The organism is Pseudobacteriovorax antillogorgiicola (assembly GCF_900177345.1).
Lineage (GTDB): Bacteria > Bdellovibrionota_B > Oligoflexia > Oligoflexales > Oligoflexaceae > Pseudobacteriovorax > Pseudobacteriovorax antillogorgiicola.
In genome coordinates this window covers 1-106794 of the sequence record NZ_FWZT01000026.1, presented here as the reverse complement: position 1 = coordinate 106794, position 106794 = coordinate 1, and the positions used below count along the sequence as shown (strand labels likewise).

Genomic DNA, 106794 nt, shown 5'->3' with positions numbered 1-106794 from the left:
GGTTATCACAAGTCTTCCGATTTCTTGATTGCACAAGCTTTTAATAAGTTTCTTAAGACCTTTTTTGTTGTAGTTCATCCCTGAACCTAGGTCTTCGATAACCTCAAAATTCCAACCTTGAGATGAACAATAGAGCTGAAGGCATTCAACTTGCCGTTTAAGATCATCTTTTTGGTCATGAGAACTGACTCTAGCATAAGCTACAGTTGGTTTATCCTGGACGAGGATCCGATTGGTGGGCGACTTAATCGCTTGGGCGATCTCGTTCAGATCAAAGAGTCTTTGCCCACCTGGTGTTGTGCCAGCAACCTTAATCTTATCAGCGTTTGCCCATCTTCTAAGAGTATCAGGATGAACTCCGAGTTGTTTTGCTGCTTGTGTCAGTCGTACTTTCATATCGAAAAATATATGCAATTAGCATAGTCATGTCAAGAATAATCTAGAATATTTCTATCTGCTTCTAGCCCCAAACAATGGTTAGCAACTATTTTAGGAGAATAAACTCTTATGCCGCAAGCGCTATCTTTGATAGCTCCTGCGACAACTCTAGTGGCTTATGGAGTTAGGGTGAAGAAGCTTCGATTCAACTCCCAGTCGACTAGTGAAATCGATTGAACCTCAATCCCAGCGGAACATGGCAAGTTGCCAGAAAAGGACGCAACAATATCTTCCTCAGTGACTACCAATGTCGGTTTGGTAAAGCTTGTTTGGAAATTAGATTGATAATTTTGACCATTGCTCTGCCCAAGACATTCAAACCTTGCTTTAATACCTACATTGAAGAACTCAAAGGGAACTTTTCGTCTAATTAACAATTGCTGAAATTGCCCACTTTTGTCTGTTTGAAATTGGTGCTGCACGATTCCTTTAGGATTGTCGCCGTAAATATGGACTTCTCTTGTGAAGCTGGAAGGTTGGTCTACGAACCTGTAAGTCGAAAGATCAAAATTCCTGCCCTTGAAACTTAGAAACATATTCTTATCCAAATATTTTTCAGGTAGCCACGATCCAGAGAGATAGACGTTTTTTCGATCATCTGCAAAGCGGTTGATGAATGTTTCGTATGGAGAGCAATAAATATCTGGTCCATCTCGCGACTCTCGAAGGCATGCCGTCCAGTTCGTCAAGCTTTTCGGAATATCAACTACCTCCAAGAACCTTAACTGATAGTTTAACCCCAAATGGAAGTAGGTTTCGGTGGCAAATGATGCATAGTCAGTCAAGTTTTTGAAAAATTGATGATCTATATTGTCATTGTCTGCTTCAATCCTGCTAATCAAGTAGCTATTGGCATCAAATTTCGGAGCAGCTGATAAGTAGAGTGCCTTTGAGTAGCTTGCGATCCCTTCGTCTTTTGCAATCAAAGTTAAATCAATCCTGGACACATTTTGAAGGATTTCGTGGTCAAGCGATACCGTCCGAGGAAGGTAATTTATACTATTGAATTCGCGGTTAAGGATTTGATCGGAAACGCCAAAGTAGGTAATAGCAAGGAAGTAACGATTTGATTGGAAATCTTGGCTAGCTTTAAAATCGAGATGCATACTACATCTGCTATACTCGGAAAAATTGTACGCGCCACTAAATTCTACCATTTCGTCAGGTTCGCCAAGGCATCGCGTGCTATAGCGAAATGAATCGTCTGATAGTTCCTGTCGAGGAAAGACCCTGAACTCTTCTTGAAGTTCTGTGAAGATATCGAAGCCCTCATGTTTTTCAAAGAATTGCCCTTGTGTGATGAGCAGAGATTTAGCTTCCAATTGATCCCATATATACATGTCGTTTTCGAAAATCTGATTCCAATATTCGAAATCAAGCTTGATCAGATCTTCCGAGGAAAAGCCTTTGCCTTCAAGTTCAGAAATGTCTCTAATGCTCTTAGGGACTGTGACATCACCTAGATAGGTCACCTGACAGTTATTCAGGTTCTTAATATCATCGAGTGACCTCCGGGTGTTACCATGAGAAATTTCTAGGTGCTCTGGGTCGAAGTCTTCCCGGTTTATCGAGAAGGCAAATGACTTCTCGTGGAAGTTGGGTTCGAACTCAATACCTTGATAGGATATCGACAGGTTTATGTAGGTGTCTTTCTGACATAAAACATCAAAGGTCGCTCGCTGCTCAGCAAAGTGCGAAATGAAACTTTTCATTCCAGAAGTGGTATCATAATTGTCTTCCACCTCCGGTAGGCTCCATGGGCGCTGATCACAATTGATTTCGTAAGAGCCAGTGTCTAGCAACTTGGCAGAGCAATCTCGTGTGCTCTTAAAAACACTTATTTTATCCCCAATCGGTGGAGTTGGTGTTAATCCTAACTCAATTAGGGAAAATTCAGTTTGTGGCTTCTCCCCATTTTGGGGTGACTTGTTTTTTCCTTTGGAGCAGGCTGCAATGGCTACAATCGCTAGAATCGAGCCAATGGCTTTGAGTTGGGGGCTAATTCTCATGGTCGTCCTCGCTTGAGAGAGTCATCATCTACTGGGTAGCATTGATGGGATCTTAACGAGGGTTTGAGAGGAACTCCACTTAAAAGCTTCGGCTATCTTGCGCTTGAGTCCTCGTTTTGTGAACAGATTCCACGGTGAGCTTTAGAAAAGTCTTGAAACTTTGATTGTTAGGAGTTCTATGGCTAAAGCTCTGTTAAAACAGATCGCTCTCGCCAGATTTCGCCACGGATGGTTTCAACGATGAGATCTTCGCCATCTTCCTTGAGCATGTAGTTGTGCTGGATGGGAATTTTGCCACTTGGGGTATCCAAAGCATACGTGGGTATTCCAAATCCGGTAATATTGCCTCGCAGTGACTTCATGATTTTCATGCCCCTTCGTAGATCGACCCTCAGGTGTTCGGTGCCTTCGACAGCATGGGGGTGGAACACGTAATAGGGTCGAACTCGCGATTTAAGAAGCTGGCGACACAAGGTCAGCATGCGGTCCTCGGAATCGTTGACACCACGCAATAGGACAGCTTGGTTACCAACGGGGACTCCGGCGTCTACCAAATTACGAATGGCTTGCTGAGCCTCGGGAGTTAACTCTTCTGGGCAGTTGAAGTGGGTGTTCAGCCAAACAGGATGGTATTTGGCTAAAATCTTGCCAAGCTTTGCAGTAACTCGATATGGAAGAGTTACCGGGGTGCGAGTTCCAAATCGGATGATGTCTACATGAGGAATGGCTCGGATGCGGCTCAGAAGATTATCTAGAGCGGCATCGGAGGCAATAAATGGATCACCACCTGTGATCAAAACGTCGCGAATCGCTGGATTGCTCGCGATATAATCAATACCTCGGTCGACGATTTGGCGATTGAAGTGGAGGCCGACCTCGTCATCACGACGCTTGCGAAAGCAGTAGCGGCAGTAGACGGGGCATAGCTGTGCCACGCAAAAGGCAACCCGATCGGGGTAAACGTGGACTACTTCTTTCACTGGTGAGTGGGGCACTTCGTCCAATGGATCTGCTACGCCGACAGAATCGAAGCGCTCCTCAGTTCGCGGCATCGCTTGCAATCGCACCGGGCAGTCTTCTGCCTTTTCTAGTCGAGGCGCCATGAGTCCGGCGTAGTAGGGAGTAATACCGGTTACGAATAGATCTTTAAGCTGCTCGAAGCCCAAGTCCTCCTGGTCCTTTAAGTCCAAGACATCATGAAGTTGCTGCTTTTCTGCAATCTGATGTTTCATCTGCCAACGCCAGTTGATAAAAGTTTCCACCGAGACTCCAAACCTTTCAGCGCTTCGCGCAGTGAGGCTCTGAGGATCCTGGCCAATCGCAAGAAATTCTTCAGGAATAAAGGGGCTATCTAATTCGCGTGACATGTGATGAACCTTATCCGTTGACGAAAGCATGGGCGCTAGCTGGCACACAAGAGGCGTCTCAGTTTGAGCTTGAAGATGACAGAGTCTATGCTGCGGGTAGTCAGCATGCTAGCGGATGTCGCATACTAATGGAGCCAAATATGAATATCAATGAATTGATTCTAGGATCTACGTCAAAATATAGAGCAATGGTCCTTGGACAGGCAGGAATCCGGCACTTTAGACAGCTTGGCTCGGCCGCTGATGAAGAAGCGATCGTCCATAGCCAGCCGCTCGCTATGGCGCAGTTGAGGGCCGAAGCAAAAGGAAATGGAGTCGAGGCCCCACCGAAAAGTATTGTAATAGCTGGTGATCAGGTGCTGGAGTTCGAAGGGAAGCCTTATGGGAAAGTGGCAACTGCTGATGAAGCCAAGGCCCGCTTGCGGTTGTTTTCGGGAAAAACTCACTATTTGCATTCAGCCTACGCCCTTGTTTTAGTTGGTTCTAAAGGCCAAAAATCCATGCAGAGTCGTGTGGTTTCTGTTCCGATGACGATGAGAGCCCTGAGCGAGGCAGAGGTAGATGCTTATGTAGCTACTGATGAGTGGCAAGGCTGTGCTGGCTGTTATCAGTACGAAAACAGGGGAGTCCACCTGTTTGAAAAAGTTCTTGGTGACAGCACTGCGATTATCGGGCTACCGATGCCACAAATTCTATGTGATCTTAGGGATATGGGAGTCAATCTACTGATTGACCCCGAAGGGCCGTGGTAGGTCCGTAGTCAGCCAGGCTAGTTGAGCAAGTCTTGTAAAGCTGGAGGAGCTAAGTGAAAGCCGAGCAAAATCGAGCCATCGTAGTGTGGCTGGTCGATGCCCAAGTGATCTAGCCTATGGTTGGATCTTCGGATTTCTGTCCGTAGGCTAATGGTAAAGCTTCTATAGAAGTTACCCATCAGTGTACTCGCTAGGTACACTCCTAGTCCATCGCCAGAATCGTCCTCATGAAATGATTTTTCACTGAGGCTGACAGCTATCTCACTCCATGTTAACCCAGCCGATAGTAGCAAGCGAAGTTGAACATCTTCGTAAAGCTGTTTCAAAAGACCACTATACAGACCACGTTCCTGGTAACTTGCACTGGCCGGGGTGGTTGACTTGCTGTGGTAGACTTCATTTGTCACGCGCTGGCTCTGCTTGCTCAGCTTGCAGCCTAGTTCAAAGCCAAAGCTATCAGGCCTGATATAATCGATTCCCCAGCCTAGCAGAGGCATTTCATCGGGTACTTTCAGTCTGTCGAACTCTTCAGCAGAATAGTTATTTTTATATCCAAAGAATTAAACGGACCGCAGTAATGGGGGCCTTGGAGCCAGGTTGGAACTGCCTATATGTGAAAGTACTAGTAAACCATACCAACAGCAGAAAAATAGTTTTCATCGACTCCGTGAGAATAGCTTGCATCGATGTCGCTAGAGGCTAAAGATGTTGCTGAAAGTATCGTAAGAACAATTGTTTTCTGGATTATTGGCAATCTAGGATTTTTTTGAGAACGATGAGTCCTGTGAATCGCTTGATAAAGAGCAAGGGCCATTGCGATGGAAACCATATCGTGACATCAAATACCCCTAGAGAGGGAAGCACGGCCTGGGAAAACTCAAAGCCAAAGCTTGCGATGCCAGCCAAGATCAAGACCTCACGATTCGATGAGCATATGCCATGCAGAAGAAAGGCAGCAGCCAAAGTATGAATAAATGTTGGCATCGATGCGGTGACGAAATGAGGAAGTTCAAAAAAGGACTCCCACACAAGTTTGCTAGCAATGACACGCAGCCGTCAAAAGTATTGCGCTAAAAGTGACCTGCTCAGGAAGAGTAGATGGAGCAGACTGAGTCTCGATCAGGGCCTTCAAGTCAGCCACCTCTAGAAATAGAAAGTTTTGAGATTTCAGCCTCTTGTAGCACAGAGGCAGGGCAAGCTATCGGGCTTCCCCTTCCATTGCAGAAAATTTGCCAGTGTTAGCCGGCAATGACCTTTTGTTGATACTGTGGGGAGCTCAGCCCTAGACGGGATAGGATGGGCAAATATCAGTGAGTTGGCAGGCGTCACAGTTGGGTTTGATAGCCTTGCAGGTATAGCGCCCAAGCAAGATAAACCAGTGGTGAGCTGCGGGAAGGTACTTCGGGTTAACAACTTTCAAAAGTTGCTCCTCACACTTATCAGCGTTGGCTTCCACATGGAGACCAAGGCGCATCGTCACTCGATAAACGTGGGTATCAACGGCCAGAGTCGGGTGTTTAAACAGCTCGCCGAGGATCACGTTGGCAGTTTTGCGGCCAACCCCAGGCAAGGCTTCAAGCTCTTCCTTAGTTTTTGGGACCCGGCTTTTGTGCTGATCGATCAAGATTTGGCTCAGACGAAACACGTTCTTGGCCTTAGTTGGGGCTAAGCCAATGGTACGGATTTTCTCAAGCAAGGCCTCCTGGCCCCAAGAAACCACTGTCTCAGGTGTGAAGCCTTCCCGATAGATGGGCTCCATCACGCGATTCACCATCTTGTCCGTAGTTTGAGCTGATAAAACCACGGAAACCAGAAGTTGGAACTGAGTTTTGTAGAAAAGCTCGCACTTTGGGTTTGGATCAAGGTCGCGGAGCCTAAGAATGGTTTTCTCAGCAATTTCACGGCGTTTGGCTTGAGAAAAGGGACGACCCTTCGGTCGGAAATCCCTTTTAACTGCTTTTTTGCGGGGGCGACTATTCGGAGACTTCAAGGACGACATCACCATGTACCTTACACTGACAAGCGAGACGTTCGTCTTCTTCTGCGGCCATTGTTTCTAGGAAATCCTTCTCGTCATCCTGCATTTTGCTAAGGTTTTCTGCACCCTTAACAACTTTGACCATACAGGCGCCACAGGCTCCGTCACGACAGCCGAAAAGAATCGATGTATCATGGTCTTCGCACATGTCGATAAGGGCGTAACCGTCGTTTACATCAAGCGTTAAATTATCAGTCGTAATCTCTACTTTTGGCATTATCATACTCCTCGGGATAGATTGCTCCCATGTCTTTTTTTCGGACTTTTGGTCGCGGACTATAACTATATCTATTTAAGTTAAAATTTCCAGTCCTTATATGAGGCTGGAAATCCCTATCAACACTTCAGTTGGGCCTTCAGAACACTTATAATGACAATGGCCGTTCCTGCAAATCACAAGTTCTCGAAAATGGACTTCAATCTCGTTGATTTGGCAGCTAGAGACCAACAGACTCCCTAAACAAGACATCAGTGTGGCTTTCCGGCCATCAAGCGCGGATCATAACCCACGCCAACTTTAATTGCTTGCTCAATCTATCGTTTTTTAGGAAATTCGTGGTCTTGTCTTTCAATTTCGACTGGTCTAGTCTCCAGGATCGCGAAAGACGAGAGTCTTGAGTATGTGCAATATGACAGGTGAACGGAGAGAAGATGGCCAAGTCGACCAGTAAAACCAGTACGAGATCGAAAAAAACAAAGCAGGCTCTTATGGGTTGGAAGCTCAAGAGCTTCTTAAAAGATAGCGCTGCCACGGCCAAATTGAAAAAGTTCGATGGTACGGTTTACTACCTCGGCGATGCCGATGCTTTTAAGGCTATAAGTGAAGATATTAAAGATGAAGTGGGCCCGTTCCAAGCTAAAACACTTAGCTCCAAAAAAACGGTGCAAAAACTAGTGACAGATGATGGGATCATATGGGTTGTAATTCCTCAAGTTGGTGACCAGGGTATCAACTCTAGAAACAGAGGCCGTCTTGCACCAAGCCCCTATAGCCGAGCCAGAGAGCTGATGGGCTCCGTCTTAGGTGATATTGAATCAAGCGCTGTGAAACAAGTTAAGATTGTGGGTGAGCATTGTAGTGATGACGAAAAGCGCGGCCTCTTGGTGGGCGCTGAGCTTGCGGCCTACACCTTCCGTAAGGCTTTGGGTAATCAAAGCTCTGATTTGAAGATATACTGGGATGGTTTTAGCAAAGCGCTAGTTGATGAGGCGGCGAATCTGGGAGTAGGCACAAACCTCGCCCGACACTTGGTTAACGTTCCTCCAAACGAACTCTATCCGGAGTCATATAGCCAGACAGTAAAAGATCTCTTTGATGGGCTTGCAGGGGTCAAAGTCACTGTATGGGATGAAAATAAGCTGGCTCGGGAAAATATGGGCCTCATCCAGGCGGTTGGCAACGCTGCTCAGCATAAACCACGCTTGGTTCACATCCGCTACCGGCCTCGGGGAGCGTCCAAGCAAAAGCCGTTAGTGTTCGTGGGGAAAGGTATCACTTTCGATTCCGGTGGTTTGGATATCAAACCAGCCATGGGGATGCGCTATATGAAGAAGGATATGGGCGGCTCGGCGGCACTTGTGGGGATGTTCTATGGCCTCGTTCATAACAATCTCAAGAAGGCGATCGATATCTACCTGCCGATGGCTGAAAATGCCATTGCTGGAAATGCCTTTAGGCCAGGAGATATCTACACGGCGCGCAGTGGCAAGACGGTCGAAATTCATAACACAGATGCTGAAGGTCGTTTGATTCTTGCTGATGCTTTGAGTCTTGCGGCAGAGCAGTCTGGAGATCATAAGGCGCAGTCTATCATCAACGTGGCTACCTTGACTGGTGCTGTTAAAGTGGGGCTTGGCGTTGGTATGGGAGGCTTTTTCAGCAACGATGACGCCTTGGTTGAGAAAATCGAAGAATCGTCCCAAGGCTCAGGGGATCTAATGTGGGAGATGCCGCTTTTTGACGACTATAAGTCGCAATTGAAAAGCTCCGTTGCCGACATCAATCATTGCTCGACCTCTGGCTTTGGTGGTGCAGTGACCGCAGCACTATTCCTGCACGCCTTTGTCGAAGAAGCGTCATTTGCTCACTTTGATATTTACTCGTGGATGGACCGGCCCAAGGGTGCATTGCGCGAAAGTGGTGGTAGTGGACAAGGGGTTCAGTGTTTGTATCAATTGGTTCAAAGTTATTAATTCGCCTAATCAGGGAGTGTAGGCCCAAATGAAAGTAGCAGAAATTAGACGCAAGTATTTAAACTTTTTTGCGAGCCACGACCATGTAGTGGTTGAAAGCTCGCCGCTCATACCTCAGAACGATCCCAGCTTGCTTTTTGCCAATGCGGGTATGAATCAATTTAAAGATACCTTCTTAGGGAATGAAGCGAGGGCCTACACCCGTGCAACAAGTTGTCAGAAATGTGTTCGGGCGGGTGGCAAGCATAATGACTTGGAAAACGTCGGTTTCACGGCGCGGCACCACACCTTCTTTGAAATGCTGGGTAACTTTTCATTCGGCGACTACTTCAAGGAAGATGCGATTTCCATGGCTTGGGAGTTTGTGACTAAGCATCTTAACCTGCCCATCGATAAGATTTACGTTACGGTTTTTGAAACCGACGACGAAGCAGCAGATATCTGGATCAATAAAGTGGGCTTTCCTAAAGAGCGAATTTATCGCTTTGGTGAGAAGGATAACTTCTGGTCCATGGGTGACGTTGGGCCTTGTGGTCCGTGCAGCGAGATGTTTATCGATCGCGGTGAGCAGTATGCTTGCGGTGAGGAGTGTGGACTCGGCGTTTGTGAGTGCGATCGATATATGGAGTTCTGGAACCTAGTCTTTATGCAATACAACCGCGATAAGGACGGTAACTTAACCCCTTTACCCAAGCCTTCAGTCGATACTGGTATGGGCTTAGAGCGGATTGCTAGCATCATTCAGAAAACCGATACGAACTACGAAATTGACGCCTTCATTGATATTTTGAATCGTACTGCGAAGATGGCTGGTCAGTCCTATGATCCTAAGGCCAAGGATGCGTTCAACTATCGGGTTGTTGGAGACCATGGGCGAGCTACCACATTCCTGATCGCTGATGGAGTGATGCCATCCAATGAAGGCCGTGGCTATGTCTTGCGCCGAATCATCAGACGTGCGGTTCGCTACGGTAAAAATATTGGTTTCCAAGAGCCATTCCTACATAAGATCTGTGAGTTTGTGATTGAGCAGATGAAAGATGCTTATCCAGACTTAACCGACAAGAAATCGTTCATTATGAAGGCGGTTCAAGCTGAAGAAGAGCAGTTTTTTAAGACTCTAGAACGGGGCTTAAACCTACTCGATGAAGAGATCGGTAGTCTCAAAGGCAAAACTCTCTCAGGGGAGGTCGCATTTAAGCTCTATGACACGTTTGGCTTCCCGGTTGACCTTACGCGAATCATCTGCCAGGAGCGCGGCTTAGGTGTGGATGAGACTGGTTTTGAGCAGGCTATGGCGAAGCAGAAAGAGCAGTCTCGGCAGAACTGGAAAGGTGCCGGTGGAGCTGCTGTCGATGGGATTTATCACGAGTTGGCTGAAGTGCTTCGTGGTAAGAACCAAGCCCCTGTGTTTCAGGGCTACGATCAACTTTCAGCAGATGGAACCTGTGTTGCACTTCTTAAAGCCGATGGTGATAGCAAGGCCAGCGTTGATTTCTTTTCTCAGGCAGGAGAGCTTATCGAAGCCGTATTCGACAAAACACCATTTTACGCTGAGGGCGGTGGCCAGGTTGGTGATCGTGGCGTTGTGAAAGGTGATGGCTTTGAGGCCGATGTTGTCGACGTGAGAAAGCCTGTTGATGGCTTGATTGTTGCCCAATTGAAGGTGACAGACGGCTCTATCAAAGTAGGAGGTAAGTACCATCAGCAAACTGATGAGGAAACTCGTCGGCTGACCGAACGTAACCATACGGCCACTCACATGCTTCATTGGGCCCTTCGGGATACCTTGGGCGATCATGTGAAGCAGGCAGGTTCGTTGGTTAATGATGAGCTGCTGAGATTCGACTTCTCGCACTTTCAGTCGCTTACTAACGAAGAAATCAAAACCATTGAAGATAAGATCAATCAAAGAATCTGGAGCAATAGTCCGGTGATTCATCAAGAGATGGGCAGGGATGAAGCCGTTGAGGCTGGTGCCATCGCCTTCTTTGGTGAAAAGTACGGAGATGTTGTAAGAGTTGTGCGAGTTGGAGATTTTTCTACGGAACTATGCGGTGGCTGTCATGTTCGTAGCACTTCTGAAATCAACATCTTTAAGATTGTGGCAGAATCTAGTATTGCTGCTGGAGTTCGACGTATTGTGGCATACACTTCAAAGCAGGCATTCAACTATCTATCTGCGCAAGATCATGATGCGCGTCTTGTGAAGGATCGCTTCAAAGTAAGTAGTGCTGAGGAAGTTCTGGGGCGGGTTGAGAAGCTTGTGCTGGCAGAGAAAGATCTAAGACGTCAACTTGATGAACTAAAATCTCAGTCTATCGCCAATGAGCTAGATGCTTTGGTGGGTCAGGCCGAATCTGTCGGTGATTGTAAGGTACTAACTTATCTTGTTCCAGAGGATGATCAGGGGGTTAAGACCCTGAGAGATGTATCAGATAGAGTTCGACAAAAAGACGACTCTCTAATTGTTGTCTTAGGGATGAAGCAGGCAAGTACCGGGAAGGCTCTCCTTCTCGCCGCTAAAGGCAAGGCGGTCGCCAAAGGCTTCAAGTCTGGTGACTTGATCAAGGTCTTGGCTCCCCATATCGATGGACGGGGTGGTGGCAAGCCAGATATGGCACAAGCTGGAGGCACCAAACTTGAAGGTATTGACAAGGCTTTGCAAGAAGCTAGTTCTGAAATCAAAAAACTGTTGAGTTAGAACATGACAAAAACTCTTATTTCATGGAACGTGAACGGTATCAGAGCTGTTCTTGGTAAGAACTTCTGGGAGTTCTTTGAGGAGTATCAGCCTGATATCCTTTGCCTTCAGGAGACAAAGGCTCAGCAAGATCAGGTGGACATTGAAATCGATGGCTATTATCAATACTGGAATAGTGCTGAAAAGAAGGGCTATTCTGGGACCGCGATTTTCACAAGTGTGAAGCCAAAGGATGTTCGCTACGGGCTAGGGGTTGAAGAACATGATAATGAAGGTCGAGTCTTAACTCTAGAGTTTGATAAGTTCTTCCTTGTTACGGTCTATACGCCGAATTCTCAGACGGGTCTCAAACGTTTGGATTATCGAACAAAGGAGTGGGATAAAGCCTTCCTGAGCTATGTGAAGAAGCTTGATAAATCAAAGCCAGTGGTGTTCTGTGGTGATCTGAATGTGGCTCACAAAGAAATTGATATTGCGAACCCAGCAGCAAATGTTAAGAATGCGGGATTCACACCTCAAGAACGAGCAAACTTTACCAAGATTGTTCAGTCAGGTTTCGTGGATACCTTTCGCATCTTCAATCAAGATCCCCAAAACTACACTTGGTGGAGTTATCGAACTCGCGCGAGGGAACGAAATGTGGGTTGGCGGATCGATTACTTTTGTGTTTCAGAAAGAATCCAAGATCGTGTCGCCGATGCCCGCATTCTAAGCGACGTCATGGGTTCCGATCACTGCCCGGTTGCTATAGATCTTGAAAAACTATGGTAAATTGTTCGCCCTTCTCCGAAAGGTTAAGGGCGATTGCCAAGCCTCGCCAAACAGATCACGCCTCATCTAAAAAATAGATTTTACAGATAGATCTAGAAAGTCTTATAATAGTTGTAAGAAGTTCCCATAAAAAAGTTGTCTGAATCACGCTGCTTCCATGCTGCTAGTGATCTGCCGGATTGAGTTCTCAATTTGGTAGACGAGGCTAGAACAACGAACGCCCATTCTTACTTACAAGCTTGATTGATCTCAGCTCGTTTCGAGCTGTTGGTGTTTTATTGTTTATTGTTACCCCAATCATGAGGTCAGTGTATGAGATACCTTTTTGTGCTTGCGTGGGGAGTTCTTGGTCTGTGTCTTTCGGCCCAAGGACAAACGCAGAAATCCTATAACCTTGATCACCAGCATGTTCCTGGTCAGCTACTGGTAAAGTTTAAGTCTGGAGTTCCAGATGAGCTAAAAGACAAAATTTTAAAAACATTGCCGAAGCCATCAGGTTTACGGACTCTGTCTCAAGAGACGACTGCGGTACTCGATTTCTCTGTAGTTCGTAGTGTAGCCGGGCTCAAGGAAATTGCGAAGGCATTGGATGCCATGCCTGAAGTGGAAATTGTTGAAGCCAACGTTGTTTATCAGCTCTACGAAACTCTGCCGAACGATCCAGAATTCGCTAAACTATACGGACTTCGCAATTTAGGTGAAGATGGTCAGAAGACTAGCAAAGATATTGGTGCGTCTCTAGCATGGGACAGCAACACAGGATCTAAAGATGTTTTGGTTGGGATCATTGATACTGGAATCGACTACAATCATCCAGATCTTAAAGATAACATTTGGACTAACCCAGGTGAGACAGGGTTGGATGAAGAAGGTAATGATAAGAGTAGCAATGGGCTTGATGACGACGGCAATGGTTTTGTTGATGATTGGCGAGGCTGGGACTTCTATAATAATGACAACGATCCGTTGGATGGCAACTCCCATGGGACTCACTGTGCTGGTACCATAGGAGCTAAAGGAAACAACGATATCGGGGTAGTTGGTGTCAACTGGGATGTCTCCCTAGTGGGCCTCAAAGTTTTTTCAGACTCTGGCTCTACCACTACGGATGCATTGGCAGCAGCGATTAGCTACGCAACCAGCTTGGGAGTTGATCTCACCAGCAATAGCTGGGGAGGGGGTGCTGCTTCTGACATCATTCGTGAAGCCATTGAAGGAGCAAACGAAGCAGGTATTCTATTTGTGGCGGCAGCTGGCAATAGCTCATCAGACAACGACGCACGGCCTCACTTCCCGTCCTCATACGAAATTGACAATATCATTGCTGTGGCTTCCACCGATAGTGATGATCAGCTTTCCTCGTTTTCGAGTTATGGAGCTACTAGTGTAGATGTAGCAGCGCCGGGAACAGATATATATTCCACTGTGCCAGGTGGAAATTATGGCTACAAAAGTGGGACATCCATGGCTACGCCTCATGTTGCCGGCTTAGCAGCACTTGTCAAAGCTCAGTTTCCAGACTTAAGCCATTCCCAAATCAGAGATCGAATCCTTGCCACTGCCACAGTGCTACCTAGCCTTTCTGGGCGAGTAAAGTTTGGGCGAATCAATGCATTGTCAGCTTTAGAGTTAGATGAGATTGACCCTTCGATTCCCGATTCGTTGGCACTTGCGAATGCAGGCCTTAAATCTATCGATGTCACTTGGCAAGCCTCAGGCGATGATGGTCTAGAAGGAGAAGCTAGCCGGTATGAAGTAAGAATCTCGGATCAAATGATCGACGAAGAAAATTGGAGTTCTGCCACTAAGTTTGAGTTTTCTGATATTCAGTCGATGGATGGCATGGTTTCTGGCACTATCAGCAAATTAGATTTCAATCAAAAGGGCTTTCTAGCTCTTAGGGCTTTCGACAATGTTGGCAATGCTTCCGGTGTTTCCGAAAGCTTAGCCTTCTCTGTTCGCGAAGCCGATATCATTATTAACAACGAAGGAAGCCTAGATCTCTTTGCAAATATCGACGCGCCATGGGGAGTGGCATTAGAGAATGAAAATTCCTATATTACAGATAGTCCTGAAGGAGGTTATAGCAATAGTATTGATATTTCATTGGTATCATCTTCAGTGACTGTAACAAGCCAAGACATGCTTCTTGCGTTTGATACTAAGTATGATTTAGAAACCCGTTACGACTATGGTTATCTAGAGATCAAAGTCGACGACGGTGAGTGGACTGAACTAAAGTCCTACAACGGTAATTCAGAATGGTCGACAGAGTATTTCGAGCTTCGAAGTCTATTGGACAACGCCCAGTCCTTTGCATTCAGATTTCGCTTGAAGACTGATGGCTCCGTCACCAGAGATGGCTGGTCCATCGATAACATCAAAATTATGGTGCCAATGACCATGTAAGTGCCTGGGCTGTTCTTCGGAGCAGCCCCTACAATTTGTTAGGGTATAGGAGGGGATATGAAATACCTTAAAGTAGGAGTCTTGAGCCTTTTCGGGCTCGGGTTGGGGACCTATTCCTCGGCCCAAGAGTGGAAGGAACCCTTGCCAAGTTTTACGCCCAATACTTGGCAGTGGATCGAAGTTCCTGAAAGTTCCTGTCGTGATGGCTCGAACGCTGGTTTTTTTGTTAACTATAGTAACGAATCTGATAATGTGATGATCTTCTTGGAAGGCGGCGGAGCATGCTTCAATAGCCAAACCTGTAGCCTATCCCCAAGCCGAGTATCACGCACACCACCAGGCGCGCAAGGCGTGTTTGACCGGAGCGATAGCAGCAATCCTGTTGCAAACTGGAATATAGTCTTCGTTCCCTACTGTACTGGTGATGTCTATGCTGGGTCGAATGATAACGGTTACGTCTCTAGCAGGATTCAAAACCAGAAGTTTGTTGGTTTTCGCAATATGACTCGCTTTCTAGAAAGGATTGCACCTACCTTTAGCAAGGCTGATCAAGTTCTGCTAACTGGAGAGAGTGCTGGTGGCTTTGGAGCTGTTTGGAACTATGACCAAACTCAAGAAATCTTTGGTGATGTGCCAGTCCATATGATTGACGATTCGGGAATCGTTTTCTCAGATGATTATCTAGCACCATGTCTACAGAATCGCTGGCGCCAGCTGTGGGGACTTAATGATACGCTACCCAAAGATTGCAGTGATTGCCAAAGTTCGAACGGAGGAGGCCTCGCACAGCTACCAGTGTTTCTTGAGGATAAGTATCCAGATCGAGACTTTGGCTATGTTTCAAGTCTTTCCGATTCTGTCATACGTCTCTTTTTTGGCTACGGAAGAAACAATTGCCGGGTGATATTTCCCTCGACGCCAGCATCGACCTTTCGAGCAGGTATGTTCGAGATGCGAGATGATATACTAAGCAATCAATCGGTGTTCTATCTCACAGAGGGTACCGATCATACGAGTTTATCGGGTGGCAGCTTTTATAGTAAGCGGGCAGGCGGTCAGAGCCTCAATCACTGGGTTGCTGACTTTTTGAATCGAGACGCGGTTTCTAAAGGCCCTTAAAAAAGGCCCTAAATCCTCCATAGGCCCCAGACTTGTGTAACAAGGCTGGGGCCTTTATGGGGCAGCTTCTAGCTGATCAAAACGGAAATCTAACCCTCGCTCGCTTGAGCGATATCGTCCTTACTTTGGGCAATGGCAGCCACCTGCTCATCATCCCATTCCAGCTCGGCCTTGTTGCGTAACATTGTAGGATACCAGCGATTGACAAATCTTAGGGCGAAGGAGCGCCTGCTTGGGTCGCGCTCCCCATCCTCTACAGCTGCTTTGGAAAGGGCTACAATTGCTTTCATTTCACAGATGCGCGAGGCATTCAGCAAGGCAGGAGAGATGTTGTCAAAGGTAACTAACGTTTCTCGAAGTTTTTTCAAGAGGCCGATGATGTCAGACGATTTGTTCTCGTTGAAGGTGCCTTTTACATTTTGCTTCATCAGTTTCATGACCAAGGTGACAATACTGTTTAGGTAAGTCAACTTGATTCTGTAATAGCGTTTTTTGATGGCATCCGTTTCTGCAAGTGCCTTCATCCTTGCTGCCACCAAGCTTTCCGCAAATCGTCTTGGGTTGCGAATGATGTCCTTGATGGTATCTTTTATACACATGAGAGCTTGAATTTCAGAGGTGCCTTCATAGATACTGATGATAAGGCTCTCACGCACCCACCATTCAGGCTGGTACTCTTTGGTGAAACCGTAGCCACCATGGATTTGCAGGCAGGTTCTAGCGATCACAAAGGAACGCTCACCAGACCACCATTTAAGTAGAGGTGTCCACTCTCTGAGTTTTCTCTGGTAATTCTTGATCTCTTTCTCAAGCTCTTTCGTTCGCTCGTCGCCGAGAGCCTTGTCTTCGATTCGTCGCTCCATGAAGTGGACGATGGATGCATAGTATGAGCCGCGGTAGAGTAGGCTTCGGAAGGTTTTGATCTCGGCTTCCATGTCGAGTAGCTTCTCACAGATCATCTCGTGCTGCGAAATCGGTTTGCTCCATGCGACCCGTTGATCCGCGTAGTCCTTTGCGAGCCGATAGCAGGCTTCCATCAGACCTAAGCCTTGAAAGCCAACTGCGAGGCGGGCCTCGTTCATGAGAAGGGACATATACTTGAACCCAAGGCCGTTCTTGCCAACTAGCCAACCTTTTGAGCCATCAAACTGTAAAGCACATGTGGCTGAGCCGTGAAGACCTGGCTTTTCTTCGATTTTGCTAACAATATAGTTTGCCTTGCCGTCCAGCTCTTGGGGGACAACGAATAGAGACAGGCTCTTAAGTCCTTTGGCACCTTTTTTATTTTGGGCTAGGACGAGGCTCAAACCTCCAGAGCCGTTGCTGATGAACTGTTTGGAACCATAGATCTTCCAAGTTCCATCCTCTTGCTCTTCGCCATAGGACCTCATGCTAGCCAAGTCGGAGCCGACATCGGGTTCCGTGAGCGACATGGACCCTGATACTTCGCCGGTAATCATGTCGGGAAGAAACATCGATTGTATCTCTTCGTTACCAAACAGGGCGATGATGTTAGCAATCGAGCTGTACCAGCCAACATTAAGTAGTGTCGATGGGCAGGCCCGTGCGATCATCTCGCTTCCCGCCAGCTCCATTAGAATGGGGGCATCCATTCCGCCATGCTTAATGGGAACTGATAGAGCGTGTGCCCCAAGCTCTACAAACGTTTTGACATTGCTTTGCATGGTAGGAGGAACTTCCACCTTACCGTCTTTTAGAACGAGGTCTTCTTTTTCTACTTGAGCAGCATTGTCGCGTAGCTGTGTGCCTGCAAACTCGCCCACAGACTCGATCATCTCCAGCCATAAAGACTGAAACTCTTCAGTTGTGCTGACCCCCAAAGCCTCTTTTTCATCACTGGAAAACAGCTTGTATAGCTCATGCAGCTTGTCTTCTTGGAGAATTTGATAGCGCATATCGTCGTTATCGAGAAAAAAGTTACCTTTAGCTTTCATCGTTTGCCTCCCAATTGCCCTGTACAGTTTGTCTGCTAGGGTCCGTATCTTGAGTCTTTCCTGGGAGTGATATTAAGATAATCAGTAGAAAAATTCATGTTGATTATCGGGGCAAGCGAATGACTCTATGGCGACTCAGCCTATGGCTGGTATTGAGTAGTTTCCTAAGTGGAAATGAGTATGAACAAAATATCAGGGAAAACTGTCGATCCGAAGTGGCCGGCGCTCTGATCAACGGCAAGAATCGCATCGATATGCTTGAGCAAAATTTGGGGCTTTGGCGGCAGAAAATTGGTCAGTTGGAAAAGGAGCAGGCAGATCTTAAGAGGAAGCTAGAGCCTCTGGTGGAAAAGGCTAGGATGGATGAATTCAACGCGATACTTGAAGAAAAGATCAATGGTGTCCGCCACCGTTTGCAGGCTGTTGAGGGCCAAATGAAGCTCGGACAGCAACAAATCACGCAAAACAGCCCGGAGGTAAAAGAAGCTAAAAAATGGCTGGCAGCCTATAAGAAAGTCATTGCTCCCGTATTTAAAATCAGCAAAGTTACGACGACCCATGCAGGGGCCTACAATTTCTCGGTGGTCTATCATCATGACTGCGGAAAATTTCAGTACATTTGCCCACTGCCAAAAGGGCATCGAGAGGCCTTAGTGAGGATCGCTAAAGAACTTTCGCAGCCGCAACATTGTGTCCGGTATTCTCAGGTCATCCCCCCCTTGCCTTGAGCGCTAGAGGGCTTATACTAGGGATTCAGCCTCGCCATGTGCTTGGCAGGCTCAAAAACTCAAACTTGATGCGGCAAAAGGAAAGCTATATGGAAGAGTGGAAACCAGATCAGTTAAAGCAAAGTCTTGATAATGGTGACAAGGTGTTCTTAAAGCTTTGGAAACGAGGCTGTGGAATCTGCAAGCTTTCTAACTCAGCGACAGATCGTATGGAAAAAAACAATACCCATGGACTCACATTTGCCAAGATCAATGTCGACGATCATCCGGAAATGCTTGATCTCGCTGGAACCGGAAGCCTTCCTTTGTTTTTTGTTTTCGCAGATAAAGAAAAGAAGGGGATGTACACTGGCTTCAAAGGCTTGGAAAAGCTTCAAGAGTTTGTTGACGAATCCTTGTCTTGATGGCAAATGGCCTTGGCTTTTACTGCCTGGGCCACAAAACCAATATAGATGAGTGCAAGAAAGCCAAAAACCAATCCTACCATGAGGTCAACCTTTGACCGTGAAATGTAGATTTCAAACCATCGTTCCAGAATAAAGTGAATATAACTGGGGGGCAAATTTGTGTCACCTGACTCCCTTAAAATCTGCCAGTGAATATCCGTGAGAAAGCAATAACCAAGTCCGTAGTAAATTCCAAAGCCTAACCATGAAATAATAGTGAGGGAAAAGCTGGCTAGAAATAGCTTTCTCGGCCAACCTTTGAAAGCCCAGAATAGGCAGTTGGTGAGAATTACTGCAATGTGGGTTGTATGCATGAGTATGTTCAGGGTTTGGTATTCCATTGAAGACTCCCGGAAAGCAATATCATCTGTCAATTCATTACCAATGAGTACAAATCGAACTATCAAGCTTGCTGTGTTTTATTCATAACTCTGAAAGAGCGGGGTGTCGCCAGGAAAACGTATAGAAATCTTTCACTAAGAAAGTTTTACAAAAAGCTAAGAGTGATTTGGCTTGGCAGCTCCGATGAGAGTTTTGGAAGGAGGTGTTCTATGAGACAAAATCGACCCCGAGCTTTACTAGCTCTTTCACTGTCAGGAAACGAAGACCATGTGATTCGCTATGCAATCAGTTTATGCGAACGTTCTGATATGGATTTAGAGCTTTGCCATATCTTGCCTAACACCACACCCTATGTTTATGAAAGTGCATATTTCCCTGAGTCTCTTTATCCGGTCAAGGACCCTATGATAAGGCAGGCTCGTGCTGAAGACAAGATGAATGAAATCATGGCCCGGTTTAATAGTGATTGTATCGTTGCAAGGACGATCCGGCGAGGCTGGTTTGAGGATGAATTGGTGGATCTGGTGGATCATCACCAGGCAAGCCTGATAATCGTTGGCCGTGAAAATGACTATAGAAGCATCGTAAAGCGCATGACATCAGGGCTAGTGAGTCTAGTGAAGACTGCACATGTTCCGGTGCTGATGGTGCCCAGAGGTTTGCGACAGGCCCTTTCTGTCGAATCCAAGATCATTGTTGCTGATTCCCTGACTCCGATGACGAGCTACTCAATGTCGGCAGCTTTCAATTTTGTTAATCATATCCCGGATTCGACCGTCTATCATGTCCACGTTTGTGACGAGTTAGGGAACGATCTTGAACTGATCCCCCCAAAGCAGTTCGAAATGGTTTTTGCCGCTCTTTCGGAAGGTCGTGACCAAGAAGACTTGCATGGCATGATTCACCACTATGTGAGGATGAAAATGTCTGAGCGATGCCCTGCGAGAGATCAGTACGGGAATTTGGGGATTCATTACGAACCAGTGATTTTATTTGGTCGAACGGCGGAAGAGATTCCTAAATTTGAAGCCAAAGTTGATGCTGACCTACTTGTGGTGGGTTACCATCAGAAGTCTTTCTTATCGGGGCTCCTTCGTGGACGCCAGCTGCCATTCCAGGATCAGATGAAGTTCCCGGTTCCGGTATTGGTAATGCCGCGCTTGAGTGAGCAAGACGCATCTCAGTTCTCGCTAGCAGCTTAGTAAGAATTCACGACTTCAGTTTCTTCGATCGATCTATCGCTTCCTGAACCTCTTTCACAATGAGGTTCAGGTCTGGCGGTTTTTGATGGAATGTATCAAAAGCGGTTTTGCGCTTGCTGGAATTGGATTCATTTTCAGGAGCACCGCTAATCCCGATAACAGTACAGGAATCAGGCTTGATTTTTTCAGCCAGCTCGATACCAGTCATACGTGGCATCTTTACATCAGTAATTACACACTGGGGCTTATTCTTCTGATAAAGTTCCAGAGCCTGGCCACCTTCATTGGCACGAATGGACTTGATTCCATACGACTCGATGAAATCGGCGATTAAGTTCATGACTTCAGGATCATCATCCACCACTAATACAGAATCAACAAGGTCATCTTGAAATGTCTCGGGTTTGGTGGAAGCCTTTCTTGGAATATAGATCGTAAAGAATGGTGATTCTTGATTAAGGTCTTTTACCAGAAATCCACCACCAAGTGATTCTGCTATATTCACAACAAAACGAAATTCAGAGTAGTCAAACTGCTTGAATCGATTATGAGCCTTATCGAGTTTATCGATATCTTGTGTAAAACCTCTGATGTCGATATTTGTAAACCTGTCTTGACCGCGAATCGTATTATAGACATGAAGGCTAAAATCCAGTTTCTGGTATTGATCGCGATTTACGATGTCTAGGATGGCCTGAGATAAAAGAGTGGGGTTGGTTTGCATGATAGCGATAGAGTCGGGGCTGTGAAAGAATAGCTGTCGCGATCCCGTGGGGTTTCGAAATGAATTTGCTACAGCATCGTTGAGCTGTTGAATGGTGGTATCTGACTTTTTAAGCTGAACACCTTCAACAATTTGCTGCAGTGTTACATATCTGTCTACTGCGCGAAGCATATTGAGTGAAGCATCTCTAATACCCTGGCAATAGGGAGTGGGGTCTCCTTGCGGGTCGTCGACGATCATATCCGTTTGCAAGATAATGTTATTGATTCCTTCCCGCGCCTCGAAGGAAAGTTGACGAAGCACTTCGATCATTTGCTGGTGGAATGCGATGGATGCAACCCTTTCCTTGGTTGTTGTTTCGATATGTATGAGGTGTCCTCGGTAATAGAGGGCTAAGCAAGCCGCAGACATGGCAAGGTTGAAGTAGAGCATGTCTCCTGGTTCGACGAGAGTGTGTACCGAAAGCGCTGAAAGTGGAACCGATAGATAGAAAAACTCGTGATCAGCAAAGCTTTTTTGTCGAATGGATCGATAAGCAAAAAGGATCTGAGCGGCTCCCAGAGCAACGACAGAGAATATCAGAAGTCCTTGCAACATTTCAATTGAGACTCGTTCGTTGTCTATGGCTAATGTGAGGGTCGTCTGGCTGAAAAGGGCTAGTCCGGAAATTCCTAGAAATCCGATAGTATGATAGAGGGGCTTTAAGAACAGAGAGGACATGAAGCACGAGCTAAGCACCAGACTGAGGCTAGTCAATGTAAGGCATATGTGTCCAATTTCAGCGAGCAGTGAGTCCTTGACTAGAAAGTAGAGCCCTACGGAGATTAGTAGCAGGCAAGTGCATGCCCCAAGAGCTTTTTGAACTGGACCTCGTGCATCATTTTTATGGTGTATCAGGCTTGTGAAGGTGAAAGCCGTGCATGCTCCGAGAAAGACGAGGCTTTCCTGGAAGAAGCGATCGCTGCCATAGAGACCCACAAATATAGCAGCGAGAAAGCAAGCGAGCACGAAAGCACTTTCTTTCAGAACAGGCAGATTCTTTGACGGTAAGGTCGGTTTCAAGGTAGTCCTCTAAAATTGATCGCTTGTTCCGCTATCGGGAAAAATCCTAGAAAGTTCAACCAAGTAATCTTTCAGTTTCGTAAACTTTGTGATTTGATAATTGAAATTGAAGGTAAATTTGAGAGTGGCCCCACAGGATCGGGGGCTTTCGGCTATGATACGCAGCGTAAATGTCTATTTTTTCTTCTCATAATTCGATATAGCTCCGTGTCACCAAACTCGCCCTTCATCAATGATGCGAGGTAATGAGTATTAAACCAGTGGCCGCGTCCCGCCCTCTGAAAAATTTTACCTTCGTAGGGTACATCCGGGTGTAAGACCCCCAGTTGAGCGACAAGGTCCTGCGAGTTTGCGTAATGCTCTGCAAATGCAACTTGGGGGATGGATTTGCTGGGGCTAGCGAACGTAAAAATATGAATCCGATCAAGTTGGTCAGGGCGCTCTTGAGCTATGTGGTGTAGGCATTTACCGAGTATGATACAGCCTTGAGAATGAGCAACAATGTTGAGCCTAGCATCGGGGTATTGGTCGAGGAGGTTTTCCAGCCTGGTCTTCATCCAACGAACGGGAAGAGCATCAATTCCCACGTTTCTACCTAAAAATGATTCGAATAGGTCGAGAAACAAGCCGTCAGTTGGGTTGTGAAGAAGTAGAAACTCTTTACCTAGTAGCTTGGAGAGCCAGCGACCCTGGATAGCTAACATATTAATGTCAACCATGACGCCATTGATGTAGACCCACATCTCATCATCGCGGCTAAAGTCAACAGGCTTCTTGACCTTTAAGATGCGATCACCATCAGCGAATAGAGCTTGGCGAGGAATAATAGAATCGACCAAAGGAACGTCAACTCCTGCATACTTCCGGACTGAGTTCATCATCCTTAAGGGGGGTAAACGAAGCACTTCACTGAACTCATCAAGCTCGCCTACCACTTGGGACATCACATCCGAGTAGCTATCTTTCATGAGACTTTTGAAAAACGCTAAATCTTCCTTAATGTATTTCATTACCTACCTCCGTTTCGTGAGGCTATCGGTGAATCGATATTGAGATTAAGAGGAAGTGAAGAAAAATTCGAAAGTCTGGTTATTCTTGTTTGTTGAGGGCTAAATTAGCCTGCTCGATTAGGGCTATTTCTGTGTTGCGAGAGTAAATAAGGAATCCCACCAGAGGTATTAAAGGAAGCAAAACCTATGATAGGTTTTGCTTCCTTTAGTGATAGGGCTACCTAATGGCTAGCCTTACACTGAGGCAGAATTAAAGAACGCCTCGACGCTTCTGATCCCGCTCGATGGCACGGAAAAGAGCGCCAAAGTTGCCCTCACCAAAACCGTAGTGGTTGTTGCGTTGAATGAACTCGAAGAAGATCGGGCCAATCACATTCTCAGTAAAGATTTGGATGAGGTAGCCTTCCTTGTCACCATCGACGAGAAGGTTGTAGTCTCGAATCTTCTTATGATCTTCCTTCACATTGGGAAGTCGCTGGAAAACTTCGTCATAGTACTCAGCATCAATATCCAGAGTTTTTAGCTCACCTGGCTTGATTGAGTCCATAGCTTTAAGGATATTGGGTGTTAGTAATGCAATATGCTGGATGCCCTGACCCTTGTATTCTCTCAGATACTCGTTAATCTGAGATTTCTCCTCTTTGCCTTCGTTGATGGGAATGCAGAAGCTTCCACATGGAGAACGAAGTGCGTAGGATAGCAGCCCAGTCTCTTCACCTTCGATATCGAAGTAGCGAACTTCTTCGAAGCCAAATACGTCTTTATAGAAGTTAGCAAGTGGAACTAGCTCTCCTTCAAAAACGTTATTGGTGAGATGGTCTATCAAGTGGAAGCCTTTTGACTCAACCATGTCTGGCTGATCAAGATCTTCGAAGCCCATTTTTCCTAGGACGTCGTCATTGCAAGGAGTTTCCACAAAGTAGATCAAACTCTCGCCAACACCATAAATTGCTGGGATGGGCTTACCATCTAGTTCGAGATCAACTTTTTCTGCCGCTTTCGCGCCACGTTCCACAGCTACTTTAAGAGCCTTCTCAGCATTCTCAACTCGCCAGCCAGTTGAGCAGGCGCAAGGGCCATGATTACCAGTGAACGTTACAGCAAACGAATCGGGCTCGGTGTTAAGGAAGAAGTGAATATCGTTTTGTCGATAGTAATCAATCTTCTTTTCTTTGTGGCGCTTGGTGCGTGAGAAGCCCAAGATCTGGAAGAGCTGATGCATTTTCTCAGGCTCGGGAGTACTAAACTCGATAAAGTCGAAGCCTTTAATTCCTACAGGATTCTCTGCCATAATCAATCCTCCTTGTGTGCCCAAGTTGGGTCAATGTGCTTGAAACGCCTGAATTACAGATTCAGGCAGTCGAATGGGTTTATGCTTTGCATTAAGAGTGACTAAGGTTATCTGCCCCTCGACGACCGTCTGTTCCTGCTTTCCTGTATTCACATAGGCTATCTGCTGGCAATAGAGTGCCGGTGACTGACTATATGATACTTGGGTGCGGACGATGATTTCATCACCGTGCTTGGCAGGAAAACGATACTTGAGCTGACATTCTGAAACGACGAAGTGAACACCTTGGTCCCATAAAGACTTTAGAAAAGATATGCCTATAATCTGCTCGCGGGCTCGTTCGAAGTACTTCAGATAGTTGGCGTGGTACACGAACCCCGAAAGGTCCGTGTCTTCATAATAGACGGGGAATCGGGATTCCCCCACCAGCTCTCCTATAGGCCTAGCCAAGATATTTACCATAAAGCAAGGCAAGCTCTTCGCGGCGCTGTGCTGGAATAGCATCTGGCGATGTGATGATTGCAAACTTGGCTGCTTCCAAGTTCGGTGAGCTAGACACTTCCGGAAGCTTGCTAATAAGCTGCCTTACAATGGCTTTAGCATTTTCACTGTTGGCTTTAAGGATTGCTAGAATAGCTTCCACAGAAACATCATCAGCACCTTCTTTCCAGCAGTCATAGTCCGTGGCCAAGGCGAGCATACCGTAACACATCTCGGCTTCTCGTACGAGCTTAGCCTCAGGCAGACCTGTCATGCCAATCACCGAAGGCTTTAAGGTTTCGCGATAGTGTCGCGACTCAGCTCGTGTTGAAAACTGAGGGCCTTCGATGCAGACATAAGCACCACCGGTGTGAACTTTATCGCCCATTTTCGCTTTCGCCGCCTGAGCAACCAAAGAAAGCATCTCCTGGTCGAAGGGGTCGGCGAACTCTATGTGACCGACCACACCGTTACCGAAGAAGCTGGCTTCCCGTTGACCCTTCGTTCGGTCGAACATCTGATCAGGTACAACCATGTCTCCGGGATGGATATCCTCTTGCATGATACCAACTGCACTGACAGCTAACACGTGAGTGACACCAAGAGATTTTAAAGCATAGACATTGGCACGATAGTTCACTTCGCTTGGGGTCAAGCGATGGCCCTTGCCGTGCCTCGGTAAGAAGTAAGCTGTTTTGCCTTCGAGACGAACTTCCATGATTTTATCGGATGGCTTGCCAAATGGAGTCTCGAGGTCGTGTTGTTTGACCAACTCGACCCCTTCCATCTCATAAACTCCGGAGCCGCCGATTACGCCTAGTTTTACAGGGTATTCAGCCATGCTACTTCCTTTGGTTGAACTTAGCCATCAAGTCTTCCATCGTGTACTCACGCTGCGGTTCAGAGCGGCGGTTGCTTTTGCCTTTTTGATTACGACCCGTGCCTTGGCGAGGACGAATAGGTCCGCGCTTGGATGGTGTCGAGAGTTTACCCCGAGGCTCAGAACTCTGCTGTTTGTTGCCGCCTTGGAGCTTGCGACTCAATCCAATACGGCGCCGTGCTGTGTCCACATCGATCACGCGAACCTCAACTACGTCGCCGACGCTAACAACCTTAGATGGATCATCAACGAACTTGTCAGACAGCTCACTGATATGCACAAGACCATCTTGGTGAACTCCAATGTCAACGAAGGCTCCAAAATTGGTAACATTCGTGACAGTTCCCGGCAGAATCATGCCTTCGGTAAGATCTTCGATCTCTGTTACATCATCGGAGTACATCAAGCGTGCGCCATCTTCCCGAGGGTCACGGCCCGGCTTAATCAATTCCGCGGTAATGTCTTGAAGAGTCGGCATCCCGACTGTGGCAGTTACGTATTTCTCTAAAGGAATTGCTTCAACGAGGGCGCGATTGCCGATAATTTCTTTTAGATCTTTTTTCTGGTCGTTGACGATCTGCTCTACGATTTCATAGCTCTCTGGGTGTACTGATGAGTTGTCCAGAGGGCTAGTGGATTCAGGAACGCGCAAGAAACCAGCAGCTTGTTGGAAGGCCTTCGGGCCAAAGCCAGTGATGTCATTCAAGATATGTCGGGATGAAAACTTACCTTGCTTATCACGAGTGGTCACGATGTTCTTGGCAAGGCTTGGGCCAATACCCGAAACGTAGCTTAATAGTTTATAACTGGCTGTGTTGACGTTAACACCAACCCGGTTCACACAACTTTCGACAACTTCTTCGAGGCTCGACTTCAGTTTGGTGACGTTGACATCGTGCTGGTATTGACCAACTCCGATAGAGCGTGGATCAATTTTTACAAGTTCTGCTAGAGGGTCTTGTAAACGACGTGCGATGCTGATGGCGCTACGAATCGTTGGGTCAAGGTCAGGGAATTCTTCCCGAGCGATATCCATTGTCGAGTAGACGCTGGCACCGGCTTCGTTCACAACAAGGCGTTTAACATCTTTTAGCTCGTTGTCTTTAATAACACTAGTGATAACGCGATTGATTTCACGGCTTCCCGTACCGTTACCAATAGCAACACAGCCGACGTTATTGTCTTTAATAAGCCGAAGAATTTCAGCTTTTGATCGCTGTGTCTTAGCGCCTTCTTTATCACCAAGCTCGAAGTGCAAGGTCGCAGAGTCCAGTAACTTACCGGTATCGTCCACTACAGCAAACTTTGATCCAGTTCGAAGGCCGGGGTCCACACCTAATACAGTTTTATTGGGGATGGGGGGCAGTAAGAGCAGGTTCTCTAAGTTTTCTGAGAACACGCGAATTGCCTCAGCTTCGGCACTTTGCTTCAGCTGTAGGCGGAGTTCCGCTTCGATAGAAGGGCTCAAAAGGCGCTTGTGAGAATCTTCAATCACGCTTTCAAACCAATGACGGACAACGTCTGTGGTTTGAGGGTTGGTGATCACGGTTTCTTTTAGGCTTTCCAAGATCCGATCGGTATCGACTGTAATATTGACCTTTAAGAATTTTTCGGCTTCACCACGACGAACAGCCATAACTCTATGGCTAGCGGCGGTGTTAATCGATTCGCTATAATCGAAGTAGTTTTCGTACTTCGAAGCGTCGGATTTCTTGCCCTTCTTTTCGACTTTTTCAGCACCTTCTATTTTTTTAGAAACCAGAGTTCCAGATTCCTGGCTGATATTTCGAACCATAGCTCTGATCTCAGCGGTTTCAGAAATCCGCTCCGCGTAGATATCAGCGGCACCGGTGAGTGCTTCCTTCTCACTTGCAACCTTAAGGGTTGGCTCGATATTGGCATCAGCAGGGGTGACAAAGTCTTTGGCAACCTCGTTAAGGTCTGAGATCTGAGTGCAGGCCTCCAAGATTTTTTCGAGAAGGGGCTCAAGGCCTTTTTCCTTCGCAACCATGGCTCGCGTGCGACGCTTGGGCTTGAATGGAAGATAAAGATCCTCCAGCTCTTGCTTTGTGGTGCATGCTTCAAACTTTGCTTTCAGAGCAGGAAACTGAGCCTTTAACTCAGGTTTCTTCTGGCAATGCTCCTCAACAACCTTGAGATACTTTTGTTTGTTGGACTCAAGCTCCTGTAGGTAAGTGTAGCGATCGCGGATATCCCGAAGCTGCACTTCGTCGAGGGTGCCTGTCATTTCCTTTCGATAGCGGGCCACGAAAGGAATGGTACACTCTTCTTCAAAAAGCAATTTGATGGAGTTGTTGACCTGGAATTCTTTGAGCTCCAGCTCAGATGCTATCTTCGTAACGAGGTTGATCATCAGACTTTGTCCCTAGCGATTAGTAAATCTCAGATTCGGCGAAAAAGAAGGCCACTTCTTCTTTTGCTGTTTCAAGTGCGTCAGAGCCATGAACAGTGTTTTCGCCAATAGATTTCGCGAAAAGCTTGCGGATGGTGCCGTCAGCTGCTTCTTCAGGATTGGTTGCGCCCATGATTTCACGGTTTTTAGCAACAGCACCTTCGCCTTTAAGGCACATAACAACCACAGGGCTACGTGTCATAAAGTCCACAAGCTCGCCGAAGAAAGGGCGCTCTTTGTGAACAGCATAGAAGGCTTCAGCTTGGTGCTTGGAAAGGCGAACTTTCTTCATAGCAGCGATGTTCAAGCCATTTTCTTCAAATTTAGAAACGATTTGGCCAATGAGGTTTCGTTCAACGCCGTCAGGCTTGATAATAGAAAGTGTGCGTTCCAAAATGTCACTCCTTGTTATACTGGAAATATACTTGAACCAGTTCTAGTTAAATGCTGGTTGATGATACTCGAATGTTCAGAATAGGCAAGAATTGTAAACCTGTGGCAGCCATTTTTCATGGCCAGATAGGCTAAAATGATTGGTTTGAGGGATATTTTGAATGGGACAAATCGAGGCGACGAAAAAAATCTGCGACTCCTAAAGCAGAGCCTGTAGATAATGACATATTCTCCCGTCAGTAGCAGCGAAGTTTTCCTTCAATCTTGACGATTCTTGATCCGCCAGTTTTGTAGCACTTCAGCAAGGCTCTTTTGTATGCTTTGTCTTCTTTGGGATTGATAGGCTGGGATGACTCCCCGCCACTATGAATGCTGGAGTTGCTTCGACCCGAGCTGCCGCCCGCCCCTCCACCGCCGCTCTGGCATGAAGTGCATAGTATCCCTAGGCATAAGCCTAGCAGCTTTGCTTTGTTCATTACTCACCTCGTCTCGTATTCACACTCTCTTAGTATACAAGTTTGAATTAAGGAGGATGGGGCAGAAACTGCCCACCACAAATCATGGTTTTAGGGGTATATTTTTTTGCAGGAGGGCCGTTCTACACCACAGCTTAATTTGGGGTATTTAGAATTTGCTTTCTGACACAGCTTTGATTCCTTCGCCAGCATTCTTCTGCGTGCAGCCTGCAGGTTCGCTCCCTGAGCTTGTAGTAGCTTTTCTCTAACGAGCTTGCCTTCTGAGTCCCTAAGCGCGATTTTACAAGATACAACTGTCTTGTTGTCGGTTTCATCGCAGCGTTTCCAAAGTAGGCCATAGGTTTGTGCCGTATCGCCATCTATGGAATCGATTGTCATAAAGCCTTCTGCATCTTCGTTTGCATTGATTTGGATTCCGGCTCGCATTCTCAATTTGACCTTTCTTTGTTTGCAGCCAAACCATTTAAAGTTAGTCAGAGGAATTTGAACGGATCGTTCATAGTTCTCTTCGTAGAGTCCATCTAGCCTCATTGCTCCCAAGCGACCAGTTCTATTTCCATCAAAGACGAACGCGGCATCTTGAACTCCCTGAACTCTTTCTTCCAGAAAAGCGTAGCCTCGAAACTGAATACCATAAACAGCGAAAGCCCAATTTCTAGGTATATTCATGTTGAAGTTGACATCGCATATCTTTCTGCGTTCAGAAGGATCATCCGTGCTCGCAATAAATTCAGAGAAGGTTAGGGTAAAGGCTTCTCTATCATCAGAGAGATTCAGTCCTACTGTCCCGAGTGGACAGCCAGTGCCACCATAGTTCAAATCATCGATTGTGATATTGCTCTGACCTTGGACTGAGGTGGCTACGATCAAATACGTTCCTAAAGCTAGTCTTTTCATTTTGGCACCCTTTCTTGGTTGGTTATGTTAGTCACAGCAAGAAATTTGCCAAAAAACCATGGAAATTTTTGTTAGTAACCAAATGAATGGGCATCTGATTCTAGTTGCTTAGCTGCCCAGAATACTGTGCTGGGCATTTGATGCTAAGCCTTCTCGCTAAGATATTCTAAGATTGAGAGCTGCTTTTACAAAAAGTTTCCGTTTCTGCGACTCAGGACTGAGTCTGTGTCAATTTCAACAGTTCTAATATCCACTTTGGGAACAGATGGAAAATATATTTAGAAACATTGATTGACTAATAACTCTTATATCCTCGCCTTTGTACTCCTGAGTAGAACACTAATTAGTGAGTCAGCGAAAAATACACAAGCCGAGTGCGGAAACATGAGCTACATAGAAGGTAAGATTTCGCAACTAATAAAATGCAGTCATTAACTAGCAAGGATATGAAAAACTAGCCGCTGTTAATGCCGTTTTATAAAATCCAAAATCATTGCTTACTTGTTTTTAAGTTCGCTATAGAAAGTAGAAACAGAAAAGCTGAAGAGCGTACTTAACATTCAAGCAGAAGAATAATCCAAACTTCGATGCAATATTGAACGGTGGGGAAGGTCATCTTAAGAACGCATCGTGTTTAGGAGAAGATGGATAGTTGGGTTTAAGAAGACTGTAAGTCTACATGATTCTCAATGTGCGTAAACTGCCAAATGATTTTGGACGGTCTTAAAGAAGTGCGAACTAGGCGAACTGATTAAAGAACACTTTATTGTTTCTCAGAACGATGCTCGTGGATTCATCTTGAAAGGATATAGACTCTACCTTATCAAATGGAAAAGCAATCAATCAGATGGATTGTGAATGCATTGATAGGAACTCTTTAGAGATAAGTATTTCCTGTTTAACTGAAGATGGGTGTTTGATGACTTCAGTAAGCTGCCAACTAATTTCTAGTCTATACAAAACTCGGTACAAGAGCCTTATTCACTATGCGCAAAGTCTTGGAGTGTCTTCGGTAGACGCTTCAGATATGGTGCAAGAAACATTTCGTATAGCGTGGGAAAAGCGTCACCAGCTTAAATCTAATCACGCTCTTTTCCCTTGGATAAAAACAATTTTGCGAAATCTTTGCTATAAGAATGGAACTATTGATAGCCAACTTTGTTTCTTGGGAGATGGTTTGCTTGATCAGCAATCTTGTGATGGTAAACAAATCTATCAAAGAGTATTCTTACAACAAATATCCGATGATATTAAGGCTGGTATGAATCAAAAAGCTGGTCAGGTTGCAACTCTTTTCTATTTTCATGAATACTCAATTAAGGAAATCTCGTGTGAGACTAAGATATGCTCAAATACGGTTTCATCCTATCTTTTTCGAACACGTGCGTTTGTTAAAGATCACTACGAAAATTGTGCTGAAGCACTAAGCTGCTCATAAAGGAGGTTGTCTTATGAAAAAATATATCTACTTATTTATACCTGCTGGTATAGTGTGCTGCGGGTTGATTGCCTACTCTCTAAATCCCAGAGCGGAGTCTCAGACACCACCAAGAGAGACTAACGAAGTGCACATTCAAGTAGAGAAAAGCTTAGCTGACGATTCTTCTAGAACAGTCAAAAAGGGGAACTTCAAGCGGAATGAAGCCTCTGTTCAGGTGGAATCCACCGAAGACCAGTTGGCACAAAGCAGCCTCAGCTCAAGGAACTTTCGTGATAAAAATGATCTTTCAGGAGCGCTTACTGGTGTATTAAAGCAGTTCCCTTACTTAGGCGAAAACTATCGCTTTTCTAGCAAGGCTTTGCTTACTTCCTCTGATAAGAAACGATGGCATGAGATTCTTAAAGATAAAGATCTTATCGATCAAACATTTTCTCATTTGCTGTATATGGATGGTAAAGATTCAAATGATACCATGGGTGATATTGAGCGTATCAACTTCATCCATAATGCTTTGTCTCTAGCGAATAATCCTCAGGAAGCTCATCTGATTGATTCAATTGTAAAGGGGATTACCACTCTCCCTGATGGTTACTTATCCTACAGCGATTCGCAGAAAAAGACTCTCATTGGAAATAAAATTGAATTGATCTATCTGCTCAAAGCTTATCATCCAGATGAGTTTAAACATTATATTCTAGGGAAGTCGGATGATCCGAAGGTGGAAAAGCTTGTCAAGTATGCGTTGGCGAATGAGTCGTTTATCAATCGAATCTTCCTCTAAGAGGCATAAATTATGAAAAACTTACTAACACTGATAGTGTCGGCAGTGCTTTTTTCATGTGGCTTAGAGTCTACCAGCCAAATTCAGGTTGTAAATCCTGAACTAGGCGAGAAGCTACCCGAGCAACTTTCCAAGGCAACAGTTGCTATTTATAGAGGTGAACGATTCGTATGCACAGGGGTTTTGGTAGAGAAGGCGCGCGTCCTAACAGCAGCCCATTGTTTTATCAGTCATAGAGTCCCAAGCGATTTTACAGTTCGCCATAGCGATTTTGAGCAGCCGAAGTCTATAGCCAGTATACGCACCCTGGCTGATACCAGTGATGGTAGGGTGGAAGAGTCTTTCTTCCCCAATTATGATGTTGCGATTGTTGATATGGTAACTTCAATTGACAATATTGAGCCGGTTAAAGTTTTCAGAGGACCCTTGGTTTCAACTGTAGATGAGACTGTTATTGTAGCGGGTTATGGCAGAACTCGGTTTGATCAAGCTGATGCGGGCGTATTAAGGCACGGCACTGCTCGGGTTAAGCGAGCTTACGATAAGGGAATGTTTCAGGGCGTGGTCGTTATTGATAACAATTTTCAATCAGCGCCTTGCAGCGGTGATTCAGGTGGGCCATTATTTATTCTTCAAGACGATCAGTGGCGGATTCTTGGGCTTACCCATGGAGTCCATTGGTATAGCAACTTTGATTATCTTGGATTTGAATTTTGTACCCATAAGGAGTCGACTTATGTCAATCCAGGGGCTCATACCTTTGCTGATTTTAGCTTAAAACCTAAAGTAGAAAAGAACTATAATTCCTTTACTGAATACTGCGAAAATGGCGATTTGACCAGGGAAGAACTCAGCTTCTACCTAGGGTTGGCTTTAGAATCTCGAAAGGATATTTGTGCCGAGTTCGAAGACTTTCTGGCTCAAGGTAGGCTCAATCTTGAGGGGAGCCCAATTTATTCGCTAGAGCCTTTAAGGCACTGGAATGGGCTATTGAGTCGCTTAGACCTTGAAACAGAACCCGAAACTGATTTGAGCGCACTTGGAGAATCCACTGTTGAACATCTAAAACTAAGGATTCACACTCAAGCGCAGGTGGACCAGATACTTGAAACTAAGGGATTGAAACAGCTTGTGATACGATCGGCGAACACTGGTTTCGATTGGCGAAAACTTGAAGACCATCGTAATTTATTAAACTTGGATTTACAGGACCTAGGCATTGAGGGCTTACCAAACATTTGTCAAAATAGAGATCTGCGGCGGGTAAACCTAACCTTGAACAGCCTGAACTCAATTGCCTTTCTCGATGGGTGTCAGAATTTGGAAGAAGTATTTTTGAGTTCAAATCAGATCCAAAATCTTTCTGGTCTATCTTCGCCCGAGACATTGAGGGTGATTATTGCGAGTAATAACAGGATTAGAGCTATCGACGAACTCCAAGGTCATCGAGGTTTAGAGTTCGCTGCTTTTTCCAATAATCTATTAACTACGGATCAGCAGGTGTGTCCCGTTGAGGAGGAGTTAGAAGGTGATATTTGTTCATTCTAGAATGACTCGGCTACTTGTGCTTTTGGGGAGTATTGTCCTCATTTGCCAATCCCTTTGGGCACGAGAATTAGCGGTAGCACGAAGTCAGCTTGTGGAGTTGGGTTCTGGATTTCTGGCCGACGAAATCCGCTTCAATAGTGACTGCGTAAGAGGTGAAATCGAAAGTAGACGGGAGTTTTTGACAACATTCTATTTCGATAAGCCGGTTCTGGACTCCGAGGTATTATACCCAGATGGAACTCATAACATAAAGAACATCAATAATGGCTCAGACTACCGATCCTATGCGAAACAACCCTATCTTCAAAGTAGTCGGAGCCTCAACTATTTCGTTCGGGTAGAAGGAGGGTCCCAGCAATATTCAGGTGATCCTGAGTTTCAGACAGACGGCAAGAGCTGTGGTGAAGCCTATGTAAAGAAAGTTGTTTGGGGAGGGACACTCCGAATCTGGGTGGACTTTACGTTTGAAACTCGTGAGGACGCTCGATATGTTGAGCGATTCAGCCTGCTCAAAGATGTCGGCTTGCGGTCTTTGAAAGGATATCTTAAGGATTTGCAAACTAACTATAACGACGGGATACAGGTTTCCATCGGTGCTCGGCAGGTAGGTGGCAATTCAAGAAATTTACTAGAGATCTTTGGCAACCAAGATCAAGCAGTGAATTGCATCTATCCGAACATCGAGCCTTGCTTCCAACTGGTTCAGGATCTTGTGGACTACGCTGTTCAGCCGAACCAATTTGCTCAGCAATTTTTTAATCCAAACTTTAATCGCGCTGACCCAGAGGGAGCAACGGTTTTAAGTTATGAGTTAGAAAAGTACCCAAGTGCAATCGATCTTAACTCATTGGTTCAACACATTGCTCGTCGTGAGAGAGCTGCTCAGCAATGGCTTCGCTATGATACCTTGGCTCCAATCATAGAAGAAAGAATTGATCTAAGTCAAAGTGAGAAGGAGCGAGGCCTGCTACAAGGACACCTTCGCCGCATCAACGCAGACCAAGCAAGCCTAGGAAGCCAAATTGAGAACTGCAACTTAGCGGGCGAGTGTAAGATCGATCTAGATAGTTTTATAGATCTTAACCCAGAAGATGTAAGTTTAACCGAAGGTTTTCTAGAATTTTGTAAAGCTCGCTACCGACGGTCAGAGATCCACAACTTTTTTGACGTTGTGGATCGGATCTATCCAGCCGCAAATTGTCTAGATCAGAAAAGGCTTTTAGAGTCTCAGCTAGACCTTAACCTATCAGGCGAAGGCATCTCAAATGTCGAGCCTCTGGCGGGTTTGCAACAAGTCATTACCCTCGATCTTAGTCGTAATGAAATTAATGACTTAACGCCACTCTCTTCAATGGGGGAGCTACGTCAGCTCACAATAAACGAAAACAAATTAAGCTCTTTGTCTGGCCTTCGTCGTTCACCCCAACTACGCTTGATCCAAGCAGACGACAACCCTCTTGTAGCCATTGAAAGGGAGGACTTGCCGGCCTCATTGGTAGGAATACGTGCCATTGGTAATCAGATCGCAAATATTGAAAATGCGCGAGACAATTTGGAGCCTCAGGTCAAGTCTTGGTTAATTCCTGATGATATCTGTACCTTTTATCGGCAAAAAGTATTAGATATGGGATTGATAGATAGAGCCTCATTTGAGCTGTATAGCAGCATCGAATGGGCGCCTGTCTTCCGGGATGAACGGGAAATCAAAGTCGATGCATGGGTTGCCTGCGTCGCCGCCTATCGAGACTTTGTAATTGAATTTCCTGGTTTGTAGTGCTTTGTCAATTTGAGAAAGGAAGTCTCATATCATGCGTATTCGCAATCTTATGTTTATTCTAGGAGTGTATTCTCTGGCTGCTTGTCAGGCATCAGATGGTACCAATGAAAATAATAATGTCACTAGCGATGATAGCACCAAGGAAAATCCGGATAAGCCGAATCAAAAGCAAGTAGGAACCGTACAGGGCCTGGTGTCCACCGTTTTAACAAAGAATGGAAGAAATCAGAAATGCTATGGATTTTTCCTTGATACCGAGACGTTCCTAACATCAAGAACTTGCTTGGAGTCCTTGTCTAACAATGACTGTAGCTCTGAAGATCAGTTGGCTGGTTTGAACATTTTAGCGGGTGCTGATGACGTCTACCCGGTGTTAGATATAAAGAGTACTGAAACCTTCGGTATAAAAAATAATCTGGTGGAAAAAGGCTTCGACTTAGCCCTTCTTAAAACGTCAAAGGAGTTCACTGGCGATACTATTGCACTACCTGATATCAATACCAATCAGGAGGCTTTTGAAGACCTGTTTACGAGTGTACCACCTCAAGTAATTCTAGATCCGGAACTATCGATCTACATGCTCAGTTTTGCTGCTGATGGAGTAACACAAGGTGATAGTCTTTACTTAAACCTCAGGCTGTACCATGGCAGAGACAGCGAAGAGTTTACAGCGGGGAGTGTCAAATATGATTTTTGCGCCGACTATGAAGGTCGTCCGATCTTTATGGACCGTGATGGGCAGAAGGTTCTTATCGGGTTGGGATCACGAGTTATGACACCAGACTTTGTTCAGTGTAGCGATAATAACGGAATAATTTTCACAAGTATGCTTCATCAGGGTGTTCAAGATTGGATTAAGGGAGAACAGTCATGATTAAGTCTTTCCTAAAAGCAAGTTTTGTTTTGTTTGCGATTCAGCCCTTGTCTTCTTGCAGCAACGAAAACTCCAAGGCCACAAGCAAAATCGATATTTTTAAGGGCGAGGATGTAAATCCTGAAGACTATAGCCCTGTGGCGCGTTTGGATCGTTCGCTCTGTTCGGCAGTTGCGATTGCGGATGATCTTTTTCTGACGGCAGCGCACTGTGTTAGTACCTGTGTAGGCCTTACCATTGGTCAGCAGATCAATAGTGACATCCAATGCGAACTACAAGCGGATCTTTCAGAAATGACCGTAAGCGGTGCCGGTGGGACTTATCAGGTGGTAAATGTCCAGTTTCCTGAACGGGTGAAAATGAGGAACAACATCACTCTAGCGGGATTCGATCTAGCATTGATTCAAGTGGACCGTACCTATGAAGGCGGTTTCTGGGCATACGCGAAGAAAGGTGACTCCACGATAGATACCTTGCTGAAAGCGAATCAAGGACGTTTCCGATCTCAGTTAGGAAGTCTTGAAGCTTTAGGCTACGGGTCAAATGGGAGGCAAGGTAGCATTGGCCAACTACGCCGCGGGATGATGTCTTTTCGTGGATTTTATAGCTTCAATGACGAAGAAATACACATAGGTGCGTTGCAAGCTCACCATGCATGCGCTGGTGATAGCGGTGGCCCAGCCATTGTCCAAACTGAAGATGGGCCTGTTGTCGTGGGTATTTCATCGCGACTTTTCAATCTAGACTACCCAAGCATCTGCGCTGTTACAGATGGAAGCCTGTATACTAATCTAATGAGTCCAATTGTTAGTGATTGGTTAGAGCAAGCAATTTCCAAGATTTAAGATTAAAAAGTGGCTCATACCTTAAGTGAGCCACCTCTTTCGTTCATACCCTAAAAAAATCTTCCATTCTCAAATTTTTTTGCAAGAAAACATCCTCCGCCAGACTCTTTTATATAGAAACATATGATGGAGGATTTTTTCCAATGACAAGCGAACGAAAATTCAAAGCAGGCGTGGTTCTATTAGCGAGTGCAATCTCAGGAATGGGTTTTGCGGGGCAAAAGAAGCCTCTCCTAGGCGGCTCTACAGGTGCCATCGTAGAAGCTAGATGTCCCGGGAACGAAGCTGGCGAAGAGAGAGAGAAGGATTGGCTAAATTTTGATCAAGCTCAAAAGCGTGTTGAATGGGCATTGAATTGCGGGCACATTGAGAAAAGTGCCAACCGACTCTTCACCCATTACTTGGACGAAGATACTTGGGCATGGGTACCATTTCCTAACGGTAAGATGGCTTATCCGACTTTTGGTGAAAACAAGCCAAATGACGGCTTTCCAGTTTGGATTCCCAACTTGAGCAGCTGTAACAAGCCTGAAAACGTATTCTGGCTAGCGATCTGCCGAACGGGTTGCTACACCAAAAATCAAGTGGTCCTTTTCCAAGACGGATATTCAAACATCGAAGATGCAATCGCTGGTGACTATAGCTCTGTAATCACCCTAACTCCTGACGCTACCTTTGAGTCTTTGGAGTATGAAAACCGAAATATTTCATACTTCACGAAGGATCGCTACGATGCAGAGCACCCCGTGATTCACTTTGAAACAGAAAGTGGCAATGACATTACGGTGACCACAGAGCATCCACTGGTTGACGAGAAGGGCTTTATTAAGTTCGCATTCGAACTTAAGGAAGGTGACTATCTCGTACGTGATACTGGCGAAAAAGATAAGATCGTCTCAGTTGAAAACAAATCTTACTTTGGAAGAGTCTATAATGTAGCTCCCAAAGGTCACGCAGCAGAATCTAATGTGGTTGTTGCTCAAGGGTTCCTTAACGGATCTGCTCGCTATCAAGATGGCACGATTCGCGACTACAATCGTACTTTAGGACGAAGTATTATTGAGCCGAATCTACTTGATTAAGTCGAGTATTTTTTTAGAGGAGGGTTGCCTCCTCTTTCAAGGGGGAAAACATGATACAGCGTTCCATTCAGGGTCTATGTCTCGGTGCGTTTCTAGCGATGATTGGTGGATGTGGTCAATCCACTCCAAAGTCTGATCTTGGCATCTTCGGAGGTCAGGTCGGTCAAAGCGGAACGAATCGCTTTAGTGCTACGGTTCGGATCTACTTTCAAAACTACCTGACGTGTACAGGTGTTTTAGTCGAGAAAAATGTAGTTCTTACAGCAGCCCATTGTGTTGCTAGTTGCGGCAAATATGAAAATGCTCCCAAGCGTTGCCAATGGACAGGTTCAAAAGACGATTACCTCGTTCAAGATAGGTATGGGCAAAACTATCAGATAGATGGCTATTCGCTTCCATACGAGTTTTCCTATAACTATCGAAGCGGCGCAAGTGGCTACGATCTGGCATTGATTCGTCTAGATCGGGATATGAATAGTAATCCAGTAAAAATTGCAGATCCCAGTGATGCAGACGCAAAGCGCGCTACTCTAAATTCTAGGGATTTGGAAATCTTGGGTTATGGAGATTCCACTAACTATGCACCTACAGATCCACAACGTGGCCAGCTCCAGTTTGTAGGTGTTGATCTTCGTTCCAATAGCCTCAATGATCGTGAGTTGCATGTTGGTTCATACGATTCCCATGCTTGCTCAGGGGACAGCGGTGGGCCTCTTTTTGTCAGGTTCGATAATAAAGTACGCATTGCTGGGATCGCGTCTCGCAAGTACAGCGAAGATTCATTTTACTGTAGCGATACAGATGGTTCACTTTACGTCAATCTATTTCGTCCGGACGCATCAGCATGGCTCATGACTGAGCTAGCTAAAGTTAAGGATGGTTCAGAGGATCCAGATATAGGCGGAGGTGACGATGGCGATCCAGATGATGGCAACTCTGGTGGAGATCCAGATCCGGAGCCCGATCCAGATACATGGACTGAGCGAGGGATTGCGTTTTCGACTAAGATCGTCAAAAAGGATGAGCCCTATACGCTCCCATTTTACATCGATCGGAATCCTAGTGAGATTCAAATGAGCCTCAAAGTGGATGACCCAGTATCCATTCGGATCTTCGACAACGACGGCAATGAAGTTTTCTACAAGGAGTACGAAAAGGGCGATTTTGATTGGGAGGATATCAGTGGAAACTTCTACAAGGGAAATTGGAGTGCTCAAATTTCCTATCGTTGTTTCTGGGATTGTCTCTTGGATAAAGATCGGGAAGTAAAGAAGTTCAAATTGCGATATAGATAACACCAATTATGAGGTTCATAATGAATACGATGGCAAAGAAGTTAGGGCTACTCGCCAGTGTGCCGCTTCTCTCAACAGCGGTTTCCTGCGGTAAAATGAATGAATCATCTCAGACAAAGGCGATTGTATCGCCAGGGGTAGGAGTTGCCCTTCTTGGTCAGGGTTACGACTCCCATCGAGAGCAGTTCAATGCAGAATGTGTGACATCTGGTAATCCACAGAACCCAGTTGTTTACTCAGGGGAGCAGCGGTCTGAGGTTCGGTTCCAAAGGTCGTTGTCCTACGAGGAAATGAAGGATCTTCTTGAGGTTCAAGTTGCTGGAAAGTTTAGCTATGGTGCATTTAACGCCAGCGGGGCAGCTAAATTTGCGACTGAAGCTGCTTCAAGTGACTTAAGCCAGTCCCTTATCTTTGCGAGTATGGCCAGAGGAAAGACTGCTCTGATGGTAAACCCTCAGCTTACCGATAGAGCTATTGATGCAGCAAATACCCTCGATCAAGAGATCATTCGAGCAACGTGTGGAGATGATTTCGTCTATGGTGTTGATCTTGGAAGTCAGCTGCTTATCAATGTTAAGTTTGAGTTCTCATCGGTTGAGGCTAAGTCGGCCTTCGAAGCATCGATTAAACTCAGCTATTTGAGCTTATTCGAAGTCGAAGGTGCTGCTCAAGTAGCGTCTGATTACTTCAAAAATAACGTTTCCATTACCATCACAGCCTTGCAGATTGGTGGTCGTGTACAAGATCTTCCGGAAGCGTTTAGGAACCCCCAGACCGGCGAAGCATCTATTATTGATTGCGATCTAGAGAACCCGACAGCTTGTAAGCAGACTCTCAAGGACTTGATTGACTATGCAACGGACACTTATCCGAAACAAATCGACGATTTGAGCTATGAGCCGAATTCACCGAATGGCGCTGCTTTCCTTGGATATCGAACTAAAAGTTACTACAATGGTGGGCTACGCCAGCTCTACCCGAATCCAGGTCCAGTGATTCAGGCGGAGATTGTCGAGGCTCGCGATCGTCTAGCGCAACGTTACCAGACCATGAGCAATCATCGTCGTCGCGCAACTAAGCTTCTAGCAATGCGTTTGCTTGATGATGAGCGGCAAGCAATTGTTGCTACAGACGATATCTTGCGACGAAACATCGCAAAGATGATCCGCGTGGCAGAAACCTGCTACGATACCCCGCTCCTCTGTGTTGCCGCTGAAGAAGCGTTGACTTTAGAAGCGTATGACCCCAACACGCTTGATAAGACGCTGGTCTTCTTTGACTATTGCCAGATCAAGGACCTTAGCGCACGGACTTCAAAAACGGTGGATGCGATCAAGGAGCTGCTTTTCGCTGACCCAGAGGCTGATTGTCAAGATATCGATAGCGACCTTCAAGTAGAGCAGGTGATTGAACTGGTCAATAAAGGGATTACAGATTTGCGACCACTACGTCGCCTACCTCAACTTCGGTACTTGGATCTTTCAGAGAACTCGATCTCCAATTTGACTCCACTGGCTAGCTTGCCTGATTTGGAGGTCTTGAAAGTAAGAAAGAACAATATCTCTAGCTTGTCGCCAATCTCTAGCTTGAACAAACTGAGAATCCTAGATGTAGCCTACAACCGCATCTATGAAGTCGAGCCACTGCGAAATATGCAAAGCTTGAAGGAGCTACGCATTCAGTTTAACAAAAACGAGATACTCGACTGGAGTCCGATTGAACCACTCAATTTAGAAGTATTCTACCCAAGTCTGGATTCTATCTGTAAGCAGGAAAGAGATTGGGCTCTTGCTCAAGGGCTCGTTCCAGCAGTACAGCATCGATTCTATGAAACAGCTGGATTTGCGCCGCTATACAATGCTCCCCAACGCCGCGATTCTGGTATCGATGGCTGGGTGAACTGTATCGCCTTAGAAAGCTTTTACTAATCCATTTAGCTTGGAAGCCAGATAGGCTTCCAAGCTAAACATAAGGGGGGTTTGGTATGTCCAGAAGGTCTCTATATTTACTGAATACGATCGTTTTTTTTTAATCACTTCTCAATCTGGCCTTGCGTCTGTCATTGCTGCAAAGATAGGTCAGTCTTACAGTCTTGGAAAAGGCTATTTTCCCACATCAGGCGAATTCCGCAATACTTGTATTGAGGGCGATCATCAAAGCTTTAATCAATCAAACAGCTTGATCCGACTCGAAAAAACTTTGACCGAATCTGAATTGAACGAGGATATTGCTGCTACTTTTAGTGGAGGCATCAATGTGTTCCTCGCTAGTGCTAAGGTAACTAGTAAAGTAGCAAGTCTGCTTACCGAAAGAAACCTTTCCAAGCGATTGGTCTATCAAGCAAACTTTCAGACTAGGGTCGAAAAACTTAGTAATCCTAGATATTCGCCACTAGGACAAGAGATGGTTGTCATCCAAGATGAAAACTTGGCCAAAGAGAATTGTGGGCAAGAATACATTGATCAGATTGTTCATGGTGGCAAGATCTATATATTAGTTGACTTTGATTTCTATGATAAGGAGATCCAAAATCGTATTGAAACGAAGATTGAGTTCAAGGTCTTAGGCTTCAAGAAAACCAAAACATTTACCAAGCTGACACGAGAAGAAAAGCAGAATACACGGATCAATATCGACGCTTTTCAAGTAGGTGGTGATCCCTCACAGTTGGACGCTATTCTACAAGATGCGCAGAGCACAAATTGTAGCCTGGATGAAATCGACAAGTGTCACGATATCATCGATCGTTTGTTCGACTATGCGACTGCTGATGGCAGGTTTCGCGAGCAATTGGATCATTCACCACTCACATACATAACGGCACCTTACGAAGAACGAGGATTTCGTGACCTAATCAAATCTCCCAACCCTATCCTAACGGGAGCGAATAAGTTTGCCCACGAGGCACTTCTGTCAAAGCTAGTGAGACAACAGGGTTTTCAGGATCGATTGGAGGAATTGATAGTGCGGAAGGACGTTCCTCCCGACCAGCTACGAGATCTGCGCAACGTTCAAGAAGATGTTATACAAAATGTTCTTGTTCTTAAGGAAGCAGTCAAGTCTTGCGAGATAAATCCAAATATTTGTCTCACAGTAGAGAGCAATACCAACAGTCAATTGATCTTAATACAGGATAGCAGTGTTAATGTGGAAAGAAACCTCTATCAAGACTGCATCAATCGAGTCGCGTTAGGGTACGAGGGAGCATTTTCTAAAATATTTGCTGGTACATCTCATAGTAGCTGCCTTGATTTATATCGAAACGCTGAGTCGGTCTATAGCCTGAGCTTGAAAGACTTAAAACTAGACGATGTGAATTTTCTGCGTTATCTTCCAAAAATTCGAAGTCTGGATATTTCCGATAACCAGATATCTAATATATACCCGCTTCGCTACCTTTCAAGGCTAGAAGAACTCGATATGAGTCGAAACGGGGTAAGTCAAGTATTTGCTTTAGGTGAGCTTGATCGCTTAAAGACTTTAGACTTACATCACAATAACGTCACGAGCCTGTCTGCTATCTATAGTCTTCCCCTTCAATATATTAAGGCCTATGCTAACCTTCTAAATCTCGATGAAGTGCAGTCGAGATTTCCTACTGCTACAAAAGTATTCACTTATGATGAAGCTGTAGTAGAGGAAGCTGATCGCTTGATTAGTTTAGGTAAGATCGCACGTCTTCAGTTTGAGCGCTATTGGGAGCTTAGATTTGCCCCAGTCTACTATGAAGATTCAAACCAAGTAGAATGGCTACCCATGCTACCGGCGGTCGAGCTGTATGACTAGGCTATTGAGGAAGAGATTTAAGGCTTACATGAGAATCTATGAAGTAGGTGACTGTTCTAGGTTCGATTAGTATATTAATAGGAGCTATAAATGGGCTTGGAAACCCAAGCCCTATCAAGTTAGTAAGGAGAGCAAAATCTATGAGACAAGGCTTGGTTAAAAAATGCGAGGAGATAGTACAAAACGTAGAGTGACGAGTATTTTTTAGGAGTAACCAAGTATCATAGGTTTATCTCATCGTACCATTTAGAAAGGCTTTTCTGTTGGAAATAGGCTTTCTCGCTATGGTGGTTAAGAGGGAGCAATCAATTCTCGATTTTAACAGACTCCATGAGCTGGTGGATCAGGCCATGAACTAGTCCACCGTGGACAATCGGATCGTTAATTATGGTATCGACCTGCATGTAGTAGCAGTGATCGCTTGTTGAATTGGGCTCGGTGGAGTACTTAATAATTCGTCGTCTTTGGTAGTCTCCGATGAAGAAGTCTGCGGCGAAGCCAAGCTTATTGTCAGCAAACCCTTCGTCGATATGAATGTCATGGATTTCACCAAAAATATTGCTTTCCCGATCTATTTCATTCTGAACAAGTCTTTTCATGGATGCGATCGTAGTCAAAGAGTTCGTTCTATCTATGGCGCAAGATTCTTCTATGTCCAAGAAGACTGTAGCAAAAGTGCCTCTAGAGCTGCCAGAATCAACGGCAAACGTCATTCCATTGCCAATAGAAGACAAGCTGAATCGATTGTCCCAATTGAATTTCACAGATAGTATGGTGCCGCTAGCACTGAATTCTAGATCTTGGCTACAGTCGGATGGGCAAAGAGGCGCAAGAGGGTCACGGATAATGGGGACCAAAGGGTCTGTGCTACCATTGGTGAATGAGCCAGGAGCCTTGTTTTTCGGTTCTGTCTCTGAGTATACAGAGCTAGAAAAAATGAAAATTGAAGATAGAATGCTCGATGCAATAAGTTTCATAAAAAACTCCACGATAGGATCAAATTTGTATCGACATTTATATCCTTTGTATTTTCATATATGAATCGATTGTTATCAACATTGCTGCCTGGAGGCAGCAATGTTACTCCTATTCATTCGCGGTTAGAAGAACAATAACTTTATAAGTTGTTGATTAGGGTTCTAGTAAATAATAATGTAGATCCACACTTAGGCTGTTGGGTGCAATTATGACATTTGCTGACTTTCTAGATGAACAACTCCAACTGAGACAAAAGACTAGTCCAGGCTATTCCATGAGAAGTTTCGCGCGGGACCTCGGAGTCGACTCAGGATTTCTATCTAGGATTCTTAAAGGCAGTAGGCGATTGTCATTGTCAAAAGCCCATTCCATTTCTGATAAGCTGTCCTTGTCGGCTAAGGATCGCGAGAGGTTCCTCTATCTGGTTAGGCTGGCTCTCATCGATGACGACGAAGACCTCAAAAGATCTATTGAGCGACAGTTGCAACGTCATTCTGAGCCTCAAAGTGTTCTAGGAGCAAGCAGTTTCAAGGTCATTTCAAAGTGGTATCATTACGCTATTTTGGAGCTTACATTTAAAGAAGATTTCGAATCTCAACCATCATACATAAGTCAGAAGTTAAATATTTCCCAATTTGAAGCTAAGATGGCAATTGAGCGTATGGTGAGGTTAGGGCTTCTTGCTAGGGATAGCAACGGCTCTCTTAAGAAAACTAAGTCGAATATTGGCGATTTGTGTGCTCCATCCGAGTCGGCTAGGTGTCGCCATAAGGATATCTTAGAGAAGGCAAGCCGGTCTCTTGAAAAGCAAAGTTTTGAGGAAAAAGTTCAACTGGGGGCTACGTTCTGCATTGATAAAAAGCTACTTCCTGAGACGAGGCAGAGAATTCAGGTCTTTTTACAAGACCTCAATGATTTTTTAGAGTCTGGAGATCGAGAAGAGGTCTATGAAATGAATGTTAGTTTGTTCTCTTTAGAAAAATAGATCTATGGCAAAGAACTTGGCGAACATAAATCACAAAGCCAAGCTCCGCTTAGGATACTTAGCTTCGGATTAAGAAACAAAAGGCTGATCTTAGCTGTTAGCTAGCTCTATTTGCATCAAAGCATCACCAATCCCAGTCTGCTCACCTTCCTTAGCTTTCAGCTTTGAAACTTGCCCCGCAACCGGTGCAAGAATTTTATTCTCCATTTTCATGGCTTCGATGACCAGAAGCTCTTGGCCCTTTGTCACCAGATCACCATCGCTGACGAGCACTTTAATCACCTTACCCACCATGGGTGCACGCACCGTAGCACCAGCATCATTCGCTGAACTCTTTCGAAAGGCTGAACCTGGAACTGAAGGCTCCACAACAGTTTCAAGGCGGTTCACCAAGTGAAATCCAGCGCCGGAGATTTCAATCTGAAAGCGCCTCTGAACCTCGCCCGGAAACTGTACCATATTCTGGCCACGAACTTTCAGAGGGCGTTCAAGTCCGTTTTGGTCTTTCAGGTAGATGGTATTTAAGCTCTTATTCCACTGTACAAAGTATCGCTTACCTTGCAGGGAGATCGGGGTCCAACTATCTTTTACAAGTTTGCTTGGTAGATCTACTATGACTGGCTCGCACTCTGCGATATCAACTTTCCACTTCACGATAGAACTCCCTTAATAGTGATGATGAGACTCAGCGATCGCTTTTTGAGCCCAAGCCTGCCGGGTATGCTTTGATGGTTCACTGACTGATTGATCACTAGCTGCCTGGCTGAGCGCAGCGGAAACCAGTGCACCATCTATCATGGCAGATTCTTGCCAGTTTTCCATCGAGGCTTGTAGTTGATCCCGCTGGTCGTTGATAAAGTGCGTGGTAAACTTTCCAGAGCGGAAAACCTCATTGCTGATCACGGCTTCGTGGAACCGTGCCGTCGTCGTAATCCCACCTATTTCCATCTCTGATAAAGCCCGCTTCAAACGATCCATAGCAATATCACGGCTCGGACCCCAAGTGATCACTTTGGCAATCATCGAGTCATATTCAGAAGGAATCTGGTAGCCAGCATAGATGTGTGTATCCACCCGTACGAAAGGGCCTTCTGGTAGCTTAAGGTGTTTGATAGTGCCAGGGCTTGGCATGAAATCCTGGGTTGGATCTTCCGCGTTAATCCGGGCTTCAAATGCCCAACCCCGAGGGATAATATGCTCTTGTTGCATAGTGAGAGCTTGCCCATCAGCTACCAATATCTGTTCGCGAATCAGGTCGACTCCGGTGATCATTTCTGTCACCGGGTGCTCGACTTGAATCCTGGTATTCATTTCCATGAAGTACACATCATCCGGCGACTCACAGATAAACTCAACTGTACCAACCCCTTCATAGCCGACTGCCAATGCAGCCTTAACGGCTAGGGAGCCAAGCTCTTGTCTCTTTTCATCAGACAAAAATTGCGATGGGGCTTCCTCAAGGAGCTTTTGATGGCGACGCTGTACGGAACAATCACGCTCGAATAGGTGTACACCGTTTTTACCATCGCAAAGCACCTGGATTTCAATGTGGCGAGGGTTTTGGATCAAGCGTTCCGCAAATACCGCTCCATTGCCAAAGTACGAGACGGCCTCTCGGGAGCATGCCTCGAAAGCTTCTTCCAGCTGAGAAGCTTCAAATACTTCGCGCATACCACGGCCACCACCTCCAGCAGCTGCCTTCAAGATGATAGGAAAGCCGATCTTATCGGTAAGCACTTTAAGCTCTTGGGCACTATGGATCTGACCATCACTGCCAGGCACTGTTGGAACCTCATACTTTTTCATGAGGTCTTTGGCTTCAACTTTATTACCCATGGTATTCATGGCCGATACGGAAGGTCCTATGAATTTCACCCCAAGACCAGTAATCATCTCACAAAAAGATGCGTCTTCCGAAAGGAAGCCATAGCCGGGGTGAACGGCATCGGCTCCACTTAAGCGGATAGCGTCTTTGAGTGCGTCCTGGTTGAGATAAGTTTCCGCGGAGCTTCTGCCTGGCAGTCGGACGGCGAAATCAGCCATTTTTCGGTGATTGCTGGCAGCATCAGCGTCGGAGTAAACCGCAACACTTTCAACGCCCAGATCTCTTAAGGTTCGTATGATGCGAACTGCAATCTCACCTCGATTGGCAATCAGCACCCGTTTAATAGATTGAATCATAGGTGCTCCTTAAAGTGGAATATTGCCATGCTTGCGATTTGGTCGGCTCTCTCGCTTTGAAGAGCAGGCTTTCAAACCGCGAATTAAATGATCGCGAGTTTCTTCTGGGAAAATGACCGCATCGATGTAGCCTTTGCTCGCCGCTTCGTAAGGAGTGGCAAATTTTGAAGCATAGGATTCTGTCAACTCGCGGCGCGTCTCGTCAGGCTTGTCCGAGCCTTTAATCTCATTGCGGAATATGATGTTACAAGCCCCCTCAGCGCCCATGACAGCGATTTCCGCTTGAGGCCAGGCAAGATTCAAGTCGGCACCGATGTGCTTTGAGTTCATGACATCGTAGGCACCGCCATAGGCCTTGCGAGTAATTACGGTAAGCTTGGGAACAGTCGCTTCGCTAAATGCATAGAGTAGTTTGGCGCCATGACGGATAATACCACCTTTCTCCTGGTCGGTACCCGGAAGAAAGCCTGGAACATCAACAAGTGTGACAAGGGGAATATTAAAGCAATCGCAGAAGCGAACAAACCGTGCGGCTTTCACTGAAGCTTCAATATCGAGGACACCAGCTAAGGCAGATGGGTTGTTGCCAACGATACCAACTGTTTGGCCGTCGAGGCGCGCAAATCCGGTGGTGATGTTGGGCGCATACTCACCTTTGAGTTCAAAGAAGCTATCAGGATCAACAATTGTCCGAATGACATCTTTCATATCATAAGGCTGATTCGGGTTTGATGGCACAAGATCGGCAAGGTTTGTTTGCCTTTCTTGGATTGCACTTTGCTCGCTAGGAGCAAGAGGCTTAGTAGGGACAGTTTCCAAGTTATTGGAAGGGGTGTAAGACAACCAATTGCGAATAGCTAGGATAGCATCGCCTTCAGACGGTAATCTTAAATCGCAAACTCCACTTTTGCTGGTGTGGGTTTGGCTCCCCCCTAGCTCTTCAAAGGTCACCGACTCACCGGTTACAGTTTTTATCACCTCGGGACCGGTAATAAACATATGGCTCGTCTCATCAACCATAAATATGAAGTCGGTCATCGCTGGAGAATATACAGCACCACCAGCACAGGGGCCGAGGACTACCGAGAGCTGTGGAATCACCCCAGAAGCTTTGACATTGCGGTGGAAGATATCGGCATACCCTCCGAGGCTCGCGACACCTTCTTGAATTCTCGCCCCGCCAGAGTCATTAAGCCCGATCAAAGGAGCGCCATTTTGCAAGGCGAGATCCATCACTTTGCAGATTTTTTTAGCAAAGGCCAAACTTAAGCTGCCGCCGAAAACCGTAAAGTCTTGAGAGAATACGTACACCAGCCGACCATCGATGGTACCGAAGCCGGTGACAACGCCGTCCCCAAGTATTTTCTTATCTTCCATGCCGAAGTGCTGGCAATCGTGGGTGACGAAGGCGTCGATTTCTGTGAATGAGTCAGCATCTAGTAGCAGATGAATCCGCTCTCTTGCTGTCATTTTACCTCTTTGATGCTGGGACTCAATGCGCTTCTCACCGCCACCCAGGGCTGCGAGGCGCCGGTTTTCTTGAAGCTGCTCATAGGCAGCTTCCCGCTTCTGGTTAAAATCCATAGATACTCCTCACTATCGCTAGTAGTTTTGTCTGCCGGGAAATTCTGTCCAGATATCCTTGACCAAGAGCCGAGATGACACTTGCTTCCAGCTTGGTAGAGCAAGGGTGTTCAAGTGGGTATCCGAATCGAGCTTACGGTTATTGGCTTGCACATCTCGCCCCCCTGCCCATATCAGACGGCCATTATTGGTGTCGATAAGCAATAGGCTGATACCGACCCGTCGATAGGCAATGGCTAGGCCACGCTCGTCGGAGCGGCCCTTCTGTGCGTATAGCACCATAGGAACTAGAATCGCATCCGTGTTGTAGACATTGCGACTGAAGCGACCAAGCCACTGTTGCCACTCCTTCCGAGGAGCAATAGACTGCTTGTAGTGACTCACTGAATTCGCGCAAGTCTTACAATCGCTTTCCTGTTGATGCCATAGCTCATTGATCTCGGACAGTAGCGTGTCTTGGTTGGCTCGTTGTAACAAGGTTCCGACGACCTTCGGGCTAAGCCCGCGCATATAGGGTTGACCCTCGAAGCCCTTCAGTACGAATGCGTCGAGAGCATCGCAGATCTCCTTGATCTCGACCGGAGAGAAGTTGGTAATCGGCTGTTTGTAGTATCGTGCGTTATAGGGCCATTCTCGACAAGCAATAACGCCAATGCGAGCTGGGACAAAGGCGATATGCTCCTTTTGAATCCCATACGGTTCAGTTTCAATATGGCTGCAACTTGTGATGAGAAGAATAAAAGCGGTAAGAAAGAGTCGGCGCGGCCTGAGCATTGAGTAGAATCCTTAGCAGTTCATTGTTTGCTATCAAGGATTTACCAAATCGTACTTGGAAGTACCAGCCAAGACTGAACAACTCTTCTCAAGACTGATTGCGCAATCTAGCAAGTTCTTTCTCGTAGCTTCTGGCGTGCTGACAAACCCAATCGCTGAGTAGGTCATTTTTTTCTTGTTCGCTCAAGTGGTAGGCGGCGTCTCCAAGGAGTGCGCGGCTTCTTTGGGTGAGCTGGTACATGGTGAGGGCAGCAGAAACTGAAATATTCAAACTCTCCACCATGCCGACCATAGGAATGGTAAATTTGTAGTCCACATGTTCATCCCACTCAGGTGCTACCCCACGATGTTCGTTGCCAAAGACAACAGCAACGCCCTGATCTACAGGGATCTCGTTAAGTTTGAGATTATCAGGGGATGGGTAACCCGCCGCGATTTTATAGCCGTTACTGCGTAAGTCCTGAATGATATCTGGAATACTGGTATAGCGATGCATCTTAAGCCAGTTATAGCTCCCACGAGACACAGTGCTTGGTTTGGCAAACTTTTGGTAGAGATTCACAATATCAATGTCCAAAACACCAAAGGCTTCCGCAGAACGGAGGCAGGCTGAAATATTATGGGGATCGTGAATGTCTTGAAGGACCAGGCGAACCTTCTTAGTACGATGGCTCGCAACAAAATCCATTTTTTCGCGACGTTTATCGGTGAGGCGGGGGGCAAGCAGACGCCAGGCATCTGCTGGGTAACCATATCTCGTCAGTGGAATCGTATCGGTCATAGAGTTTCTACAGTCTCGGTCGGAGTCGTTGCGGGAATACTTTTGTCATCTTCAGGCTCGTTAGGTGCTTCACGACTCGCTTCTTGCGGAACGTCTGCTGTGTCTTCCGGAGATGCCTTTTCAGTCCCAGGAGCTTCTTCACTACCAAAAGTGTGCTCGTCATGGACTAGATTTGAGCCGATAGCTTCCAACGCTTCTCCAACTAAAGGAGCGGTCGCAGCTTTGTCATCCACAGACTTACCGGTAATATGAACCGCCATAAGACGGAGGGCTGTTTCCCAGTTTTGGTTACGCTCCTCAGCCATCTCTCGCAGGCCTTTCATGCTGGTATATAGCTGCTCCATGCGATTGGCTTTCACTTTAAGTCGCTTCAGCTCGCCAGGTTTAACCTTGCTCAAAATCTCACGGGCCTTTTCTACCTGATGCTTGAGAGACTTGTTTTCTTTGCGGGCTTGCTGGAGCTGTTTCTGTAGTTTCTCTAAATCGCCTTTTGCAGACTTCAGCTCGTCTTTCGAAACGGCTTTCGAGCTTAGTTGCTCAGCCTCGGTCTGCGCTTCTTTCTTTTCGCGAACTGCTTGGGCTAATTGCTCGGTGAGTGCTTTGTTTTGCTCTTCCACGTGATCTCGTTTACGAGTTTCGATCACTAGCTGTGCGTCGAAATCAGCCTTAACCTTGGCGACATCGTCATCTTTGCTGTGGAGTCGCTTTTGGCTTTCGGCCAACTTCTTTTCAGCGGCTTGCAACGAGTCTCGAAGCTGCTGCACCGCTTTTTGGTGTTGGCTGGCTTGATTCTCAAGCTTCTGAACTTTCTTCTGAGTCTTGTCGACTTGTGCGGATGCTTCTCGGGCTAGGGCCTTGCTATTGAGGAACTGCTTACGCGTTAAAAAAGCGTAGACGAGTGCAAAAGCAGCAGCTGCCACAGCAAGATAGAGAATTGAGTCATCCATGGAACACCTCCGAAAGCATGCAAAATAAGCGTAATACCTAAATCATTTGCGGTTAAAAAACAAGATTTACCTGGTTACATACGTCAATCAGTTACTACAACTCCTCGTTGGATACCAAGCTTTTTCATCAGGCGATGAAGGTAGGCCCGCTCCAGGCAAAGTACCCTTGCAGCTTCACTGACATTTCCCTGGGTCTTGTTAAGTACATACTTGATATAGCTCTTTCCGATCGCCTGATGCAACTCTTGCCAGGGGACGACCTCAGATTCGAACGAAAAACTTGCTGCATCGCCTGGAGGGGTCGTCTTGCTAAGACTATTTGACTTGGTTTGCTGAGACTGGGTGCTAGTCGTCGCCACAGGGCTAACCTTGGTACTAAGGCTGCTAACACTGTCAATTTCAGCGGAGTCACTGAGAATGACCTCGCGCTCAATGACATTTCGTAGTTCTCGGATATTGCCGGGCCAGTGGTAGGCTTTCAGTTCGGCCATCGCTGTAGGTGTCACACTACGTTGGGGGATAGCATGTTCCTGACAGGCATCCTCAACGAAATGATTCACGAGGATATCAAGGTCGTCCTTTCGTTCCCTTAAAGGGGGAGATACGATCGTGACCACGTTGAGTCGATAAAACAGATCTTCCCGAAACTCGCCGTTGGCGACCATGCCTTCGAGGTCGCGGTGGGTTGCAGCGATCAAGCGCACGTCCACAGTTGTGACCGTTTCTGAGCCGACGGGTATGATCTCGCCGCTTTGCAAGGTGCGGAGTAACTTGGCTTGGACATTGAGGTCCAACTCACCAATCTCGTCCAGGAACAAGGTGCCCCCATCGGCCTGCTCAAATAACCCTTTTCTATTCTTAGTAGCGCCGGTGAACGCTCCTTTCTCATGGCCGAACAACTCACTTTCAACCAGTGAGTGTGGTATGGCAGCGCAGTTGACCTTGACCATAGGTTTCTTGGCCCGCTGGGATTGACGGTGCACACTTTTAGCAATAAGTTCCTTGCCGGTACCGCTTTCCCCGAGAATCAGAACCCGTCCGTTGGTTGGTGCCACACGGCTGATGAGTGATTTTAGCTCTTCCACAGCGGGGGTTTGGCCTAGGATTTCCTGCCCCTTCATCACCTGCTGGCTGAGTTGCTTGTTCGTGACTTGAATATTGTTAAAATCAAGGCATCGGCCAATGCTTACCAGAATTCGCTCAGGCACAAAGGGCTTTTCGATATAGTCAAAGGCTCCCAGCTTGGTTGCTGCGAAAGCTTCTTTGACAGTGCCCTCACCGGAAATCATGATCACTTGAGATGCGTGTTTGTGGTGAGATAGTAATTTAAGAACATCGAGACCATTCCCATCCGGCAGGCGAATATCGAGCAGCACAACATCGAAAGGAATAGCTTGGGCTTCGCTTAGTGATCCTAATTTGATCAGAGCCTGGGCGTAAGTTTCCGCTTCGGTGACAATGGCCCCTTCGCCTTCGAGAGTCATTTTTAAGGACAGGCGGATATTCCTGTGGTCGTCAACCACAAGAATCCGACTGCCGGATAATGAGTTGACCACTGATGTGTCTGACATAGAAACCTCTTACGTAGCTTGGGGCCCCAAAGCCTGGGGGTCGAGTTTTGGTAAACGGATCGAAAATTCAGTGAGCCCAGGCCGACTCTCTACGAGCAGCTCGCCGCTATGATCCAGAATTATCTTCTTACAGATAGCAAGCCCCAGTCCCATGCCGGGGCTGTCCCCTGTGTGTTTCGTTGTAAAATACGCCTCAAAAATGCGACTGAGGATATCCTCAGGTATCCCAGGTCCGTCATCTCGGATCGTTAGGATGTAATAGCTTAAATCAGATTCCAAAGCCAAGGTGATATTGCAAGCTTCGCTAGCTTCTGCGGCATTCTTGCTAATATTTGTCAGGACTTGACGGATGAGCTGGGGGTCGATATGACATAAAGCCTGATCCAACTTGGTGGCAAGCTCGATCTTGTGTTGGGAAAATGCTGCTGATTGAATCTCGACCACGTGCTGGCAAAGTGGGATGAGGTCTTGAGTTTCGAACTTAGGCTGGGGAAGTTGCGCAAATTGAGAAAAGGAGTCAACCATCCTCCTGAGGCTATTCACCTCTTCGATAATAATGGTTTGGCATTCTTCAAGTGTTTTCTGGTAGCCTTCATCCTCTCCGGGGTATTTCCTCACGACGTGAGAAACCATCATTTTGATGGGAGTTAATGGGTTTTTGATTTCATGAGCCATCTTCTTAGCGATGGTTTGCCAGGACGACATTTTTTCAAGGTAAAGAGTCCGCTTGCGGTTAGCTTCCACCTCATCAGCCATAACGTTGAACTGCTCGCAAATCGTAGCCATCTCGTCATTGAACTCATTGCTTTGAAAGCGAAATCCCGGGTCTTTCTCAGACCAAAGCTTGAAACCACCGATCACATAGTGGATTCGCCGTCGGTACTTTTGTAGCAAGACCACAAGAGCACCTCCCAGCACAGCAAATGTTATGATGAGAATCACGCCATGGACTTTGATAAAGGTTGGACCTATTTGACTTTTCCATGTGCCCCGAATCAGTTGGTAGCGCTGCATCAAGGTCATCGTTCGTTCGAACTCATTTTTAACACCGGTAAATGGCACTTTGATTAGAAGGTTTTTTACCTGCAATTCGGTGCTAGATATCCACTCGATATGATCATTCGGGCTGGCGCTGGGAATGAACGTAATCATTCCCAGAAAATTCGAGTTGGATAAGTTTACTGTAGCCAAAAACTCTTTTAGGTCTGAAGGAGAAACTTCGTCTTCCTCAATAAATTTTTCTCGCAGGAGGTGGGGAAGGAGCTGTCGTTGCAAGCGATTTTCTGATTTGATGCGCTGGAGCTGCTTTTGTAAACTTCGCTCAATCTCAGGGTCGTGGATGATGGGGGAAAGGGCGTCGATTGCCTCGCGCATGGCTATGATACTGCCCACGTAACCACAGATAATGATAAGGGCGGCGATACCCACAGCTTTCGATACGGTGATGTTGTACCAGCGGATGTCCTTTTCAGTGCTCATGCGTCTCTCTACGGCTGCGGGCGTTTTTTCGGTAGATGGACCGGTAACTCAAGGGACTCCTCCATCTTTAAATCACCGAGCATGTGGGAGAATAAACCTTTAAGTACTGAAGATTGTTGCCCCACAAGCCATTCTTTAATCTCTTCCGTGGTTTCACCCGAGATCTGTGTGAAGCTCATCTTAATTTTAAGAGTCTGAGCGGTGCTTAAGAGAGACGTGATTTGAGCCGAGGCCTTTAGCCTAAATGCCACACAGATACGGTAGTAATCATCGATGCTTTTGAGGGGCCGAGGGCTGCCATCCCCTGTGTAAAGGAGGACGATTTTTTCATCCCAGAGATCGTATTGAATTGCACAAGACATGGATTTTAAAACGTAGTCTTGATGCTTTCCTCCAAGGACGAGAGCCACCGAGCTATAGGCTGGTAAACCCGAATAGATCAGTTTTTTTTGCTTGGCAGTAAGGTAGGGAGACGGATCGATAAGCAGATTATCGCCAGCATCAATGGTAACCCATTTAGATGGTATAGGAGCAGCATTAACGAAGCTAAGACTGGATAAGTACCATATTAAAATTGCAGTAACGAGGCGGGCCCCAAAACTAGTCATAGAGGGGGTCCCCCTCAATTGCTCCTTCCAGGCTTGGATCGCGGGTGATCTTAAAGGCTAGTTCGGCGATGAGGCCGAAACTGTGGTACCGTAAGCCGAAAGTGGTTGAGCGTCCCCAAAGTTCGTAGTCGTCATAGCGATCAAGGCCATACTGATACTTGATGAAGAAGCTGCCTTGCTCATCACTAGAGCCAAGGGGAATATCTAGGGTCGAACTATAACGTTGGGATAAACCGCGGTCGCCTACCCCTTGTATCGATCCTTCAATCGTAAAATCTGCCCAGCCGCCCAAGTTCTGTGTGAGTCCTAGCTCACCTTGGAGAACTGTCTTTTCCCAAGATCCAGATGGAAGAAGGGACAGTTTCAGGCGGTAGCCTGGAGATCCAAAAAAAGTCAGCAGGCGAGTTTCTCGTTCGAAGCTGACCTTAGGGGCCGTGATACTTTTGGGAAACCCTGGAAACTCGAATCGCGGTGGGCGGTTGGTAAGGAGCATGAGTCCGTATTGAAAGGTTCCAATACCAATATCATAGCTCCACAGTGCTGAACCAACACCACCAAAGCCCATGGCATCCATATACCTTTGGCTAATGTCGGTGACTTGAACGTGGGCATCAAACTGCACACCTTCCCGTGAAAATCGCGGGAAGCCATAGGAGGCGGCGATGTTGCGATAAACTCCTTCGCCATCCATATCAATTTCAAATCGGCCCCGATGCAGGGCACCAAATAGGTTTCTAGAAATGAGTTCCGTTCGGATACCCATAGGTGAGCTGTCTTGGCCTAAGGCTTTTGAATCAGCCTCACCCTGGGTGAGGCTAAAGGTGCTACCGATGGCCCACGGACCGATTACAGATGGGTCATCGACAAGCTCGATATGGAGGATCGCTGTTTTGGGTGCGTTTGCCTTTTCGAGCCTTAGAAAAACCGACTTAAATAGACCCAAGCCATAAAGTTTAAATTGGGCGTCTTTCAATTGCTGAGGGTTCAGCTTGGACCCGGGTAACAGCTTCAGCTCTTCAGCTAGATAGTGCTCCGGCAGCCGACTGGAGCCGGTGACCTGAACTGACGCAAGTACAAACTCCCTTGGATTCTGGGCAGTCGCCAGGGATGGCGAGCCAAGAACACCGGCTAAGATGATCAGTACAGCGAGGAACTTGTTTTTTTTTAAGGCAAGACAAAACATATAGGAGTTATACCGAAAAAGGTGAGTCGCTGAAATACAAAAGCCGAAAGGAAAGCCCGTCAGCTTTGGATTTCTTTTAATCAACGACCCGTGGACAGGGAGACATTACACTCCCCAAAAGACGAGGGGTCAATGAATTGACCTAGTCCTCATCTGGAAACTGTCCGTTGTGATAGACGTTTTGAACGTCATCATTGTCTTCCAAAGTATCAATCAGCTTAGTTAGCTTGGCCGCCTTTTCCTCGTCAAGCTCGGTATAGTTCTCCGGAACGAGGCCAACATCCGCATGGTCTGCTTCGATGTTGAGCTGATCAAGTGCGTCTTTTAGATCGCTAAAGGCGTCTGGCTCACATTCGATCTCGTAAACATCGCCCTCCTCTTTGACGTCTGCGGCTCCAGCTTCCAGAGCAGCTTCAAAAAAGGCTTCGAAACTTTCGATCTTGTCTTTGGCATAAACGATGGTGCCTTTCCTATGGAACATCCAGTTCACGGAGCCATCTGTGCCGAGGTTGCCACCCGATCGGCTAAAAGCATGACGTACTTCGGAAACTGTTCGGTTGATGTTGTCTGTGAGACACTCAACCATCACAGCCACTCCAGCAGGGCCGTAGCCTTCGTAAGTTTTTTCTGTGTAGTCCGCAGTATCTTGGCCGCCAACACCTCGCTTGATCGCGCGATCGATGTTGTCCTTGGGCATACTGACACCACGGGCTTTAGTCATTGCGGCACGGAGTCGGGGGTTGCCATCAGGATCGTCGCCACCTAATTTAGCTGCAACTGTGATTTCCTTAGCAATCTTTGTAAATAATTTCCCTCTCTTGGCATCCTGTGCGCCTTTGCGGTGCTTGATATTTGCCCACTTACTATGGCCGGCCATGAGTCCTCCGTATCAACGTTCTCGATCAATAGTGGAAGTGCTTGATCTTCTCACCCTTTTCACCAATATCGGTCATAGCTTTTATTCCAATATCAATGTGAAGGTCAACAAATCCTTGGGTGACTTTCTTGTCGCTTTCCTCAGTTTTGACGCCATCCGGAGTCATAGGTACGTCGGAAACAAGTAGTAGAGCACCTCGGGAGATTTCGTTAGCGATGCCAACGGAGAAGAATGTGGCAGTTTCCATATCGATGGCGATCGCCTTCAGGTCTTTCAGACTGGCCTTAAACTCAGTGTCATGTTCCCAAACCCGACGGTTGGTGGTGTAAACCACTCCGGTGCGGTAATCCATGCCAGATTCGACAATTTTCTCGGAAACGAATTTATGGAGTTTAAAGGAAGGCATCGCGGGAACTTGAGGGTGCAGGTAGTCGTTGGACGTTCCCTCCCCACGAATCGCTGCGATTGGCAGAATAAAGTGGCCAATTTCTGTAGAGCTTTTCAGCCCGCCGCACTTTCCAAGGAAGAGTACTCCCTTTGGTTTGACAGCTACCAGAAGATCCATGATGGTGGCTGCATTCGCAGAGCCAATCCCAAAATTGATCATGGTGAGGTTGTCGTCATTTGTACATGTTTGCATGGGACGATCGATGCCTTTGATAGGCTTGTCAAATCGTGCTGCGAAACGTTTCACATAGTCGTGGAAGTTGGTGAGGAGGATATATTCTCCGAAATCCTCAATCTCGGTACCTGTGTAACGAGGTAACCAGTTTTTTACGATGTCGTTTTTTGTGTGTAAGGCCATATGTCACCCTTATGTAATTTACGAAATATTTTTAATCTCACACTATCGAGAACCGATAGGTTAAGCTCCAATCATTATGTGCTATTATAATCACAATTTGGATGGCTGGTCTTGTAAACAATGTCGGAAGGGGAAGATTGTCGGCAAGAGCCAGTTCCAAACTCTATAGCACATATTGGGGCGCTTTCCAATGATGAGACTAAAGCTTCAAGGAGTGAACAGTGAGCAAGTCTGCAAAAAGCCGCAAAAACCAACGCTATCGAGAGCGCTTCACAACCCCTCTCGCCCAGCATTTCGCAATCGCAAACGAACTACTTAAGATCTATAAGGGCTTGATAAAGCAGGGGACAATTGGAACCTCCATCAAGATTTCCAAGTTCTTCCTGGTCGATTCTGGGTTGGAAGCCCCATGGTCGGAGAAGAGGCTCATGGATCTATTTGGTGATATCGTCCTCGATTGCTTTAATGAGCTAGGCCCCGTTTATGGAAAGGCGGCCCAGATCGCCTTGAGCCGCGCTGAAGGAGAAGCACGGAATATGGCCGAAAAATTCCACCTGGATCGACTCTATCATGACTGGCCGCCCATGCAATTTTCCGAAGTGGAAGCCATCCTCGATGAAGAAATTCCCGACTGGCAGCAAGAGTTTATTGTTGAGCCCCACCCCTTGGGGGTGGCGTCCATGGCTCAAGTTCATACAGCCATCGATGATACAGGTAAGAAGTGGGTGATCAAAGTGATCAAGCCGCAGTCCGATGCTCGCCTTCATGAAACTCTCGATGCTATCGAACAAATGTTAACTCTAGCCAGGCCACTCGAATATACCTCGGTGGGGCGACGGACCGTGAAGGAACTTCGGTCTTTAGTTAGCTCCATGCGCCTTGAAACTGATCTGGCGATCGAAAAGCGCAATATCGATCGGATGCGGGAGCGCCTTGCGGCTAAGAAGCAAAAAGTTCTGAGGCTACCAGAAACCCTCGATAGTTTTTGCAGCCCTCGGGTGATGACCGTTGAAAAGTTTGAAGGAGTGTCCCTAGCTGATGTGGTCAGTGGCCATGCTGAGCTTAACAAGGAGCAGCGGAAAAAACTGGCTAAGAAGGTTCTGCACGAGATGATGGTGCAGGTGTTTGAAATTGGGTTGTTCCACGGCGATCCTCACGCTGGCAATTTGATTCTCATGGACGATGGAACTGTGGGGCTTTTCGATTGGGGGCTCACTGGGGAGCTGGAAGATTCCGACCGTCGGCATATTTCTGCAATGCTACGATCTTTGATGACTTGGGACATGGAGCGCTTGATCGATGCCCTTGGTGATATTGCAAGAGATGGTGGCGTGGAAGTGGCTCGCGAGGACATCGAGGCAGAAGTTCGAAACATAGCTACCTTTGTCAATGAGAAGAAAGAGCAGGGAAAAAAAGCGACACTTCAAGAGATGTTAGAAGTTTGCCTTAACAGCGCCGGAACACTTGAAATTCCAGTACCCGACGGCCTGCTTATGATGGTCAAGAGCTTGGTGACAGTGGAAGGTCTTGCTCGTGGCATCGACCCCCAGGTTTCTATGGGCCGGATTGCGACACCTCTTCTATTCAAGGTGGCCAAGCCTGACGTCAAAGACTTGCTAGCATTTTCCAAGCGACTGCCAAAATTTGCCGGGCAATTTTTGAACAGAGCCTAGTCCAGACGACCATGAAAGACTTGCTATCATAGTCCTATAGACTTTTCTCTAGGATAAGTATGCAGGTCTTAGTTGTGACTCTACTGGGCCTTGTGGTCAGCTCTTTTGCTGAGGCTCGTGTTGAGCGAGAACCTCTATTTCTAAGATCACAAACCATTGCTCAATTTTTTAGAACAGCACCGCTGCCCACACATTTCCAGGCTCTCCGATCAGGGGAGCTGGAAGTGCAAGGCGGGCGCACGATGGCCAATTATTGGGGCCGAGATAAGAGGTTTATCGTTGATGGTCAAACCATCGACGATGTGTTGCAAGTTCGCTTTGGGGTAGCATCTGATCTCAATGCAGTACTTCAAGCAAGCTCTAGGAAGTTTTCAGACATTCGTATGGACGAGATCACGGTGGGGTTTCATAACCTCTTTATGATTCCTCAAGATAAGCGACTCACCGTGGATAGGAATAAAACACGGGTGGTAGCTCCAGATTATGGTCTAGAGATTACGGAACAAGACCTATATCGACCACTTTCACAGCCAATTGGCTTGAAGCTAGAAACTTACCATCAATGGTGGGGTCTTCATTGGGCTGGCTCCCTTCTCTATTCCTATGAAACCTCTCAGGAAAGTTTGATCAAAAAAGGTGCTCAAGACTACGGTATGCAGCTAGCCATGAGGTGGATACCAGGGGCCATTTATTCCTTTGCTATGATCAACCTTATGAGCTTTGACCCCAGTAAGGATGCCCAGCTTTACTTACGCAGCCGACAGGTTTCCACCCTTTTAGGTGTGGGTTACTTGTTGAATACTAATCAAGAGATCCTGCTTCAAGCCTTAATTTCAGAATCCCCCTATCGTGATATAGGCCAGCTGAGCCGAGCGTCCTATGAAATTCATGTGGGTTATCGTCACAATTGGGGGGATTGGGGGGCAGAACTAAGTTTGATAGAAAATGTGATATGGCCCTTCAACACTCCAGACTGGGGTATAAATCTAAGCATTTCCTATTACTTGTCATCAGATTCTAGCCAGCGATTGGCTCATCGCTAGAGTGGAGCCTCTCTTAGGGCTAAAAGATCTTCTAAGCGAAGCAGTGTGTGAAGTCTTTCCTGAGCATCGATATAATACTTTACCTCATCTAGGGCGCAGGCAATAGCATCCTTTGGGAGCTCTAAAGCCCAAGGGTCGAGTCCCCATTCCAAAAGCTTTTCGATGACGTCTTTCTTTACCGACAGAAACTCACGGTCTCGGAAGTTTATGTGTATGACTGCCAACGGTATGCCCTCCTACGATAATACCCTCATCGGCAGGCATGGAGACTTTTATGACAAGATTTCAAAAATAAAGTGGGGGGACTTCGATCGAGTTTTAAGAGGCTGGTGTCAGGGTATACTTACCAAAAGCAACGGTCCAAAAAATCCTTGAGCGGCTCCGGTTTAGCTGCGTCCCAATCGGCTTCGGGTTCAGGCTGTAGCGCGTCGTCCATACCGCGGCTGACTTGGTTCAAACTCTCGTCCAGCTGCTCTAATTTGGCCAGGATTTTGGAGAACTGCTCTTTTTCCAACTATTACTCCGGTAAAATTAGCATATGAAGCTATGAATCTCATCAACTTGCACAAAAATTCATCTGATTGGTATCATCTTCAATTAATCTGTCAATATCATTGCTTAATTGAGCCTTGGCACTACAATTGCGAAGTGAGAGTACACTAACGATCTGGAGTTTAGCATGAGACGATCTGTATTTGTAGGTCTATCCCTTTTGTTACTAACGGGTTTCAGCCCCCCGAAGCCTTACCAAACGCAAGAGCTTAAGGGCGAAATGACCGCATTTTACAGCAGTATCGCCAATATTTTACCGCTGTATTTAAATCCATTCCGATTCTACGAAGCAAAGAATCGTCCTGTAGTGGAAAAGCACCTAAAATCCTTACACGACCATTCTGTTCAGGTGAAGTCGCTGCTGGCAAAAAGTGACGAGGAGCATCGGGTCCTAAGCGTTTCTCTTGAGGAATCTGCCGCTCTTGCCTTAAAAAGCTACCAGAGGGGCAATCGCGGCCAAACCTCATACTTCATGGGAGAGATCCTAGACACTTGCCTGTCTTGCCACACCAGTCGGGAATCAGAAAAAGACTCCCCATTTAATATTGCCCGTAATGTGAATATGGAGGCTCTTGATCCTTTCGGTCGTGCCAAACTATTAACGGTTTCACGGCAGTTTGATGAGGCGATGAAGGAATACGAAGACTTGATCTTGAAGCGTAACCTCATCTTGTCAGATATCATTCATTTCGATCCGTTTCTCAACTATCTGGTGATTGGAGTCCGTGTAAAGCCAGATCTCAATCGAGTTTTAAAAACTCTCGAACAAGCCAACAAGCGTCCTGTACCGACTAGTGTGAAAGCTGATATCAAGGTTTGGATTAAGAGTATCCAGGATATCAAGGGGAATAAGTCTCTCAAGCAAGGAGACCTACTTGCCCAGGCCCAGCGACTTATGGATGCTGGTAAGAACTTGATGGAATATCCTCGGGATCAGAGTGGCTCTATTTACTATCTAGAGGCGTCCCGACGCCTGAAGGACTTCATCAACCTAAAGGGAACAAAGGCAAAAGATAAGGCTACAGCCTATTTTTTAATGGGCAAGGCTGAGATGGTTTTGGGACGCCCCTTTTTGGGTTTAGAAGCACGGCGCTACTTTGCGACCACAATCGACTTAGCCCCTAAGAGCAACATTGCTCAGCAGGCTTTCAGGCTCTACGAAGAAAGTGTGATGTTTGGCTATACGGGAAGTTCTGGTCTTCACCTACCTGAGGATGAAGCTGAAAGGCTTGAAGCACTCCGTAAAAAGGCCTATTGATAATTCACGGAGCGCGAGCTTATTCTTTGATTATGCTCGCGCTATACTCTCTCGATCAAAGTCTTTCCCCATTTTTCCTGCCACTTGAGAGTGATATCATAGCCTATTTTAAATGAGTTCGACTAAGGAGTAGGGTATGTACAAGTTTAGGTATTTATCTTTAGTGATTTTCACTTTGTTGATGGTGAGTGAGGTAAAAGGGCAGGATGCTCAAGGGCAGCTGTTTGCACTCACAAGCATTGGGACATTTCCGATAACTTGCCCACAGGAATTATATTTAGGTCCCGATCAATTGGCGATTGCTACCTACCAATGTCCTGGTCAGTACTATTATTGGACCAGCGTGCGCTATCGGGTCGCAAGTGAGAGTTCTATTGGCCTCACTTTAGTCTATGATCTGACCACTTACCGGGATTGTGCGGTGGCTCCAGAAGGTACGTTTGAGAGAGCAAACCTTTATCCAACCGAGTTTATTCGTATTGGCCAAAGCCTTGTCCTACCGGGTCACTACTGCCAAGGAAAGTATTGTGGACTTGATGGCGTGTTTGATCCATCGGCCCAGTTCTTCGTAGCGCCCGAAACCCCAGCAGCTATTGAAGTGCGGCCAGGGGTTTTTGAGCCGCGAGAAGCCTGCGAACTCCCTGAAAAATATCAGGCTATGATTCTAGACGTGGACTAATTTTCCCAGCGTGTGCTCCGATGCTCCAGATAGGGTGGGAAGTTAGTTGTTGGTTTTGATAAACGTTGCTAATCTAGCCTCCCATTCACCCTGCTGAGCCAAAGGAGCATATTATGGCAATTCGACAGTTCATGGCCCTCATGACGGCGGGAACGACCCTTATCGCGGGTGGTGCCCTTGCTGTGGAAGGTATGTGGCAACCTGAGCAACTACCTCTTATCGAAAAGGGGTTGAAGAAGAAAGGGCTAGAACTCGATCCAAAGTCTCTCTCAAATCTAACATCATTTCCCATGAATGCTATCGTCAGCCTTGGTGGCTGTAGCGCGTCTTTCGTTTCACCACAAGGATTGGTGGTGACCAACCACCACTGTGCCTATGGAGCGATTCAGTATAATTCGAGCAAAGAAAAAAATCTTCTTGCTGACGGCTTCGTAGCTCGATCCCTTAGCGATGAGCTACCTGCAACTCCTGGTTCACGTATATTCGTGACGGAATCGATCCAAGATATCACTAAAGACTTGCTAAAAGGTCTAGAGAAAGTGGAAGGCTTGAAGCGTCACGAGGCTATCGAAGACCGTCGCAAGGCAATGATCGCGGAATGTGAAAGCGATGCTGGCTATCGGTGCCGCGTGGACAGCTTCCTTGGTTCGTCCAGCTATCGATTGACGAAGCAGCTAGAGATTCGTGATGTTCGTTTGGTTCAAGCTCCGCCCTCTATGATTGGTAAGTTTGGAGGCGATATCGATAACTGGATGTGGCCTCGCCATACTGGTGATTTTGCCTTCTACCGCGCCTATGTTGGCAAGGATGGCAAGCCCGCTGATTTCAACAAGGACAACGTGCCTTTCAAACCACAAGGTTTCCTGAAGATCGATACCAAAGGTGTCGAAGATGGTTCATTTGTAATGGTAGCAGGATATCCCGGCCGGACCAATCGCCATCGATTGGCAGCGGAAGTGGACTACACGTTCAACACCTACTACACCAATATGAAAGAATATATGGATAGTCGCATCGCGGCTATTGAAACGGCAGCTAAAACCCGGCCAGAATTGGCAATCACTTACGCGGGAACGCTTGCTGGTTTGAATAACTACAGCAAGAATATCGAAGGCCAAAAAGAAGGTTTTGAAGCACTCAACCTGCTGAATACTAAAAAGCAGCAGGAACGTGCGATGTTAAGCTCTTGGGAGAAGGCTAGCAATAAAGACGCGTTCAAAAATTACAACGATTTGAACAGGCTCATCGAAGATAGCAACGATGCTAGAAATGTTGATCTCTTGCTGCGAAGGGCTGCTGGCTCCAAGTTGCTCCAATCAGCCAAGTACCTCTATCGCTTAGCCGTGGAAAAAGAGAAACCCGACGCGAAACGTGAAGCTGGTTTTCAAGAGCGTGACATGGGGCGTTTTAAAGCTCGATTGGAAGCTATGGATCGTCGTTATGATCAAGCTATGGATCAGCAGCTTTGGACTATGGGCTTGAAAGAGGTCTACGGGGAAAGAAAACAACTGCCGAAAGCCTACCATAGCCTTATCGAGTCTGCTAACAAGTCTGGGGAAAAGGCTGTCGCTGAATACTATAAGAATAGTAAGATTGGCGACAAAGCTCACCGCATTAGCTTGATGGACGCCAGCCGTAAAAAGTTAGAAGCATCGAAAGATCCGTTCATGAAGCTGGCTGTAGCTGTGTATCAAGAAGAGCTAGACCGGGAAATGGAAGATAAAGCTCGCTCAGGTGAGTTCCAAAGACTGCGTTCGCGCTATATGCAGAACTTCCGAGTTTTCGTTGAGGGGCAAGGCAAGGTACTTTACCCTGATGCAAACTCAACTCTCAGAATTACTTATGGAACAGTGCAAGGCTATACCAATCGCAAGGGTAACAGCCACCCAGCGTTCACCAAGCTAGAAGAGATTGCTGACAAGCACACAGGTAAAGATCCTTTTGATGCTCCTAAAAAGCAACTCGATCTTATCAAGAAGAAAGATTACGGTCGTTACAAGCTAGATAGCCTTGGAACTGTTCCTGTTAACTTCCTTGCTGACCTTGATATCACAGGCGGAAATTCTGGTTCTGCGACTCTGAATGGTAAAGGAGAGCTAACGGGTTTGGTCTTCGATGGAACGATTGATGGAGTGATCTCCGACTGGGCGTTTGATCCAGCTTACACTCGCTCGATTCACGTTGATTCCCGTTATATGCTTTGGGTTCTCGATAAGTTCGATGGAGCGGATCGTCTCCTTAAAGAAATGGGTGTAGAGCCAAAGGCTTCGACTCATTAATCGCGATTCTTGTTAATGGATCGTTTACTGCAAATAGTCCCTCAAGGGCAGGTTTCTGTCCTTGAGACCTTACCAAGGTCAGCCATCCTTCTTCTTTTTTCCATTTAAATTAGGTTAGTTGGATTCAGCTAGGCTGTCGCAAAGCCATCGCCGTGAGCTGTCAGCCAGCCCCGCGCCTCCTAATTGCATTAGTTTCGATAGGTTAAAGGCATAATTGGAGCTCGATACAACCTACCGTGATTTATGGTTTGTCGCCCAATAATCGGGCTTCGTCTGACTTCTCATTCTATTATAGCTACTTAGTAGAAAGAGCCGTTTGGCAGCGTCTTTGCTTTACTTTATGCATAGGAGACACACAAGGAATCGACGATGAATGTCATTCAGCAATTAATCAATACTCAAGTCATTCTACCCAGACTAATCGGGGAGCATAACGCGCCTAGCCTAACGATCTCATCTGACCCTTCGGGGGCCTGCCTGAGCCTTTCTTCAGAAAGGATTGGAAGACGGGAATCGTCGGTATTTGTGTCAAAACCCAAGGCACGGAGGGCCGCTACTTAAGTTAATCAAGAATCCTTATGCGGAAGCATCTCATTTAACCTCTTCACGAGACTCTGATCACCATCAGGGTCTTATTTTTTTCCAAAAAACCTAAAGTTTCTGATACTTATGTCCGATACGGGGCATGGAGGGGGCGACTTATGAGTCATTGGCGAAAAAAAGATATTCAGTCGATTCAGATCCAGATCAAGGAGAGTTTGGACGGTGTTGCTGTAGAGCGCTCGGACCCAGCTCGGCTCCGTTATATGCTGGATCAGATTTCTAGACTCGAAGACGCTATGGATTCCCAGGTTCAGCTCCAACGCTATCTATTTACTATCTTTGCACTGGTGCATCACGAACGATACGGTGGCATTCCTAAACCACGCTTGGCTAGGATCATCGACTTGGCCTATGCGCTGCTAGCAGTTAACCGAGTGAAACCCCAAACATCGAAGCTGGCTTATTTGTATGGAGAGCTTCATCTAGTTATCAGCCAGATTTCATTGAAAGAGGGTCATAGCCTCCGTTCTTCGTGGCAGCAAGCGATGGCAAGATCCTTCTCTGGGGACCAATTTCCTGGTGGTGATCATTTCTATCATCTGGCAATGGGAATTCGCTTCTTTCGTCTCGGTTTCTTACCGGAGGCTATCGAGCATTTCGAGAAAGTTTCTGAATCCGACTTACCAGAAAACTCCCGTTTGCAAGGGAAGGCCTATCTAGTTAAATCCTATCGTCTTTCAGACCAATTTAACAAAGCGCGAGTCCTTTGCGAAAGTTTTCTAGCGATGAAAGATAGTGATCCAGGTTTTCAAGAAGAACTCCAATGGGAGCTTGCATGTCTTAAGCTTAGCGAAACTCTAGATCCAGCTGACTGTGTGATGATGGTGCAAAAAGGTAAATCCCACTACCACAGCACCTATGTTTTAGAAGCCTTTCTTTGGAGTCATGCTCTAAAAACCCTAGCCTGGAATGATCGTTTCTTCAAGCTTAAGACATATGGCAAACACTTTAAGCTTAAGCATGATGATCAGTCCTATGTCCTGTGTCAGAAGCTTGAAGATGCCTATGACTCATCGATCGATTTTATCGTCCGGGTGAGACAGCTAGGTGAATGTCTAGAAGGCTTAGAAAGATATATCGACCATCAAAAGCGATTATTGTTCCTGCTAGGAACATCTCGATGGTTGCAGCGCTACAACCAATACGCATTGGCTCACATTACACTCAATGAATACAAGGCTCTATCACTGCGTTTGAGCCAAGGAAAGAGTTCCGATGTGCTTCATCTAGCAGCGGATCTGATCAAAAACGAGGGGGTCTCCCATGCAGTTTAGTTTTGTCATCCTTTTACTAGCACTTCTTTCATCTTGTACCAGCGGGTTGCAACTGAGTGGAAAGAGTGATTCCCAAGAGGCTAAAGCATCATCGCAGGTGGAGAATCGAGGCGACCGACCTACAGATAGCAGCGAGGGTTTGCCTGGCTATATGATTCAATGCAGCTTTTTCGATGATAATGTGGAGACAGATGCAGTCAGTCATCAACTTAAGTGCCAATGGGGGGATGCTGAGGGAAACAAAGCTGATCTTCCATCGATAGCCAAGGAATGGACTTGGAGTCAACGCTCGGCACCAGAGACTCAGACACTTGTTTCTCTTACAGAGATTGAAGATCCTAAGTGGCATGTTGTGATCAATGTTGATCAAACAGATACTAGCCTCGCAAGGCAGGCTTTAGAAACGATGGTTGTTAACTTCGATTACACCGATCTTGAAGGCGTGTCCCAAAGCCAGTCGAGAGATATCGGGGATGAGGTACAAAAACAGGAGCGCGTTGAGGAGCTAACTCAGTTAGATGATCTTGCTTCACGTATTGAAACCTTTTTGATCAATAATGATCGTCGCGAACAGCGTGTGAACTCCTTTCGCACAGGGGTCAATGGGTATCCCGATCTACTTTCGGCGGTGAACACCCTGTATTCACAGATCCAAGCTGGAGCAGATATCACGGGACAGGAGTATCAACAAGCCAGAGAGAACCTGAACAATGCTGTGACATCTCTTAATGTGGTGGATGAAGCGCTGGTGGTAGCGTCTCTTGAAACTGCAGAAATTCTGATCATTATTCCTTAAACACCTTCATTTGGGGTAGGCTACTACCCCAGCTTCACCCAAGTCCACAAAGTGTGCCAGTAGCCTCAGAAATAAAATCAAATTGATTAGCTGCCACAATTTCGAGACTTAAAAATCTCTTGCCTTTGGCTACGTCAGAATTCCGAAAGGATCTGCATCATACGCAATACATCTTTCTTTCGAAAATGAGTCGCTAGCTTTCAACGTAAGTAATTCTGCCCTAATACGGATGGGAAAGCAAAGGCGAGGGGAAGCTGTTTCTCAAAATCGAAGGTGGATCGGTCCGCGTTTTTCTAGTTGTAGAGGCCAATGTATTCATTTTTCATTAACCTATTGGGGAGTTTTTCATGACCAAGACAGGTCTACCATGCTTACCACAGCATGATGCCAATCCCGAGGCTCGCGATCAGGAGCTGGAATTCCTTCGAGACAACATTGATTACGACTACAGTGTCCTAACTGAGGTTCCCATTGCCTCACAGATACTGCCACAGGTCGCAGCTGGGCCTTTGTGGGGACAGAAAATTGTTCAGACGTCTTACATGATCCGTAGAAACTGGGAACTCAATGTTCAGAATAATGACTTTGTCTTTGAGCGACCACTACCCGTGCTGACTCCTCAGCAGATCGGTGAGATTCTTGCTCGTGGTGACCTATTTACATTTATTGGTTACACAAACCCAGATTTGGGTGTTGCCCTCAAGGATAAGCGACCAACTAGCTACGAAGACTATAAAAAACTATTTCAGCAAATCCCTTTTCCTGAAGGTGCTGACAAACTAGATGACGATAAAGAATTTGCGGACCACTTTGTTGCTGGTTTGAATCCTGTCCTTATCGAGCGCTTGAAGCGACTTCCAGGTCACTATGGTTTAACCAGTGCGATGGTTCGAAGTCACCCAAAGTTCAAATTTGACTCCCTCAAGCGTTTGCTAAAGCAAGGTCGACTCTTCGCGGTTGACTACAAGGATCTTGCTATACTCCAACCTGGAGTTCACCCAGATCAAGATAAATTTACTTACTCACCGATTGTCTTCCTAGCAAGACCACGCTGGTCTGGTAACCTGGAAGTGATTGCGATTCAGTGTGATCAAAACCCCAATGAGGCTGTGATCGCAACGCCTAAAAGCCAGAAGTGGACGTGGCTTTCTGCAAAGACCATCGCGAAAATCGCCGATATTAACCATCATGAGCTGGTATCTCACCTTGGGTTGACCCACTTGTTGATTGACCCGATCATCGTTGCTACGATGCGCCAGCTGTCGTCGAGTCATCCATTGTATAAGCTTCTGATTCCCCACTTTGAGGGAACGTTGCCAATTAACTCATTGGCAGTGAAAACTTTGCTTGCCAAAGGCGGATCGATCGAGCAGCTCCTCGCCGGAGAACGCGATAGCGCTTTCGCATTGATTGGTTCGAAAAGAACCAGCTTTAAGTTTCGTGAGAACTTCCTACCACGGAGTCTCTGGCGCCGGGGGGTAGGCTTTGGAAGCGGACTGCGTCACTATCCATATCGTGATGATGGCTTGCTCGTTTGGGCAGCTATCCAAAAATGGGTTCGAGACTATGTGAACCTTTACTACGAAGATAACAGCGACGTTCGGGATGACTACGAGCTAGCTCGGTGGACGGCTGAGATTGTTGATGACGCCCAAGGACGCATCAAAGATTTCGCGCCTCACAACGAAATTTCTAGCAAGCGAGTGTTGGTTGAAACCTTAACGATGATTCTCTTCACCTGCTCGGCTCAGCATGCAGCTGTGAATTTCCCGCAAGCGAAGGCATCAGCGCCATCGTTCCAGCCACTAGCTGGCTATGCACCAGCTCCTAAAGATGAGTCGACTACCGAAGACGAAGCTGTGGCAATTCTACCTCCCCTCGATCGAGCCTTGAAACAAGTTCATATCTTAACTTTGCTTGGGCGGACCTACTACACACAGCTAGGTCACTATGCCGAAGGCACATTCGAAGATACCCGTGTGGCAGACAAGCTAGCAAGCTTCCAACAGAAGCTCGCAAAAATAGAAGAGATCATCATGAAGCGGAATGGTTATCGCCGTACTAAGTATGAGCACCTCATGCCATCTCGCATTCCACAAAGCATTAACATATAAGGAGGCCTCTTATGACACGATCAATGACTAGACGAAGTCTTTTTAAGGTCACCGGAATCTCCTTCGGCGGTCTCATAGCGACCACGACCTTACCATTCACTGGTTTTGAAGATTTAGAAAGTCAGCTTGCTGAAATCATCTTCAAGAATGTTCCGGAGAGTCGTGCCGATGAGAAGGCTGTTAGAAGCTTTGTCGCCGACATGGTCCACGATCGAATGGAACTTCTGGAAGATCAGAACTTCATTCGAAATGAAGCTGCCTCTTTCGATCGAGTTCTTCTAGAGCGTTACGTGGTGGTCGAATACATGGCTAAGAAATCTGTTTAGGGTACCCAGGGGCAGAAAACTCTGCTCTATAAGGAAATGAAAGAAAAGGGCTCAGCGAGCCCTTTTTTTGACTGAGAGTAAATATTTTAATCTTACGTCGAGTATAAATCCCTGATAATAAGCATGTTTTTGTCACTCTCTTGGTGAATAAAGGTTAAACATCTCATCAAAATTAGGGGGCTCAAGTGGGATTCCTGCCTTGCATCGCTAATTTAAGTGTGGGATATCAGCTACCGCATCATTTGGTATCACCCTTGCAAACTCTCGGGTGATGAATTTGAAAACTGGAGACTTGTAGCAGCGATGATCCGAACTCTGAACCTTGTTGTGATCGCCTCATTCTGGGCAGCATGCACCACGCATCGCTATTACCCATCCACGTATGACAGTGCTTTAGATCACTTTATACCAAAAGAAGGACGACTGGCTGGACAGTCATTTCTTCTATCTTGCTTGAAGCGAGAAAATCGTCAGGTGTCACCTGATGAACCGATGTGTGACCATTTGTCCACACTCCTGGAAGATCAGGGAGCGCGGGTTTTATTTGCTGAAGACCTTGACAACGGCGGGGTGAAGCCGAATCAACCCTTAGCTGATTTAGTAGAACTACGGGCCGTTTCAGAATTGAAATGGTACGAAGCTTCAAATTTAGGGTGGCTGTTGAACGTAGCTTCCTATGGCTGTTACCCCTACGACAAGCAGCGGTGGTACGAAGCGGAAATCACGGTCAGCCTCAATGATAGAATCGTCGATCAGAGAACTTTCAAGTCTCATTGGGTGGAAACCAGAAGCTGGTGTATCTACCTTTACTCAGAAACAGCCAATTGGTTGGCTGATGCAAAAAACACCGCAGACTATAAAAAAGCAAATACCCAGCACTTCGATACCTTTGTCAGTCAACTAGCCTACACAGCGGCTCGACAAGGGAAGTGGGAAAAAGGCTCGGAGGAAAGTCCCTAGATGATGTACCTAGCCGGAGCCATAATACTAGCCTTTTTTATGAGCTATCCCACAACGCAGTCCTTTCGTGAGTCGCGAAGTTCTGATGAAACACAGTGGCTTGATTGCGAGTCGAGCGTTCTAGATGGACGCAAGCTGAACGCGGGATCAGCCTATGGTGGTGATAGTGAGTCGGAATATGATACCGACGATGTTCTGATCCACTGCCGCAAACCTATCATTCTCGGGCCACAAAATGCAGGAGTGGATCGTCAAATTCAGGATCGCTTAACAAGTGAAGTTACGAGGATTGTGGATGAACTAGAAAGACAATCCCTCCGTGCCTCTCAATCGATCGTTGTCCATAGTTACTTGGGATCTGTGCCCTTAAGTAGGAAAGTATCTTCGGCAATTAAGAGCGAATTGGCCCATAGAAAATTTCGAGTTTTGGAGCATGAACCTCAACCCTTGCTTTTTGTAGGCAAGCAACGACTCGCAGATATCAAGAAGATGTGTCGTCAAGGAACTTTAAAAGAAAAGAATGAAGTCAGGTTGTTTGCAATCAAGTTGGATAATCTCGATCAGCGCTTGCAAGCGAGTCTATGTGTGGAGGCAAAGTGGATTCAGTTCTAAGATGGCTGCTAAAGTTGACTGTAGCGCTAAGTATTATCATTTCTTCTACCGCTTCGGCCCAGGCGCCTATGGAGAAAGCAAATCGGGCCCGAGGTACTGTGGCGATGAAGCTCCATTTGCTGGGTGCCGACTTGCTCGATGAGTTAGTCTACCGTTGGACTAAGAATCCACCTTTGGCTCAGAAGTCTGATGTGATGGTGATGAATATTGAAGGTCCTCTTGGCCTAAACAGCAATCTAAATGCATTTCTCGAAAACCATCTGTTTAGGCTTCTAATTCAACACGAAAAAAGTAATATCGTGCCAGTTCACTGTCCATTGTGTTCAGTAACTACAGCATACTCCTCTCCCGAGGGAACTATAATTGGCAAGGGTGCCGATATCCCAAAAGTTTCCGGTAAGGGAGTGAATGCCCGTTATGCTCTTTACGTGGATTTGAGCATCGAACGCTCCCTTCTTGTTTTGAGAAGCCGGTTGGTATCGCTAGATGAGCAGCGTCGGGTTGTTCAAGCTGAGACGATTGCTACCGATAGCGGCTCCCCACCATCACTTCGAAAACCAGATAGCTTGGTTAGCGTCAAGGAGGCTCGCGAGGAGTACGAGCAAATCTTGCGTCGGCAAGGACGTGCGCGCTTGTCCCTTGGAACGAAAATCTCAATGTTTAACTTTTCGGACAGCAACGTCACGATCACGCCTATGCCTTGGGTTCTGCTAGGAGTTGATGTGTTTCCTTCAGAGCAACGAGATTGGTATATGAATTTTTCGTTGGGTACCACGTCAATACCCAATGAATTTAATGGAACTCAGATCTCTAGTCGCTACGCAACCCGTCTCCTGCCGAAGTATAGCAATCTTATTCAGCCAGAGATTTTTGGTTTCGTAGGCTTTGAGTATTTTCAAATTTCAGGCAATGCAGGGCGCGTGTTCACTTCATCAGGTAAGCAAAGTGGCGGAGACCTGATTGCTGCAATTACAGATGAGGATACTGAAGATCGCTTTGATTCGACGGTGCTCACGTTAGGTGTTGAGGTTCAGCTAGCACGAATGACAAGAATTGGAGTTTTTGTGGGACGGATGCTCCACCTTAGAGACGATACCCTGTTTGGGAGCGATTACCACCTCTACGGCGTAGAAATGGGGGTGAGTTTATGAGATGGATGCTACTTATAGGAGCATTATTAGGCTCTCAGGCACTGGCTCAATCGAACGTGCGACGACTCCTTCAAGACTGGCAGTATCGTATGGAAGAGCATCGCGACGACGGTTTGATCCGTGATATAGATGTCGCGCCAGTCGTTCTAGTATCGGTGATGGACGGTCAGGATCGGGCGTCAGATGCCTTAAGCAATCAGACTTATAGCACGGCTTCGAAAATATTTGGTCGCCAACTCATGGATTGCCAAGAGTGTTTGCGGCCTGAGGTGAGGCCTGGAAAAGGTCTGTATTATCGATACGGATTTATCAGTCTAGATGATGTCCGTAATATTTATGAAGGTAAGGAACTCCAGCCAAGATCGGCGCTGTGGGTAGCTTATGCCGATGGCTCGCTTTCCTATCGACTGGTCTCTTTGAAAACGGGTCGGGTGATCTATAGTGATACCATTCAAGAAGACCTAGACTGGAATAGTCGAAGTATTCGGAACTTCACGAAGTCACGAATGAAGGAGCGCTATGGGCGCCAAGATGCGATCTACCATCATACTTGGGAGATGGGGCTCTACCCTAACTTCAATCTGAGCTATAACTTCTTGAATCAATGGGGTGAAAATAACGATCAACTGAGTGGCTTAACAATCTCGGTGATCAACCCCACACTAGCGATTGGTGCAGCCTACTATAAAGTCTTGGATCTGGATAACGCACCTATCGTTGGCGCTAAGTTGCTGGTAAAAATTCCAGAAGCTCTAGCTTCTGAGTCTGGAGAAAGTTCATCAGGCTCGTCCTTAGTCGTTCAAGCAATTGCAAAGCATCCGTTTCCTGGTAACTGGGGAGGCCTTTCTGGTATGGTCACTGTGGATACTGAGGGAACTGTTTCAATAGGAGTATCGTGGTGATAAAGCGTTTTCTTTTTCTAGCATTGGGGGGAACTTTGGGCGCCTGTTCGACAAAGCCCTACACACACTATCTTATCGAGCCAGAAGTGGAAGTTGATGAGTCGTTTCAGAATAGTGCAACAACGCCAAAACTGGAGCCTAGAGCCCAAGCTAGTGATCAAACCATCACAATGAAGTGGAATAATGGAAAGACGTATACCGAAGTAGATATTCCACTATCCGTTGCTGGTCGAGTCATCGTTGATCATGATAGCAAGCGATCGGATAGTCAAAAAAAAGGTCCACGGACGATTATCCCCGCACCAACAAAGTCGGATACGGTCCATCTTCAGATGCACCATGCCTATCTAGCTAGAGGCTTAGTCGAAAATAAGAAGGCTCCTGCCATTAGTTTGAGCCGAGCGCGAATCATGATGGATCGTGAGACTCAAACCCAGAACTACGGCAAGGGATTGCTCATCGCCGACTCTGTACTTGCAAGGTATCCATCTCATCCTGAGTTTCTGAAAGCCCAAGGTTCGCTGTACTTACTCGTGGGCGAGCGCACCAAGGCAATTGAAGCCTATAGCAAAGCTCTTGAAGTAGAAGACGATCCAGCGGTGAGTCGCAAACTTAATGAACTAGAAGAACTCGAATAGGAAGGCCCAGTCATGCAAATCATAGGTATCGTATCAGCGCTTTTAGTGATCATTATCGGTTTTACTGAGCGTGACCAATCAATGGGATTCTTTGATCCCGTGGCTCTCACCGTCATTTGTGTCGGTATGCTTGGTGCTCTTGTTCTCAGTTCTCGACCTAAAGACTTCATCGGTACACTCGTTTCTTTACGTGAAATCCTGCCATTTTTCGCTCGGTACTCTGAAGAGTCTGATCGCATTGAAGCGGAACGAGTCAAACTAGAAGACCTTTGGGTTCAAGGGAAAAAAATAGAAGCGGCGAATTTAGCCGAAGCAAGTAAGTACGAAGAAATTCGTTTGATGATGGATTACATCATGAGCCGAGCTGACGATGCTGTCTTAGATAATCGCTTCACTGCATTAGGCCATCGCTGTGTGGATCGTTGGGAGCCTGTGGTTGCCAATTGGGAGCAGTTAGCAAAGCTGGGGCCAGCATTTGGTATGGTGGGAACGCTTACTGGTATGATCCTGCTATTCAAAGATTTTGGTACGGGGGACTCTAATATTGGAGCTAGTCTTTCCCTCGCACTTCTTTCAACTTTATACGGCTTGGTTCTTGGGTCTGGGGTTGCAGGACCGATCGGTAGCTTTCTTTCGACCTTGATGAACCAACGCATCCAAGTTTTAAAACGCTGTCACAAGACGGTAAAGCAACTGGTTAAGATGGGCTAGACAATGGAAGATTTTGAATTATCGAGAAAAAAATCGAGCGACGAGTCGTGGCTCCTATCCTATGCAGATTTGATTACTAATCTCCTGATTTTCTTTGTAGCCCTTTTTTCCGCGATGGAAATGAGCCGAGTCAAGATGCAGCAGATTCAGGAGGCCCTTGCTGGGCAGTCTGCTACCTATAGCTTGAAGGAGCTTCAAGGTGACCTTGAGTCTCATATCGAAGCGCAGGGTTATCAGGAGATTGTCTCTGCGAACCTAACCGATCGTGGTGTGATTATTGCCCTTAATTCAGGGATTGTGTTTCCTTCGGGCTCTGCTGAGATCGACGATCGCTTCAAGGCTATCCTTGGCGATGTGATGGCTCAAGTTTTGCCCTATTCAGGTAAATATGATTTTGCCGTCGAAGGTCATACCGACTCCACACCTATAAAGGCTGGGAGTCGCTATCGAAGCAACTGGGAGCTAGGCAGTGCTAGAGCCCACGTGGTTCGTGAGCACCTTGAAGTAGTCGGAATACCAAGAACTAAGCTTCATGTCGAAGGCTATGCTGATACCCGTCCTTTACAAGGACTTAATGGGGACAGCCTATCGGAAAAAGAACTAAAAGATCGTCAGCGTCGCGTGATGATTCGCATTTATTAAGGGGTCAACAATCATGGTGAAGAGAAGTTTTAAGCTGGTCGGAGTGCAGTGGTGGCTCGTGCTCGTTCTGGCAGTAGTCTGGGGAGCACCGATTTTTGGTCAGACAGCGAACCGGCCTAAAGAAAAAATCCCCGCAGAGATGCTGATGCAAGTCCGCGAGCTTGATCTTGCCTTTCAGAATCTTTTGCGACAGGAGTGTCCACAAGAAACCTGTGTTTACAGAGGTTGTGTTTATCAGCGCCATGAAGTGGTCACCATGCAAGCTAATCGCAGTCTTCCCGGCTTGTCTACAGGTACTAGAGATCAAGTTAAGGGCAATGAGCCTCAATACTTTTTGAGCCGAGCTCGTTGTGAGTATGCCTATGAAACAAGCTTGAGCAAGGATGATGTCGCGAATTTGGATAGGCGTCTAGCAGCGAAACTATCCAAAGGTATTCTTAAAGTTTCTATGAAGGCAATTCCTTTACCAGATGCACCACGCTTTGCAGCTGAAGATCTACCTAGCCAAAGCCAGACAATCCTAGAGAAGTTTATTGAAAAACACTTCGACACTGGGGTCTTGGCATTGCTTGGGCTAGTTACTATTTTGATTCTGATCTGGGCCTTTAGACGTTTAGGAAAAGATAGCCTAGAGGACAAGTTGCGATATATGCAGCTCAAGAAGGAGATCGAGAGTGATTCAGGTAAGTCCGAAGAGAAACCTGAAGAACAGGTTTCATTGGATGAGCGAATCTCAGGGTTGCGCAGCTATTTTAGTGAAGACCCAAAACGATTGCAAAACATTGGGCGTCATTGGCTAGAAGAGAGAAACTTCGAGGCATTGGCTTACACGAGTCATGTGCTGGCCAAGACAGATCTCGCAATTCTGCCAGATGACCTCGATCTTATCCAAGCTAAGATTGCCTTTCAAAATTATATGAAGCGAGAATTCACCTATGATTCTGTACAGCTTGAATCACATGTAAAAGAGCTTGAAAATCAGGTGGGCACACTAAGCGCGCAGCTAGACGATCGAACGGAGCTATTTCATGACTTCTTTCAAGGGTCGCATGGCAAAGGCCTAGCTGACATTTGTCAGAGCCTCCCAGCCGATGCAGCTGCCACGATTCTAGTACTAGCCCCTGATGAGCTGCAACGAGAGGCGAGTGCTTATCTAGGGGAAAATCAGACATATGGTATCGCCTTACGCTATCTTCGCAGTCCATTGTTTTCGGAGCAAGATCTCGGTGATGCTGAGCAGGTGATCCGATCAGCTATGGCTGGTGAGGCTGTACAGTTAGCACCTCGGGCTCACCAAGTTGACTTCGGAGTTCGTCTTACAATCGTGGAACCCCTCTCTCAGATGATGGCTAAGATGTCTCAGGATAACCGCGACCGCCTCTGGCAGGACGCTCGTGCCATGAACGGTAATCGCTTGCCAAATTGGGCAGCAGGTATCTTCTACCCTGAGATGTTGGATAAGCTGGATGATCAGCAGGTGAAGGCACTGTGTCTGGAGTGTGATGCCAAACGCCTTGCCCCATGGTTCGCCAGCGAACTTGATCTAACGAGACAAGAACGACTATTAGAAATCGTTCCTGAGTCCTATGGCAAAGCATTGCGAAGCCCGGTCTTTCAGGAAATGACGTTTTCAGGTCAGACACGTGATCTAGGGCAAGCTCTCTTGAAGTTGGCTAAGCGAGGAGATGTGAATCTTGATACGATTCTTTAAGAATCTTCATTGTTTAAGTGTGCTCCTAGCTGCTTGCTTGCACTGGTCTTGTTTGGAGAAGGTTCCTCTCATCAAACAAGATGTAGTACTAAGTGATTTTCAAACCTTTTGGTTCGCTAGCGAGCAAACTCTATTTGTTTTCTATACCATAGAGAATAGTCACGGGATTAGCCCTGATGCAAGAGTCGATATCAATCTAAGTCCATTCGCAGATTCCTCAGCTTGGCAGGATACAGCTCTTATCAGCAATGTTCATCAGCATGAATCTGCGATATGTGGAGATAATGTTTGGTGTCAATCACTTAGTATACGAATCGAGTCAGGCATCCCCCAGCGGATCGATCTGCGGTATTTGTATCACCAGGACGGAGAGCTAGCAGAGCAATACAGCTCGACTCCCTTGGCGATGGATCGCGTTTACCCCGATACCAACGATAGCTATCAAATTTATGGGGTTTTTGATGAGTCAAATCGCTATGTGCAGTGGCGAGGTTGGCATAACTTTCCGGGTATGAACCAGAACCAAGTGATCAACTATGGTCTAAGGCGTTCATTTACGACGGCTGGTGGCTACGTTGGTTCATCAAGTCTGGTTGTTAATATTGAAAACCCAACCTTGTATGGCCAGCTTATAGACTGCACGAGCTTCGATAGCTTCACTTCAGAGCTTGGAGAATCCTCGAACGGAGATCCTTACTGGTACCTATCCCAGCTTGGTGAATCGTATGATGAAAATCCCTGGGTCTGTAGTGAGGCGACAGTCCCTACTGGAAGTGGTAGCCGAACCCGCAATGCCATAGCTAGAAAGAATCCAGAGTTTACTGCGGTTATGGAAAATCTAAGTCTTCGGTTTGAAGAATCTAATTCTGTTAAGGTTCTATTGGCAGCATGTCTTGATGGTAACTATGATAGCGACTATCTCGATTTTCAAACTAAAAGAATGCTTTTTGATAGATCAGCCGCAGATGTTTGCATTGATGACGAGGGGTTCAATCGGGTTACAGTTGCAGACTACCTAGAAAGTAGGATTTTAGACGCTCGCTCGCAAAGTAGCCAAGAGGTGTCCTTGATGATTGTCCTCCACCATACGATGGCTGAGGATGCGGCTGATATTCAAGCCGAACTAGAAAACGCATTGATCACCCTTTTGGCTGATGCAGCCCTTGGATTGAAGGGGATTTTCGTATACGACAGCTATCCAAAAGCAGCCAGCGCTCTGGAATTTTTAGCACAAGGAGTTTGGTGCCCGACTCTTAATTCTGACGGCACGACATTGGGCTCGTGTTTCCTATCACCTCCTAATTTTGTTAGAGGCCCCCTTGAAGTTAGGGTGGCACCTGCCCTGCCATCTTACGAAAACTATCGTGAACTTGATGACAATCAAAAAAACGATATCGATGTGAAGCGAATACGATTCTCAGTGCCCACGGCAAGCCAGGGGTCTTTGCTTTCAGTTTTTGATAGTGATTCTTTTGAGTTCCGATTTGCTGACCCTCTTGATGTGATCACTGTCGGAAGTGATCATGCTCTGAGTTACTGTCCACTGGAGGATGAGTCTCAGGCACTGGCCTTTGCGGATGCTACGGTAGACGATCCAAGCGAGTATGCCGCTGGTTTGTTATTTGGCTTACCGCCTGTACATTACCTTCGCGATGAAGAACGAAGTTACGTTCTTGGTGTGCAGCTCGCCTATCCGTTTCTCCTAGAGTTCGAATATAGTACAACGGCTCGGCTAGGACCCAAGAATGTGGTTAGTTACGTAGCGATTCAGAATCGATTTTCTAGTACAGAGACCGTCGGCGATCCCCGTTTTTTGATGGATGAGATTGCTGTTGGCGATGCCCTGAAGCACTGCCTTAGGTTCTGTGATCAGCCTGCATTCAATGATCAAACCGAGTATAACTTTACTAATAGTTGGGATGTGGAATATCAAAACGCCTGTCATCGTCCTACATATCCAAGCCGAGGTGGACTATGAATAAGATGATCCTAGTTGGTCTCATGATCTTGACAAGTTCGCAGGTCTTAGCTGCCAGTGATGAAGCGAGTCAACTGATTGAAGATCAGAAGAAGCCGGTATCTAGTATCCTAAGAAAAACTACCGGTATTGCGATACGCCCTTCAATACATCGTTGGAGAAAATCGAGCCTTTCTCTGAAGTTAGAATATGGTCAGATATCAGAGTTGAACAACTATGATTCCGAGCACGTTACTATTCTTGCTGAGGTTCCTGGTGAAACATTTTCTTATCAGATTGGAGTCCGTAGGGTTGTGGTTGCCACAACGGAATCAGCAGATTCGCTTGCCAAGACACCGTTTAAGCAGCCAGGACATGCCTCCCGATTTGAAATCGTTACTGGTCTTAAGGCTCCGATTCATGAGGGTATTGGCAGCCAGCTATTCAACTTAATACCCCAGGCCCAGATGGTGGTGAGTGGGCTATTGCGTCTTAATTTTCACCAATATCTTGATGCAACCAACAATGAGAACCCTTTAGATATATTGAAAAATCAGTTCAAGCCTGAAATTGGTGGTGATGAGTACCAAGGCATCTTGGATAGAGCTCATGGAGCGATGCTACCTTCAAGAAGTCGACACAGCATCGGACTTGGCCTTGTTCTAGATCATTACTACCCGGTTCTCGAAGGCCAGGCAATAGTTGTTACGGCGAGCGTTCTCATGATGACTGATGTGCATCAGGATGAGGCTTCTTTGAGCAAGTGGTTAGAATACAACCTAGGAGTCGGATATGATTTTTAGAGTTTGTATTTGTCTCATCGTTGCCATACAAACTCTCTTCCTGAGTACGGGGGACGGGGCTTCCAATCCGTATCAGGACCTCTATAACAATGCCTATATCGCTCTCCTTGAAGACGATAGTGAAAAGGTTCTGAAGCTATGGTACGTTCACAACACGATCCAAGAAAGCTTTCCCCATGAACCAAGGATCGAAGGCCTAAAATCAGCAGCATGGCTGGCTCTCGATCGACTTAATATCTGCCCTGAAAATATGCCTCATGATTCCTTAGGTAGAGGGATATGGCCTGTGGTACTGCATAATTTTATGGTGCGCAATGCGAATCGACGCCAACGAGATCGCAAGCTACCCGACCGCAGTCTAGACACCTTCAGCCGTGGCTATCAACGTCGTGCCATTCACCTATCGAGCATCCTAGCACCAGAGGAAATCGAGAGCCTTAGGATTCATCGTGGAACATGCCAAGCGGTGGATAAGATATTTAGCCAGTATCCTGGAATATTTCATGTTGCTGGAGTTGGCAACAACTATGAGGTTCTTGCTCTTACCCTTAGAGATCTGTTGTCTCGTGCTAGTAGAGAAGAGAATATTGATCCAAGTCTAGGTAATTATCTGAGCTATCGCATTCTTTTGATCAATGCATATTTGGGGGAACGGAGTAAACAAAATGAAGAGGGTGGCAAAGCTATTTTCTCAAAAGATGATGACCCGTTTGGCCCAAAGACAGATCCTAAAATTCTAAAAGCTTGGTATAGCAAGTTCATTGAGCTAATCGAACTGCCGTCCGAACAGTGGTACGAACTACCAGCTCAAGATCGGCTTGGGATTGCCTCTATCTATCATCAAGTCGAAGACGATAAGGAAATTCAAGAAGAGACTTTTGATCGCTGGATCGATTATGAATTGAGCGATGGTGCTGCAAAGCAACTTTATTCCATGATTGGTTTTCGCTCTGCCGGCAAGCGTGATCGTGAACTCATCGATAGCAAGCTCGGTGACCGTTTGCTCGCTCTCGGTAGGGACGGTCAGTTTCCTGATGTGGGTGCTTTTGCTGGGCCACGAGGAATTCAAGTTTATCGACAGGGGCAGGCTCGCGAAGCTCTAGAGTTGTTTGCATTGGCTTTGGCTTCAGGGGATGAGAGCGAATTTTCTCAGGAGTATCGAAGACTTTCCCTAGCCTGGATAAAGTATATTCTGCTAGAAAAAAGGTTTGATCGTCGGCTTTTAGAATTTGTGAAATCATACCTGCCTCGAAGTGCTTTCAAACAGCTTATCGAATCTTTGATCTGGAGCGCTTCTTTTCACCAAGAGAAATTTATCTTTCAGGCAAAGAACCTGGATAACCTTAGGCTTGGCTCCAAGAGTAAGGGCTTAATCAAGCGCCTTCGAAACTTATCTCAAGGAAAGCATCGTCAATTTCTTTCTGAAAATCAGCGCCTTCTCAAGCTTCGTCGACGATCGTCCCTTCGTTTTATGAGGCAATTGGTAACAGAGCTAAAATCTGAGCCATTGCCGGTTGTCAGAGGGATGGTTCCAGTTCTCAAAGACATGAGGAGTCAATTGGAAGGGCTTAAGCGCAATAGGGGTTCCGGAGCCAGGCAGGTGGAGGAGGTTAAAGGGGCTCTAGACAGCCTATTAGCACCCTTTGCTAGAGAAACAGGGGCAGCCTCGGATAGGCGCGCAGCAAGTGGTGAGAAGATCTTTCTGGGAGCTCTTCGCCTAGAGCCGAGTCACGACTGGCCTTGGCCTTTCAGAGTTCCAAAAATTCAAGCTATCGATATATTCCGACCCGTGGACCTAAAGGTTATTGTTAAAGGTCAGGCTTTTCAGTTAACAGTCAAGCATGAGGAGCAGCGATGACAGCTCTTCAAGACTACCTAGACGAGCAAAAACGAAAACGCCGTCGTCGGCGTCGCTGGGGTCTTGGAATCGTTATCTTGGTTATGATTCTATTACTATTGTTAAGAACCTGTGAAGCCAAGGATAGTGGTCAATCAAAAGTGATCAATACACCTAAAAAATCAGGATCGCAGCTTGCAGACTTCAGTCGACCGCCGGCGAACCGAAGCCCTTTGAACGATCAGCGTCGCCCACCTCTGTCTTGGGCAGCAAAGCTGAACAGTTTGATCCAAGATCGACACGAAGAAATCCAGTCTTGCCTCGATAGCTATGGACAGGATCAAGTTGAGTGGTCTTTCCAGTATAATCCACGGAGCGGTGTTGTCTCAGGGTCGATACTATTGAACCGAGATGGCTACCTGGTAACGAATGGCTGTTTAGCTAAGATTTTGACTGGTCCTTTCTACCTACACTCAGCCTCGAAGTATCGAGACCATTTCTATAATAGCACCATGATTTTTCGTCTCGTCGCAGCATCTTAGAAAGCTAATTCAGCAATTCAAGAACGACTTTGATTCTCTAAGTCTACAATACCAAAAGCCTTATCACATCTTCTAAAATCTTTGTGAATGTCGTGCTTGTTTGAAACAGAACAAACAGAACACATCGTTCTGCCAAGCATTGCTGAAATTTCGAGTGCTGCGTTAATATCGAAACAGATCAAGGACGGCCCCGAATCAAGAGGAATGAAAAGGAGATTACAATGAAACTTTGCAAACTACTTATGATCGCTAGTGCAGCTCTTACTTTTACAACCAGTGCGTTGGCACAGCCCGATTATGTGCGTGTTAAAGACATTACATACAACGGATCAGGATGTCCTGTAGGCTCTGCGGACCTATATTTCCAGGATGGAAACTTCCAAAGCTTCTTTATGCAACTTGATGATTACTACGCAGAAGCTGGAGAGGGTATTTCCCTGCGCGATAGTCGTAAAAATTGTCAACTTAGTTTTAAACTTGAGTTTCCACAAGGTTGGACTTATGCCATTGGATCGATGACCTACTCTGGCTTTGCTCATCTTGAGAGAAACGTAGTAGCTAAGCAGCAAGCATCGTACTATTTCACTGGCGAAGCAGAGCAGGCCACTATTCGGACTGAGTTCGAAGGACCTATGCATCGAAATTTCTGGCTAACTGACTCCGCACAAGCTCTGATTTATGCTCCCTGTAAATCAGAAGCGATTTTGAATGTAAATTCGTCTGTGCAAGTACGAAGCCTCAATCGCCATAACTATGGCGCGATTGGACTAGATAACCTTAGAGGATCCCTCGTTAGCTTCAACTTCAACTGGAAGCGATGTTCCTAAAAAATGTATTGAAAGCCAATGAGTCTTAGAAAAAACCCCGCTTCAGGGGTTTTTTCGTTTCTTAGTTTCTCCGCTGTCTCGGTTTTTTGACCGGGAGTTCATACATTTCTTCGACAGCCTATATCTCACCACCCGCGATTTTCTGTAGACCGTCAAGCAAAATCAGTCTACCTATTATAGCGACGATAAATCTGATTCACCGAATCATATCTTAGGAGGAACAAGACCTAGGAGACAAGGCTTGGTTAAGAAATACGAGGAGATCGTCAATCGTACAGTGACGAACATTTTTTAGGCGTAACGGAGTATCATAGGTTTTGCTTCCCTTAATAATGCGAGCAGAAATGGAGCTGGATGATGAAAGTCTTTCTAGTGTTGCTTCTTACACTAATAAACGTTAGTTGTAGGCTTCTATCAAATAGCTTCAATAAGGCCTTACTGGTTTGTGATTTGAACCGTTCCTAAAAACCTAACTATATCTAGTCATTCGCTCGACGAACAGTTTTCGAGCTATCCCTGATAACGCTAGGAGCTATCTCGAAAGGAAGACTGGAGGCTAAAGACATGACTTCTAGGCAAGTCTAGCTTGAGCCTCCTTTGCCTCAGGGACTAGGCGAGGGCCTATCATCACAAATTTTAGAACGTGAACTCCATGAGATCACTATCAACGGTAAAAATATATAATAAATATAGTGGTTTATATCCAAGTCTTAAATCTTGAAGCTTAATCAGCCGACACCTTGGGCCTCAGGTGCTTTGTCTAAGTACCTAAAATTACATCACGAAATTTTCGACTTCCAGTGGCGAACTCTTTGCACCTATGTGACTAGGCGAGGTTAAATGAGGGCAAAACCGATGAGACACATATATCTCTGGCTTTGGGTTGGTCTGCTTGTAGGCTGCGGAAGTGATTCTAGCTTCCACAATCAGAGAGAGCAGACCCAAGAAATGGAAGACTTATCTGACTCCGATTCAAGCGATCAGAACCCAGAAAGTGTTTCAGATGATTTGATTGAGACTCCGCAAGAGGACAGCCTTTCCGAAGAGCCAGAACAGCAGGAACCATTCTTCATGGATCCATCGGTCAACGGTGACCTGGACTTTGATTTCTATGATGATGGTTTGCTGTCTGACTCCTATCAGTCCGCACGGGTTTTCTACCCAATTCCCACCTTGGATCATCCGGGGCCATTTCCAGCAACAACAACCAGTGGTGGCTTTACAAATACTAAGGAAGATATGTACTGGCTTGCTGAGAGAATGGCGAGTCACGGCTTCATCGTGATTGCATTTACTCCAACGAACAATCTAACACTCGATCCCAATGTTTGGGCAACGGGGCACAAGGGTGGGTTAGATATGCTCGGAGTTGAAAATGACAACCCGGTGTCGCCAATTTATAAGATGGTAAACATGGATCGATTGGGTGTATCGGGTTTCTCCATGGGCGGAGCAGGTACGATCATCGCTGCTAATGAACTGGGTGATAAGGTTCGAGTTGCTGCGCCATTCAATGCATTTAGCCCTCAGAATGGTGTGATGACGGCTGCAACCCTTTATATAGCTGGTACACAAGATACGGTTGCTTTGCCGGGAGCCATCAAGCGTAGCTATGATAGCCTCGCCAACACTGATAAAGCCTTTGCAAACTTCGAGGGCTTTGGCCATACGATGCCAAACCCAGGAGAGTTTGAAGATGAAATTTCAACCTATGTAATGTCTTGGTACCACCTTCATATGAACGACAATGTATTATACGAACCCTATCTGGTTGGTGACTTCAATAAACAAGACATCGATGATGGTGTTTTTGGAGTTGGCAATTATCAAATCAGTCTGATTCCCTAAATGATCAGGCTTGGCAACAATTGGATCGGGTGTTGCCAAGTCTGTTCAAGTCTTTTGAAGAAGATTTTATAAGATCCTAATTTTCCAACACTAAATGCCTCCCCCCATAGGTAAACTATGCAATTCGCAGAACAGCCGCAGATTGAAAAATTCTAAGTCCATTAACGATCGAGTATAAGCAGTTTGAAAGAATTTTATAGCTTCATAGAATACTTCAAGTGGATTGTTAAAAGCTAAGTTTTTCGCTGTCTTGCGTTGCAGAACACATTCGGTTTCAGGTCATTGCTTTGTGAATTTAGGGGAGTTATTTCTCTAAATGAACTTACTTTAATGCAAAGGAGCCCTAATATGAAAAAGTTAGCACTAGTATTGCTTACCATGTCCAGTACAGCTGCATTCTCATCGATTAAAAAAGATGGTTGGGAATTAAGTGATGTTTACATCACAGGTTCGTCTTGCCCCGAAAACCTAAAGTCAAATCTTGAAGTGTCTACCACTAAGAATCCTGCTGGCTTGCCACAGATTCAGTTGAAGGTTAGCTTTCCTGCCTTCCAAACTCAGCTATCAGAAGGTGATTTCTATGCTTCCGATACCTGTAACATCAGTGTTGCCATCGATAAGGCGCCTTGTCGAAGAGTTGGAGTTGATAGAGCTGTGTGGACAGGTTTTGCATCACTAGCAGACAAAGAAACTTTCGGAGCTATGGACGCTAAGTTCTACGTCAATGGCAATCCATCAAGAAGCGGTAGCTGGCAAAAAGAAGGTCCGTTCCGTGGTGGTTTCGAAGTGACCGCCAATCGCCTTGGTGTCTACCAGCCTGGTTTCTTCCTAAACGCGGATAGTATCCTATTCCTTGAAGGAAATCGTGGATTCATGAAAGTGAATACGTTCAACAACCAAGCCATCTCCTGGTCTTGCTCATGTATCTAATCTAGTAATTATAGCTCCCCCCATTGGGGGGAGAAGGATATAGGAAATGAAAATTCAATGTCTGATCGCCCTGGGGTTGTTCTACCAATCCCAGGCGTTTTCGCAGGTGTCGCTCGGGCAGGATATTCGTTTCGGAGGTACGGGGTGCACATCTGAAAACGCAGAGGTGTCGCTGGACCAACATAGCGAAACAGTTACTGTTAAAGTCAAGCTTGATGCTTTCTCAGTGAAAGCAGAAGGCATGTATCAGGCAAACACTTGCAATTTAGTAGTACCTATTATCAACCCCGATCAAAAAACGCTGAGTATCAATTCAATTCGTGTCATAGGGGATGCATCTATCGCTAAGAAAGATGCTGTGGCTGGATTGGTACAGAAGGCATTCTTTGATCTAAATCAAAGTCTTTTCTTTCAGAACGAGATCCACGCACCATACAATGGTCCCTTCAAATTTACCTCAGAGTTTGCTCCTAGCAAATCTGCGATCTGCCAGGATAAGTTGTTGCTCAACCTAGATTCCATTCTTTTTTCTGAGCGAAACACAACAGCAATTGGGGTTAAGGAAATTATTGCCAATCTTAAACTAGAAAATCAAGGATGTTAGGAAGTCGATATGAAATTTGTGTTCGCGTTTATTATCAGTCTTATCTCAGCCTCGGCTTATAGTCAGCTACAGTTGGGAGATCTGAATATCAATGGCAGCGGCTGCAATGAGCAAACCACTCGATCGTTTGTAGAAGGTGAGTTTTTAAAGGTATCATTTTTGGACTTCGAAACCCAAACACTAGCCGGTGAGCGATTTGATCGAAAGAACTGTAACATTGCTATCAACGCTTCTGTTGAGCCTGGCTTCCAAGTAAAATTCGATGATATTCGCCTTATCGGATTTGCTAGTGTCAACCAGGGATCGAATCTAGATCTTTATCTCGATAGCTTTTTCAGTGGTACCATGGCACCAGTCTTAAAAGAGACTGTTTATGGACCTAGCCGCAGCGGCTTTGAATTTGGTCGCAGCTTGAATAGCCCATGGTCTCCTTGTGGTCAGCAAGATATGATCATTCGCTTAAATACTTCTATGGCTATCAAGGGCGAAAAAAGCTACTCACGAATGAATACCCTGTCCTCTGGAATCAAAGTCCGTTTTAAGAAAAGACGCTGCTAGGTTCTGGTTTGAGGTCGTTCTGTCTTTGTGGACTCCCGTAATTTTACGGGAGGACTTTTATCAAGCTTTTCCTATGCAAGCTTGGAGAATCCTCTCATCCTGATATTTTGACACATTTTGCGTATTAGGCCTCCAACAGAAATAAGTCCTTTATACGAGAAGTAGCATTTTCAGAAATATTTCAACCATAGTCTAGTAGATACATAATTACAGCAAGATACACTATATTCCAGGGATTCTTATAATAACTTAGGACGTTTTCAAAAGGCTGACCCTATGGTTAACGATTTCCTTAAGATATTTTCGGATAGCTGGATGAAATTTAAATCGGCAGTCCCTTCTTATGATAAAGCTCACTACAGTAAGCAGGTCGAAGCTGTGCTTCGTTGCAGCAATCCTGAATTTGGTTTTTCGTAATATCTCTGCCTTAACTGTGGCAAAGACAGTAGTATTGTTGCTCACTCCTGCAAGTCCAAATTTTGTTTGAGGTTCGGAAGAGTTGATGGCGAGAACTTTGCTCAGTCCATCGCCGCTAAACTCTACGAAGATGTGGACTATCAGGGGTAGTGTCGTTTTTTCAGAGAGCGGGAGGAGCACTCAATTTGAATCTTTACTATCATCTTTTGGTCTTGGATGGTCTTTACACTACAGGAGAAGATGGGAGCCTAATTTTCACTCGTGTTCCAGGGGTTGAGAACGATGAGCTGGCCTGCGTCGTGCGGGGAGTCTCTCGCCGAGTGATCAAGTATTTGCGGAAGACGGGGCGTTTATTAGAAGACGGTGAAGAGGTTTATATCGGTGATGGAAGCTATGAAGAGCATGAAGCGCTATCTCACTTGAAGAGAGCTTCAGTTTCTAGCCGGATTGCTTTGGGAGCAAGGGCTGGTCTAAAGGTGCGAAGAATAGGAAGTAGCTTCGGATTTGAGGAGGAAATACCTAAAAGTCATTCTTATGGTTGTGTCTCCATGAATGGATTCTCGGTACATGCTGCCACGTCAATCCAGGCCCATGAAAGAGATCGATTAGAAAAGCTTCTTCGTTACTTGGGTCGTGGCCCAGTGTCTCATGAGCGTATAAGCCTAGATGAAAATGGCAATACCCTCTACGAACTGAAAAGCTTCAATGGTGGAGCGACTCATGTCATGTTTTCCCCTATGGAGTTCATCGAGAAATTAGCATCGATGATCATGACTTAGTTTCTCGAAAGTTTAGCTTCTAATCTTAAAACATCTTTTTTTGACTGCTCTGTTAATTCGTGATCAGGTCCTAGAACTTTTAGCCGAATTCCGAAAGTATCCTTATAGTAATTTAGAGCAATTCCAAGCTGATGCTTCTCTTCGAAGGACTTGCCTAAGTAGCGTTGAACCAAAGCCGTTACCTTATGATTCTGACCAAGTTGCTTTTGGGATAGGGCAAGGGCTTTTTGATGGTTCTCAATAGCCTTATCCCAGTCACCTTTTTTTGCCCATGCAGATCCAAGGTTGTGCCAACTTGAAAGTAGGCGAGGGTGATCTGGACCTATGGCTTTCACATAAATTTTTATGGCCTGAGCAAAAAATTCGATCGCTTTATCATAGACTCCTTTTTGATACCAAACCGTTCCTAGGTTATTCAATCGCTGGGCAACATCGGAGTGGTCATTGCCTAGTGTTTTGCGACTGATGGCCAGAGCGTTTTTATAACATAAGATCGCCTCTTCATATTCCCCTTTATCGTACCAAGCACTGCCTAGGTTATTCCAGTCAACAGCTACATTTGGATGATCTTCGCCATATGTTTTTAAATTGCTGCTCAGCGCCTTTTCGTAGTAATAAAGCGCGCGATCAAATTCACCTTGATTATGCCAGGCACTCCCTAAATTATTCCAATGGTTTGCAACTCTAGGATGACTGGCACCCAGAGTTTTCATACTACTATCAAGAGCCTTTTCTAAATACTCGATTGCTTTGCCACTATCACCTTTTTCAGCCCAAGCATTCGCCAAGTTATTCCATCGACTTGCCACCGAAGGGTGATCTTTGCCCAGCCTTTTCAAGTCGCTGGCGAGGGCCTTTTCGAAGTACTGAATAGCCTGATCATACTCACCCTTGCGATAGAGAACACTGCCTATGTTATTCCACTGATCCGCAACGATAGGGTGATTCCGGTCAAAATGTTGTACTGATTCTGCAAGAGCCTTTTTGAAGTAGTTTAGAGCACCTTCGTACTTATCAAGAGCCTCGGAGGCAACGCCCTTGGCTTTTAAAATATTCAGGTATCTTTGGAATTTTTCATCGTCCTCAGTAGGAAGGTGAAGCAAGGACTGGTTTAAATAATCCAAGGCTACTTGGTAATCACCGGTTTCAATTTTCAACAATCCTAAGTAAAAATAGCTGCTGCCAATCGGAGGATTATCTTTCCAAGAAAGTTTTTGCTGAATCTCTAATGCTTCAAGATGCAAGGTCTCGGCATCTTGAAGCTGTCCCGTTTTTTGCTTGATCCACCCCAAGTAGTTGAGACTTTCAGCCACCTCGAAGCTATTACGAGAAAATACCTTAAGGCGAATACCTAGTGAATCGTTAATCAGCTTTGCAGATTCCTGATAAAGTCCAAGTTTAGCATAGATACTACCTAAGGTATGCATCAATGAAGCTTGTATAACAGTCTGACCTGCGAGATCAGATTGGATGCTTTTTACACCTTTCTCTAGGAGCTGTGTTGCAGTTATCCCCGTAGCAGCGGTATGCTGCTCGCGCTTCAAGTGATCAAATTCATCGGTGTAAGGATCGGTGAAGGAGAATAGTTGCACCAAAAATTCGCTGATCTGACGATTCCTTGCAATTTCCTGTTTCAGTTGATGACGATCGTACTGGTAAAAGCCTGCTAGAAAAAACACCATCACGATCGTTGCTAGTGAAAGTACCTTGTTTCTGGCAGCAAACTTTCGACTGCGATACCAAAGGGAATCTTTATGGGCGAGCACGGTTCGATTTTCTAAGTATCGACTCAAGTCAGAGTGTAGGTGATCCACGGATTGATAGCGCCGATGGGGTTCCTTTCTTAGAGCCATCAGCACAATATTATCAAGATCTCCTTTTAAGTGACGCGCTAAAGATTGCTTTCGCATAAACAATAATTGTGACAATTTTCTGCGCTTTTGCTGGGCTTGCTGGGCTTGCTGGGCTTGCTGGCTTTGCTCGAGGCGTCTTACCCGTCGGCTTGGCATGTTGGGGAAGTGTTCGTAAATCTGTTTTTCCAACGCAAATGAAGACTTGCTATGGGCCTCATGATAGGGACTGAACCCAGTCAGCAATTCATAGAGCATCACCCCTAAAGAATAGATATCTGTTGCAGTTGTGAGCGCGGCACCACTAACCTGTTCTGGACTTGCATACTTTAATGTCATTGGCTTACCACTGGCGGCTGTTGTGTGGTTATCAGCCGCGCTATCCAATATTTTGGCGATGCCGAAATCCAAAATTTTAGGTTCACCATCTGCAGTGACAAGAATATTAGATGGCTTGATGTCGCGATGAATGATTAAACTGCGATGGGCGGTACTGATACCTTGGCAAACCTTCATAAAAAGCCGAACGACTTCTTTAACCGAAAGCTTTTTAGCCTTGCAGTACTCGTCTATGCTCAAGCCTTCGATATATTCCATCGTAAAGTAAGGGTGGTTCGACGGCGTGACACCACCATCTAGTAACTTGGCTATGTATGGACTCGACAATTGAGCTAAGATTTTGCGCTCATCAAAAAAACGGCGGATAATCTGCTTCTGACCGGGAGAACTCCGTACTAGCTTTAACGCCACATACTGGTCGAAGTTGTCATCATCACGGTTGGCAAGGTAGACAACTCCCATACCCCCGAACCCGAGTTGGCGGATAATCCGGTAAACACCAACTTTGCTCCCGATACTAATAGAGTTTTGCTCATCCGACGAGTGATACGATGAAAAATCGCCGATGCCTTTCGCGTGCTTCTCTAGGAGGTCCATATCCTCTTTAGACACCAATCTCGCCAGTAAAGACTGGTTTTCTGTTAATGAGTGATGTTCTTGATGACTAGCAAGTTCCAGGGCGTTTTGCGCGACGCGCTCTTCGATCGACTCACCACTGTTTTCGCTGTCAAGCATTTGCCAGACCGCATTACGAATCGATTCATTGCTGCAATTTAGGCTAAGATAAGCGCTCCGCTCGGAGGCGGGAAGCTCAAGCACGTGGTTGAAATGATCCTTAATTTCCTGCCAGGCTTCTTTATTCATAGTCAATCTTAATACTGGAATATCTGGGTTCTAATGTTTGAGCCGCGACGTGATCCACGCTCGGGAGGTTCGAAGTTCTCGATCAACTGTTGCCACTGAAATGCCCTCTAGCTCGGCAATTTCTAGTCGTTTGAGTCCACCAAAAACTGATAGCTCGAAAATTTTACCGGCTCTCTCGTCGAACTCACTAAGCTTCTTTAGTAAACTGTCAATTTCAACAATGTCAAAATTACTGTCGACGCTCTCAGCATGCCACTCTTCCAATTCGACCAAGCCTTGACCGCCGCCTCTTTTCTCACTTTTACGAGATCTTGCATGGTCCACCAAAATTCTGCGCATGATATTTGAGGCAAGGGCGAAGAAGTGCTTGCGGTTTTCAAGGTTGAGTTCAGCGTCAGCAAGCTTCATGTAGGCTTCGTTGACGAGGGCAGTCGCTTGAAGGGTATGCTCCTGCCTCTCCGATTTCATGTGTTTATATGCTATTTTACGCAACTCTTTATAAACAGTGGGTACCAACTTATCGAGCGCTGATTTATTGCCCCTGCTATAACTACTTAATACCTCTGTGAAATCTTGCATCATCGATTCTCCACCGACAAATTTTCTTTTTTTTTGATAGCTTTTGCACTAGCTGTGCGCATGTACTAGTGGATGATTAGCTATTCCTCGACTCGAAGTCTCTTAGAACAAACCCTAAGCTCGTTTGCTGGCGCTATTCAGCTTTCACGTATAGTTCGATCAGTTAAGGTTAGTCAAGTCAAGGATATTATGGCCTACTTCGTGGTGCCCCCAGTTTAGTGGCTACGAAAGCTTTGACTCGCGGGCAAAGAAAATATCTCGTTATTATCGAACCTTATTCGCTGAAACAGAGAAAAATTAATTTTTATGACAGCTTTTCAAAACCCCTTACGCTTGTAGTGGTGAAGCGATTGTGAATCAGTCGACAAACTAAACCAACATAACGATAAGGATTGAAAAATGAGAAAAATTGCATGCGCACTTATGTTAGTTAGCCAATTGACAGCGGTTTCAGCGTCGGCAGCAACTGAGATTAGCTCGGTTTACAAAGAGCAAAACCTTCAGTTTGTGTACACAGATGATGTTAAGGTAGATGGCAGTATCTACAAGAATGATGGCGGTCGTATGTATGTCGATGGTGATCTTGTAGTGAACGGTTCTGTGTATAAGAATTCGATGATTATCGAAGTTACTGGTGACTTGATCGTATTTGGTGACCTTTACAAAAATGATCACTTGTATATCGGTGGCAAAGTCACCGTCATGGGAGAGCAGTACGGAAACTCATTTTAATGAGTTGTTTGGTGATCTACCTGGAAACTAGCCTCCCAATAGGAGGCTGGCTTTCTCCGAATTTTTACGGATGCGGTTTATAGCATTTACTCATCGTTGGTCCTATGATCAAAGCTCGCGAGGGCTAAAACCATTCTCTTGCGCTTCAAATCAAAACTGCTACGATTCATGTTCAAAAGCTTGGCAGCATCAATTAGATGTTTAGCAAAAAGCCTTTTTTAAGGAGATCTGCATCGATCTCAAATTAGGCTTTTGCCCTTGGAAGCTAGGGCAGCGTCTCTTTAACACTAGGCTCAAGACCATCAATACGTACTCTAGGTCTAATGGTAGGACTGCCTGCCGCAAGATATGTAAGCGCCAAATCTAGGGCCCGTTGAAGAAGAAACTTACATCAGCAATGCTTTCATCATCGAAAATGCATGGAGGCAAAATGAGACAAAACGAAGAAAAGCAAAAGTTCTGGAATACGCACATCGAGGCGCAGAAGGCATCAGGTCTATCAGCAAAGAAGTACTGTGAACAGCAAGGGCTTGTTCATCACAAGTTTCGATACCATCAAGCTAAGAGGCGTAAAACTTCCAAGGTATTATCCAACCCGAGGTTCTTACCTGTCAGAATAGAAACCAAGCAAGCTGTGACTCTAGAGGTTTCTGGCATTCGTATTGGCTTCGACCCTGAGACGCCTGCTGCCACGGTAGCGGCCATCATTTTGGAGGTCTCGAAGCAAAATGAAGTCTCCTGATCAATTTGATGAGATTCTAGTTTACTCAGAACCTGTTGACATGAGAAAGTCATACTCAGGGCTGAGCCAATTGGTCCAAACGGCCATGGGCAAGAGCCTCTTCGCAAACAGCCTATTCGTCTTCAGCAACCGCAATCGAAATATGATGAAGTGTCTCTATTGGCGTAAGGCTGGCTTCGCTATCTGGGGGTATCGATTAGAAAAGAATAGATTTCATTGGCTTAAGCCCGATGACAACGGAGACGCCTCACTTTCACCAGATCAGTTTCGCATGTTGATCGACGGCTGCGACCTAACTGCTATGAAGCCTCATTCTCCACTTGAACTAAAGCGCTCCTTTTAGACAGACTCGGTCTCGCTATGAATGAGACCGCCCTTCCCAATGATGTAGAATCCCTAAAAGCCATGCTAATTGAGGCTCAATCTAAGATTGCGAGTCAAGCGAGTCTGATTCAAGACTTAGAGGTTACAATCAAGGAATTTATGGCTAGGAAGTAATGGCGGTCAAGCACGCAATATAGTCATAGATGCTAGAAAATCCGGTCTATCAAGAGTCGATGCACAGCGAGGAATTTTTAGATCTCTTGGCGCAAATCCTGGCAAATTAGACTATATCATTGTAATAGGTGAGGACTACTTAGTAGGCTATGGCCCCCTAAAGTGAGGTTTGAAGAATTGAGTAAAATTAAGTGTTTATGCGGAAATGTAATATCTAACGTATCTGCACCTTCCAATACAGATGGTTGGATATCAGGAGACGTGGCCAATGAACATTCTCAAGAAGACTTTAGGAATCTTGTATCAGCTCTACTTCAAACAGTGAATGAAGTGGAAAGATCTAAGTTTCTTACCAAGTTATTCGGGGAACTCTATCCCACAGATCTGCACGATAGTGAAGTAATTGATGATATTAGAGATAAAGTCTTTTCAAGTAGAGCAAAGTCAGTCGCTGAATGTAATAAATGTGGAAGGATCTGGATACAGCTGACTGCTGGAGGGCAGGATTACGCTTCATTCGCACCCGATTCAGGTGACGAGTGTTTAGGTATCTTAAAGTTTTAGATTTCACCATTTCCAACCTCATAGTCGGATGGACACTAGTTAATATGTCATTCAATCGGGGATTATTTATGAATAGAGTCATCATTCCACTTCTAAGTATTGTAATTATGACGAGCTGCTCGTCGTCAGATGAAAGTGAATCACCTAATCCTGTCGGTACTCAAAACCGCTTAAAGAAAGATAATGATAGCTCGGCAGACTCTTTCGAGTCTAAGAGCGAATCACCGACAGACGTCAAAATTCAGCCAATGCCAGTATCCGGTTTCAGTGATAAGAATTGGCTTGACGTATCATATGAAAAACGATGCCTTAACCTCGTTGCTTTCGTTGAAACGTACAAACAGCAATACCTACAAGATGAGGGTTTTAGTTTATCTATTTTATGTGACGAACCTTTTCCGAGAAGCAACTACACAACCAGCTATGTGATGACAACCCAAGTTTTTGAAGAGCCTGACATTACAGCTCTCGAACTTGAGTCAGAAATCATTCTCAAACTGAATCAGAACTCCGAAGACACTGCTATGGTGCAGCACTGTATAAAAAAAGGTCCTTGCGCAAGCAGCTTAGAATCTGTTTTGAAGAACTTTCAAGTACAAGGGTTGATGCCGTTCGCTATTACATTTGATAACTACATTCAAAACCCCAAGCAGAACGAAAAGTTAGTAATAGGCCAGCCCCAAAACGAGTTTATAGCAGAAATACAGTCTACTGTTTTGAATGAAGGCTTCGAAGTCGAACGGTGCGACGGGCGGAAAATAAAAGCTGAACTTATCGAAGATTCCGAAGAAAATGTAGTAAGCGGCTCAGTCAGGTTTCTAGATGCTGACCCATCAACTTTCCATCCAATTGATGGCATCATAACAGGCCCAGGGAAAACGAAATTTTTCTTCTTAAGATTTACTAGTGTTAATGAGTTGCTAGCATCTTCAGATGTAACTTATGAATTTATCGGTAGTAACCTCATATTTAGACGTTTGATCCAGAATACCAGCCCAGAGGCTGAGGTTATGGCGATTCTACAACATTACAAAGAGGGAACACTGCCAGATTGCGTGTAGTAAACAAGCTCTCTTCGGAAAGAGAGTGTGTGGACTAAATGCCTTAGGCCTTTCGTGGAGTGCTTACGCTCGGACTACCAAGGCTATAAGCACGGCCAAGAGCAAGACTGATGGTCTTATCAATGCTATTGTTCTTTAGTGCAAGATTCGCCTGCTTTAGTGTCGTACGAGCCTCAATGATTTGCTTTTCTATAAATTGAAATAGGAATTGATTCAACTCCGTCTCTATTTTTTTTTGAGCAGATACCTTACTTTTATCGATAACACTTTGAAAATCTAAATTCATATGCGCTGGCTCATCATAGTGCTTTTTATGCCTCCGAACCTAAACGATATCATTAGTTGGAGCTACCATTCCTTGACATGGTTAATGGCCTCGTAGATAGTAGCACGAGTCAATAAAGTAGATATAACTATTTGACGGATTGGTGGCCCTTACCTCAGTAATTTGGGCTTGGATTCCAGGGGATTTCTAGATGAAGACAGTCGATTCAAACGAGATGCGATTTCTTAATTCGAGCACGATCATGAAAATTATCTGGTCGAGTGTTGGCATTTCAAGAGCAGACCTGTCTCGAGCCACTGGGATGTCACGGTCTTCTATCTCTGATATTGTTTCGACCCTGATGGAGCAAGGCTTGGTGAAAGAGGTCGGGGATGGAGAATCAAAAGGTGGCCGCAAACCCCGTATCCTCAAGTTCAATGACAATGTCCATCAAATTCTGACTCTAAGCATTGGCCGTCGCAGCTCTCAGATTGGTCTGATGAATTTGCGAGCTAGTATAAACAACGTCGAAGTTCTCGACTACGGCTTGATTCATGGCCCCGATGCAGTTTTGGGCCGGATCAAGGAAGACCTTGCAGCTTATATGAAGCGCCATCATCTCAGTGATGAGAAGGTTCTGGGAATGGGAATTTCGCTGCCATGTCCAGTGAAAGAGGAATCGGCACCCCTGCTTTCCGCAGTGCTTTATCCCGACTGGGCGCAGGTGAACCTATTGGATGAGATCAGTACCGTGACATCCTGTGCGATATTCTTTGAAAATGATGCGAATTTAGGAGCCTTGGCAGAAAACTGGTGGGGGGCTCGCCGCGATCAGGACTTAATATATGTGGCAGTGTCGGAAGGCTACGGTGCTGGAATCATCATCGATAGACAAATTTTCCGTGGGCGCCATGGGATGGCTGGTGAAATCGGTCATATGATTATAGACTCATCAAGTGGTCAATGGCATCGAGGAATTCAAGGTAGTCTTGCCAGTTATATCGTAGAGGAAGCCTTGGTTAGGATCTACCAGGAGCAAGCTCAGCTCCAAGGCCGAGATGTGGGCGACGATATGAATCTTGAGAGCATCGCTGCAGCACTCCTACAGGATGATAAGGCAGCCATGGCTACTATTGATCACCTCTGTCATTATCTAGCCATCGCGTTGACAAACTTGGTTCATATCTTAGATATCGGTACCATTGTGCTAGGGGGCACCCTAGCTCGATTTGGCGAGATTTTCTTCGCGAAACTACGGCAAAAGATGGCTGAGCACAGCTTGTGGTCGGATACCATCAAGCTTTCTGTAGAGCCTTGCTCAGTTGGTCAAAACCAAATACTCGTTGGCGCGGGAACTCTTGTTCTGGATGCGTTTCTTGGTGGCCGCCTAGGAAAACCCCAGATCCAAAGCTCGGCAACTCTTCATTAGTGAGAGACAAGCGTATTGCTTTAAGCGACCAACCCCGATCATCGCTGGATGATCGGGGGTATTGCTTACTGGGCGATAGACGCTTCGTAGATTGACTTCAACTCTTGGAAAAAGCCTTGAAACTCAGGAATCTCTTGCTTCCATAGAAAATCAGGGCGATTGCTGCTGATCCATTTACCACCGATAATTTTGCCTGCTGCGTCTAGCTCTAGGAAATAGCGGTAGGTTTTCGTTGCTGTAGAGTCTACATCATCTGTATTCTCTACTGAGTAAGAGATTTCAGTGGTGTAATCCATCTCTGTAACAACTTCTACGATCTTCGTCGTGTTTCGTGCCGCATCGCTATAGACTTCCTCCGACTCGCTGAGAATAGTGCTGCGATAGCCTTCTACGGCCTGGTTCCAAACTTCGAAGTCCCGTGTCACGTCTACGATGAAGCTTTCGTTCTTGTTGGAAATTTGGTTTGCGAGAACGATATGGAATGACCCAGCGTTAACATCACGGCACTGGATAGCTTCCATAGATCTGTTTCGCTGCTCTTCTGTGATTTCTCCAGAGCGCACCTGCTCATCTAGTTTTGCAAATTCAGTGTTGCAACGCTCACCGAGAAAGTATGTCCGATTGCCGTTATAGATATGAAGAAAGTAAGTCAAAAGCGCTTTAACATCAGAGGCCCCGAATGGGATTTCATAAGCACCCGTGCGGCTCTTTAAAGTGACTGGCTTGGGGCTTCGGTATGCGATAGTTGCTGGAGCCCAGGCGTGACAAAGGCCTTCCCACGCTGGAATCTCGAAATTCTCGTCGTAGTCTTTGCTGGTCTTCACAGTTTTCATGATGCGCGTGCGCCGACGCTCGTAGTCCGTAAGCGAGAAGCTTAGGTCTTCACGGAATAGGTCGTATTTTTCAGCTGGTGATAGGCTGCTGAGGTCAGCATTCGCTAAGCTGGCTGGGTTGTGGTAGTCATAGGAGTACAAGGCTTCGTCTGTCCAGTAAGATCCCTCTTCAAGCATCCAGCGATAGGTTATGCCACCCTTGTATGTTGGCCAATAGTCACCACTCCAGGGCTTTGGTGCAAGTGTGCCTTCGAGGGGCAAGTTAGCGAACTCATGGTCATAGCGGAACCTTTCGGCCATGATTTCGGGGCGGTTCTTTTGATTCCAACGCTCTTTCAAACCAGATGAATCTGACTCACTACAGGATGAGCTAATGATGCCAAGAAGTGCGAGGCTACTGATAAAGGATTTCATAGGATGTTCTCTCTTATTGTGAATGCGATACCACAATCGGGTTAGTTCCCAATTTGTGTTCAGGGTGGTTATCACAAAAAGCTCACAATGGAAATACTTGGCCGCCAGTTATGACATTTTTTTTCTGGCAGAAACCATCGTACTTGGGAAGTCTTGTAAGCATTAATGACATGTTTTTCCGTGCTTCACTGGGGAATCGAGGTGGCTTCCAACCGAAAAATGTTTCAGACTTGGACATAAGAAATAGACTTAGAGCGGTGATTAGTTTAGAGTCGTCTGCATATCATACGAATAACAGAAATTTCGAGTCTCTAAGCCTACCTTATGGAGCCGATCCAGGTTGCATGTATCGATTGTTAGATGATCGCTACTAGAATTCAGACTTAAAATTCACGTTATTTCTTTTGACAAATATATAAGGGAAAAATGATGTCAAAAAAACTTTATGTTGGTGGATTGTCTTACTCAACAACTCAAGATGAGCTTCATGATCTTTTTCAAGAGCAAGGTTCCGTGTTGAGTGCTGTCGTTATCACTGACCGAGATTCTGGTCGGAGTAAAGGTTTTGGTTTTGTGGAAATGTCTTCCGCTGACGAAGCAGCGAATGCTATTGAAGTTTTAGATGGTAGCAATGTAGGTGGCAGAAATATTACTGTCAACGAAGCCCGTGAAAGAACTTCAAGAAGTTCTGGAAACGCTCGTTGGTAAAATGAACTTTGGTGTCAGTGAGACACCAAAAACGACCTTCTGTTGGGACATGATTTGGATACCAATCAATGCTTTCGATCATTGACATTCTTTGCGAAACATTTACAATTCATGGCGAATCGTGTCGCTTCAAATCAATTGAACACGCATTTGAATATGCTTGAGATCATTTCTAAAAACTTCAAAAATTCACTTTAAAAATCCTGTCAAGCCCTCATAAAATAGGCCAATAGCAAACGATAAATAGCATTGTAACTATAAAATGTTCACTTAAGGTGTACATAATATCGGAAAGTGCCTTGTCCACAGTTTGACTAAACGCCTCGACTGCTTCAAAACTCGACCTGAGTTTGACTAGAAAAAACAAAATCAAAATTTAGAGCAAGCGTTTCGTATCATGCAATTCAGGAGAGAGTATGGGCTTAGGTATCATTGCAGCTACATTATTTGCTGGGCTATCCGCAGCAGACTTTACGATTACAATTGGTGAAATGGCAACGCAGGGCTCTTTCATAGATCCACACATCAACGATCGACGGCAAGTACTAAGCGAGAAGTATGAGAAAGCGCTATCCTTGCAAGATGAGTTTATCGATACCCTTCGTTCTACGCAGCGACAGGTGCAAGCCACATCGATCTCGATTCAATCGAATCGACAAATTCTTCAAAATGTTGAAGATGTTTTTTCCTACATACCTGAAACAGTCGTTGAAGATTTGGAGTCACCAGAATTTACAGTTCATCAAGAAGTTCTCGACTACATTGTTGGTTCTCCACAAGTTCTTCTAGACTCATTTCCCAAGGAAGACCTCAATAAGTATTTTCGTAAGACTAGAACATTTGCCTTTCATCTCAATCAAATTGCTTTGGAGCATCTTGGCTTCGATGATTTGAGCTTGCAGGGAAAGCAAATGATTGCACCTACTGGGGCTCTTAAAAGGCCAATTAATATCTCAAACTTAAAAGTTCTTAGCGCCAGCTTGAAAACACGTATGAATGCAGCGATTTCAGTTGCGAGTATTGCAACGCAGATTCATGCCTCAGTCAAGCGAAGACAAGAAATTGATGCTACGATTAAAGGCTTGCAAAATGTAATCGATCTCCTTGAAGGGCGACTAGAGCCAAATAGTCAAGACTACAAGATTGAGGTTGATGAAGACTATGACAAGGTCATCATTAATTTGCCAGAACTACATCAGCTTCAAATTACTATCCAGGGTATCCGCAATTGGGATCTAGAAGTTTATCATGAGATGGCAGACTTTTTCTTTCAATCTCATCAAGAGGACGGTGACAAACTGCTAATAAACAGCAGTCAGGGTAATATTAAGTCAAATCTCTTCTATTCGATCTTTCTTCAGATTTCTAAGGACGGAGCAATCACTTCGGCTGATCAGATAACTTGGGTGAAGATGAAGGGTCAACAAAGCATTCTAGTGCCTCTTTTGATTGATGCTAATCTAGATCTCATTTTGCTATCGACCACTGCGAACGATAGCACGATCAGTGCTAAGGATATAACCCGCATTGTTCAGGCTTGTCAGAGTCTAGGTGATCTAGGGATGGATGTGGTTTATGACCATCTCCTTGATACCTTCGGTATACAAAATGAAATAGCTGACCAGGTTATTCTCAGTGACCTAGGTGGTCAGTGCAAATAAGCTTCCAATGGAAAGGAAAATGTCATGGTCAAAAAACTAATCGTACCATTAACAATCGTTCTAGGTGTCATTGTTGGACTTTACTATTTAGTAAGTCCTGAATCCAAGCCGGCTGGGACTATGGATGGAGATGCGAAGCAACACGCAGAATCATCGTCTGTCACTTCAAATCAAGGTGATGAAGAAGTTTCTGTCAGCCCAGTTGTTGTGAGTTCAAGTAAGGAGAAGGTCGATCTGCATCAGACGCCAGAATTTAAAGAGTATGCAGAGACAGCTAATCTTTACGAGCGTTTCGAAGGTTTGAAAGTGTCAATGAATTTTGCGCTTGGTGCAGTAGTTTCTCAAATGAACCTTGAAAGTCACGAAAAAGAAGAGCTGAGAGCTAAGATTGAAAAACTTATTCAATCAAATAGTCTTAAAGAGCATCTCTTGAATGCAATGAACGAAGATTTTACCGAGCAAGAAATTATGACCCTTGCCGAGATGTATCGAAATCAAGATATGATGCAAGTTACCAACCGAGAGCAAGAGCTTTTGGAACAAGGTCCTGAGCTTATGGAAAAGTTCATCTCACAGTATTCTGACGTGAATGTTATGGATAGTTTGAGAAAGGTTGCAGGCCAAAGGGTTGAAGAATTAGGCCTCTGGGATGATGCTCAACAGATTTATGGAGGTATGATGAGCAGCCTCGCCAACTCCATGGATTTAGAAAAGCATCATGTGTCACGGGAGACATTTCATCAAGTTTCAAAACTTATGATGGATGCTCAGAAAGATAGCTTCGATCTTGGCGTGATGTATCTTTACCAAGATCTTGGTCCAGATGCTTGGCCTAAGTTCGTTGCGAAGTACCAAAGCAAGGAAATGACGAAGGAAAGAAAGCTCGTCCATAGTGTCCTGGGCCGCTTTATGGAAGACGTTGCGTCAGCCATGGGATCATATACAGCTCAAGTAGCAAGTCAACGAGGGTAACTCAAAACAAGGAGGATTTCACAATGCCATTTTTTATTCCATTTATTGTTGGGGCGATAGCCGCAGGCTCCATAGGTACCAGTGTCGCAAACTCAGCTATGGATGGTGCTTTGTTTGCTCCAGAAATCAAGCAGTACAAGAAAGATATTGAGTCTGGTAAGAAGACCAATGAAAGTCTGATTTCTCAGATCGAGTCCATCGACAAGGCTTATAACAATAAAGTTACAAACCTTAACTCGTATCTCGATATTTCAAATCAGTTGAACGAAGAATTTCTGTCAGCCGAGTCAAAAGCTGCTGGGCAGGCAACTTTGGAGATGCTGGAGGCTTCGTCGATCTATAATCAGGCTAATTCTACGGTTCAGGGTCAACTGTCCATTGTTGCATCCACAGCGATTACAACCCTAGGGTCAGTGCAGCTACAGCAGATCCTAGGGAATGCCATGGCTGATACTCAGCTTGGCAAAGCAGCGGCGAGTAGTACAAGTTCATATCTTAAATCGGCAGGGAAAATGGCTCAGCAATCTGCCTACAGGGCCATGGTTAAAGCAAAGACGACCCTTCGCCTGACGAAGGTCGTTAAAATTGCGTCGCCAGTTGCGAAAGCGGGAGCTAGAATTGCTTCTTTGGGGTTAAAAACAAGCTCAGCTGCTGCATCCCGATTAGCAACCAAAGCTGCCGGGCCTTTGGGAGTGGTGCTCGATGTTGCCCTGATCGGTTTGGATGTGCACTTGTCCAAGGAGAGAGCGAAAGAGTATAAAAAACTTCGAGATGACATAAACGAAGCAAATCGCCAGCTGAGGGACATAAAGAAAGAAGCCAACCACATTACTGCAAAGCTTAAAAGCGATGAAGCGATGCTTCGTGGAGAGGTTTTGAACTTTGCCAAGTATGCTGCCCAAGTGATTCTCTTTAGTATGGATTCCCTTGAAGGTTTGCCTGCCAAGTTTCAAGATTTTGATCGAATCCAAAACTTAACATCTGTCAATAAGCAGGATCTCAGTCAGCTACTGCATTATATTCAAGATAACTTCGACGAGTTTTTTGAAGCAAGAGCCAACACCTATATTCATCTCATAGCAAAATATAAAGGCTACTTTATTCGTTGTAACGTTGAGCCCGATTACTTATTAAATCGTGTGCCTGTACTGGGTGCCTTTGGTCTAGAATTTACGCGATTCATATATGAAAGCTCGTTTACAGATGATTTTGTCGCAGCATTCGTACCCGAAACCTGTGAACTTGACCTAGATCACAACGATATCATCAATGGCTTTGAAGTGGTATCTGCTGACCTTCAGAACTCTAGCATTAGTCGTGTGTCATCCAAATATTGGGTATACACCGATGCCAATGGGGTAAGCCATCCTTATGGTGAGATCAATCGAGACGAATGGAGCGTTTACCTAAGATCAAAAAAGAATAGCGGAAAGTACCTGCAACTAGATCTATGGCGTGGTGAGTTGATTACTTGGGGAAATGGCCAGGATAGAACTGTGATCGACTTTGTTGAGATGCCTTATATCCACGAGAAGAAAGGCTTCGAAGCTATGACAGCCGCTCCATTTGAGCACGACATTGATCGACCAGGCCAGGATTATCGTAATTTGCAGACTCCCAATGCTATGGCTTGTAGTCGCGAATGTGCTAGCGACTCTGTTTGCCAGGCCTTCACTTGGACACCTTCTGGAAACAAGTGTTGGCTCAAGGATAAGGTACCAAACAAAGTGGTGAAGAAGTTCACTCATTTTCGCTCTGGAGTGAAGATCAAACATCTGCCAACTGTAAAAAAAGCAATTCGAATCGCGAATCCAAGATTTGCTCGACCTGTACTAAGAAGAGCAGCTCTATCACGACCATAAGTCTATATCGAGGAGCATTGAGGCTCCTATCTTAACTTTTAGAGAGGAAAGAAACCATGGCATTAGGTGCATTAGTAACAGCTGTATTTTTCGGAGGCATTGCCGTCGCCGATATGACAATCACAATAGGGGAGATGGCTAGCGACGGAGCTTTTATCAACCCTGAAATCAAGGATCGCCGGGCTCTTTTAGAGTCTAAGTATAATGAGGCTGTAGCCCTCGATGAGGTTCTGAAAGGTAAGGTCGAGGAGCTCTCGACTCTTACAACTAAAACAGATCTTTCTTTCAAAGCCAATCAGCAAATTATGGCGAACCTCAGTTCGCAATTCTCGAAGATTTCAGAAGTGTATGTTGACAATTTGGAAAATGGCACTTTCGATGCGATTTTGGATGGAACAATTCCCCCGTCTGAGATCGATCAAAGACTTTTTCAAGTTACAGACTACCTTGCTGGAGCTGGAGCACTTTCTGTTTCAGGGCCGGCAGCATTTAAGGCCTTTGACTACTATCGAAGGGGCGCGAGCTACTTTGATGATATCAGGTTGCATAAGGGTAATGTGAAGGTGCTCAAAGGTTTGAACTTTAGCGACAAGACAATTGTTCTCGCCAATGGCACTACAAGAGTTTATACCAAGGCGCAGCTCAAACAGAAGATTTTCAAAGGAAAGTTTGGCCTTGGGAAGATCGCTGCAAAGCGGCCAAGGCTATATGCTAAGTTCAAGTTGATGTCAGCGCGCTTCGCAAGCCCTGTGCTAGGCGCTATCTCAGTAGTTAGTATCGTGACGCAGAAATTGCAGTCTGACAATACTCTTGAGTATCTGGATTCCCAGATCTACGGATTGGATCAGTACATCCGTACCATCAATGGCATTGAAGACATAGAAGATGAAAGTGTTTTGGATGAAGAGGTAAATGGCGAAGAAGAAAACGGAATTCGATCAATTCCAGAAGCAGAAGCTCACATCCTAACTATGGAAGAGTATCGCGATTGGGATTTCGAGCAATTTCTTCAAGTTGTGCGCCTATTTGATTTGGCATATGGAGAATACAAAGAGGAGCTTTCAAACCTTCTTGATGATCCCGCAGTTTCCGGTGCAGATCAGGCTTTTCTAGGGGAGCTCATCAATGAATTATATAAGCCGGGCCAGCGCTATCCAGATGCAAACCCTAGATGTCGATTGAATATTCCAAACGCTGAAGCCTACACGCTTGCGGATATGTACTGTGTTCAGCATAAGTTTAGGGATTTCATCACTCAGGAAGGCCTTGAATTGATTGCTGCACTTATCGTGAAAGAGACTGAGACACTACTTGAAAAGGATGCTAACTCGGTAAGGAATTTCTGTACCAAGTCTCGCTACAAATTTTTCCCAGATCTCGACCTTTTCTGCTTCATGGTTGACAGCGCAGTGCCACTCTTTGCTATCGAGAAAGTTGTTAAAGATGAGTTTGAAGGTGAGCTTTGCAACGGTAGAGACTTCTTCAATCGCGATGGTGGCTCGGCGACCAGCTTGAAATTTACAGCAGCTGACTGTTCTTAGGTACGAATGTTTTAGTTTGAACCAACTATGACATTTTTAGGCGAATCTCCTTAGGGAGGCTCGTCTTTTCTCATTAAATCATGAGCTTTGGAAAACTTAGAATAGGACTACGAGCAAGAAGAAGATTGTAACCCACGCTAATAAGCCTAAGGCAGCACTTTTCCACCAAGAATTTTCAAGTGTATCCCAGATCTCCTTTTTTGTGACTTTCAGCCTTTTATACTCTATCGCGCAGAAAAAGTAGGCTCCTATGTAGACGAATATGTATTCTAAAAAATTGTGAGGTAGCGTCAAGAATTATGTGCACTTTGAGTCCATCAATCTGAAATTTCTCTAACCATAGACTGCTAACTTAGCTTCCTTCAATCGATCCATATCCATGTACTTCCTTGTACCCCACTTGGTCGAGGCTACATGCCTTAGCCTAGCAGCGGTCAACATGAGAGCTGAGTTGCCATCGGGGAAGTTGCCAACGACGCGAGTTCTCCGTCTAATTTCCCTCATGACCCTTTCGAGCATATTGTTGGTCTTGATCCGGGTCCAGTGTTCACGAGGAAAGTGGTAGTAGCTGAA

98 protein-coding genes are annotated in these 106794 nt (G+C 45.8%); 60 read left to right on the top strand and 38 right to left on the bottom strand.

Features of this window, described 5'->3' with window-relative positions; genetic code table 11:
* From B9N89_RS26160 to B9N89_RS26150, 3 genes are all read right to left on the bottom strand, one after another.
* Positions 1 to 396, bottom strand: a 396-nt coding sequence (locus B9N89_RS26160; protein WP_143478273.1) for an IS607 family transposase, incomplete at its 3' end; no start/stop codon positions are given.
* Between the two features lie 158 nt (positions 397 to 554).
* The gene (locus tag B9N89_RS26155) at positions 555 to 2447 is read right to left on the bottom strand and encodes a hypothetical protein (RefSeq protein WP_132324163.1); all 1893 of its coding nucleotides are present in this window, start codon (positions 2445 to 2447) and stop codon (positions 555 to 557) included.
* Positions 2448 to 2629: 182 nt separating this feature from the next.
* Positions 2630 to 3814: a KamA family radical SAM protein gene (locus tag B9N89_RS26150; protein ID WP_159455647.1), complete on the bottom strand. Its 1185-nt coding sequence runs from the start codon at positions 3812 to 3814 to the stop codon at positions 2630 to 2632.
* A gap of 17 nt (positions 3815 to 3831) precedes the next feature.
* Between B9N89_RS26150 and B9N89_RS26145 the strand changes: the two genes are divergently transcribed.
* On the top strand, positions 3832 to 4566 hold the full coding sequence (locus B9N89_RS26145; protein ID WP_132324167.1) for a Maf family protein: 735 nt from the start codon (positions 3832 to 3834) through the stop codon (positions 4564 to 4566).
* 17 nt (positions 4567 to 4583) lie between these two features.
* Here the strand turns inward: B9N89_RS26145 and B9N89_RS26140 are convergent, their stop codons facing one another.
* From B9N89_RS26140 to B9N89_RS26130, 4 genes are all read right to left on the bottom strand, one after another.
* Positions 4584 to 5063 carry a hypothetical protein gene (locus tag B9N89_RS26140; protein WP_132324169.1) on the bottom strand — a complete coding sequence of 160 codons (480 nt, stop codon included), beginning with the start codon at positions 5061 to 5063 and terminating at the stop codon, positions 4584 to 4586.
* 247 nt (positions 5064 to 5310) lie between these two features.
* Positions 5311 to 5595, bottom strand: coding sequence for a hypothetical protein (locus B9N89_RS31560; protein WP_132324171.1), 285 nt, complete (start codon positions 5593 to 5595; stop codon positions 5311 to 5313).
* 253 nt (positions 5596 to 5848) lie between these two features.
* Positions 5849 to 6556 carry an endonuclease III gene (gene nth, locus B9N89_RS26135; protein WP_200820795.1) on the bottom strand — a complete coding sequence of 236 codons (708 nt, stop codon included), beginning with the start codon at positions 6554 to 6556 and terminating at the stop codon, positions 5849 to 5851.
* The gene (locus B9N89_RS26130) at positions 6540 to 6821 is read right to left on the bottom strand and encodes a 2Fe-2S iron-sulfur cluster-binding protein (protein ID WP_159455646.1); all 282 of its coding nucleotides are present in this window, start codon (positions 6819 to 6821) and stop codon (positions 6540 to 6542) included. The genes nth and B9N89_RS26130 overlap by 17 nt, the downstream gene beginning before the upstream one ends.
* 434 nt (positions 6822 to 7255) lie before the next feature.
* Here B9N89_RS26130 and B9N89_RS26125 point away from each other — a divergent pair, with 434 nt between their 5' ends.
* From B9N89_RS26125 to B9N89_RS26105, 5 genes are all read left to right on the top strand, one after another.
* Positions 7256 to 8797: a M17 family metallopeptidase gene (locus B9N89_RS26125; RefSeq protein ID WP_132324177.1), complete on the top strand. Its 1542-nt coding sequence runs from the start codon at positions 7256 to 7258 to the stop codon at positions 8795 to 8797.
* A gap of 28 nt (positions 8798 to 8825) precedes the next feature.
* Positions 8826 to 11501 carry an alanine--tRNA ligase gene (gene alaS, locus B9N89_RS26120; protein ID WP_132324179.1) on the top strand — a complete coding sequence of 892 codons (2676 nt, stop codon included), beginning with the start codon at positions 8826 to 8828 and terminating at the stop codon, positions 11499 to 11501.
* A gap of 3 nt (positions 11502 to 11504) precedes the next feature.
* Complete coding sequence (locus B9N89_RS26115; protein ID WP_132324181.1) at positions 11505 to 12272, top strand: exodeoxyribonuclease III; 768 nt, start codon at positions 11505 to 11507, stop codon at positions 12270 to 12272.
* A gap of 312 nt (positions 12273 to 12584) precedes the next feature.
* Positions 12585 to 14681 carry a S8 family peptidase gene (locus B9N89_RS26110; protein ID WP_132324183.1) on the top strand — a complete coding sequence of 699 codons (2097 nt, stop codon included), beginning with the start codon at positions 12585 to 12587 and terminating at the stop codon, positions 14679 to 14681.
* A 57-nt stretch (positions 14682 to 14738) separates the two neighbouring features.
* Entirely contained in the window at positions 14739 to 15800 is a 1062-nt protein-coding gene (locus tag B9N89_RS26105) for a pectin acetylesterase-family hydrolase (RefSeq protein WP_132324185.1), read from the top strand.
* An 89-nt stretch (positions 15801 to 15889) separates the two neighbouring features.
* Here B9N89_RS26105 and B9N89_RS26100 read toward each other — a convergent pair whose 3' ends face one another.
* Positions 15890 to 17755 carry an acyl-CoA dehydrogenase family protein gene (locus tag B9N89_RS26100; protein WP_132324187.1) on the bottom strand — a complete coding sequence of 622 codons (1866 nt, stop codon included), beginning with the start codon at positions 17753 to 17755 and terminating at the stop codon, positions 15890 to 15892.
* A 119-nt stretch (positions 17756 to 17874) separates the two neighbouring features.
* Here B9N89_RS26100 and B9N89_RS26095 point away from each other — a divergent pair, with 119 nt between their 5' ends.
* Together B9N89_RS26095 and B9N89_RS26090 are read left to right on the top strand one after the other, a co-directional pair.
* The gene (locus tag B9N89_RS26095; protein ID WP_132324189.1) at positions 17875 to 18483 is read left to right on the top strand and encodes a hypothetical protein; all 609 of its coding nucleotides are present in this window, start codon (positions 17875 to 17877) and stop codon (positions 18481 to 18483) included.
* A gap of 89 nt (positions 18484 to 18572) precedes the next feature.
* Positions 18573 to 18887, top strand: coding sequence for a thioredoxin family protein (locus B9N89_RS26090; RefSeq protein ID WP_159455645.1), 315 nt, complete (start codon positions 18573 to 18575; stop codon positions 18885 to 18887).
* On the opposite strand, the gene B9N89_RS26085 is transcribed toward B9N89_RS26090, so the two are convergent.
* Complete coding sequence (locus B9N89_RS26085; protein WP_132324193.1) at positions 18857 to 19270, bottom strand: DUF2784 family protein; 414 nt, start codon at positions 19268 to 19270, stop codon at positions 18857 to 18859. The two genes, B9N89_RS26090 and B9N89_RS26085, sit on opposite strands and share 31 nt — an antisense overlap.
* Positions 19271 to 19480: 210 nt before the next feature.
* On the opposite strand from B9N89_RS26085, the gene B9N89_RS26080 reads away from it, so the two are divergent.
* Positions 19481 to 20473 (top strand): universal stress protein, encoded by a 993-nt coding sequence (locus B9N89_RS26080; protein ID WP_132324195.1) that lies wholly within the window; start codon positions 19481 to 19483, stop codon positions 20471 to 20473.
* A gap of 7 nt (positions 20474 to 20480) precedes the next feature.
* Here B9N89_RS26080 and B9N89_RS26075 read toward each other — a convergent pair whose 3' ends face one another.
* The 9 genes from B9N89_RS26075 to B9N89_RS26035 all read right to left on the bottom strand — a co-directional run bounded on the left by B9N89_RS26075 (position 20481) and on the right by B9N89_RS26035 (position 30099).
* Positions 20481 to 22259 carry an ATP-binding response regulator gene (locus B9N89_RS26075; protein ID WP_132324197.1) on the bottom strand — a complete coding sequence of 593 codons (1779 nt, stop codon included), beginning with the start codon at positions 22257 to 22259 and terminating at the stop codon, positions 20481 to 20483.
* Between the two features lie 152 nt (positions 22260 to 22411).
* The gene (locus tag B9N89_RS26070) at positions 22412 to 23269 is read right to left on the bottom strand and encodes an alpha/beta hydrolase family protein (protein WP_132324199.1); all 858 of its coding nucleotides are present in this window, start codon (positions 23267 to 23269) and stop codon (positions 22412 to 22414) included.
* 250 nt (positions 23270 to 23519) lie between these two features.
* Positions 23520 to 24560 carry a 4-hydroxyphenylpyruvate dioxygenase gene (gene hppD, locus B9N89_RS26065; RefSeq protein WP_132324201.1) on the bottom strand — a complete coding sequence of 347 codons (1041 nt, stop codon included), beginning with the start codon at positions 24558 to 24560 and terminating at the stop codon, positions 23520 to 23522.
* A gap of 30 nt (positions 24561 to 24590) precedes the next feature.
* Positions 24591 to 25010 carry an acyl-CoA thioesterase gene (locus B9N89_RS26060; RefSeq protein ID WP_279433282.1) on the bottom strand — a complete coding sequence of 140 codons (420 nt, stop codon included), beginning with the start codon at positions 25008 to 25010 and terminating at the stop codon, positions 24591 to 24593.
* Positions 25003 to 25881, bottom strand: a complete 879-nt coding sequence (gene mtnP, locus B9N89_RS26055) for an S-methyl-5'-thioadenosine phosphorylase (protein ID WP_132324205.1) — start codon at positions 25879 to 25881, stop codon at positions 25003 to 25005. The genes B9N89_RS26060 and mtnP overlap by 8 nt, the downstream gene beginning before the upstream one ends.
* Before the next feature lies 1 nt (position 25882).
* The gene (locus tag B9N89_RS26050; RefSeq protein ID WP_165931737.1) at positions 25883 to 28294 is read right to left on the bottom strand and encodes a Tex family protein; all 2412 of its coding nucleotides are present in this window, start codon (positions 28292 to 28294) and stop codon (positions 25883 to 25885) included.
* Positions 28295 to 28313: 19 nt separating this feature from the next.
* The gene (gene ndk, locus B9N89_RS26045; protein WP_132324207.1) at positions 28314 to 28727 is read right to left on the bottom strand and encodes a nucleoside-diphosphate kinase; all 414 of its coding nucleotides are present in this window, start codon (positions 28725 to 28727) and stop codon (positions 28314 to 28316) included.
* A gap of 235 nt (positions 28728 to 28962) precedes the next feature.
* Positions 28963 to 29202 (bottom strand): hypothetical protein, encoded by a 240-nt coding sequence (locus tag B9N89_RS26040; protein ID WP_132324209.1) that lies wholly within the window; start codon positions 29200 to 29202, stop codon positions 28963 to 28965.
* A gap of 90 nt (positions 29203 to 29292) precedes the next feature.
* A complete protein-coding gene (locus B9N89_RS26035; protein ID WP_132324211.1) occupies positions 29293 to 30099 on the bottom strand; it encodes a DUF4360 domain-containing protein in 807 nt (268 codons plus the stop codon).
* A gap of 919 nt (positions 30100 to 31018) precedes the next feature.
* On the opposite strand from B9N89_RS26035, the gene B9N89_RS26030 reads away from it, so the two are divergent.
* The 10 genes from B9N89_RS26030 to B9N89_RS25985 all read left to right on the top strand — a co-directional run bounded on the left by B9N89_RS26030 (position 31019) and on the right by B9N89_RS25985 (position 43528).
* Positions 31019 to 31537, top strand: a complete 519-nt coding sequence (locus B9N89_RS26030; protein WP_159455643.1) for an RNA polymerase sigma factor — start codon at positions 31019 to 31021, stop codon at positions 31535 to 31537.
* Between the two features lie 13 nt (positions 31538 to 31550).
* Positions 31551 to 32321, top strand: coding sequence for a hypothetical protein (locus B9N89_RS26025; RefSeq protein WP_132324215.1), 771 nt, complete (start codon positions 31551 to 31553; stop codon positions 32319 to 32321).
* Between the two features lie 12 nt (positions 32322 to 32333).
* Positions 32334 to 33869 carry a trypsin-like serine protease gene (locus B9N89_RS26020; RefSeq protein ID WP_132324217.1) on the top strand — a complete coding sequence of 512 codons (1536 nt, stop codon included), beginning with the start codon at positions 32334 to 32336 and terminating at the stop codon, positions 33867 to 33869.
* Complete coding sequence (locus tag B9N89_RS26015; protein ID WP_132324219.1) at positions 33850 to 35643, top strand: leucine-rich repeat domain-containing protein; 1794 nt, start codon at positions 33850 to 33852, stop codon at positions 35641 to 35643. Before B9N89_RS26020 ends, B9N89_RS26015 begins: the two co-directional genes overlap by 20 nt.
* A gap of 34 nt (positions 35644 to 35677) precedes the next feature.
* Positions 35678 to 36520, top strand: a complete 843-nt coding sequence (locus B9N89_RS26010) for a hypothetical protein (RefSeq protein ID WP_132324221.1) — start codon at positions 35678 to 35680, stop codon at positions 36518 to 36520.
* Positions 36517 to 37365, top strand: a complete 849-nt coding sequence (locus B9N89_RS26005; RefSeq protein ID WP_132324223.1) for a trypsin-like serine protease — start codon at positions 36517 to 36519, stop codon at positions 37363 to 37365. Before B9N89_RS26010 ends, B9N89_RS26005 begins: the two co-directional genes overlap by 4 nt.
* A 143-nt stretch (positions 37366 to 37508) precedes the next feature.
* Positions 37509 to 38447 carry a Hint domain-containing protein gene (locus B9N89_RS26000; protein ID WP_132324225.1) on the top strand — a complete coding sequence of 313 codons (939 nt, stop codon included), beginning with the start codon at positions 37509 to 37511 and terminating at the stop codon, positions 38445 to 38447.
* Positions 38448 to 38497: 50 nt separating this feature from the next.
* Positions 38498 to 39742 (top strand): S1 family peptidase, encoded by a 1245-nt coding sequence (locus B9N89_RS25995; protein ID WP_132324227.1) that lies wholly within the window; start codon positions 38498 to 38500, stop codon positions 39740 to 39742.
* Between the two features lie 29 nt (positions 39743 to 39771).
* Positions 39772 to 41670 (top strand): leucine-rich repeat domain-containing protein, encoded by a 1899-nt coding sequence (locus tag B9N89_RS25990; protein WP_159455642.1) that lies wholly within the window; start codon positions 39772 to 39774, stop codon positions 41668 to 41670.
* 271 nt (positions 41671 to 41941) lie between these two features.
* Positions 41942 to 43528: a leucine-rich repeat domain-containing protein gene (locus B9N89_RS25985; protein ID WP_132324231.1), complete on the top strand. Its 1587-nt coding sequence runs from the start codon at positions 41942 to 41944 to the stop codon at positions 43526 to 43528.
* Between the two features lie 305 nt (positions 43529 to 43833).
* On the opposite strand, the gene B9N89_RS25980 is transcribed toward B9N89_RS25985, so the two are convergent.
* Positions 43834 to 44505, bottom strand: coding sequence for a hypothetical protein (locus B9N89_RS25980; protein WP_132324233.1), 672 nt, complete (start codon positions 44503 to 44505; stop codon positions 43834 to 43836).
* A gap of 209 nt (positions 44506 to 44714) precedes the next feature.
* Here B9N89_RS25980 and B9N89_RS25975 point away from each other — a divergent pair, with 209 nt between their 5' ends.
* The gene (locus B9N89_RS25975; protein ID WP_132324235.1) at positions 44715 to 45491 is read left to right on the top strand and encodes a TIGR02147 family protein; all 777 of its coding nucleotides are present in this window, start codon (positions 44715 to 44717) and stop codon (positions 45489 to 45491) included.
* A 90-nt stretch (positions 45492 to 45581) separates the two neighbouring features.
* Here B9N89_RS25975 and B9N89_RS25970 read toward each other — a convergent pair whose 3' ends face one another.
* From B9N89_RS25970 to B9N89_RS25915, 12 genes are all read right to left on the bottom strand, one after another.
* A complete protein-coding gene (locus B9N89_RS25970) occupies positions 45582 to 46145 on the bottom strand; it encodes an acyl-CoA carboxylase biotin carboxyl carrier protein subunit (protein WP_200820794.1) in 564 nt (187 codons plus the stop codon).
* Positions 46146 to 46157: 12 nt separating this feature from the next.
* Entirely contained in the window at positions 46158 to 47672 is a 1515-nt protein-coding gene (locus B9N89_RS25965; protein WP_132324237.1) for an acetyl-CoA carboxylase biotin carboxylase subunit, read from the bottom strand.
* A 9-nt stretch (positions 47673 to 47681) separates the two neighbouring features.
* Positions 47682 to 49256 (bottom strand): acyl-CoA carboxylase subunit beta, encoded by a 1575-nt coding sequence (locus B9N89_RS25960; RefSeq protein WP_132324239.1) that lies wholly within the window; start codon positions 49254 to 49256, stop codon positions 47682 to 47684.
* Positions 49257 to 49274: 18 nt separating this feature from the next.
* Positions 49275 to 50030: a hypothetical protein gene (locus B9N89_RS25955; protein WP_132324241.1), complete on the bottom strand. Its 756-nt coding sequence runs from the start codon at positions 50028 to 50030 to the stop codon at positions 49275 to 49277.
* An 88-nt stretch (positions 50031 to 50118) separates the two neighbouring features.
* A complete protein-coding gene (locus B9N89_RS25950) occupies positions 50119 to 50811 on the bottom strand; it encodes a TrmH family RNA methyltransferase (RefSeq protein WP_132324243.1) in 693 nt (230 codons plus the stop codon).
* On the bottom strand, positions 50808 to 51758 hold the full coding sequence (locus B9N89_RS25945) for a hypothetical protein (protein WP_132324245.1): 951 nt from the start codon (positions 51756 to 51758) through the stop codon (positions 50808 to 50810). The genes B9N89_RS25950 and B9N89_RS25945 overlap by 4 nt, the downstream gene beginning before the upstream one ends.
* An 83-nt stretch (positions 51759 to 51841) precedes the next feature.
* Positions 51842 to 53329: a sigma-54-dependent transcriptional regulator gene (locus B9N89_RS25940; RefSeq protein ID WP_132324247.1), complete on the bottom strand. Its 1488-nt coding sequence runs from the start codon at positions 53327 to 53329 to the stop codon at positions 51842 to 51844.
* Positions 53330 to 53338: 9 nt separating this feature from the next.
* Positions 53339 to 54808 (bottom strand): sensor histidine kinase, encoded by a 1470-nt coding sequence (locus tag B9N89_RS25935; protein WP_132324249.1) that lies wholly within the window; start codon positions 54806 to 54808, stop codon positions 53339 to 53341.
* Positions 54809 to 54816: 8 nt separating this feature from the next.
* A complete protein-coding gene (locus tag B9N89_RS25930; protein ID WP_132324251.1) occupies positions 54817 to 55416 on the bottom strand; it encodes a hypothetical protein in 600 nt (199 codons plus the stop codon).
* Positions 55409 to 56599 (bottom strand): POTRA domain-containing protein, encoded by a 1191-nt coding sequence (locus B9N89_RS25925; RefSeq protein ID WP_132324253.1) that lies wholly within the window; start codon positions 56597 to 56599, stop codon positions 55409 to 55411. Before B9N89_RS25925 ends, B9N89_RS25930 begins: the two co-directional genes overlap by 8 nt.
* Before the next feature lie 142 nt (positions 56600 to 56741).
* The gene (locus B9N89_RS25920; protein WP_132324255.1) at positions 56742 to 57476 is read right to left on the bottom strand and encodes a YebC/PmpR family DNA-binding transcriptional regulator; all 735 of its coding nucleotides are present in this window, start codon (positions 57474 to 57476) and stop codon (positions 56742 to 56744) included.
* 25 nt (positions 57477 to 57501) lie between these two features.
* Positions 57502 to 58281 (bottom strand): AMP nucleosidase, encoded by a 780-nt coding sequence (locus B9N89_RS25915; RefSeq protein WP_132324257.1) that lies wholly within the window; start codon positions 58279 to 58281, stop codon positions 57502 to 57504.
* A gap of 221 nt (positions 58282 to 58502) precedes the next feature.
* On the opposite strand from B9N89_RS25915, the gene B9N89_RS25910 reads away from it, so the two are divergent.
* Entirely contained in the window at positions 58503 to 59954 is a 1452-nt protein-coding gene (locus tag B9N89_RS25910) for an ABC1 kinase family protein (protein WP_132324259.1), read from the top strand.
* A 59-nt stretch (positions 59955 to 60013) separates the two neighbouring features.
* Entirely contained in the window at positions 60014 to 60997 is a 984-nt protein-coding gene (locus B9N89_RS25905) for a DUF3187 family protein (RefSeq protein WP_132324261.1), read from the top strand.
* Here B9N89_RS25905 and B9N89_RS25900 read toward each other — a convergent pair.
* Both B9N89_RS25900 and B9N89_RS31555 read right to left on the bottom strand, forming a co-directional pair.
* Positions 60994 to 61221: a hypothetical protein gene (locus B9N89_RS25900; protein WP_132324263.1), complete on the bottom strand. Its 228-nt coding sequence runs from the start codon at positions 61219 to 61221 to the stop codon at positions 60994 to 60996. The genes B9N89_RS25905 and B9N89_RS25900 overlap by 4 nt on opposite strands.
* Positions 61222 to 61340: 119 nt before the next feature.
* Positions 61341 to 61511 (bottom strand): hypothetical protein, encoded by a 171-nt coding sequence (locus tag B9N89_RS31555; protein ID WP_159455641.1) that lies wholly within the window; start codon positions 61509 to 61511, stop codon positions 61341 to 61343.
* Positions 61512 to 61676: 165 nt separating this feature from the next.
* Between B9N89_RS31555 and B9N89_RS25895 the strand changes: the two genes are divergently transcribed.
* The 25 genes from B9N89_RS25895 to B9N89_RS25775 all read left to right on the top strand — a co-directional run bounded on the left by B9N89_RS25895 (position 61677) and on the right by B9N89_RS25775 (position 89307).
* Positions 61677 to 62807, top strand: coding sequence for a hypothetical protein (locus tag B9N89_RS25895; RefSeq protein ID WP_132324265.1), 1131 nt, complete (start codon positions 61677 to 61679; stop codon positions 62805 to 62807).
* Between the two features lie 136 nt (positions 62808 to 62943).
* Positions 62944 to 63486 (top strand): hypothetical protein, encoded by a 543-nt coding sequence (locus B9N89_RS25890; protein WP_132324267.1) that lies wholly within the window; start codon positions 62944 to 62946, stop codon positions 63484 to 63486.
* Between the two features lie 113 nt (positions 63487 to 63599).
* Entirely contained in the window at positions 63600 to 65765 is a 2166-nt protein-coding gene (locus B9N89_RS25885; protein WP_132324269.1) for a S46 family peptidase, read from the top strand.
* Positions 65766 to 66466: 701 nt separating this feature from the next.
* Positions 66467 to 67642, top strand: coding sequence for a hypothetical protein (locus B9N89_RS25880; RefSeq protein WP_132324271.1), 1176 nt, complete (start codon positions 66467 to 66469; stop codon positions 67640 to 67642).
* Positions 67632 to 68438 carry a hypothetical protein gene (locus tag B9N89_RS25875; RefSeq protein ID WP_132324273.1) on the top strand — a complete coding sequence of 269 codons (807 nt, stop codon included), beginning with the start codon at positions 67632 to 67634 and terminating at the stop codon, positions 68436 to 68438. Before B9N89_RS25880 ends, B9N89_RS25875 begins: the two co-directional genes overlap by 11 nt.
* Before the next feature lie 347 nt (positions 68439 to 68785).
* Positions 68786 to 70552 carry a lipoxygenase family protein gene (locus B9N89_RS25870; RefSeq protein WP_132324275.1) on the top strand — a complete coding sequence of 589 codons (1767 nt, stop codon included), beginning with the start codon at positions 68786 to 68788 and terminating at the stop codon, positions 70550 to 70552.
* Between the two features lie 11 nt (positions 70553 to 70563).
* Positions 70564 to 70878, top strand: a complete 315-nt coding sequence (locus B9N89_RS25865; protein WP_132324277.1) for a hypothetical protein — start codon at positions 70564 to 70566, stop codon at positions 70876 to 70878.
* Positions 70879 to 71094: 216 nt separating this feature from the next.
* Positions 71095 to 71838, top strand: a complete 744-nt coding sequence (locus B9N89_RS25860; RefSeq protein ID WP_132324279.1) for a hypothetical protein — start codon at positions 71095 to 71097, stop codon at positions 71836 to 71838.
* The gene (locus tag B9N89_RS25855) at positions 71839 to 72450 is read left to right on the top strand and encodes a hypothetical protein (RefSeq protein ID WP_132324281.1); all 612 of its coding nucleotides are present in this window, start codon (positions 71839 to 71841) and stop codon (positions 72448 to 72450) included.
* Positions 72435 to 73601 (top strand): hypothetical protein, encoded by a 1167-nt coding sequence (locus tag B9N89_RS25850; RefSeq protein ID WP_132324283.1) that lies wholly within the window; start codon positions 72435 to 72437, stop codon positions 73599 to 73601. The genes B9N89_RS25855 and B9N89_RS25850 overlap by 16 nt, the downstream gene beginning before the upstream one ends.
* Positions 73598 to 74503: a hypothetical protein gene (locus B9N89_RS25845; protein WP_132324285.1), complete on the top strand. Its 906-nt coding sequence runs from the start codon at positions 73598 to 73600 to the stop codon at positions 74501 to 74503. Before B9N89_RS25850 ends, B9N89_RS25845 begins: the two co-directional genes overlap by 4 nt.
* Complete coding sequence (locus B9N89_RS25840) at positions 74500 to 75141, top strand: tetratricopeptide repeat protein (RefSeq protein WP_132324287.1); 642 nt, start codon at positions 74500 to 74502, stop codon at positions 75139 to 75141. Before B9N89_RS25845 ends, B9N89_RS25840 begins: the two co-directional genes overlap by 4 nt.
* Before the next feature lie 12 nt (positions 75142 to 75153).
* Entirely contained in the window at positions 75154 to 75852 is a 699-nt protein-coding gene (locus tag B9N89_RS25835) for a MotA/TolQ/ExbB proton channel family protein (protein ID WP_132324289.1), read from the top strand.
* A gap of 3 nt (positions 75853 to 75855) precedes the next feature.
* Positions 75856 to 76494, top strand: coding sequence for an OmpA/MotB family protein (locus tag B9N89_RS25830; protein ID WP_132324291.1), 639 nt, complete (start codon positions 75856 to 75858; stop codon positions 76492 to 76494).
* Between the two features lie 13 nt (positions 76495 to 76507).
* Positions 76508 to 78205: a hypothetical protein gene (locus B9N89_RS25825; RefSeq protein WP_132324293.1), complete on the top strand. Its 1698-nt coding sequence runs from the start codon at positions 76508 to 76510 to the stop codon at positions 78203 to 78205.
* Positions 78189 to 80183: a hypothetical protein gene (locus B9N89_RS25820; protein ID WP_132324295.1), complete on the top strand. Its 1995-nt coding sequence runs from the start codon at positions 78189 to 78191 to the stop codon at positions 80181 to 80183. Before B9N89_RS25825 ends, B9N89_RS25820 begins: the two co-directional genes overlap by 17 nt.
* The gene (locus tag B9N89_RS25815; protein ID WP_132324297.1) at positions 80180 to 80965 is read left to right on the top strand and encodes a hypothetical protein; all 786 of its coding nucleotides are present in this window, start codon (positions 80180 to 80182) and stop codon (positions 80963 to 80965) included. Before B9N89_RS25820 ends, B9N89_RS25815 begins: the two co-directional genes overlap by 4 nt.
* Complete coding sequence (locus tag B9N89_RS25810; RefSeq protein ID WP_132324299.1) at positions 80955 to 82823, top strand: hypothetical protein; 1869 nt, start codon at positions 80955 to 80957, stop codon at positions 82821 to 82823. The genes B9N89_RS25815 and B9N89_RS25810 overlap by 11 nt, the downstream gene beginning before the upstream one ends.
* Positions 82820 to 83344: a hypothetical protein gene (locus tag B9N89_RS25805; RefSeq protein ID WP_132324301.1), complete on the top strand. Its 525-nt coding sequence runs from the start codon at positions 82820 to 82822 to the stop codon at positions 83342 to 83344. Before B9N89_RS25810 ends, B9N89_RS25805 begins: the two co-directional genes overlap by 4 nt.
* Positions 83345 to 83565: 221 nt before the next feature.
* Positions 83566 to 84171: a DUF4360 domain-containing protein gene (locus B9N89_RS25800; RefSeq protein ID WP_132324303.1), complete on the top strand. Its 606-nt coding sequence runs from the start codon at positions 83566 to 83568 to the stop codon at positions 84169 to 84171.
* A gap of 855 nt (positions 84172 to 85026) precedes the next feature.
* On the top strand, positions 85027 to 86019 hold the full coding sequence (locus B9N89_RS25795) for a poly(ethylene terephthalate) hydrolase family protein (RefSeq protein WP_132324305.1): 993 nt from the start codon (positions 85027 to 85029) through the stop codon (positions 86017 to 86019).
* Positions 86020 to 86367: 348 nt separating this feature from the next.
* Positions 86368 to 86949: a DUF4360 domain-containing protein gene (locus tag B9N89_RS25790; RefSeq protein WP_159455640.1), complete on the top strand. Its 582-nt coding sequence runs from the start codon at positions 86368 to 86370 to the stop codon at positions 86947 to 86949.
* A gap of 46 nt (positions 86950 to 86995) precedes the next feature.
* Positions 86996 to 87553: a DUF4360 domain-containing protein gene (locus B9N89_RS25785; protein ID WP_132324309.1), complete on the top strand. Its 558-nt coding sequence runs from the start codon at positions 86996 to 86998 to the stop codon at positions 87551 to 87553.
* Between the two features lie 9 nt (positions 87554 to 87562).
* Positions 87563 to 88111 carry a DUF4360 domain-containing protein gene (locus B9N89_RS25780; RefSeq protein ID WP_132324311.1) on the top strand — a complete coding sequence of 183 codons (549 nt, stop codon included), beginning with the start codon at positions 87563 to 87565 and terminating at the stop codon, positions 88109 to 88111.
* 566 nt (positions 88112 to 88677) lie between these two features.
* Positions 88678 to 89307 (top strand): transposase, encoded by a 630-nt coding sequence (locus tag B9N89_RS25775; RefSeq protein ID WP_132324313.1) that lies wholly within the window; start codon positions 88678 to 88680, stop codon positions 89305 to 89307.
* On the opposite strand, the gene B9N89_RS25770 is transcribed toward B9N89_RS25775, so the two are convergent.
* Positions 89304 to 92360 (bottom strand): serine/threonine-protein kinase, encoded by a 3057-nt coding sequence (locus tag B9N89_RS25770; RefSeq protein WP_132324315.1) that lies wholly within the window; start codon positions 92358 to 92360, stop codon positions 89304 to 89306. The genes B9N89_RS25775 and B9N89_RS25770 overlap by 4 nt on opposite strands.
* A 30-nt stretch (positions 92361 to 92390) precedes the next feature.
* Entirely contained in the window at positions 92391 to 92942 is a 552-nt protein-coding gene (locus B9N89_RS25765) for an ECF-type sigma factor (protein ID WP_132324317.1), read from the bottom strand.
* A gap of 396 nt (positions 92943 to 93338) precedes the next feature.
* Between B9N89_RS25765 and B9N89_RS25760 the strand changes: the two genes are divergently transcribed.
* From B9N89_RS25760 to B9N89_RS25740, 6 genes are all read left to right on the top strand, one after another.
* Entirely contained in the window at positions 93339 to 93671 is a 333-nt protein-coding gene (locus B9N89_RS25760) for a hypothetical protein (protein WP_132324319.1), read from the top strand.
* A 430-nt stretch (positions 93672 to 94101) separates the two neighbouring features.
* The gene (gene tnpA / locus B9N89_RS25755) at positions 94102 to 94413 is read left to right on the top strand and encodes an IS66 family insertion sequence element accessory protein TnpA (RefSeq protein ID WP_132324321.1); all 312 of its coding nucleotides are present in this window, start codon (positions 94102 to 94104) and stop codon (positions 94411 to 94413) included.
* Positions 94400 to 94756 (top strand): IS66 family insertion sequence element accessory protein TnpB, encoded by a 357-nt coding sequence (gene tnpB / locus B9N89_RS25750; protein WP_132324323.1) that lies wholly within the window; start codon positions 94400 to 94402, stop codon positions 94754 to 94756. The genes tnpA and tnpB overlap by 14 nt, the downstream gene beginning before the upstream one ends.
* Positions 94757 to 94773: 17 nt before the next feature.
* Positions 94774 to 94911: a hypothetical protein gene (locus tag B9N89_RS31545; RefSeq protein ID WP_159455639.1), complete on the top strand. Its 138-nt coding sequence runs from the start codon at positions 94774 to 94776 to the stop codon at positions 94909 to 94911.
* A gap of 261 nt (positions 94912 to 95172) precedes the next feature.
* Positions 95173 to 95475, top strand: a complete 303-nt coding sequence (locus B9N89_RS25745; RefSeq protein ID WP_132324325.1) for a hypothetical protein — start codon at positions 95173 to 95175, stop codon at positions 95473 to 95475.
* Positions 95476 to 95543: 68 nt separating this feature from the next.
* The gene (locus B9N89_RS25740) at positions 95544 to 96536 is read left to right on the top strand and encodes a hypothetical protein (protein ID WP_132324327.1); all 993 of its coding nucleotides are present in this window, start codon (positions 95544 to 95546) and stop codon (positions 96534 to 96536) included.
* A 43-nt stretch (positions 96537 to 96579) separates the two neighbouring features.
* Here the strand turns inward: B9N89_RS25740 and B9N89_RS25735 are convergent, their stop codons facing one another.
* Positions 96580 to 96822, bottom strand: coding sequence for a hypothetical protein (locus B9N89_RS25735; protein ID WP_132324329.1), 243 nt, complete (start codon positions 96820 to 96822; stop codon positions 96580 to 96582).
* Positions 96823 to 97012: 190 nt separating this feature from the next.
* Between B9N89_RS25735 and B9N89_RS25730 the strand changes: the two genes are divergently transcribed.
* Entirely contained in the window at positions 97013 to 98230 is a 1218-nt protein-coding gene (locus B9N89_RS25730) for an ROK family transcriptional regulator (RefSeq protein WP_132324331.1), read from the top strand.
* Positions 98231 to 98295: 65 nt separating this feature from the next.
* Here the strand turns inward: B9N89_RS25730 and B9N89_RS25725 are convergent, their stop codons facing one another.
* On the bottom strand, positions 98296 to 99477 hold the full coding sequence (locus B9N89_RS25725; protein ID WP_132324333.1) for a hypothetical protein: 1182 nt from the start codon (positions 99475 to 99477) through the stop codon (positions 98296 to 98298).
* 110 nt (positions 99478 to 99587) lie between these two features.
* On the opposite strand from B9N89_RS25725, the gene B9N89_RS31995 reads away from it, so the two are divergent.
* The 6 genes from B9N89_RS31995 (at position 99588) to B9N89_RS25700 (ending at position 106221) form a co-directional block, all read left to right on the top strand.
* Positions 99588 to 99851: a hypothetical protein gene (locus tag B9N89_RS31995; RefSeq protein WP_132324335.1), complete on the top strand. Its 264-nt coding sequence runs from the start codon at positions 99588 to 99590 to the stop codon at positions 99849 to 99851.
* Positions 99852 to 99906: 55 nt separating this feature from the next.
* Positions 99907 to 100185, top strand: coding sequence for an RNA recognition motif domain-containing protein (locus tag B9N89_RS25720; RefSeq protein WP_132324337.1), 279 nt, complete (start codon positions 99907 to 99909; stop codon positions 100183 to 100185).
* A 416-nt stretch (positions 100186 to 100601) separates the two neighbouring features.
* Positions 100602 to 101846, top strand: a complete 1245-nt coding sequence (locus tag B9N89_RS25715) for a hypothetical protein (protein WP_132324339.1) — start codon at positions 100602 to 100604, stop codon at positions 101844 to 101846.
* A 24-nt stretch (positions 101847 to 101870) separates the two neighbouring features.
* Positions 101871 to 102818, top strand: coding sequence for a hypothetical protein (locus B9N89_RS25710; RefSeq protein WP_132324341.1), 948 nt, complete (start codon positions 101871 to 101873; stop codon positions 102816 to 102818).
* Positions 102819 to 102841: 23 nt separating this feature from the next.
* Positions 102842 to 104680 carry a PAN/Apple domain-containing protein gene (locus B9N89_RS25705; protein WP_132324343.1) on the top strand — a complete coding sequence of 613 codons (1839 nt, stop codon included), beginning with the start codon at positions 102842 to 102844 and terminating at the stop codon, positions 104678 to 104680.
* Between the two features lie 56 nt (positions 104681 to 104736).
* A complete protein-coding gene (locus B9N89_RS25700; RefSeq protein ID WP_132324345.1) occupies positions 104737 to 106221 on the top strand; it encodes a hypothetical protein in 1485 nt (494 codons plus the stop codon).
* A gap of 333 nt (positions 106222 to 106554) precedes the next feature.
* Here the strand turns inward: B9N89_RS25700 and B9N89_RS25695 are convergent.
* Positions 106555 to 106794 (bottom strand): transposase (locus B9N89_RS25695; protein WP_200820793.1); only part of this gene is annotated, 240 nt, incomplete at its 5' end.

What these genes read in the sequence shown, in the direction of transcription:
- B9N89_RS25920 (WP_132324255.1), bottom strand. Translation starts at nt 57,476, where the DNA reads ATGGCCGGCCATAGTAAGTGGGCAAATATCAAGCACCGCAAAGGCGCA.
- B9N89_RS26040 (WP_132324209.1), bottom strand. Translation starts at nt 29,202, where the DNA reads ATGAACAAAGCAAAGCTGCTAGGCTTATGCCTAGGGATACTATGCACT.
- hppD (WP_132324201.1), bottom strand. Translation starts at nt 24,560, where the DNA reads ATGGCAGAGAATCCTGTAGGAATTAAAGGCTTCGACTTTATCGAGTTT.
- B9N89_RS25915 (WP_132324257.1), bottom strand. Translation starts at nt 58,281, where the DNA reads ATGGCCTTACACACAAAAAACGACATCGTAAAAAACTGGTTACCTCGT.
- B9N89_RS25870 (WP_132324275.1), top strand. Translation starts at nt 68,786, where the DNA reads ATGACCAAGACAGGTCTACCATGCTTACCACAGCATGATGCCAATCCC.
- B9N89_RS26020 (WP_132324217.1), top strand. Translation starts at nt 32,334, where the DNA reads ATGAAAAACTTACTAACACTGATAGTGTCGGCAGTGCTTTTTTCATGT.
- B9N89_RS25895 (WP_132324265.1), top strand. Translation starts at nt 61,677, where the DNA reads ATGAGACGATCTGTATTTGTAGGTCTATCCCTTTTGTTACTAACGGGT.
- B9N89_RS26105 (WP_132324185.1), top strand. Translation starts at nt 14,739, where the DNA reads ATGAAATACCTTAAAGTAGGAGTCTTGAGCCTTTTCGGGCTCGGGTTG.
- B9N89_RS25700 (WP_132324345.1), top strand. Translation starts at nt 104,737, where the DNA reads ATGGCATTAGGTGCATTAGTAACAGCTGTATTTTTCGGAGGCATTGCC.
- B9N89_RS25925 (WP_132324253.1), bottom strand. Translation starts at nt 56,599, where the DNA reads ATGTTTTGTCTTGCCTTAAAAAAAAACAAGTTCCTCGCTGTACTGATC.
- B9N89_RS26100 (WP_132324187.1), bottom strand. Translation starts at nt 17,755, where the DNA reads ATGAAAGCTAAAGGTAACTTTTTTCTCGATAACGACGATATGCGCTAT.
- B9N89_RS25975 (WP_132324235.1), top strand. Translation starts at nt 44,715, where the DNA reads ATGACATTTGCTGACTTTCTAGATGAACAACTCCAACTGAGACAAAAG.
- B9N89_RS25735 (WP_132324329.1), bottom strand. Translation starts at nt 96,822, where the DNA reads ATGAATTTAGATTTTCAAAGTGTTATCGATAAAAGTAAGGTATCTGCT.
- B9N89_RS26005 (WP_132324223.1), top strand. Translation starts at nt 36,517, where the DNA reads ATGATTAAGTCTTTCCTAAAAGCAAGTTTTGTTTTGTTTGCGATTCAG.
- B9N89_RS25785 (WP_132324309.1), top strand. Translation starts at nt 86,996, where the DNA reads ATGAAAATTCAATGTCTGATCGCCCTGGGGTTGTTCTACCAATCCCAG.
- B9N89_RS25990 (WP_159455642.1), top strand. Translation starts at nt 39,772, where the DNA reads ATGGCAAAGAAGTTAGGGCTACTCGCCAGTGTGCCGCTTCTCTCAACA.
- B9N89_RS25980 (WP_132324233.1), bottom strand. Translation starts at nt 44,505, where the DNA reads ATGAAACTTATTGCATCGAGCATTCTATCTTCAATTTTCATTTTTTCT.
- B9N89_RS26110 (WP_132324183.1), top strand. Translation starts at nt 12,585, where the DNA reads ATGAGATACCTTTTTGTGCTTGCGTGGGGAGTTCTTGGTCTGTGTCTT.
- B9N89_RS26140 (WP_132324169.1), bottom strand. Translation starts at nt 5,063, where the DNA reads ATGCCTCTGCTAGGCTGGGGAATCGATTATATCAGGCCTGATAGCTTT.
- B9N89_RS26025 (WP_132324215.1), top strand. Translation starts at nt 31,551, where the DNA reads ATGAAAAAATATATCTACTTATTTATACCTGCTGGTATAGTGTGCTGC.
- B9N89_RS25830 (WP_132324291.1), top strand. Translation starts at nt 75,856, where the DNA reads ATGGAAGATTTTGAATTATCGAGAAAAAAATCGAGCGACGAGTCGTGG.
- B9N89_RS25960 (WP_132324239.1), bottom strand. Translation starts at nt 49,256, where the DNA reads ATGGATTTTAACCAGAAGCGGGAAGCTGCCTATGAGCAGCTTCAAGAA.
- B9N89_RS25765 (WP_132324317.1), bottom strand. Translation starts at nt 92,942, where the DNA reads ATGATGCAAGATTTCACAGAGGTATTAAGTAGTTATAGCAGGGGCAAT.
- B9N89_RS25720 (WP_132324337.1), top strand. Translation starts at nt 99,907, where the DNA reads ATGTCAAAAAAACTTTATGTTGGTGGATTGTCTTACTCAACAACTCAA.
- B9N89_RS25780 (WP_132324311.1), top strand. Translation starts at nt 87,563, where the DNA reads ATGAAATTTGTGTTCGCGTTTATTATCAGTCTTATCTCAGCCTCGGCT.
- B9N89_RS25795 (WP_132324305.1), top strand. Translation starts at nt 85,027, where the DNA reads ATGAGACACATATATCTCTGGCTTTGGGTTGGTCTGCTTGTAGGCTGC.
- B9N89_RS25815 (WP_132324297.1), top strand. Translation starts at nt 80,180, where the DNA reads ATGAATAAGATGATCCTAGTTGGTCTCATGATCTTGACAAGTTCGCAG.
- tnpA (WP_132324321.1), top strand. Translation starts at nt 94,102, where the DNA reads ATGAGACAAAACGAAGAAAAGCAAAAGTTCTGGAATACGCACATCGAG.
- B9N89_RS25930 (WP_132324251.1), bottom strand. Translation starts at nt 55,416, where the DNA reads ATGACTAGTTTTGGGGCCCGCCTCGTTACTGCAATTTTAATATGGTAC.
- B9N89_RS26000 (WP_132324225.1), top strand. Translation starts at nt 37,509, where the DNA reads ATGACAAGCGAACGAAAATTCAAAGCAGGCGTGGTTCTATTAGCGAGT.
- B9N89_RS26155 (WP_132324163.1), bottom strand. Translation starts at nt 2,447, where the DNA reads ATGAGAATTAGCCCCCAACTCAAAGCCATTGGCTCGATTCTAGCGATT.
- B9N89_RS25875 (WP_132324273.1), top strand. Translation starts at nt 67,632, where the DNA reads ATGCAGTTTAGTTTTGTCATCCTTTTACTAGCACTTCTTTCATCTTGT.
- B9N89_RS25705 (WP_132324343.1), top strand. Translation starts at nt 102,842, where the DNA reads ATGCCATTTTTTATTCCATTTATTGTTGGGGCGATAGCCGCAGGCTCC.
- tnpB (WP_132324323.1), top strand. Translation starts at nt 94,400, where the DNA reads ATGAAGTCTCCTGATCAATTTGATGAGATTCTAGTTTACTCAGAACCT.
- B9N89_RS25845 (WP_132324285.1), top strand. Translation starts at nt 73,598, where the DNA reads ATGAGATGGATGCTACTTATAGGAGCATTATTAGGCTCTCAGGCACTG.
- B9N89_RS25730 (WP_132324331.1), top strand. Translation starts at nt 97,013, where the DNA reads ATGAAGACAGTCGATTCAAACGAGATGCGATTTCTTAATTCGAGCACG.
- B9N89_RS25825 (WP_132324293.1), top strand. Translation starts at nt 76,508, where the DNA reads ATGGTGAAGAGAAGTTTTAAGCTGGTCGGAGTGCAGTGGTGGCTCGTG.
- B9N89_RS31995 (WP_132324335.1), top strand. Translation starts at nt 99,588, where the DNA reads ATGACATTTTTTTTCTGGCAGAAACCATCGTACTTGGGAAGTCTTGTA.
- B9N89_RS25710 (WP_132324341.1), top strand. Translation starts at nt 101,871, where the DNA reads ATGGTCAAAAAACTAATCGTACCATTAACAATCGTTCTAGGTGTCATT.
- B9N89_RS25955 (WP_132324241.1), bottom strand. Translation starts at nt 50,030, where the DNA reads ATGCTCAGGCCGCGCCGACTCTTTCTTACCGCTTTTATTCTTCTCATC.
- B9N89_RS25805 (WP_132324301.1), top strand. Translation starts at nt 82,820, where the DNA reads ATGACAGCTCTTCAAGACTACCTAGACGAGCAAAAACGAAAACGCCGT.
- B9N89_RS25965 (WP_132324237.1), bottom strand. Translation starts at nt 47,672, where the DNA reads ATGATTCAATCTATTAAACGGGTGCTGATTGCCAATCGAGGTGAGATT.
- B9N89_RS26130 (WP_159455646.1), bottom strand. Translation starts at nt 6,821, where the DNA reads ATGCCAAAAGTAGAGATTACGACTGATAATTTAACGCTTGATGTAAAC.
- B9N89_RS25885 (WP_132324269.1), top strand. Translation starts at nt 63,600, where the DNA reads ATGGCAATTCGACAGTTCATGGCCCTCATGACGGCGGGAACGACCCTT.
- B9N89_RS25790 (WP_159455640.1), top strand. Translation starts at nt 86,368, where the DNA reads ATGAAAAAGTTAGCACTAGTATTGCTTACCATGTCCAGTACAGCTGCA.
- B9N89_RS25905 (WP_132324261.1), top strand. Translation starts at nt 60,014, where the DNA reads ATGCAGGTCTTAGTTGTGACTCTACTGGGCCTTGTGGTCAGCTCTTTT.
- B9N89_RS25760 (WP_132324319.1), top strand. Translation starts at nt 93,339, where the DNA reads ATGAGAAAAATTGCATGCGCACTTATGTTAGTTAGCCAATTGACAGCG.
- B9N89_RS25995 (WP_132324227.1), top strand. Translation starts at nt 38,498, where the DNA reads ATGATACAGCGTTCCATTCAGGGTCTATGTCTCGGTGCGTTTCTAGCG.
- B9N89_RS25950 (WP_132324243.1), bottom strand. Translation starts at nt 50,811, where the DNA reads ATGACCGATACGATTCCACTGACGAGATATGGTTACCCAGCAGATGCC.
- B9N89_RS25890 (WP_132324267.1), top strand. Translation starts at nt 62,944, where the DNA reads ATGTACAAGTTTAGGTATTTATCTTTAGTGATTTTCACTTTGTTGATG.
- B9N89_RS26095 (WP_132324189.1), top strand. Translation starts at nt 17,875, where the DNA reads ATGACTCTATGGCGACTCAGCCTATGGCTGGTATTGAGTAGTTTCCTA.
- B9N89_RS25855 (WP_132324281.1), top strand. Translation starts at nt 71,839, where the DNA reads ATGATGTACCTAGCCGGAGCCATAATACTAGCCTTTTTTATGAGCTAT.
- B9N89_RS25740 (WP_132324327.1), top strand. Translation starts at nt 95,544, where the DNA reads ATGAATAGAGTCATCATTCCACTTCTAAGTATTGTAATTATGACGAGC.
- B9N89_RS26050 (WP_165931737.1), bottom strand. Translation starts at nt 28,294, where the DNA reads ATGATCAACCTCGTTACGAAGATAGCATCTGAGCTGGAGCTCAAAGAA.
- B9N89_RS31545 (WP_159455639.1), top strand. Translation starts at nt 94,774, where the DNA reads ATGAATGAGACCGCCCTTCCCAATGATGTAGAATCCCTAAAAGCCATG.
- B9N89_RS26030 (WP_159455643.1), top strand. Translation starts at nt 31,019, where the DNA reads ATGACTTCAGTAAGCTGCCAACTAATTTCTAGTCTATACAAAACTCGG.
- B9N89_RS26010 (WP_132324221.1), top strand. Translation starts at nt 35,678, where the DNA reads ATGCGTATTCGCAATCTTATGTTTATTCTAGGAGTGTATTCTCTGGCT.
- B9N89_RS25725 (WP_132324333.1), bottom strand. Translation starts at nt 99,477, where the DNA reads ATGAAATCCTTTATCAGTAGCCTCGCACTTCTTGGCATCATTAGCTCA.
- B9N89_RS25880 (WP_132324271.1), top strand. Translation starts at nt 66,467, where the DNA reads ATGAGTCATTGGCGAAAAAAAGATATTCAGTCGATTCAGATCCAGATC.
- B9N89_RS26150 (WP_159455647.1), bottom strand. Translation starts at nt 3,814, where the DNA reads ATGTCACGCGAATTAGATAGCCCCTTTATTCCTGAAGAATTTCTTGCG.
- B9N89_RS25835 (WP_132324289.1), top strand. Translation starts at nt 75,154, where the DNA reads ATGCAAATCATAGGTATCGTATCAGCGCTTTTAGTGATCATTATCGGT.
- B9N89_RS26085 (WP_132324193.1), bottom strand. Translation starts at nt 19,270, where the DNA reads ATGGAATACCAAACCCTGAACATACTCATGCATACAACCCACATTGCA.
- B9N89_RS26080 (WP_132324195.1), top strand. Translation starts at nt 19,481, where the DNA reads ATGAGACAAAATCGACCCCGAGCTTTACTAGCTCTTTCACTGTCAGGA.
- B9N89_RS25800 (WP_132324303.1), top strand. Translation starts at nt 83,566, where the DNA reads ATGAAACTTTGCAAACTACTTATGATCGCTAGTGCAGCTCTTACTTTT.
- B9N89_RS25810 (WP_132324299.1), top strand. Translation starts at nt 80,955, where the DNA reads ATGATTTTTAGAGTTTGTATTTGTCTCATCGTTGCCATACAAACTCTC.
- B9N89_RS25935 (WP_132324249.1), bottom strand. Translation starts at nt 54,808, where the DNA reads ATGAGCACTGAAAAGGACATCCGCTGGTACAACATCACCGTATCGAAA.
- B9N89_RS25770 (WP_132324315.1), bottom strand. Translation starts at nt 92,360, where the DNA reads ATGAATAAAGAAGCCTGGCAGGAAATTAAGGATCATTTCAACCACGTG.
- B9N89_RS26125 (WP_132324177.1), top strand. Translation starts at nt 7,256, where the DNA reads ATGGCCAAGTCGACCAGTAAAACCAGTACGAGATCGAAAAAAACAAAG.
- B9N89_RS26070 (WP_132324199.1), bottom strand. Translation starts at nt 23,269, where the DNA reads ATGAAATACATTAAGGAAGATTTAGCGTTTTTCAAAAGTCTCATGAAA.
- B9N89_RS25945 (WP_132324245.1), bottom strand. Translation starts at nt 51,758, where the DNA reads ATGGATGACTCAATTCTCTATCTTGCTGTGGCAGCTGCTGCTTTTGCA.
- alaS (WP_132324179.1), top strand. Translation starts at nt 8,826, where the DNA reads ATGAAAGTAGCAGAAATTAGACGCAAGTATTTAAACTTTTTTGCGAGC.
- mtnP (WP_132324205.1), bottom strand. Translation starts at nt 25,881, where the DNA reads ATGGCTGAATACCCTGTAAAACTAGGCGTAATCGGCGGCTCCGGAGTT.
- B9N89_RS26090 (WP_159455645.1), top strand. Translation starts at nt 18,573, where the DNA reads ATGGAAGAGTGGAAACCAGATCAGTTAAAGCAAAGTCTTGATAATGGT.
- B9N89_RS26115 (WP_132324181.1), top strand. Translation starts at nt 11,505, where the DNA reads ATGACAAAAACTCTTATTTCATGGAACGTGAACGGTATCAGAGCTGTT.
- B9N89_RS25715 (WP_132324339.1), top strand. Translation starts at nt 100,602, where the DNA reads ATGGGCTTAGGTATCATTGCAGCTACATTATTTGCTGGGCTATCCGCA.
- B9N89_RS25865 (WP_132324277.1), top strand. Translation starts at nt 70,564, where the DNA reads ATGACACGATCAATGACTAGACGAAGTCTTTTTAAGGTCACCGGAATC.
- B9N89_RS25940 (WP_132324247.1), bottom strand. Translation starts at nt 53,329, where the DNA reads ATGTCAGACACATCAGTGGTCAACTCATTATCCGGCAGTCGGATTCTT.
- B9N89_RS26035 (WP_132324211.1), bottom strand. Translation starts at nt 30,099, where the DNA reads ATGAAAAGACTAGCTTTAGGAACGTATTTGATCGTAGCCACCTCAGTC.